Source organism: Novosphingobium sp. DS6-6 (genome assembly GCF_057784975.1).
The window spans coordinates 1-115343 of the sequence record NZ_JBYNTS010000004.1 but is presented as its reverse complement, the minus strand read 5'-3'; the positions used below and the strand labels follow the sequence as shown (position 1 = coordinate 115343).

98 protein-coding genes, 1 tRNA gene, 2 pseudogenes and 1 riboswitch (1 of these 102 running past the window's edge) are annotated in these 115343 nt (G+C 64.9%); of the genes and pseudogenes, 52 read left to right on the top strand and 49 right to left on the bottom strand.

All coding sequences use genetic code 11. The features are described 5' to 3' along the window. The 3 genes from AC3EDY_RS06460 to AC3EDY_RS06450 form a co-directional block, all read left to right on the top strand. Positions 1-27, top strand: partial view of a thiamine pyrophosphate-binding protein gene (locus AC3EDY_RS06460; protein ID WP_488571659.1) — the 3' portion only. Its footprint begins 1653 nt before the window's first position; the window shows 27 of its 1680 coding nt (coding positions 1654-1680); its start codon lies off the left edge, out of view; the stop codon is at positions 25-27. Between the two features lie 14 nt (positions 28-41). Further along, complete coding sequence (locus tag AC3EDY_RS06455) at positions 42-1595, top strand: acyl-CoA synthetase (RefSeq protein WP_488571658.1); 1554 nt, start codon at positions 42-44, stop codon at positions 1593-1595. 191 nt (positions 1596-1786) lie between these two features. Further along, complete coding sequence (locus AC3EDY_RS06450) at positions 1787-3028, top strand: cytochrome P450 (RefSeq protein WP_488571657.1); 1242 nt, start codon at positions 1787-1789, stop codon at positions 3026-3028. A gap of 145 nt (positions 3029-3173) precedes the next feature. Here the strand turns inward: AC3EDY_RS06450 and AC3EDY_RS06445 are convergent, their stop codons facing one another. After that, positions 3174-5528, bottom strand: a complete 2355-nt coding sequence (locus AC3EDY_RS06445) for a TonB-dependent receptor (RefSeq protein ID WP_488571656.1) — start codon at positions 5526-5528, stop codon at positions 3174-3176. A gap of 185 nt (positions 5529-5713) precedes the next feature. On the opposite strand from AC3EDY_RS06445, the gene AC3EDY_RS06440 reads away from it, so the two are divergent. After that, positions 5714-6166, top strand: a complete 453-nt coding sequence (locus AC3EDY_RS06440; protein ID WP_488571655.1) for an RbsD/FucU family protein — start codon at positions 5714-5716, stop codon at positions 6164-6166. A gap of 81 nt (positions 6167-6247) precedes the next feature. Here the strand turns inward: AC3EDY_RS06440 and AC3EDY_RS06435 are convergent, their stop codons facing one another. Next, positions 6248-6424: a hypothetical protein gene (locus tag AC3EDY_RS06435; protein ID WP_488571654.1), complete on the bottom strand. Its 177-nt coding sequence runs from the start codon at positions 6422-6424 to the stop codon at positions 6248-6250. A 120-nt stretch (positions 6425-6544) separates the two neighbouring features. Between AC3EDY_RS06435 and AC3EDY_RS06430 the strand changes: the two genes are divergently transcribed. Continuing rightward, on the top strand, positions 6545-8839 hold the full coding sequence (locus AC3EDY_RS06430; protein ID WP_488571653.1) for an alpha-L-rhamnosidase-related protein: 2295 nt from the start codon (positions 6545-6547) through the stop codon (positions 8837-8839). 66 nt (positions 8840-8905) lie between these two features. On the opposite strand, the gene AC3EDY_RS06425 is transcribed toward AC3EDY_RS06430, so the two are convergent. Continuing rightward, the gene (locus tag AC3EDY_RS06425) at positions 8906-10138 is read right to left on the bottom strand and encodes a TetR/AcrR family transcriptional regulator (protein ID WP_488571652.1); all 1233 of its coding nucleotides are present in this window, start codon (positions 10136-10138) and stop codon (positions 8906-8908) included. Positions 10139-10434: 296 nt separating this feature from the next. Here AC3EDY_RS06425 and AC3EDY_RS06420 point away from each other — a divergent pair, with 296 nt between their 5' ends. Beyond that, the gene (locus AC3EDY_RS06420; RefSeq protein ID WP_488571651.1) at positions 10435-12153 is read left to right on the top strand and encodes an acyl-CoA dehydrogenase family protein; all 1719 of its coding nucleotides are present in this window, start codon (positions 10435-10437) and stop codon (positions 12151-12153) included. Positions 12154-12236: 83 nt separating this feature from the next. Here AC3EDY_RS06420 and AC3EDY_RS06415 read toward each other — a convergent pair whose 3' ends face one another. Beyond that, positions 12237-13898, bottom strand: coding sequence for an FAD-dependent monooxygenase (locus tag AC3EDY_RS06415; protein ID WP_488571650.1), 1662 nt, complete (start codon positions 13896-13898; stop codon positions 12237-12239). Between the two features lie 176 nt (positions 13899-14074). On the opposite strand from AC3EDY_RS06415, the gene AC3EDY_RS06410 reads away from it, so the two are divergent. From AC3EDY_RS06410 to AC3EDY_RS06395, 4 genes are all read left to right on the top strand, one after another. Further along, complete coding sequence (locus AC3EDY_RS06410) at positions 14075-14935, top strand: TauD/TfdA dioxygenase family protein (protein ID WP_488571825.1); 861 nt, start codon at positions 14075-14077, stop codon at positions 14933-14935. Positions 14936-14976: 41 nt separating this feature from the next. After that, on the top strand, positions 14977-15576 hold the full coding sequence (locus AC3EDY_RS06405) for a VOC family protein (RefSeq protein ID WP_488571649.1): 600 nt from the start codon (positions 14977-14979) through the stop codon (positions 15574-15576). Between the two features lie 20 nt (positions 15577-15596). Beyond that, positions 15597-15899 carry an SCP2 sterol-binding domain-containing protein gene (locus AC3EDY_RS06400; protein WP_488571648.1) on the top strand — a complete coding sequence of 101 codons (303 nt, stop codon included), beginning with the start codon at positions 15597-15599 and terminating at the stop codon, positions 15897-15899. Between the two features lie 92 nt (positions 15900-15991). Continuing rightward, the gene (locus AC3EDY_RS06395) at positions 15992-17287 is read left to right on the top strand and encodes a fumarylacetoacetate hydrolase family protein (protein WP_488571647.1); all 1296 of its coding nucleotides are present in this window, start codon (positions 15992-15994) and stop codon (positions 17285-17287) included. 107 nt (positions 17288-17394) lie between these two features. On the opposite strand, the gene AC3EDY_RS06390 is transcribed toward AC3EDY_RS06395, so the two are convergent. Further along, positions 17395-18066, bottom strand: coding sequence for a TetR/AcrR family transcriptional regulator (locus AC3EDY_RS06390; RefSeq protein WP_488571646.1), 672 nt, complete (start codon positions 18064-18066; stop codon positions 17395-17397). 80 nt (positions 18067-18146) lie between these two features. On the opposite strand from AC3EDY_RS06390, the gene AC3EDY_RS06385 reads away from it, so the two are divergent. The 6 genes from AC3EDY_RS06385 to AC3EDY_RS06360 all read left to right on the top strand — a co-directional run bounded on the left by AC3EDY_RS06385 (position 18147) and on the right by AC3EDY_RS06360 (position 22698). After that, complete coding sequence (locus tag AC3EDY_RS06385) at positions 18147-18812, top strand: aldolase/citrate lyase family protein (RefSeq protein ID WP_488571645.1); 666 nt, start codon at positions 18147-18149, stop codon at positions 18810-18812. Between the two features lie 112 nt (positions 18813-18924). Then, entirely contained in the window at positions 18925-19137 is a 213-nt protein-coding gene (locus tag AC3EDY_RS06380; protein ID WP_488571644.1) for a hypothetical protein, read from the top strand. 4 nt (positions 19138-19141) lie between these two features. Continuing rightward, positions 19142-19774, top strand: coding sequence for a malonic semialdehyde reductase (locus AC3EDY_RS06375; protein WP_488571643.1), 633 nt, complete (start codon positions 19142-19144; stop codon positions 19772-19774). Between the two features lie 16 nt (positions 19775-19790). After that, a complete protein-coding gene (locus AC3EDY_RS06370) occupies positions 19791-20591 on the top strand; it encodes an SDR family NAD(P)-dependent oxidoreductase (protein WP_488571642.1) in 801 nt (266 codons plus the stop codon). 15 nt (positions 20592-20606) lie between these two features. Continuing rightward, on the top strand, positions 20607-22028 hold the full coding sequence (locus AC3EDY_RS06365; RefSeq protein ID WP_488571641.1) for an aldehyde dehydrogenase family protein: 1422 nt from the start codon (positions 20607-20609) through the stop codon (positions 22026-22028). A gap of 139 nt (positions 22029-22167) precedes the next feature. Continuing rightward, positions 22168-22698: a hypothetical protein gene (locus AC3EDY_RS06360; RefSeq protein WP_488571640.1), complete on the top strand. Its 531-nt coding sequence runs from the start codon at positions 22168-22170 to the stop codon at positions 22696-22698. Positions 22699-22734: 36 nt separating this feature from the next. Here the strand turns inward: AC3EDY_RS06360 and AC3EDY_RS06355 are convergent, their stop codons facing one another. The 3 genes from AC3EDY_RS06355 to AC3EDY_RS06345 form a co-directional block, all read right to left on the bottom strand. Then, positions 22735-24567, bottom strand: coding sequence for an AMP-dependent synthetase/ligase (locus AC3EDY_RS06355; protein ID WP_488571639.1), 1833 nt, complete (start codon positions 24565-24567; stop codon positions 22735-22737). A 129-nt stretch (positions 24568-24696) separates the two neighbouring features. Continuing rightward, positions 24697-26487, bottom strand: coding sequence for a gamma-glutamyltransferase (gene ggt / locus AC3EDY_RS06350; protein WP_488571638.1), 1791 nt, complete (start codon positions 26485-26487; stop codon positions 24697-24699). 11 nt (positions 26488-26498) lie between these two features. Further along, positions 26499-27533, bottom strand: a complete 1035-nt coding sequence (locus AC3EDY_RS06345) for a quinone-dependent dihydroorotate dehydrogenase (protein ID WP_488571637.1) — start codon at positions 27531-27533, stop codon at positions 26499-26501. Between the two features lie 409 nt (positions 27534-27942). Here AC3EDY_RS06345 and AC3EDY_RS06340 point away from each other — a divergent pair, with 409 nt between their 5' ends. Next, entirely contained in the window at positions 27943-28884 is a 942-nt protein-coding gene (locus AC3EDY_RS06340; RefSeq protein WP_488571636.1) for an AraC family transcriptional regulator, read from the top strand. Between the two features lie 288 nt (positions 28885-29172). Here AC3EDY_RS06340 and AC3EDY_RS06335 read toward each other — a convergent pair whose 3' ends face one another. Next, positions 29173-29475, bottom strand: a complete 303-nt coding sequence (locus AC3EDY_RS06335; RefSeq protein WP_488571635.1) for a chorismate mutase — start codon at positions 29473-29475, stop codon at positions 29173-29175. 102 nt (positions 29476-29577) lie between these two features. On the opposite strand from AC3EDY_RS06335, the gene AC3EDY_RS06330 reads away from it, so the two are divergent. After that, a complete protein-coding gene (locus AC3EDY_RS06330; RefSeq protein ID WP_488571634.1) occupies positions 29578-30591 on the top strand; it encodes a polyprenyl synthetase family protein in 1014 nt (337 codons plus the stop codon). 30 nt (positions 30592-30621) lie between these two features. On the opposite strand, the gene AC3EDY_RS06325 is transcribed toward AC3EDY_RS06330, so the two are convergent. Next, positions 30622-30852, bottom strand: coding sequence for a hypothetical protein (locus tag AC3EDY_RS06325; protein WP_488571633.1), 231 nt, complete (start codon positions 30850-30852; stop codon positions 30622-30624). A 134-nt stretch (positions 30853-30986) separates the two neighbouring features. Between AC3EDY_RS06325 and hrpB the strand changes: the two genes are divergently transcribed. Beyond that, on the top strand, positions 30987-33479 hold the full coding sequence (gene hrpB, locus AC3EDY_RS06320) for an ATP-dependent helicase HrpB (RefSeq protein ID WP_488571632.1): 2493 nt from the start codon (positions 30987-30989) through the stop codon (positions 33477-33479). A gap of 45 nt (positions 33480-33524) precedes the next feature. Here hrpB and AC3EDY_RS06315 read toward each other — a convergent pair whose 3' ends face one another. The 5 genes from AC3EDY_RS06315 to AC3EDY_RS06295 all read right to left on the bottom strand — a co-directional run bounded on the left by AC3EDY_RS06315 (position 33525) and on the right by AC3EDY_RS06295 (position 40704). Beyond that, positions 33525-35276 (bottom strand): cation:proton antiporter domain-containing protein, encoded by a 1752-nt coding sequence (locus AC3EDY_RS06315; RefSeq protein ID WP_488571631.1) that lies wholly within the window; start codon positions 35274-35276, stop codon positions 33525-33527. A gap of 178 nt (positions 35277-35454) precedes the next feature. Next, complete coding sequence (locus tag AC3EDY_RS06310) at positions 35455-36681, bottom strand: MFS transporter (protein ID WP_488571630.1); 1227 nt, start codon at positions 36679-36681, stop codon at positions 35455-35457. 58 nt (positions 36682-36739) lie between these two features. Continuing rightward, the gene (locus tag AC3EDY_RS06305) at positions 36740-37210 is read right to left on the bottom strand and encodes a TetR/AcrR family transcriptional regulator (RefSeq protein ID WP_488571629.1); all 471 of its coding nucleotides are present in this window, start codon (positions 37208-37210) and stop codon (positions 36740-36742) included. Positions 37211-37332: 122 nt separating this feature from the next. Further along, a complete protein-coding gene (locus AC3EDY_RS06300) occupies positions 37333-39489 on the bottom strand; it encodes a TonB-dependent receptor (protein WP_488571628.1) in 2157 nt (718 codons plus the stop codon). A 69-nt stretch (positions 39490-39558) separates the two neighbouring features. Then, the gene (locus tag AC3EDY_RS06295) at positions 39559-40704 is read right to left on the bottom strand and encodes an LLM class flavin-dependent oxidoreductase (protein WP_488571627.1); all 1146 of its coding nucleotides are present in this window, start codon (positions 40702-40704) and stop codon (positions 39559-39561) included. Here AC3EDY_RS06295 and AC3EDY_RS06290 point away from each other — a divergent pair. Continuing rightward, a complete protein-coding gene (locus AC3EDY_RS06290; protein WP_488571626.1) occupies positions 40697-41068 on the top strand; it encodes a CDGSH iron-sulfur domain-containing protein in 372 nt (123 codons plus the stop codon). The genes AC3EDY_RS06295 and AC3EDY_RS06290 overlap by 8 nt on opposite strands. Positions 41069-41315: 247 nt before the next feature. Here AC3EDY_RS06290 and AC3EDY_RS06285 read toward each other — a convergent pair whose 3' ends face one another. The 4 genes from AC3EDY_RS06285 to AC3EDY_RS06270 form a co-directional block, all read right to left on the bottom strand. Next, complete coding sequence (locus AC3EDY_RS06285) at positions 41316-42062, bottom strand: flavin reductase family protein (RefSeq protein ID WP_488571625.1); 747 nt, start codon at positions 42060-42062, stop codon at positions 41316-41318. A gap of 106 nt (positions 42063-42168) precedes the next feature. Next, positions 42169-42244 (bottom strand) — tRNA-Thr (locus AC3EDY_RS06280). A gap of 28 nt (positions 42245-42272) precedes the next feature. Further along, positions 42273-43139, bottom strand: coding sequence for a hypothetical protein (locus AC3EDY_RS06275; protein WP_488571624.1), 867 nt, complete (start codon positions 43137-43139; stop codon positions 42273-42275). Continuing rightward, positions 43136-44476, bottom strand: coding sequence for a replication-associated recombination protein A (locus tag AC3EDY_RS06270; RefSeq protein WP_488571623.1), 1341 nt, complete (start codon positions 44474-44476; stop codon positions 43136-43138). Before AC3EDY_RS06270 ends, AC3EDY_RS06275 begins: the two co-directional genes overlap by 4 nt. A 183-nt stretch (positions 44477-44659) precedes the next feature. On the opposite strand from AC3EDY_RS06270, the gene AC3EDY_RS06265 reads away from it, so the two are divergent. Then, positions 44660-46288, top strand: coding sequence for a hypothetical protein (locus AC3EDY_RS06265; protein ID WP_488571622.1), 1629 nt, complete (start codon positions 44660-44662; stop codon positions 46286-46288). Between the two features lie 11 nt (positions 46289-46299). On the opposite strand, the gene AC3EDY_RS06260 is transcribed toward AC3EDY_RS06265, so the two are convergent. The 3 genes from AC3EDY_RS06260 to typA all read right to left on the bottom strand — a co-directional run bounded on the left by AC3EDY_RS06260 (position 46300) and on the right by typA (position 50082). After that, on the bottom strand, positions 46300-47466 hold the full coding sequence (locus AC3EDY_RS06260) for a glycosyltransferase family 4 protein (protein ID WP_488571824.1): 1167 nt from the start codon (positions 47464-47466) through the stop codon (positions 46300-46302). Between the two features lie 191 nt (positions 47467-47657). After that, positions 47658-48035, bottom strand: coding sequence for a hypothetical protein (locus tag AC3EDY_RS06255; RefSeq protein WP_488571621.1), 378 nt, complete (start codon positions 48033-48035; stop codon positions 47658-47660). Between the two features lie 202 nt (positions 48036-48237). Beyond that, a complete protein-coding gene (gene typA, locus AC3EDY_RS06250) occupies positions 48238-50082 on the bottom strand; it encodes a translational GTPase TypA (RefSeq protein WP_488571620.1) in 1845 nt (614 codons plus the stop codon). Positions 50083-50552: 470 nt separating this feature from the next. On the opposite strand from typA, the gene AC3EDY_RS06245 reads away from it, so the two are divergent. Continuing rightward, positions 50553-52424 carry a hypothetical protein gene (locus tag AC3EDY_RS06245; protein ID WP_488571619.1) on the top strand — a complete coding sequence of 624 codons (1872 nt, stop codon included), beginning with the start codon at positions 50553-50555 and terminating at the stop codon, positions 52422-52424. Positions 52425-52552: 128 nt separating this feature from the next. Further along, positions 52553-52969 carry a DUF805 domain-containing protein gene (locus AC3EDY_RS06240; RefSeq protein ID WP_488571618.1) on the top strand — a complete coding sequence of 139 codons (417 nt, stop codon included), beginning with the start codon at positions 52553-52555 and terminating at the stop codon, positions 52967-52969. Here the strand turns inward: AC3EDY_RS06240 and AC3EDY_RS06235 are convergent, their stop codons facing one another. Together AC3EDY_RS06235 and AC3EDY_RS06230 are read right to left on the bottom strand one after the other, a co-directional pair. After that, positions 52970-55522 (bottom strand): ABC transporter permease, encoded by a 2553-nt coding sequence (locus AC3EDY_RS06235; protein WP_488571617.1) that lies wholly within the window; start codon positions 55520-55522, stop codon positions 52970-52972. Next, on the bottom strand, positions 55519-56208 hold the full coding sequence (locus tag AC3EDY_RS06230; protein ID WP_488571616.1) for an ABC transporter ATP-binding protein: 690 nt from the start codon (positions 56206-56208) through the stop codon (positions 55519-55521). The genes AC3EDY_RS06235 and AC3EDY_RS06230 overlap by 4 nt, the downstream gene beginning before the upstream one ends. A gap of 89 nt (positions 56209-56297) precedes the next feature. Here AC3EDY_RS06230 and AC3EDY_RS06225 point away from each other — a divergent pair, with 89 nt between their 5' ends. After that, a complete protein-coding gene (locus AC3EDY_RS06225) occupies positions 56298-57005 on the top strand; it encodes an arylesterase (protein ID WP_488571615.1) in 708 nt (235 codons plus the stop codon). On the opposite strand, the gene recF is transcribed toward AC3EDY_RS06225, so the two are convergent. Both recF and pspF read right to left on the bottom strand, forming a co-directional pair. Next, a complete protein-coding gene (gene recF / locus AC3EDY_RS06220; RefSeq protein ID WP_488571614.1) occupies positions 57002-58075 on the bottom strand; it encodes a DNA replication/repair protein RecF in 1074 nt (357 codons plus the stop codon). The genes AC3EDY_RS06225 and recF overlap by 4 nt on opposite strands. Before the next feature lie 82 nt (positions 58076-58157). Further along, positions 58158-59186, bottom strand: coding sequence for a phage shock protein operon transcriptional activator (gene pspF, locus AC3EDY_RS06215; protein ID WP_488571613.1), 1029 nt, complete (start codon positions 59184-59186; stop codon positions 58158-58160). 150 nt (positions 59187-59336) lie between these two features. On the opposite strand from pspF, the gene AC3EDY_RS06210 reads away from it, so the two are divergent. The 10 genes from AC3EDY_RS06210 to AC3EDY_RS06165 are packed head-to-tail and all read left to right on the top strand — an operon-like array spanning position 59337 to position 63577. Further along, positions 59337-59537: a hypothetical protein gene (locus tag AC3EDY_RS06210; protein ID WP_488571612.1), complete on the top strand. Its 201-nt coding sequence runs from the start codon at positions 59337-59339 to the stop codon at positions 59535-59537. After that, the gene (gene pspA, locus AC3EDY_RS06205) at positions 59534-60349 is read left to right on the top strand and encodes a phage shock protein PspA (protein ID WP_488571611.1); all 816 of its coding nucleotides are present in this window, start codon (positions 59534-59536) and stop codon (positions 60347-60349) included. Before AC3EDY_RS06210 ends, pspA begins: the two co-directional genes overlap by 4 nt. Positions 60350-60352: 3 nt before the next feature. Then, complete coding sequence (gene pspB / locus AC3EDY_RS06200; protein ID WP_488571610.1) at positions 60353-60655, top strand: envelope stress response membrane protein PspB; 303 nt, start codon at positions 60353-60355, stop codon at positions 60653-60655. Then, complete coding sequence (gene pspC, locus AC3EDY_RS06195) at positions 60652-61029, top strand: envelope stress response membrane protein PspC (protein WP_488571609.1); 378 nt, start codon at positions 60652-60654, stop codon at positions 61027-61029. The genes pspB and pspC overlap by 4 nt, the downstream gene beginning before the upstream one ends. 45 nt (positions 61030-61074) lie before the next feature. After that, a complete protein-coding gene (locus AC3EDY_RS06190) occupies positions 61075-61380 on the top strand; it encodes a hypothetical protein (protein ID WP_488571608.1) in 306 nt (101 codons plus the stop codon). Then, positions 61377-61631: a hypothetical protein gene (locus AC3EDY_RS06185; protein ID WP_488571607.1), complete on the top strand. Its 255-nt coding sequence runs from the start codon at positions 61377-61379 to the stop codon at positions 61629-61631. Before AC3EDY_RS06190 ends, AC3EDY_RS06185 begins: the two co-directional genes overlap by 4 nt. 44 nt (positions 61632-61675) lie before the next feature. Beyond that, the gene (locus AC3EDY_RS06180; RefSeq protein WP_488571606.1) at positions 61676-61915 is read left to right on the top strand and encodes a hypothetical protein; all 240 of its coding nucleotides are present in this window, start codon (positions 61676-61678) and stop codon (positions 61913-61915) included. Positions 61916-61954: 39 nt separating this feature from the next. Next, positions 61955-62368 carry a SufE family protein gene (locus AC3EDY_RS06175; RefSeq protein WP_488571605.1) on the top strand — a complete coding sequence of 138 codons (414 nt, stop codon included), beginning with the start codon at positions 61955-61957 and terminating at the stop codon, positions 62366-62368. An 11-nt stretch (positions 62369-62379) separates the two neighbouring features. Next, positions 62380-62730 carry a YbaN family protein gene (locus AC3EDY_RS06170; protein ID WP_488571604.1) on the top strand — a complete coding sequence of 117 codons (351 nt, stop codon included), beginning with the start codon at positions 62380-62382 and terminating at the stop codon, positions 62728-62730. 49 nt (positions 62731-62779) lie between these two features. After that, complete coding sequence (locus AC3EDY_RS06165; RefSeq protein WP_488571603.1) at positions 62780-63577, top strand: MOSC domain-containing protein; 798 nt, start codon at positions 62780-62782, stop codon at positions 63575-63577. A 54-nt stretch (positions 63578-63631) separates the two neighbouring features. On the opposite strand, the gene AC3EDY_RS06160 is transcribed toward AC3EDY_RS06165, so the two are convergent. Next, a complete protein-coding gene (locus tag AC3EDY_RS06160) occupies positions 63632-64147 on the bottom strand; it encodes a sterol desaturase family protein (RefSeq protein WP_488571602.1) in 516 nt (171 codons plus the stop codon). 197 nt (positions 64148-64344) lie between these two features. On the opposite strand from AC3EDY_RS06160, the gene AC3EDY_RS06155 reads away from it, so the two are divergent. The 5 genes from AC3EDY_RS06155 (at position 64345) to leuD (ending at position 67766) form a co-directional block, all read left to right on the top strand. Beyond that, on the top strand, positions 64345-64848 hold the full coding sequence (locus AC3EDY_RS06155; RefSeq protein ID WP_488571601.1) for a hypothetical protein: 504 nt from the start codon (positions 64345-64347) through the stop codon (positions 64846-64848). A gap of 107 nt (positions 64849-64955) precedes the next feature. Beyond that, positions 64956-66392: a 3-isopropylmalate dehydratase large subunit gene (leuC, locus tag AC3EDY_RS06150; protein WP_488571600.1), complete on the top strand. Its 1437-nt coding sequence runs from the start codon at positions 64956-64958 to the stop codon at positions 66390-66392. 1 nt (position 66393) lies between these two features. Further along, complete coding sequence (locus AC3EDY_RS06145; RefSeq protein WP_488571823.1) at positions 66394-66894, top strand: DNA-deoxyinosine glycosylase; 501 nt, start codon at positions 66394-66396, stop codon at positions 66892-66894. 57 nt (positions 66895-66951) lie between these two features. Then, positions 66952-67116, top strand: coding sequence for an isopropylmalate isomerase (locus tag AC3EDY_RS06140; protein ID WP_488571599.1), 165 nt, complete (start codon positions 66952-66954; stop codon positions 67114-67116). A gap of 47 nt (positions 67117-67163) precedes the next feature. Beyond that, a complete protein-coding gene (gene leuD, locus AC3EDY_RS06135; protein WP_488571598.1) occupies positions 67164-67766 on the top strand; it encodes a 3-isopropylmalate dehydratase small subunit in 603 nt (200 codons plus the stop codon). Here the strand turns inward: leuD and AC3EDY_RS06130 are convergent. The 4 genes from AC3EDY_RS06130 to AC3EDY_RS06115 form a co-directional block, all read right to left on the bottom strand. After that, on the bottom strand, positions 67742-68740 hold the full coding sequence (locus AC3EDY_RS06130) for a transglutaminase family protein (RefSeq protein WP_488571597.1): 999 nt from the start codon (positions 68738-68740) through the stop codon (positions 67742-67744). The two genes, leuD and AC3EDY_RS06130, sit on opposite strands and share 25 nt — an antisense overlap. Next, positions 68737-71175, bottom strand: a complete 2439-nt coding sequence (locus AC3EDY_RS06125) for a circularly permuted type 2 ATP-grasp protein (protein ID WP_488571596.1) — start codon at positions 71173-71175, stop codon at positions 68737-68739. The genes AC3EDY_RS06130 and AC3EDY_RS06125 overlap by 4 nt, the downstream gene beginning before the upstream one ends. A 77-nt stretch (positions 71176-71252) precedes the next feature. Further along, on the bottom strand, positions 71253-74666 hold the full coding sequence (locus tag AC3EDY_RS06120; protein WP_488571595.1) for a transglutaminase family protein: 3414 nt from the start codon (positions 74664-74666) through the stop codon (positions 71253-71255). Between the two features lie 39 nt (positions 74667-74705). Next, complete coding sequence (locus AC3EDY_RS06115) at positions 74706-75326, bottom strand: trimeric intracellular cation channel family protein (protein ID WP_488571822.1); 621 nt, start codon at positions 75324-75326, stop codon at positions 74706-74708. A gap of 251 nt (positions 75327-75577) precedes the next feature. On the opposite strand from AC3EDY_RS06115, the gene AC3EDY_RS06110 reads away from it, so the two are divergent. Further along, the gene (locus AC3EDY_RS06110; RefSeq protein ID WP_488571594.1) at positions 75578-75916 is read left to right on the top strand and encodes a hypothetical protein; all 339 of its coding nucleotides are present in this window, start codon (positions 75578-75580) and stop codon (positions 75914-75916) included. A 76-nt stretch (positions 75917-75992) separates the two neighbouring features. Here the strand turns inward: AC3EDY_RS06110 and lpdA are convergent, their stop codons facing one another. From lpdA to AC3EDY_RS06080, 6 genes are all read right to left on the bottom strand, one after another. Further along, entirely contained in the window at positions 75993-77408 is a 1416-nt protein-coding gene (gene lpdA, locus AC3EDY_RS06105) for a dihydrolipoyl dehydrogenase (RefSeq protein WP_488571593.1), read from the bottom strand. A 117-nt stretch (positions 77409-77525) separates the two neighbouring features. Beyond that, positions 77526-78824 carry a 2-oxoglutarate dehydrogenase complex dihydrolipoyllysine-residue succinyltransferase gene (gene odhB, locus AC3EDY_RS06100; RefSeq protein ID WP_488571592.1) on the bottom strand — a complete coding sequence of 433 codons (1299 nt, stop codon included), beginning with the start codon at positions 78822-78824 and terminating at the stop codon, positions 77526-77528. Positions 78825-78869: 45 nt separating this feature from the next. Continuing rightward, complete coding sequence (locus AC3EDY_RS06095; protein ID WP_488571591.1) at positions 78870-81707, bottom strand: 2-oxoglutarate dehydrogenase E1 component; 2838 nt, start codon at positions 81705-81707, stop codon at positions 78870-78872. 278 nt (positions 81708-81985) lie between these two features. Further along, a complete protein-coding gene (gene mdh, locus AC3EDY_RS06090) occupies positions 81986-82948 on the bottom strand; it encodes a malate dehydrogenase (RefSeq protein ID WP_488571590.1) in 963 nt (320 codons plus the stop codon). 275 nt (positions 82949-83223) lie between these two features. Continuing rightward, positions 83224-83589, bottom strand: a complete 366-nt coding sequence (locus AC3EDY_RS06085) for a hypothetical protein (protein ID WP_488571589.1) — start codon at positions 83587-83589, stop codon at positions 83224-83226. 206 nt (positions 83590-83795) lie between these two features. Beyond that, positions 83796-85100, bottom strand: a complete 1305-nt coding sequence (locus AC3EDY_RS06080) for a cell wall hydrolase (RefSeq protein WP_488571588.1) — start codon at positions 85098-85100, stop codon at positions 83796-83798. A gap of 149 nt (positions 85101-85249) precedes the next feature. Further along, a riboswitch (cobalamin riboswitch) is annotated at positions 85250-85443 on the top strand. 110 nt (positions 85444-85553) lie between these two features. Between AC3EDY_RS06080 and AC3EDY_RS06075 the strand changes: the two genes are divergently transcribed. The 5 genes from AC3EDY_RS06075 (at position 85554) to uvrA (ending at position 93230) form a co-directional block, all read left to right on the top strand. Continuing rightward, on the top strand, positions 85554-87461 hold the full coding sequence (locus AC3EDY_RS06075) for a TonB-dependent receptor plug domain-containing protein (protein ID WP_488571587.1): 1908 nt from the start codon (positions 85554-85556) through the stop codon (positions 87459-87461). Positions 87462-87492: 31 nt separating this feature from the next. Next, the gene (locus AC3EDY_RS06070) at positions 87493-88428 is read left to right on the top strand and encodes an ABC transporter substrate-binding protein (protein WP_488571586.1); all 936 of its coding nucleotides are present in this window, start codon (positions 87493-87495) and stop codon (positions 88426-88428) included. Next, positions 88425-89408, top strand: a complete 984-nt coding sequence (locus tag AC3EDY_RS06065; protein WP_488571585.1) for a FecCD family ABC transporter permease — start codon at positions 88425-88427, stop codon at positions 89406-89408. The genes AC3EDY_RS06070 and AC3EDY_RS06065 overlap by 4 nt, the downstream gene beginning before the upstream one ends. A gap of 11 nt (positions 89409-89419) precedes the next feature. Further along, the gene (locus AC3EDY_RS06060; protein WP_488571584.1) at positions 89420-90157 is read left to right on the top strand and encodes an ABC transporter ATP-binding protein; all 738 of its coding nucleotides are present in this window, start codon (positions 89420-89422) and stop codon (positions 90155-90157) included. Positions 90158-90293: 136 nt separating this feature from the next. Further along, the gene (gene uvrA / locus AC3EDY_RS06055) at positions 90294-93230 is read left to right on the top strand and encodes an excinuclease ABC subunit UvrA (RefSeq protein ID WP_488571583.1); all 2937 of its coding nucleotides are present in this window, start codon (positions 90294-90296) and stop codon (positions 93228-93230) included. Between the two features lie 137 nt (positions 93231-93367). Here uvrA and AC3EDY_RS06050 read toward each other — a convergent pair whose 3' ends face one another. Further along, positions 93368-94576: an MFS transporter gene (locus AC3EDY_RS06050; protein WP_488571582.1), complete on the bottom strand. Its 1209-nt coding sequence runs from the start codon at positions 94574-94576 to the stop codon at positions 93368-93370. Between the two features lie 321 nt (positions 94577-94897). Here AC3EDY_RS06050 and AC3EDY_RS06045 point away from each other — a divergent pair. After that, positions 94898-95404 (top strand): annotated as a pseudogene (locus tag AC3EDY_RS06045) (transposase); the annotation flags it as partial. Positions 95405-95922: 518 nt separating this feature from the next. On the opposite strand, the gene AC3EDY_RS06040 reads toward AC3EDY_RS06045, so the two are convergent. Further along, positions 95923-97344, bottom strand: a complete 1422-nt coding sequence (locus AC3EDY_RS06040) for a helix-turn-helix domain-containing protein (protein ID WP_488571581.1) — start codon at positions 97342-97344, stop codon at positions 95923-95925. Positions 97345-97478: 134 nt separating this feature from the next. Here AC3EDY_RS06040 and AC3EDY_RS06035 point away from each other — a divergent pair, with 134 nt between their 5' ends. The 3 genes from AC3EDY_RS06035 to AC3EDY_RS06025 all read left to right on the top strand — a co-directional run bounded on the left by AC3EDY_RS06035 (position 97479) and on the right by AC3EDY_RS06025 (position 100469). Further along, positions 97479-99071, top strand: coding sequence for an isocitrate lyase (locus AC3EDY_RS06035; protein ID WP_488571580.1), 1593 nt, complete (start codon positions 97479-97481; stop codon positions 99069-99071). A 31-nt stretch (positions 99072-99102) separates the two neighbouring features. Then, complete coding sequence (locus AC3EDY_RS06030) at positions 99103-99261, top strand: hypothetical protein (protein WP_488571579.1); 159 nt, start codon at positions 99103-99105, stop codon at positions 99259-99261. Between the two features lie 515 nt (positions 99262-99776). Further along, positions 99777-100469 carry a glutamine amidotransferase gene (locus tag AC3EDY_RS06025; RefSeq protein ID WP_488571578.1) on the top strand — a complete coding sequence of 231 codons (693 nt, stop codon included), beginning with the start codon at positions 99777-99779 and terminating at the stop codon, positions 100467-100469. A 30-nt stretch (positions 100470-100499) separates the two neighbouring features. Here AC3EDY_RS06025 and AC3EDY_RS06020 read toward each other — a convergent pair whose 3' ends face one another. The 7 genes from AC3EDY_RS06020 to AC3EDY_RS05990 form a co-directional block, all read right to left on the bottom strand. Then, complete coding sequence (locus tag AC3EDY_RS06020; RefSeq protein WP_488571577.1) at positions 100500-101669, bottom strand: aminotransferase; 1170 nt, start codon at positions 101667-101669, stop codon at positions 100500-100502. Between the two features lie 51 nt (positions 101670-101720). Then, a complete protein-coding gene (locus AC3EDY_RS06015; RefSeq protein ID WP_488571576.1) occupies positions 101721-102260 on the bottom strand; it encodes a cytochrome C in 540 nt (179 codons plus the stop codon). 9 nt (positions 102261-102269) lie between these two features. Continuing rightward, on the bottom strand, positions 102270-102818 hold the full coding sequence (locus AC3EDY_RS06010) for a methylamine dehydrogenase light chain (protein WP_488571821.1): 549 nt from the start codon (positions 102816-102818) through the stop codon (positions 102270-102272). 35 nt (positions 102819-102853) lie between these two features. Next, positions 102854-103456 carry a thioredoxin domain-containing protein gene (locus AC3EDY_RS06005; RefSeq protein ID WP_488571575.1) on the bottom strand — a complete coding sequence of 201 codons (603 nt, stop codon included), beginning with the start codon at positions 103454-103456 and terminating at the stop codon, positions 102854-102856. Next, on the bottom strand, positions 103453-104034 hold the full coding sequence (locus AC3EDY_RS06000; protein WP_488571574.1) for a MauE/DoxX family redox-associated membrane protein: 582 nt from the start codon (positions 104032-104034) through the stop codon (positions 103453-103455). The genes AC3EDY_RS06005 and AC3EDY_RS06000 overlap by 4 nt, the downstream gene beginning before the upstream one ends. 13 nt (positions 104035-104047) lie before the next feature. After that, complete coding sequence (locus AC3EDY_RS05995; protein ID WP_488571573.1) at positions 104048-105148, bottom strand: amine dehydrogenase large subunit; 1101 nt, start codon at positions 105146-105148, stop codon at positions 104048-104050. A 163-nt stretch (positions 105149-105311) separates the two neighbouring features. After that, a complete protein-coding gene (locus AC3EDY_RS05990; RefSeq protein WP_488571572.1) occupies positions 105312-107741 on the bottom strand; it encodes a TonB-dependent receptor in 2430 nt (809 codons plus the stop codon). A 516-nt stretch (positions 107742-108257) separates the two neighbouring features. On the opposite strand from AC3EDY_RS05990, the gene AC3EDY_RS05985 reads away from it, so the two are divergent. Beyond that, positions 108258-110294 carry a tetratricopeptide repeat-containing sulfotransferase family protein gene (locus tag AC3EDY_RS05985; protein WP_488571820.1) on the top strand — a complete coding sequence of 679 codons (2037 nt, stop codon included), beginning with the start codon at positions 108258-108260 and terminating at the stop codon, positions 110292-110294. 28 nt (positions 110295-110322) lie between these two features. On the opposite strand, the gene AC3EDY_RS05980 is transcribed toward AC3EDY_RS05985, so the two are convergent. Then, positions 110323-111747, bottom strand: coding sequence for an aldehyde dehydrogenase family protein (locus tag AC3EDY_RS05980; RefSeq protein ID WP_488571571.1), 1425 nt, complete (start codon positions 111745-111747; stop codon positions 110323-110325). A 126-nt stretch (positions 111748-111873) separates the two neighbouring features. After that, the gene (locus AC3EDY_RS05975) at positions 111874-112224 is read right to left on the bottom strand and encodes a lmo0937 family membrane protein (protein WP_488571570.1); all 351 of its coding nucleotides are present in this window, start codon (positions 112222-112224) and stop codon (positions 111874-111876) included. Positions 112225-112298: 74 nt separating this feature from the next. Here AC3EDY_RS05975 and AC3EDY_RS05970 point away from each other — a divergent pair, with 74 nt between their 5' ends. Next, a complete protein-coding gene (locus tag AC3EDY_RS05970) occupies positions 112299-114545 on the top strand; it encodes a putative bifunctional diguanylate cyclase/phosphodiesterase (RefSeq protein WP_488571569.1) in 2247 nt (748 codons plus the stop codon). Positions 114546-114592: 47 nt separating this feature from the next. Beyond that, positions 114593-115273 (top strand): uracil-DNA glycosylase family protein, encoded by a 681-nt coding sequence (locus tag AC3EDY_RS05965; RefSeq protein WP_488571568.1) that lies wholly within the window; start codon positions 114593-114595, stop codon positions 115271-115273. On the opposite strand, the pseudogene AC3EDY_RS05960 reads toward AC3EDY_RS05965, so the two are convergent. Beyond that, positions 115224-115343: pseudogene (locus tag AC3EDY_RS05960) on the bottom strand (IS5 family transposase); the annotation flags it as partial. The gene AC3EDY_RS05965 and the pseudogene AC3EDY_RS05960 sit on opposite strands and share 50 nt — an antisense overlap.

Below are 115343 nucleotides of genomic sequence, written 5' to 3'. Positions count from 1 at the left end.
CCTTATGGCGATGCCGGCGCAAACTGATCAGGGCGGGTGAGATGGTAGAGCAATCGTCTGCACAAGCTGATTTTCATCCCAGCTTTCACGCGCGTTACAAGCCGGACCATCCGGCTTTGATACTCGCCGAAAGCGGGCAGAGCGTCAGCTATGCAGAGTTGGAAAGACGTTCCAACCGGATTGCTCACTTCTTCCGGGCGCAGGGGCTGGAGCGCGGGGATCCCGTTGCCATTTTCCTCGAAAACCATCCCCGCTACCTGGAATTGGTGTGGGGCGCGCAGCGTGCCGGGTTGATCTTCGTCGCCGTTTCCTCGAGGCTTTCGGCGGCTGAACTCGACTATATCCTGCAGGACAGCGGCGCAAAGCTGATCGTGTCTTCGCAGTTTGGCGCCGCCCTGCTGAAATCGGTTTCCGCGAACGTGCCACAATGGCTTTTCGATGATCGGACGGGAACCGGCGGAAACCTGGACGCCGCGCTGGATCAGTATCCGACCACTCCGATTGCCGACGAGTGCCCGGGCATCGACATGCCCTATTCGTCGGGCACCACCGGCCGCCCGAAAGGCATTCGCCGGCCCCTGCCGGACGTTCAGGTTCTGGGCGTGCCCGATACGCTGATAAAGCTGGCCAAGGGCTATTACGGTTTCGGGCCGGACACGGTCTATCTCAGTCCGTCGCCGATGTATCACGCCGCCCCGCTGCGCTGGTCGATGACCGTTCAGGCGATGGGCGGAACGGTCATTCTGATCGACAAGTTCGATCCGGCAAAAGCCCTGGCCACCATCGAAAAGTACAAGGTGACGCACAGCCAGTGGGTGCCCACCCATTTCGTCCGCCTGCTGAAGCTTCCGCCGGAACAGCGCAACGCGTTCGATCTGTCGTCGCACAAGCTTGCGATCCATGCCGCGGCGCCCTGCCCGGTGGAAATCAAGCGCGCGATGCTGGAATGGTGGGGACCCATCATTCACGAATACTATTCCTCTTCGGAAGGCGTCGGGTTCACGGCTGTCACGCCGGAAGCATGGCAGAGCAAGCCCGGCACGGTGGGCCGGCCGCTTCATGGCATCGTTCACATCGTCGGTGACGACGGCGAGGAAGTTCCGGTGGGCGAGGACGGGCTGATCTATTTCGAAACGACCACGCCGGTCGTCTATCACAACGATCCCGAAAAAACCGCATCCGCTCATAACGAGCGCGGCTGGATGACACTGGACGATATCGGCCATCTCGACGAGGACGGTTATCTCTACCTTACCGACCGGCGCAGTTTCATGATCATCAGCGGCGGGGTGAACATCTATCCGCAGGAGATCGAGAACCGGCTGGTGATCCACCCGAAAGTGGCCGATGCCGCGGTTATCGGCGTGCCTGACGAGGAAATGGGCGAAAAAGTGTTCGCGGTCGTGCAGCCGGCAGCCGACGTTGCGCCAGGCACCGATCTGGCGGCCGAACTCGATGCCTGGTGCCGAGCCGAGCTTTCCGGGATCAAAGTGCCGCGCGGCTATGATTTCGTCACGGAGCTGCCGCGCGAACCGACCGGCAAGCTTCTCAAAGGTCTTTTGCGTCAACGCTACCGAACGAAAGTCAGCACCTGACAAGGCGTTGCGCCGATCGGGGTGCGGATTGCAAGTATTGGTATGTCTGGAGCATTCCTCTCAATGCTCGCCGGACATGACTTGGGCCAAGGGCGTCGGCCCTTGGCCCTTTTTGATGCCGGGATGTTCGGGTGCGGGCCAAAGATGGCGGTCGTTCCCGGCAGGTTTCGGCGGATCGGGAGTCGATGAGCATGACGGATTATAGGTGGATAGACGCCGGGCTCACCTCGCCCGAGTTTTGCTCGTCGGAGCAATTCCTCGATGCGTTGGCGCTGTTGCGTGCCAATGATCCCGTGCATTGGACACAGGGCAATTCGGCACGGCCGTTCTGGTCGGTCACGACCTATGCGGGCTGTCGCGCCGTGCTCGACAATGCCGATGCGTTCAGCTCTCGCCGGGGCGGCTTTATGCCGCTCAGTGCCGAAGACCCCACGCCCGAGCAGGAGCGGATGATGGGCGTCGGGTTCATTCCCACCCATGTGGACCCGCCCGAACACATGCGCGTCAGAAAGCCGATGAGCGGCTATTTCAGCCCGAGCGCGGCGGCGCGGTATCGTGAAGCGATTGACGAAGTCGTTTCCGCGATCATGGCCTCGATCAAGGCCCGTGGCCATGCCGATCTTGTCGGGGAAGTGGCCCAGGAACTGCCCGCCCGGTTCGTATGCAGCCTTCTGGGGGTGCCGCAAAGCGATCATGCGCATGTCGCCCGCCTGACGCGGGGCGTGATGAGTGCGGAAGACCCCGAGTACCAGATCGACGGTGATCCGGTGAAAACCCGGCGTCATTACCAGACAGAGCTGTTTCGCTATGCCGCGCAGCATACGGTCTCGCGGCGGGGCAAGCCGGCGGACGACCTTGCTGGCCTGATCGCCAATACCGAACTGCCCGAGGGCGAGCAACTGACCGACCTGCATCTGGGCTGGTGGACGTTCGCGCTTTTCGTGGGCGGCCTTGAAACCACGCGCAGCGTGATCGCCCTGGGGACGAAAGCACTGATCGAATGGCCTGACCAGCTTGCGCTGCTGCGCGCCGAACCGCAGATCGCCCCTTCGGCAGTGGAGGAACTGCTGCGCTGGGTCTCGCCTTCGCGACAGAAGTTCCGCATCGCCACGCGTGACGTGGAGGTTGAAGGCAAGACCATCAAGGAAGGGGACTGGGTGGTGTGCTGGCTGACGTCGGCCAATCGCGATCCGCTGGTTTTCGAGGAACCGGAAAGGCTGCAACTGACGCGCAAGCCCAACGCCCATCTCAGCTTCGGCAGCGGGGAGCACCGCTGCATGGGGCAGAATTTCGCCAGGCTCGAGCTGCAATCGATGTTTCGCGCGATTGCCTGCGAACTATCCGACCTGCAACTGGCTGGCGACCCAGTGGTCGAACCTTCGACGTTCGCCAACAGCCTGGCGAGCATGCCGGTGCGCTTCAGCATGGCCTGATACTGTCTTCGCCGGACGGTGCCTTGATAAAAAGCGGGCGTGGCGGGGGATAACCCCGCCACGCCCGCTTGTTTTCAGTATCAGGGCTTGCCGGGTTCTGTCGCATCGCGTTTCGTGACGCAGCAAAACCCGGCGGCGGTTTTCCTCAGAACTTGGCCGAGCCGCGGAAGCCCCAGGTGCGGGGCTGGCCTGGCGTTGCCGAGCCGACCGAACCCGAGGTGCCGGACTGGATACCGTTCACTTCGACATTGTTTTCGATGTTGTTGATGAACGCGCCGACCGAAAAGCGATTGTCAGACCACGTATAGTCCACCAAGGCATCCGACTTGAAGAACGACGGCTGCCGGAAGATGACGCCCGTGGAGTAGTCATAGACGTTATAGCGGTCGGAGAAACGGGTTCCCGCCGCGAACGAGATATCCCCGCCAAACAGCGGCCGGGTGTGCCGCAGTCGGACGTTGGCGGTGAATTCCGGCGCACGCTCGAGCGACAATCCCCGGAAGTTGCGGCCGGTCGGCACCGGCTGATAATCGCCCAGCTTGGTATTGAGATACGTCAAGCCGGTCGTGAACGTGGTGCGCGGGTCGATCCGCCACAGGCTTTCCAGCTCGACACCGGTGTTCTTGGCCGTTGCCGCATTTTCGAACTGTGCGGTCGCCAAGGCATTGCTGGGGGTGCGCAGCAGCTGCAGGTTGGAATAGTCGTAATGGAAAACCGTCAGCTGATAGCCCAGGCCGAGCGAAGGAAATTGCCCCTTGAGGCCGCCTTCGTACGAGGTGATGGTTTCCGGGCGATAATAGAACGTGGCCGGGTTGGCGGGCCGCTGGCATGTCAGCCCGTTGCTGCCGACCGATCCGGCGGTGCAGCCATCATTGTAACCGCCGGCCTTGTAACCGGTGGAAACGTTGAAGAACGCCAGCGTCTGGGCGTTGACGTCATAATCAAGCCCTGCGCGCCACGTCACGCGGTCGAACTTGACTCTCGCCTTGTTGAGAAATGGTACGCTGTTATCGCCCCAGCTATAGATATCGAGACCTTCTCGCGACTTGATATCCTGCGTGTAGCGAATCCCCAGGGTCAGCCGCAGCGCATCGATCAGGGAATAGGTTCCCTGCGAGAATGCCGCCCAGGAATCGGCCTTGGCATTGCGCCTTAGCGTCCAGTCCAGCGTCTCCCCGGGCTGAAGCGTTATGCCCAGAGTCTGCCCGAGTATCGATGAGAGCACGCCAAAGTTGGTCGGGCCATCGGTGCGGTTGCGCTCGTTGAAATAGAAGAGACCAGCCTGGATCTTGAGCTTGTCCGAACCTTCGTAGGCAACCCGCACTTCCTGAGAATTCTGCTGGAACGTATTGTTTGCGCGGCTGCTCAGCGGGATGTCGAACAGGTTGAAGGCCTGCTGACCGCCGGCGTAGTACCGCCGGTAGCTGCCGAGATGCGTGACGGTGAAATCACCCAGCGTCCACGTCGTTTCCGCACGGATACCCCAAGCGTTGTCGTCGCGCCGCAAATCGAAAGGCAGCGCGAAAGGCATCGTCAGCTGGGCATCGGCCCCCCGGTTGACGTAAGTGGGCTTGGTGGAGTCCAGCGATCCCACGAGAGGATTGAAACTGGGGGTCTGAGAAGCCGGGAAATTGTAGAAATTCCGCTGGCTGACGAAATCGTACCGGCCGCCGCCGAACTTCGAATAGTCGGCGCTCAGGACGATCTTGAGATTGTCCGTGGCCTGGTAGCGTGCCGTGCCGCGGACCGAAACGTTGTCGTTGTACTTGGGCAGGTTGCGCGGCGTGAACGACGGCTGGCCGAAAACCTGCTGAACAAGCTGCTGGCTGGACGACAACGGACCTTCGCGAAGGAAGGAATCGCGTGCGTCGTAAAGCGCGGCCACGCGAAAGGCGAGCTTCTCGTTGACGGGAACGTTGACGAAGCCCTCGACATTGACGGTGCTGTAGTTTCCGACCGTTGCGCGGACGCCTGCTTCGGATTTGTCTGTCGGCTGCTTCGTCACGAAATTGATGACGCCGGCGGTCGTGTTGCGGCCGAACAGCGTGCCTTGCGGGCCACGCAGAACTTCGGTCCGCTCCAGGTCGAACAGGCCGCTATCGAGAAACTGCGCGCGCGCGATCGGTACGCCATCGAAAAGAAAGCCGACCGAAGCATCCCCTTTCTCGGTGATATCCTGGCTGCTCACCCCGCGGATCGTGGCCTGGATCAGGCCTGCGTTCGTGCGGTTGATGAAAAGGTTCGGAACTTCCTGGGAAAGCTGCGTCGGGTTGGTGATGCCGCGCGCGGCCAGTTGCTCGTTGTTGAGAACGGTAACGGCGGCAGGGGTTTTCAGAAGCTGGGTCTCGCGGCGCAGGGCCGTGACGATGATGGCAAAATCATCGTTTGTCGCTGGCGCGGCCGCCGAATGCGCGGTCGTGTCGGTCTGCGCCGGGCTGGTGGCGGGCGCGGCCTCCTGCGCCATTGCCGGAACGGTCAGCGCCAGGCTTGACACGGACACGGCAATCAAACTGGACCGGGATAGTCTCACAGGCATTTTTTCCTCCCCAAGGGCACCGACGCTTACGGCCGGAGTGGTACAAAATGCCAAATCCAATCCCTTTGCGCAAGCACTAGAACTGGGTATGCAACATCATTGCGCGAGAAAGCGGCTTTGTCGCAACAACCGCCACGAGGAAAAAAGGCATGCTCAAGAAGATCGACAACATCCTGACGCCCGAAGCACTGGCCGCGCTGCGGGCGATGGGTCATGGCGATACCCTGGTCCTGTGCGATTCGAATTTTCCGGCGGACTCGGTCGCCGCGCACACGGTGGTGGGCGAACCGATCCGCACCAATGCGCCATCGTGCGCGCGCCTCGCCTATGCCATCGCCGATCTCATGCCGCTCGACACATTCGTTCCCAATCCGCTTGTCCGCATGGAGATCGTCGGGAGCCCGGCGGAAATTCCGCCCGTGCAGCAGGAAGTGCTCGAAGCCGTGCGGCGGGCACAGCCCGACTGCCCCGATTACGGCAGCGAAGAGCGGCTCGCGTTCTATGAACAGGCGAAAAAGGCCTATGCCGTGTTTTCGACACTCGAGCGCCGCTTTTACGGTTGCTTCCTGCTCACCAAGGGGGTGATCGGTCCGGACGAATAACCCGCGCCGGCGTATTGAATCGCTTTGCCCCGTGGGGCGGCGAATCCGCACTGGCGCCGCCGAGCCGACGTCAGCGGCGAATCAGGTCACGGCATGGCCTGTCAGGTGCGGCACGGCACGTGCCTGTACGTTCTCGGGATAGCTGTCGGCGCCTGGCGGAGGTGCCGGTCTGATGCCCGCCTCGATCGGAAAATTGGCTTGTTTTCCAATATCCGAGCCAATGACGGCGGATTTCCACCAGGGCCGCAGCTCCCTCATCGGCCGCGAACTTGCAATCAAATGCAGGAATATTGCAAAAGCAGTAGAAATGCATAAAAGGCATGAGCCCCTTGGGAATCCATGTGGATCGGATGCCGAGCAAGGTAGAGGAGTTGTGGCATGAATATATCTGACAGCACGTCCAACCGGTGGACCGGCAAATGGATCTGGGATCGCGGTCCGCTGCGTGGCAAGCTCCGCCAGGTCATCGCGGCCAAGAAGGCTTTCGAGCTCGACGACGTGCCGGGCCAGGTTCCGGCGCGCATCTTTGCCGATGCGCTCTACGTGCTTTACGTGAACGGTGTCGAAGTGAGCCGTGGCCCCGGCCGCGCCAATCCGCGTTCGCGGCGTTACGACGCCCTCGACCTTGCCCCCTGGCTGAAGCCCGGTTCCAACGTCGTTACCGTTCTGGCGGCGATCAACGCCAAGGAATGCCGCAACTGGATGCCGGCGCCGGTGATCGTGTCCGACCTCGGCGGCGGCGTGCTCGTCTTCGAAGCGAACCTGGGCAAGGCGGGCATTCTCGCCACCGACGAATCCTGGCTGACGACGACGATCGAGGGCTGGAGCCTCAGCGAGCCGACCGGCATCGTTTCCCAGCGCGGCAAGGAACTGGTGGATCTCGGTGCGATTCCCGCAGATCTGCATGCGCTCGAAAGCAATCCCGACGTATGGCGCGCGCCCCGCGTCAAAATCGGCGTCGGCATGGGCGACCGTGAGAGCGTTCGGCCGCCGTCCTATCCGTTCGGTCCCACGCTGCCTTCGATGCTGTCGCCGCTGGTCGTCACCGAGCGGGCGCTGGCGCCCCACGGCGATGATCAATGGCGCCTGCCCAGCGTCGGTTCCGGCACGCTGGTGTTCGACATTTCGGGCGAAGGCGGCGAGGAAATCGTGGTCGAAACCGCCGAAGTTATCGAGAAGGACGGATCGCTGCGGCCGTTCCATGAGGAGATCGGCCTGGAACTGGTCGCGCCCTCGGGCCGTCGCCAGGTGGAAACGCTCGACCTGTTCGGCCTTCAGGCCGTCCGTTTCGAAAAGCCCGATACCGTCACTATCCACGGCGTTACCCTGCGCGAACGGACCTATCCGCTGGCCGGCAACGGCACGTTCAAGTCCAGCGATGCGTTTCTGGATCAGCTCTACGCCGCCGGCCGTCGCACCGTGACCCTGTGTTCGATCGATGCCTATATCGACAACCCCACCCGCGAAGGCCGCGCCTGGACGGGCGATGCCGTCGTTCACCAGATGGTGGATTTCGCGTCGAACGGCGACTGGGGGCTGGCACGCTGGAACCCCAAGCTGGGCGGCCTGTCGACCACGCCGGACGGTATGGTGCCCGGCGCCGTGGCCGGTGACGGCGAATATGGCCAGTACGGCGTGATCACCGACTGGTCGCTCCACTGGGTCCACTCGGTGTGGAACATCCACCGCTATACCGGAAACGTCGACGAGGTTGCGGATCTGCTGCCCGAAGTCGAGCGTATCATCCGCTGGTTCGACCAGTTCATCAATCCCAAGACCCTGCTGCCGACGGATGTCTATGGCTGGACCCTGGTCGACTGGGCCTGGGTGGCGACCAACGGCGCGTCTGCCGTGCTCACCGGCCTGCTGGGCCGCGCATGCCGCGATCTGGCCGAAATGGCGCGGTTCGTCGGTGACTATGGCCGGGCGGAACGCGCGGAAAAGCGCCATGAAAGCCTGCGCCAGGCGTTCGAACGGTTCTGGGACGCGGACCGCGCCCGCTATGCCGATACGATCGTGAACGACGCTTTCGGGCCGACCGCTTCGATCCACAGCCAGGCGATTGCCGTGGCCGCCGGCTTTGCCCCGGAAGACCGCTGGGACAGGCTGGTCGAGCTGATGTCGGACAAGTCGCTCCACGTGCATGCCACTCTGTCGGTTCCCGATGGCGATCCGGGCATGGACGGTGCGCAGGTTCTCCCCGGCGCCGAAATGATGCTGCCCGAACTGCCGCCGGCGTGGTGGGATGCCGACAGCAAGATCGTGATGGCACAGCCGTTCTTCCGTTACGTCGTCCACGATGCACTGGCGGCGGTAGGCAAGGCCGAACTCATTTTCGACTCGTTGAAGGACTGGTCGCACCTTCTCGACCGCTGCCCCACCTCGTTCGGCGAGACCTTCTGGAGCGGAAGTCTGGCGCAGGGCTGGTCGTCCACACCCGTGCGCGACCTGATCACGTACATCGCCGGCATTACGCCGGCCGAGCCGGGCTTTGCCAAAGCGGCGATCGCACCGGTGCCCGGGCATCTTTCGTGGTTTGAAGCCGTTGCGCCGACCCCGCACGGGGAAATCGCCGTACGCTTCGAAAACGGCGCGTACAAAGTGAACAGCCCGGTACCCTTTGCGTTCAACGGCAAGGACTATCCGGCGGGCGAGCACGCTGTGAACGGCTGATCGCTGCGTTGCAGGCATGACACGCAGATGCGGTCCGACCCCGGAAGGGTCGGGCCGCATCGTCGTTCAGGGTACCGCGTTCTGCATCCGCTGCAGCGTGGCGCGGAGCTGGCGCCTGGCTTGGGCGATATCGCGGGCCGAGGACCCGCTTGCCACCAGTCTGAAGCAGATGCCGGCGAACTGTGCCTGCATCTGCAGGGCGTCGCGGCCGCGCGGACGAAGTCCCGCCTGCTCCAGCCGCCGCAACCAGGCTTCGTGCTGATCCCGCACGGCATCCCAGACAGTGGGAACCAGCTCGTCACGGCGCGCCGCTTCCAGCCAGAACGAAAAGTTTGCCAGGTTGTGGAGCGCAAACTGCGTCACTTCGCGGCGCAGGATCATGGCGGTAAGGTTGGCAAGGCCGACGGTGTCGCGGATCGTGGCGCCACTTAGCATGGACCGGAACCGTTCCTTCGAATCGCTGAACAACGCCGACTGCACGTGCCGCAGCAGATCGGCGATTTTGGGAAAATGATAATAGGGCGCGCTTTTGCTCAGGCCGCTGCGGGTGGCCACGGTACGATACCCGACATTCTGCGGGCCTTCTTCCACGAAACAGTTCATGGCCGCATCTATGATCACGCGCCGGGTCTGCTCGGCCTTGCTCGTGCGCGCTGCACTCTCCCCGGCCGGCGGGTGCTCCGGCCGCCTGTGCCAATGCCTGCCCCAGATCTCCAGCGGGTCGCCGCCGTTGCGTAGAACGCTCAGCACTTCCTGCTTGCCGAGGCGCAGCCCGATAACCATCAGCATCATGCCGTTTGCTTCGTCCACGGCGGTTTGCGCGGTTTGCGCGGGATGGTCGAAACCGCAGACCTGGGCGATCTCGGTCCATATGCCCATCAGTTCGGCAAACCATTTGCGCGCGCGCGCGGCCGCCCGCTGGTTGCGGCCGCCGTGCAGCATGAGTTCGAGCCAGGCAATCGTGCCTTCGCGATGCTCCGACGTGGCCGCACCCACGATGGAGCTGGTCAGCAAGGCGAAGCGCATCTGATCGTGCGTTTCCTCGCGCAGCCGCGTTCGCAGCGCGTCGAAATCGGCGATGTAATCTTGCAGGATGGATGCCGAAACCTGATCGACCAGGTCTTCCTTGCTGCTGAAGTGATATGTGAGCGAGGCAAGGGGAATGTTGCCCTGTGTGGCGACGGCGCGATGGGTGAAGCGGGCGATGCCGTATGCGGCAAGTGCCTTTCGCGCTGCCGCAATGATCCGGGCCTTGGTGGCACTTTCCGACACGCTCTTCTTGTCGTTTGCCGCCTTCAATGCCCCGCTCCCTTTCCGGATTTCGGCGTGCAGCGCCGTTTCACCGTCGGGCTACCGCGCTACCGATACCCGGTGCGCGGCGTCAAGGGCGGTTCTGCCGCATTGTTTGCAGTGCGTCATGGCCGGCGCGGGTCCGCAGTGTCTTGACACACTGCCAAAGACTGTATTTGGTAAATTGTACCATTCCTTCCATTCATCGCCGAGCGTACTTTGAACAGGGGGATGGGCTGCATGCGATTTAGCTGCCGGAGCTTGAAATGACCCCAACGATACTACGGCGAGAGGATATTGCTTTTTTGCTCGATGACTGGCTGAAAGCCGACGGCTTGCTCGATCAGCCCCGGTTCTCCTCCCACAGCCGGGAAACCTTCGACGGATTTCTGGAGCTGTCTGAAAACCTGGCGCACGACGTGTTCCTGCCTTGTTACAAGGCGGCCGACGAGCGCGAACCCAAGCTTGTCGATGGCAAGGTCGAGGTGCTTCCGCAACTGGCCGAGGCGCTTCACCAATACGCCGAGCTGGGCCTGTTTTCGGCCAGCTTTCCCCAGACCCTGGGCGGCGCCGAACTGCCGTTCCTGGTATCCACGGCCGGCCTCGCCTGGTTTGCGGCCGCCAATTTCTCGGCCACCGCCTATACGATGCTCACCATCGCCAATGCCCGCCTGATCGCGGCATTCGGTACCGAGGCGCAGATCAACGCTTTCGCGCAACCGCAGATCGAAGGCCGCTGGTTCGGCACGATGTGCCTGTCCGAACCGCAGGCCGGATCGAGCCTGGCCGACGTGGCGACGAAAGCCGTGGCCGACGGCACCGACGATCTGGGCGACCGGTACCGGCTTTACGGAAACAAGATGTGGATTTCGGGCGGCTCTCACGGCATTGCCGGAAACATCATTCACCTCGTGCTGGCCAAAGTGCCCGATGCCGAGGGCAAATTGCCCCAGGGCACGTCCGGCCTGTCACTGTTCATCGTCCCCACGTTTCTGCTCGACGGCCGGCCCAACGATGTCGTGGTGGCGGGTCTGAACCACAAGATGGGCAACCGCGGTACCGCTAACTGCCTGCTCAATTTCGGCGAGCGCGAGGGCGCGATCGGTTGGCGGGTCGGAAAGGAAGGCGACGGGCTGCGCCAGATGTTCATGATGATGAACGAGGCGAGGATTTCCGTCGGCCTTTGCGCCGCCGCCATTGCCGCGCGCAGCTATTACCTTGCGCTCGATTATGCCAAGACGCGTGTCCAGGGCCGTCATGACGCCGGCGGCGCACCGGTACCGATCATCGAGCATGCCGATGTCAGGGCAATGCTGCTGGCGCAGAAGTGCTATGCGGAAGGGTCGATGGCGCTGTGCTTCTATGGGGCGGCGCTGGTCGATCGGGAAGAGGAAGACCCCGAGGCGGCCGAACTGCTCGCGCTGCTGATTCCCGTGATCAAGACCTGGCCATCCGAATTCGGCCTGAAAGCGAACGACATCGCCATCCAGATCCATGGCGGTTACGGCTATACGCGCGATTTCGACGTCGAACAGCTCTATCGCGACAACCGCCTCAATCCGATCCACGAAGGGACGACCGGCATCCAGGGCCTCGATCTGCTGGGGCGCAAGATCCTGCGGTCGGACAAGGGGTGGGCCCTGCTGCGCGCGCGTATTGCGGCGACGATCGAACGGGCGCAGGGCGATGCCGGCCTCCAGCCCCTGGCGGCCCGCCTGGCTGGCGTGGTCGGCGAGGTCGAAGCCGCGATCGGCGCGATCAAGGGCATGGACCGCAGCAAGGCGCTGGCCAATGCGACGTCGTTCCTGTTCGCCTTTGGCCATCTGGTCATGGCCTGGATCTGGCTCGATCTGGCCGTCGCCGCGACGGCGCGCGAAACCGGGGGCGGATCCGATGATCTCGCCGAAGGCAAGCGCGTGGCCTGCAAGTATTTCTATGCCTACGAGGTTCCGCGGATAAAAGCCTGGCTTGCCTGCATCACGGAAGACGAATGCGTGCTCGACGCGGCGCACACGGTATTCTGAATGCAGTCGCAGGGAGCCCGGCATGACCGTCAGGCTCCACCACGACATGGCGCATCCGGCAAGCCCGGATGCGCCAGACGTTTTTACCAGCCCAGCGCCTTCTTCAGCGCGCTTTCCAGCGTGGCGACCGCATCGGCCGATCCGGCCGGTGCGCGAAACGCTACGTGGCCATCGGGACGGACGAGGACCGCCCCGTCGCTGCCGATGCCGTACAGTTCCTCGAACGAGACGTCCACCGCGATGACATCCAGACCCTCGCCGACGCCGATCGATTTGACCGGATAACGAGCCGCAAGGTCCGCCGCGGCGGCCCGCCATGCTTCACCGCCACTGGCGGTCAGCAGGACGAAGTGATCCTCGAATTCCCACATGATCGGGCGCTTGGTTCCGTTGGCGGCCCAGAAGTGGGGAGCCCGGCAACCGGGCGAGGCCGTGGGAACATAGTTCGAGATCGATGTGGTCGGACGCTCCAGCCCATCGGGCACGATCACGTCGCTGGTATAGGCATAGCCCATTTCCTGGCCCAGCGCGGCGCCGTGCTCGAGCACTTCCATCATGTCGCGCTCGTTCTCGTCTTCCAGATCCTCGGCGATCGAGCGCACGCCGGTGGGAAGCGACCGACGTTCGATCTCGTCAAGCGTCTGCTGCGACGCGTTGAACGGCTTCACTTCGCGGCGCAGGTTCATGCTCTTGGCGTTGCGGAAGCTTTGTGCGGTGTTGAGGAAGGCGACCGGCTGCCGTTCGGCTTCATAACTGTCCAGCAGCTTGGGGCCGGCGTGTCCACGCAGATGCGCGTTGAGCTTCCACGCCAGGTTGTGCGCATCGGCCACGCCGGAATTCAGCCCGAAGCCGCCGCTGGGCGGGAACGCGTGCGCCGCGTCGCCGACGAGGAAGATATTGCCGACACGCATTTGCGCAGCGACATGTGCCGTCATGGTCCACGGCGATTTGGCGCGCACGTCGATCACCGCGTCAGGCCCCACGCCGGCGGCACGGCGAATCATCTCGGCGCAGCGGTCCAGCGGGAAATCGTCCGCCGTCTCGCCCTCTGCGAAGCAGTAGTGGAAGCAGTAGCGCTCCTTGCCGTCCATGCAGATGAAAGCACCGGGCACTTCGGGATCGACCGATGCGGAACCCACGCTCGGGATGTCCGAATCGGGCGTGATCTTGCCGAAGAAATAGATGTTGAGAATCGAATCGACGTTGGGATCGCCGATCATCGGTACCCCGAGCGAGCGCCGGATCGCGCTGTTGGCACCATCCGCGGCAATGCAGAAACGCGCCGTCAGCGTCTCTCTGACGCCGTCCTTGTTTTCCGTGACAACTTCCACGTGATCGCCATGATCGACGATATCGACAACCGCGGTGTTCCACCGGATGCCGTTCCAGCCGGTGCTCGTCAGGCGCTTTTCGATAGCGTCTTCAACGATATCCTGCGCTGCGGAAACGGTGATGGCGGGAGAGATCTCCAGCCGGCGTTCCATCGAAGGGCCGCCCATCATTTCCAGGATCGGAAAGAACATGTACTCCTGCGGGAACGCGCCGGCCACGACGTCGTCCTGCACGCCCCATTGCTTGAAAAGCTCCATGGTACGGGTATTTATATAGTGTGCTCGAGGATGATCGCTCCGTTCGTTCCGGCGCTCGACAATGAGCGAATCCACGCCCAGCTTTTCCAGAAGCAGGGCAGAGGTCAGTCCAGCAGGACCCGCCCCCACAATCAAAACAGGCAAGTCAGGCGTCATCTTCTTCTCCTAGGCAGAGCGCCTTCAGCGCACCAGAGTCACTTCCCAAGCTGCGTAATAGCTATTGCATTAACATTGTAAATGCAATAATGATGCATTTAGTGGCCGGCGACAATATGACCAAGATGACAGTGCCCCGTGTCGCAGGGCGCCTTTGACGGAGAGACGAAGTGGAGATGCAGCTGGAAGCGCCGAACGTGCCGAACATCCCGACTGTGCCGAGCGGTCTGACGCTCTATCATCTGGCACCTGCTCTGGGTACCGAGGTGCACGGCATCGATCTTAGCCGCGAACTTTCTGACGAGGTGGTGGGCTTCCTGAAGGAGCTTCTGCTGCAGCGTAAGGTCATTTTCTTCCGGGACCAGGACATTACCGTCGAGCGGCAGATCGAGATCTGCCGCCATTGGGGCGAGCTTGAAGTCCTGGACTTCCTGCCGCAGCATTCGACTCACCCTGAAGCGCTGCACATCAAGCGCGGCAAGGACAGCAAGGGCTACGAAAATATCTGGCATTCCGACGTGACCTGGCGGGAATGTCCGTCGAAAGCGTCCATGCTCCGCGCGGTCAATGTGCCCGAAGTCGGCGGCGACACCATGTGGGCCTGCATGGAATCGGCCTACGATGCGCTGCCAGCGGCATTGAAGCGCTTCTGCGAAGGGCTGACGGCGGTCCATTCGGTCTCGCAGGGTCTGTCGTTCACCCAGGGCATCGACAAGATGGCCGAGCAGATCAAGCGCTTCCCCCCGCAGGCACACCCCGTCATCCGCACGCATCCGGAAACCGGGCGCAAGTCGATCTTCGTCAACCGTGCCCACACCAGCTATCTGCGCGGCATCGACCGCCATCTCGGCGCGGAACTGCTCAATCTGCTGTACCGTCGCGCCGACGTGCCCGAGGTCCAGTGCCGCTTCCGCTGGCGCCCCAATTCCATCGCGTTCTGGGACAACCGGTCGACCCAGCATTACGCCGTATCGGATTATTTTCCGGCGGAGCGCGAGATGTACCGCGTCACGGTGGCCGGCGACAAACCCTTCTGAGCGCGCCATCGGCCGCCCCCTATCAGCAAGAGGCGAATCCTATGTATCCACGCACCCCTCTCGACCAGATGCCGGTCGAATCCCCGATCAAGCTTGCGCACATCGTGCTGCGCTCGATCAACGTTCCGGCGATGCGCGAATGGTATCTGACCGTTCTGAACGGGCGCGAGATCGTCAACGGCGGCGAAGGCAATGCCTGCGGCCTTACCTATGACGAAGAGCATCACCGCGTGCTGATCATCGGCATGCCGCCGCAGGACGTGGAGCGCCAGCAGGCCCTGGGCGACTTTTTCGAGCAGATCAACGAACGCCGCAAGGCTCCCGGGCTCGAGCACGTGGCGTTCACTTTCAATGGCGTCGGCGCGCTGCTCGGCAATTATCGCCGCCTCAAGAAGCACGGCATCGAGCCGGCTTTCTGCGTCAATCATGGCCCGGTTCTGTCGATGTATTACCTCGATCCCGACGGCAACAGCGTCGAACTGCAGACCGATACCATGCCGATGGATATGGCCACCGAGTTCATGTATTCCGAAGAGTTCCTCAACAACTCGATCGGTGTTCCTTACGATCCCGAAGAACTTTGCGAAATGTATGACAATGGCGTGCCCCTGAAAGAAATTGCTTCTTACGGTTTCAATTGAGTCTGAAAGGTAAAATAGAAATGGCTGACATCAATTCTCTCGAAGCTCTGATGATCGAACGCGTCGCCGGCAAGAAGGCCATTGGCAAGACGATCGCTTTCCGCATCAAGGACGAAGGCACTCTGCGTATCAACGGCAAGGAAGAGCCGATCGTTATCGAGCGTACCGAAGAAAAGGCCGACGCGACGCTGACCATCAGCGCCGACGACCTCCAGGGCCTGCTCGATCAGACCATCAACGGCCAGACCCTGATGATGACGGGCCGCGCCAAGATGGAAGGCAACCCCACCGTGGTGATGAAGCTGCGCGATCTTCTTCTCTGATACATCACGGGCCGGATCGTCCTGCCCGACTTCGAAAACCTGAAACCGCCCGAGCCCTCACTTGGGCGGTTTTGTTCTGTCAGGGAAACGTTATGAGCAACATTCCGTCGACTATCGGGGGGCGATCGCCCCACGAAATCGTGGCGACCACCATTGCCGCGATGACCGGCCATGCCGACGACGGCAAGGCGACGCGTGCGATCGAGCTTGCCGCCCCTACGATGAAGCTTGGTCCGGCCGACAGCGGCCGCGATATCGAAACGCTGAAGCTGGTGATGGAACAGCGCGAGGCCGCTCCCTACCAGACCCGCCACAGCGTGGGTTGGCCGGTCGTCTACGAAGCCAGCGATCAGCAGATCAAGGGCCGGGCCATCGTTACCATTCACCGCCTGACCGACGATCGCTATACGTTGAGCGCCGCGGATTTTCACGTCACGCTGATCCCGTCGGGCGATACCTGGCTGATCGATCATCTCCAGATCGTTCCGTTCGTGGCGCGCCGGATCGAGGAAGGCGGCGTTCAGGCCGCGACGACTTTTGAAAAGGTCGATACGCAGCCGCGCATCGTCCACACGACGGAAGGTTGGTTCGCCAAGGCGGGGCCGATGGTTTTCCGGCTGGCGGCGACGACCTTCGCCGAAGCTGTCGCCGCATTCGGCGATGGCAAGCAGATGCCCGGCGAGCTTCTTGCAGGCCCGGTACCGGGCGAGGTCCTGGCGCCTGTCGAGCCGGGGCGTCTGTTCCTGATCGGCCTGAACTACAAGTCGCACGCCGACGAATTCGGCATCACGCCGCCCGATCACATCGTCTATGGCGAACTGGCCTCGACCGATTGCATCGTCGCGCCGGGAAGCCAGCTGGTCCGTCCGGACGAGGCACCCGACATGATCGATTACGAAGGCGAAGTCGCCGTGGTGATCGGGCGCGACTGTTCCAAGGTGAGCAAGGCGGAAGCCGCGCAAAGCGTCTTTGCCGTCACTGCCTGCAATGATTTTTCCGCACGGGATCTGCAGATGGCCGCGTTCATGGCCTCTCGCGAAACCGGCGGAACGCCGAGCATGGACAAGGCCAAGGGCTTTGCCGGTGCCAAGCCGATCGGGCCGGAACTGATCGTGGTGCAGGGGCTGGACCCCGCGCGTCTCGATATCGAACTGAGCACGCTGGTGAACGGCGAAGAGCGCCAAAAGGGCAACCTTAGCGAACTGCTTTTTCCGATCCCCGAGCTGATTTCCAAGATCTCGCAGGATGTCGACCTTAAAGTCGGAGATGTCATCCTGACCGGCACGCCCGCTGGTGTGGGTCACGCCAAGGAGACCTATCTGAAAGCCGGCGATCGGGTCGAAGTCCGTCTGGGGAACCTGGAGCCGCTGACAACGGAAGTCGTCTGACGTTGCGTGGCGGAAGGGGGCCTTCTCCTTCCGCCACCGCTTCGACGGTGCCCATCCGTCATGTCGATCCGTCACATTGGTTGGTCACGGGGGCGAAAGCCGGCGTGCTATCTGAGCAGTTCGGCGATGCTCTGAACCGCTTCTTCGAGCGACATGAAGTGCTTGGGAGAAAGCGTTCCCGCGCCGGGATTCGAGAACGTCTGCCGTAGCCAGCTTGCCGCTGCCAGGATCGTTGCCGAGGCGCCATAAGGGCGAGGGTCGGTGAACGGATCGGTGCCAAGGTCCTTGGCGATGGCTTTGGTCAACTCCCCGCGCACGTAGTTTTCATAGCCGAGGATCGCCGCCTCGATAGCCGAGGAACGATCACGCGAAATCAGCATGGAGCGCTGCTTGTCATAATCGGAATCGACCGACTGGGACGCGGAGAACAGCGCCATCATCGTCCGATGAAGCAGGGTTTCGGAACGGTCGGCCTCGAACGCAGCGTGAAATTCCCGTGACCATTCGGTCTGTTCGGCAAACAACGTCGCTTCCTTGGAGCGGAAGTGCCGCCAGAACGTGGTGGGATCGACGTCTGCCTTCGCTGCGATCTCGGCAATAGTGACGTTATCGAAGCCCTTTTCGAGAAACAAAGCCATCGCGGAATTCTGTATAATGCGCCGGGTCTTGTCCTTCTTGCGTTTTCGCCGGGGCACGGGGGCCGCGCTCTCTGCCACAGGCGCAGTATTGCCAGGGTTGTTCTGAGGGCCGGATGGGAAATTATCCAGCGGTTTCTTCATTGTCCGTCCCATCGTCCCTCGGTATTCTGGCCTCTGTGCCGTTTGATCTGCAAAGCTGAAGCTGCATCGGAGCGTTGATCGTGAAAACTCTTCTTTATGTATATCCGTCTCCGGATGCAACCAACGCCCTTGCAGGCGCGGTGCCCGACGTTCTGGTCATTGATCTGGAAGAGGCGGTCGCCGAAGGGCGCAAGGCCAAGGCGCGTGGCAAGCTGGAAGCGGCGGTGGCGGCCTTCGCCGCCCTTGTCGCGCCCCAGGCCCGCATCCTGGTCCGCGTCAATGGCGCGGATACCGAGGACATGGCGCTCGATCTTGCCGCCGTTGCCCCGCTTGAACCGGGCATCGGCCTGCTTCTGCCAAAGCCTCTCGACCCGCAGATCGTGCGCAGTGTGGCCCAGGCACACCCCGGGCGTTCGATCTGGCTGATGGCCGAACGGCAGGATACGGTGCAATGGCTTCCCGCCGTCCTGGCCGGACAGCCGATCGGCGGGCTTGTCGTTGGCGGCAAGGATCTGTGCGCCGATATCGGTCTCGATGGCTACCGGCCCGATGCACCCGCCGTAAGAGCCTTTGTAAAGCAGATCGTCGACCTGGCGCATCCCTATGAAATCGCGGTGTTCGATGCCGTGGCCATGGGCGCGGCCGCCATTCCCGAAGCCCTCGAGCGCGTCCGTCACGCAGGATGCGCTGGTCCGAGCCTGGTTGACGGAAATGATGTCCATGTGGTGGTCGCAGCCTCGGCTTAGGTAAATGCAATCGAATTGTTGATGCAATGTTATTGCATTTAAGTGCGACATTTGCAATTGTGCTGCACGCGGCGCGCCGAAAGGCGGGGAGCCGCCTGCGAGGGAGAATGCTATGCCTGGTTGGCTTATTCGAGTTTTGCCGATTCTGATTCCGGCTGTGGTGCTTTCGGTGGTCGGCGTGCTGGTTGGCGGGCTCGTCAAGTGGCTGTTCAACATCCCCGACGATGTCGCTTTGACGGCTGGCAAGTGGATCGCCATCGGATCGCTGGCTCTCACCTTCGCTATCTTCCTCTTCAAGAAGTTCCGCAGCGGTTCGAGGAGCTGACAGCATGGACGCGATGCCGTTCGAGGTCCTCCCGGTTCCCGATCGCGGACCGGTGCCCGAGGTGGTTCTGGATCAGCTTTTCCTGAAAGCCAGAACTTTCAACAGCTTCCTCGACAAGGATGTGCCCGATGAACTGATCCGCCAGCTTTACGAAGTTGCGCGGTGGGCGCCGACTTCGGCGAACATGAACCCGGGGCGGTTCCTGTTTCTGAAATCGCGCGAGGCCCGCGAACGCATCCGTCCCATGATGTTCGAAACCAATCAGGAAAAGGTCATGAAAGCGCCGCTTTGCGTGATCGTGGCGCGCGATCCGGCCTATCTCGATTATCTTCCGCAACTGATGCCGACGGTGCATCAGTTCATCCGCCCCAATTTCGAAGCGATCCCGAACGCGGTTCAAGACACGCTGGTGCGGAACGCCACGCTGCAGGGTGCCTATCTGACGCTGGCGGCGCGGGCGCTTGGTCTCGATTGTTCGCCCATGTCCGGTTTCGACAATGCGGCGGTCGATCGGGAATTCTTTGCCGAAAGCGGCTGGCAATCCGATTACGTGATCAACATCGGCTATGGCGATGAATCGACGATATGGCCGCGCAATCCCCGGCTCGAATTCGACGTTGCCTGCCAGATTCTATGAGACGGGGCCAGATTATATGACGGGGCCAAATCCTGTGTTGGGGAACGGGCTTTTCGACCTGTCGGGCAAAGTCGTGCTGGTTACCGGCTCTTCGCGCGGCATCGGCCGGGCCATAGCGGAAGCCTGTGCGGCGGCGGGCGCCCGGGTTGTGGTGTCCAGCCGCAACCAGGCGGCCTGCGATGTCGTGGCCGAGGCGATAAACGCCGCCCATGGCGAGGAACGGGCAGTGGCGATCGCCGCCAGCATCTCTGATCGCGGCGCGTTGCAGGCGATGGTCGCCGCGGTCGAGCAGAAGTGGGGGGGCGTCGACGTCCTGGTATGCAATGCGGCCAGCAATCCCTATAGCGGGCCCTTGCTGGACATTCCCGACGAAGCATTCCTGAAAATCCTCAAGAACAACATTCTGTCCAACCACTGGCTGATCGGCATGGTGGTGCCTGGGATGCGCGAAAAGCGGTCCGGCGCCATTATCGTCATATCCTCCATCGGCGGCATGGCTGGCTCAGACACGATCGGGGCCTACAACGTTTCGAAAGCGGGCGATTTCCAGCTCGTGCGCAACCTGGCCCTGGAACTTGGCCGCGACGGCATCACGGTCAACGCCATCGCGCCCGGCGTCATCCGCACCGATTTTGCCAAGACCCTGTACGAAGGCGGTGAGGAAGAGCGCCTGAACCGCATCATTCCGCTCGGCCGCATCGGCGAACCGGAAGACATTGCCGGGGCGGTCGTCTTCCTGGGTTCCAGAGCGGGTGCCTATGTTTCCGGCCATGCGATGGTCATCGATGGTGGCGTGGTCACCCGGGGCGTCGTCTGACGAAGGGCCGGGGCGATGGCTCCTGACTATGCAGGCACGATGACCATCGATGGCGCGGCGGTTTCCACGCTGGCCACACTGCCGGTGTGGAACCCCGCCACCATGGAGGTCATCGGCCAGGTTCCGCAATGCGACCGCCAGCTTCTCGACAAGGCACTGGCCGCGGCCCGGGACGCATTCGGCCAATGGCGCGATGCCGAAGCGCAGGCCCGGGCGGGGCTGCTGATCAAGCTGGCCGAGGAACTGGCCGTCCATGCGGACGATCTGGCGCGTCTGCTGACCGCGGAGCAGGGCAAACCGCTGCAGCGCGCGCGGGAAGAAGTCATGGCCTCGGTGTTCTGGCTGCGCAGCGTCGCTGCCAAGAACATTCCCGAGATCGTCAACGAAGACACGGCCGACCGTCGGTCGGTTACCCGGCGCGTGCCTTTTGGCGTGGTGACCGCCATCGTGCCGTGGAATTTCCCGTTGCTGCTGGCGATCTGGAAAATCGCGCCGGCGCTGCTCACCGGCAACTGCGTGGTGCTCAAGCCTTCGCCCTTCACGCCGCTGACGGCGCTGCGCGTGGGGGAACTGTCGCGCGGTATTCTGCCTGCGGGCGTGCTCACCGTGTTGTCGGGCGGGGATGACCTTGGCCCGATGATTGTCGATCATCCCCAGGTCGACATGGTTGCGCTGACCGGCTCCAGCCAGACCGGCCAGGCCGTGATGCGTACCGCCGCGGCCAGGCTGATGCGGTTGAATCTGGAATTGGGCGGAAACGATGCCGCGATCGTGCTGGACGACGCCGATATCTATCTTGCCGCGACGCGGATTTTCCAGTCCGCCTTTGCCAACGCTGGCCAGGTCTGCGTGGCGACCAAGCGCGTCTATGTGCCCGACGCCCTGTTCGAGGCGTTCTTTGCGCGGATGCACGAACAGCTTTTCGCACTGAAAGTCGGCCCTGGCCTTGCAGACGGCGTGGAGATGGGGCCTGTCCAGAACAAGCCGCAGTTCGACAAGGTCAGCGCCCTGATCGCCCGCGCCCGCGATAAGGGTCTCGAGCTGGTGTCCGCGCCGCTGGCACCCGATCTGCAGAGTGGCCTGTTCGTAGCCCCGGTGCTGGTCAAGGATCCGCCGTGGGACAACGAAGTCGTGCTGGAGGAAGCGTTCGGTCCCGTGTTGCCGATCGTGCGGTACAAGGCGCTGGACGATGTCGTTGCGCACGTTAACGCCGGGCCGCTCGGCCTTGGCGGCTCGATCTGGTCGCGCGACACGGACCGCGCGATGGCCGTGGCACGCCAGTTGCGAACCGGCACGGTAACGATCAACGAAGGGGCCTATCTTGCCCCCTGGGTGCCGTTTGCCGGTCACCGCCAATCGGGTTTCGGTGTCGAAAACGGCCAGGAAGGCCTGCTTTCCTATACCCAGCCGCAAACCCTGACGACGAAGCTGGCCTGATCCGCCGCCCGGCCGGTTAACGCCCCGACGCAAGCCATGCGCATGGCCCGATTAATGGCGCGCTAACCCGCGCGAACATAGCTTGAGCGCTGTCGGCAGGCCAGTTTTGTACGGACCGGCCGACGGATCGGAGCGCGCCATGTCTCACAGCCAGACCGCTACCCAGTTGCTCAACGAACTGCGCGAGTTCGCCGGTTTTCCGGCGGCGACGCAGCGCTATATCCGGCGCAGTCTGGATATCGGCCTGCGACGGCGCGATGCGTTGCAGATCTGGGCGCGCGGCCCCGTCGAAACCGCGGCGATCCGCACGCAGTACGTGGTCTATCAGGATCTGGAGGCCTTGCGTGCGATCCTGCCCGACGGGCCGGCGGCCGATGGCATCGAACGCTTCATGGGGGCGCTGCTTCGCCTGTCGGCCTTCGACCTGGGGCAGGACAGGCTCGACGGCTTTTCGGCCTATCGCTTCCTCTACGAACGCCTTCTGGGCGCCGAAGCGCGGCCCTGGCTGCCGGCAGCCTTTTGCGGTGCCGCCGCTTTGCCGCAGATCCGCCCCCTGCGACGCAAGGAACTGCTGCAATCGATCAGCGAAGCGGCCGCCACGGCCCCAGGCTGGTCGACCCGCGCGCCGACGTTCTATCCCGATTTCGTGCCGCTGGAAGAACCGGCCTGAGTCTGCCCCGCCCGATGCCGTGCGTGCGGCCGGCGGCTATGCCTTGTAAAGCGCATCAAGCCGCGAGCCATACCGTTCCCGGATCTTGTGGCGGCGAATTTTCAGCGAGGGGGTAAGCTCCTCGTTGGCGATCGCAAATGGCTCGTCGGCCAAGGTGAACTGGCGCACTTTCTCGATCACGGAGAGATCCCGGTTCACCCGGTCGACCGCCTGGCGCACAGCACTGCGGAACGCCGGCAGGTCGGCCAGAAGCGCCAGATCGTGCGGCGCATCGTTTTCCACCGACCATTGCATCGCCCATTCCGCATCGGGCACGATCAGCCCGACCACATAGGGCCGCTGGTCGCCCGAAACCATGGCTTGCGCGATCTCGGGTTGAAGCGTGAGCATGCCCTCGATCTTCTGCGGAGAGACATTGTCACCCTTATCGTTGACGATCATGTCCTTCTTGCGATCGGTGATCTTGATCCGGCCCTGGGCATCGAGGTGGCCGATATCCCCGGTATGCAGCCAGCCATCCTGGATCACGCGCGCGGTTTCGGCATCGTTTTGCCAGTAACCGTGCATCACCAGTTCGCCGCGCACCAGAATTTCGCCGTCGGGCGCGATCTTCACTTCCGCCCCGGCCAGCGGCGGGCCAACCGTATCCATGCGAATGCCGGCGGCCGGGCGGTTGCAGGCGATCACCGGGCCGGCTTCGGTCTGGCCATAGCCTTGCAGCATCGTCAGCCCCATGGCTTGAAAGAACAGGCCCACTTCCGGATTCAGCGGCGCACCGCCCGATACCAGCGCTTTCATCCGGCCGCCGAACCGCGCGCGCACCTTGGGCCGCAACGTGCGCTCGATCAGCAGGTCGAGCGGGCGGTCGATCAGGCGCACACGACCGGCCTGTTCAGCATGGGCGGCAATGGCCATGGCCCGGTCCATCAGCCAGCTGGCCAGCCGGCCTTCCTTCTCGATCTGCTTGATGATCCGCGCGCGCAGCACTTCGAACAGGCGCGGCACCACCACCATGATCGTGGGGCGCACTTCCTCGATATTGCTCGCCAGCTTCTCCAGCCCCTCGGCATAGGCGATGCGGGCGCCAATGCCGATCGGCATCCACTGGCCGCCGGTGTGCTCGTAGGCATGGCTTAGCGGCAGGAACGACAGGAACTGGTCGTCGCCCAGGCGGAAATCCTCTGCCAGGACCTGCGCCGCGCCGGCCACGTTGGCCAGGATCGCGCCGTGGTGCTGGCGCGCGCCGCGCGGCGCGCCGCCGGTGCCGCTGGTATAGATGATGCACGCCGGATCGCTGCGCCCGATCGTGCCCATGCGCTGCGCCACGGCGGCACGGGCCGCGGCCGCATCGCCGCGGGTCATCGCGGCCCAATCGTGGAAATGCAGCGTTCCCGCCTGCTGCTGGCGCAGCGGTTCGATTCCGATCACGTGCTCGGCGCAAAGGGCATGCAATGCCGCCGCCAGAAGCGGCTGTGCCAGCCTGGCATTGGATACGATGATCGCACGCGCGCCGGAATTTTCCAGAACGTGCAAATGATCCCGGGTGGTGTTGGTCGTGTAGGTCGGTACGGTGATCAGGCCGGCGGCCATGATCGCAATATCGGCAATGCACCATTCCGGGCGATTTTCCGAAACCAGCGCCACCCGGTCTCCGGCCTTGAGGCCCAGTGCCACAAGCGATTGCGCCAGCAGGCAGGCCTGATCAGCAACATCGCGCCATGACAGCGCCACCCATGTGCCATTGCGTTTGGCAGAGAGGAACGGCGCATCGCCATGCTGTTCCGCGCGGGCCAGGAACAGGCTCACCAGATTTGGCATTTCCGCCAGTTGCGCCACTTGGCGGGCCGCTTGGATTTCAGGCACGGACATGCGAGCTCTCCCCACCTGGCCCGCATGCAGGCCAGTTCCCCAACGGATAGCTAGGCCGCGTGTTCCGCCACGGCAAGAGCGGGCGAGGCGCTGTCACCCGACCGCCATGGCGGCGGGCAACGGCCGAGGTCATTGCGCGATGGCTGCCCCCTCGCTGCGCGGATCCGCCGCGCCTTGCCAGCGGTTGCCCACCCGTTCGAGGGCATTGGCCTTGAGCGGCATACGGCACGCTTTCACCTGGGAATGGCCTTTGGCGACCAGCGCGGGAATCATCGCCTCGAGGCGGGTTCCCTGTTCGACGCAGACGCGTTCGCCGGGGGCAAAAAGCACGGGAAGAGCCAGGGCCTGTTGCGCTGTCAGGTGCCAGTCGATCACCCCGATCAGCACGCGGATCACCTGCGCGGGAATGGTGGCACCGCCCGCTGCGCCCACCACCAGGCGGATCTGCCCGTCCGGGCCATAGACCACCGTGGGCGACATCGAACTGCGCGGGCGCTTGCCGCCTTCCACGCGGTTGGCGGTAAGCTGGCCTTCCTGCATCGGATCGAGGTTGAAATCGGTCAGCTCGTTGTTGAGGAAATAACCACCCGCCATAAGGCCCGAGCCAAAGGCACTTTCCACTGTCGAGGTATAGCTGGCGGCGTTGCCCCAGCGATCCACGGCCACGAAATGCGAAGTGCCGAATTCCGGCTGTGCCGGTGCGGGGGCAAGGCGCGCTGTCACGCCCGCCGGCGTTCCGGCGGAAACGCGGGGCAGGGCGGTCTGGGCCGAAATCAATTGCGATCGTGCCGCGAGATAGGTTGGGTCGATAAGGCCCGCCACCGGCACTTTGACGAATTCCGGATCAGCCAGATAGCGGTCGCGATCGGCATAGGCCAGGCGCTCGCTTTCGGCCAGAACATGCCAGGCGTCCGGATTGTCGGGCCCGAGCGCAGACAAATCGAACCGTTCGAGCTGGCCCAGCGTGGCGAGCACGGTGGTGGCGCCCGACGATGGCGGCCCCATCGAACATATCCGATACTGGCGATAGGTGCCGCAGACGGGCGGGCGCGGCACCGCCTTTAACGCGGCGAGATCGGCCGTGGTCATCGGCGCGGGGTTGACCGGGGCCGTGCCCACCCGCGTGGCGATCGCCTGGGCATTGACGCCGCTGTAGAACCAGTCGGCCCCCCGGCTGGCGACAGCTTCCAGCGTATCGGCAAGGGCAGGATTGCGGATTACGGTGCCAACCGGCAAAGGTTGCCCGTCCGGGCCAAAGAACAACGCGCGGGCGGCCGGATCGAGGCTTGCCACATCGGCATTGTCCAGCAGCGCATGATAGAGCCGCGGGGTGATGGCAAAGCCATGGCGCGCCAGGCCGATGGCCGGGCCGAACAGCAGGCGCCAGGCAATCTTCCCATGCTGGGCATGGGCCAGTGCGGCAAGGCGCAGCGAACCGGGAACGCCAACACTGCGGCCGCCCGGGCGGGCCTGTGGATAGGCCATGGGCTTGCCGTCCTTGAAGAACCATTGCGGGGTGGCGGCTGCCGGCGCCTTCTCGCGGCCATCGACCGCATCGACGCGGCCGGCGGCATCCGCCATGATCAGGAAACCACCGCCGCCGATGCCCGAGCTTTGCGGCTCTACCACGGTGAGAGCCAGCATCGTGGCCAGAGCGGCATCGGTGGCCGATCCGCCCAGACGCAGCATCTGCGCGCCGGCATCGGCGGCGCGTGGATCAGCTGCGGAAACCAGCCCCTGCCTGCCGACGTCGGCCCCATCGAGACGGCCCGGCGTCAGCGGCGCGCCGACGCGTGCCGCAACGGTACCTGGCCCACTTGCCGGCCCTCCTGCAGGCATTGTCTGGCAAGCACCCAGTGCAAGAGTGGAAAGAGCGGCCAGCGATACGGCGGCCTGCGAGCAAAAACGGCGTGCGATCATGGCCGTACTTGCTATCGGTGTCCAACCGCCTCGGCAATACTCGTCATGCCTTCGGCGCGCACGCGGCGGGCAAGACCGGTGACGATGTCCTGCACCAGGCGGGGTCCGTGATAGATCAGCGCGCTGTAAAGCTGCACCAGACTGGCCCCGGCGCGGATACGCTGCCAGGCGTCTTCGGCACTGGCAATGCCGCCGACGCCGATCAGCGGGATCGCCCCGCCCGTAGCGCTGCGGAAGGCCCGCAGCATTTCAAGCGACAGCGGCGCCAAAGGTAGGCCGGAAAGACCGCCGGTTTCGTTCGCGTGCGTCGAGCGCAGGCTGGCGGGGCGAGCGATCGTGGTATTGGTGAGGATCAGCGCATCGAGGCGCCGGTCGAGCGCGATGCGGCAGATCGAATCGACGTCGGAATTCTGCAGATCAGGTGCCAGCTTGAGAAAGATCGGCGTCTTGTGCGTGCCGCGCGCGGCAATCACCGCATCGAGCAGATGCCCCAGTGCACTTTCATCCTGCAAGGCGCGCAGGCCGGGCGTGTTGGGCGAACTGATGTTGACCGTCAGGTAATTGACCAGCGGCGCCATCATCCGCGTCATCGCCGCGTAATCGGCCACGCGATCGGGCGAGTCCTTGTTCGCACCGATATTGGCGCCGACGATCCCGGGCCGATTCAGGCGCTGGGCCAGGCGGCTGCGCACCAGATCGACGCCATCGTTGTTGAAACCCATGCGGTTGATCACCGCCTGGTCCTCGACCAGCCGGAACAGGCGCGGGCGCGGATTGCCGGCCTGCGGGCGCGGCGTCACGGTGCCGATCTCGACCGATCCGAAGCCCAGCCCCAGCAACGCATCGGGCACTTGCCCGTTCTTGTCGAAACCCGGTGCCAGGCCGACCGGATTGGGAAAGACGATGCCGGCCACGCGCTGGGCCAGGGCCGGTTCGGGCGCGGCGCGAATACCTTGGGGCAGCAGCGCGACGGTGCGCAGTGTCAGGTTATGGGCGGTTTCGGCCGGCAGACTGAAAAGTAGAGGACGGGCAAGACGATAGAGCATACCGGGCCATGGATTGAAGTGATCGGGAGCAATCGGAAAACACTCTCCCTATCGCGGGCGGTCGCGCCGCCGCCAAGCTGCAAATCAGTGTCAATGTGGATTAAGACGACCGTGTTTCATCAAAACTTTTCGGCTGTGGCGCAGATGCCACCGATTTTGTCGAATCCATACAATCCGGGAATCAGTCGATCGCTTAATTCCACTCTGCGACCCGAAGGGCTTGATACAGCGACTGTATCGGGTTCTCCACTTCACGGCGGCCTGGCTCTTGGGTCAGCGCCGCCGTTTTTTTCATCCATTCTTGCAGTATCGGCTGCTTTGCCTTGACAGGATTGCGGCGCGAATGGTCGCATGCCTGCATGATGCGACTTGTTCGATCCCCAGGCACTGACGCCTTTTCGGAGCAGGCTTGAGCAGCGGCCGGCCGTTAAGCGCGGCGACGCTGGCCAGGGGGTGGTTCCACATGGCCCATCGGGCTGCCCCGCGCGATCTGGCGCCTTATGTCACCACGTTTTTCGAAATGCATTCCAGCCAGGCGCATATTGCCGATATGCTGCCCGCCGGGCCGGCCGTGCTCGCGTATTTCCTGCGCGGATCAGGGGTTTTGCATAAGGCCGACGGAACAGTCGACACAAGCTGCCCGGCCAGCCTGCTGACCCCGCTTTCTGCCGCGGCCAGGATCGAACTGACGGGGCCGTGCCACATTTTCGGTGTTTCGCTATCACCGCTGGGCTGGGCCGCGCTGACCGGTGGCAGGTCTGCGGCAGAGCAGGCCAACCGGCTGCGCGACGCCGGCACGCTCCTCGGCCAGCCGCTGCGCCGTCTTGGCGAGGGACTGATCCGGGCCAACGCCCTGCAGCCCTTGCCGCTGGCCGAAGCCATGGCTCTTGCCGCCCCTGTTCTGCGCGCTCAACTTCGCGCCGTGCCCGAGGCGCACGTCCGGCTTGTGGCATCCGTGCAGGAATGGCTGGCGCGCACGATCTCGCCTGCGCTGGAGGATCTTTACGGCACTGCCGGCTATTCCCCGCGCCAGTTGCAGCGGCTGGTCGATCGCTATTTCGGTCTGCCGCCCAAGCATCTGGCGCGCCAATATCGCGCCCTGCGCACGGCGACGCAATTGAGCGACCCGACCGTCACGCCGCAGCGGGCGGCCGCCGTGGCCGAGCATTTCTATGATCAGTCGCACATGATCCGCGAAGTGCGGCTGTTCACCGGGCGTACCCCTGCTCGGCTGGCCGAAGCGCACTTGCCAATCCTTGCGGCCATACTTTCCATGCGCAATCCGGGCGCGCTCGCCCTGCCATTGCGCCGCCGGCTCAAAGCCTGGGGCGCTGACATGGGAAAGCCATGACATGCGCGCCGCTGACCGCCGACACCGCGTTGTTCGCCGAAGCCGACCCCCGTTCCAGACAAAGCGCGATTCAGGCAGGGATGCGGCCCGACACTAATGTCCGCACGGCCCGGCGGCGCCCTTGGAAAGCCCGGACAATCCACGTCCATTATCGACTTTCAAGACCTGGCTCCATTCCGGCTTGACGAAAGCACACCCTACGCAGCTTGCGAATTCCCATCTCGGGGAAGCGAGCCGGAGCTTTGGTCGGGCCTGCACAGCCCTTTCGGGCAGGGAGCGCTGCCGGCCTTATTGCCCGGCTTGGGCCTGTTCGTGGTGGCGGATCACTTCCTCGATAATGAAGCGCAGGAACTTTTCGGAGAATTCGGGATCGAGCCGCGCCTCCTGCGCCAGCTTGCGCAAGCGGGCGATCTGGCGTTCCTCCCGCCCCGGATCGCTGGCGGGCAGCGCTTTTTCGGCCTTGTAGGCGCCCACCGCCTGGGTGATGCGAAAGCGTTCGGCCAGGATGTGGATCATCGCGGCGTCGATATTGTCGATGCTCTGGCGATAGCCGGTCAGAACCGGATCTTGCCCTTCGGCCGGTGCGCTCATCTTTCATTCCGCCTTTTCGTCAGTCGCATGCCATGCCGTGCTTGCCGCTACCGTGCAACTTGCGACTTGCCAAGCCGTGCCCCACGCGCCAAGCGGGCAGCGATGACTGCCACCCTCCACACGCTTCCGCGCAAGGCGCAACCCTCGCTGGCACCGCTGATGACGCTGGTGGCCGATGATATGAACAGCGTGAATGCGGTTATTCTCGACCGGATGCAATCGCGCATTCCGTTGATCCCGGCTCTGGCCGGGCACCTTATCGCCGGCGGCGGCAAGCGGCTCCGCCCGATGCTGACACTGGCTGGCGGCGCCCTGCTGGGATACGGCGGCAGCCGCCATTACAAGCTGGCCGCGGCGGTGGAATTCATCCACACCGCGACTTTGCTGCACGATGACGTCGTCGATGGATCGGACATGCGCCGCGGCAAGAAAGCGGCCAATATCGTTTACGGCAATCCGGCCACCGTGCTGGTGGGCGATTTCCTGTTTTCCCGCAGTTTCGAACTGATGGTGGAAGACGGGTCGATCAAAGTGCTGCGCATCCTTTCGAACGCGTCGGCGGTGATTGCCGAGGGCGAGGTGGACCAGCTTGTCGCCCAGCGCCAGGTGGAAACCAGCGAGGAACGCTATCTTTCCATTATCAATGCCAAGACGGCCGCGCTCTTTGCAGCGGCCTGTCGCATTGCCGCCGTGGTGGCCGAACGGCCCGAAGCCGACGAACTGGCGCTCGATGCCTATGGCCGCAATCTGGGAATCGCGTTCCAGTTGTCCGACGATGCCATCGACTATGATTCCGACGCCTCGGAAATGGGCAAGGAACAGGGCGACGATTTCCGCGAGGGCAAGATGACGTTGCCGGTGATCCTGGCCTATGCGCGCGGTACCGAGGACGAGCGTGGTTTCTGGCGCGATGCCATTGCCGGCAACCGCAACGGCGATGCCGACCTGGCCCACGCCATTGCCCTTATCCGCAAGCACGATGCAGTCAACGCCACGCGCGAACGGGCGCGCCATTTTGCCCAGCGGGCGATCGATGCCATCGCCGGTTTTCCCGCTAGTGCGGCCAAGGACGCCCTGAGCGAGGCTGCCGAATTCGCGGTGGCGCGGCGCTATTGAACCGCCGAGGCGGCTTTGCCGCCACGCCGCCTAGTGCCAGAGGCTGGCCAGGCCCTCGATCACCGAAGAGCCCGCCAGGGGCCCGACGAGCAGCAGCAGCAGGTTGAACACCACGATCACCGCGATCACGCGCTGGCCGCGCGGCGAGAGCCGGGGGGCGGGCTCGGGCTGCCGGTTGGGCGGCGCGGGGGGCCATGAGTCCTTGACGTTGAGAAACACGGCTTCCTCTCGCGTTCGGTGCGCGCCAAGGTTGGAGCACAAGGCAGAGGCATAGCATGTTTTGCACGGTCCCGCACGGACCTTGATGGGCAGTCCGTCGCGATGGCGCGCCCGGCCTGCCTTGCGCGCGGCTCCGCCCCTCGCCAAGCAGGGCGCAAGGCAGTAAGGCCGCCAGCGTGACCGACCTGCCCATTCATGCCGTATTGCCCGATCTGCTGGCAGCGCTGGCCCGCAATCCCAATGCAGTGCTGATCGCGCCACCTGGCGCGGGCAAGACCACGGCCGTCGCCCCGGCGCTGCTGACGCAGGACTGGTGCCGCGGCATGATCATCCTGCTGTCGCCGCGCCGCGTGGCAGCGCGCGCGGCGGCAGAGCGCATGGCCGATCTGCTGGGCCAGGCACCGGGCGAAACGGTCGGCTATCTCACGCGGCTCGACAGCCGGCGATCGGCGCACACCCGCGTGCTGGTGATGACCGAAGCGATCTTCGTCGCCACGATCCTCGCCGATCCCGAACTGCCCGGCGTTTCGGCCGTGCTGTTCGACGAAGCGCACGAGCGGCACCTGGATGCCGACCTGGGCCTGGCACTGGCGCTGGAAGCGCAGGGCGTGCTGCGCGCCGATCTGCGCATTGTGGTCATGTCAGCCACGCTCGACGGCGCGCGTTTCGCCAGCCTGATGGACAATGCGCCGGTAATCGAAAGCGCCGGCAAGGCCCATCCGCTAACGATACACTGGCTAGGTGCGAGCCCCGCCTTGCGCATCGAACAGGCCATGGCCAATGCCATCGCCCGTGCATGGCAGGAACAGGCAGGCGACATCCTCGCGTTTCTGCCCGGTGTGCGCGACATCGATCGCACCGCGGCGCTTCTCGCGCAGCGCCTGCCCGCGGCGCTGGTTCTGCCGCTGCATGGGCAGGTGCAGCCGGGCGACCAGCGTGCTGCGATCCGCCGCGATCCACAAGGCCGCCGTCGCGTGGTGCTGGCCACCGCGATTGCCGAAACCTCGCTTACCCTCGATGGCGTTTCGGTGGTGGTCGATGCCGGCCTTTCACGCCGCGCGGAGTTCGACAAGGCGGCGGGCGTCACCCGGCTGGTGACGACGCGCGCGAGCCAGGCCGCTGCCGCGCAACGCGCCGGCCGTGCCGCCCGTCAGGGCCCGGGCACGGCCTATCGCCTGTGGGAAGAGGCGGCCCATGCCGGGCGCGCACCGTTCGATCCGCCTGAAATCCTCAATGCAGACCTTGCCCCCCTGGCGCTGACGCTGGCCCAATGGGGCGCGGGCGATCCCGCGGCCATGGCCTGGATCGATCCGCCCCCCGCCCCAGCCATGGCCGCCGCACGCAGCACGCTTGGCGCGGTGGGCGCCCTCGACAGCGAAGGGCAGATCACCGATCATGGCCGCGCCATGGCCCGCTTGCCGATGGAACCGGCACTGGCGCACATGCTGCTGTTCGCCGCGCGCCATGGCGTGGCAGATGACGCGGCACGGCTTGCCCTGCTGTTGCAGGAACGCGGGCTGGGCGGCGGCGGAGAGGATCTGGCGCAGCGGTTCGAGCGCTGGCAGGCTGACCGCAGCGCCCGGGCCGACGCATCGCGTCAACTGGCTTCCCGCTGGGCCCGCGCGGCCGAGCGGGAAGTGCGGCGCGCGCCGGGGGGCAGACCTGTCCAATGGGGGCAGCGCCACCCCGGAAAGGAAGAAGCGCCCCCGCTTGCCGTGCTTCTGGCCGAAGCTTTTCCCGATCGGGTGGCGCGGGCGCGCGGCAGCGATAGCGAGGAATGGCTTTCGTCGGGCGGGCGAGGCTACAGGCTCGATCCGGGTTCGCCGCTGAGCTCTGCCGCCTGGTTGGTTATCGGGGATGCGCAAGGCGAAGCCAGGGGCGCGCGGATCATGAGCGCGCTGCAATTGAACGAGGATGCCGTGACGACCTGGCTGGCGCATCGCCTGGACCAGCGCCGCAGCGTGACATGGAACGCGCAGGAGCGCAGGGTTGAAGCCCGACTGGAAAGGCGCCTTGGGGCCATCGTGCTGGCCCGCGTGCCTGATCCTGCGCCCGATCCGGCGGCCGTGACGGCGCTGCTGCTCGATATGGTGCGGCGTGAAGGGCTCGGGCTCTTGCCGATCGGCGGTGCGGCGGGTGCCCTGCGTACCCGCGCGCGTTATGCCGGCCTGCCCGCGCTGGGTGACGAGGCGCTGCTGGCCGATCTCGAAGACTGGCTTGCCCCCCTGCTTGCCGGGCGGCGCGATCTCGACATTGCCGCCGCCAGATTGCACGAGGCGCTGGAAAACCGGCTCGACTGGAACGAACGGCAGATGCTGGACCGGCTGGCCCCGGCGCAATTCCGGTCTCCGGCAGGTACCACGCATGCTATCGACTATGCCCACGAAGGCGGCCCGGCGGTGGAACTGCGGGTGCAGGCGCTGTTCGGTCTGGACCGGCATCCCGTGATCGGCCAGCCGCCGCGCGCCCTGCTGCTTTCGCTTACCTCGCCCGCTGGCCGCCCGATCCAGACCACGGCCGATCTGCCGGCGTTCTGGCGCGGATCGTGGCGGGATGTGGTGAAAGACATGAAAGGCCGCTATCCCCGCCATCGCTGGCCCGATCAGCCCTGGGCCGAAGACCCCAGCCTGAAAACCCGCAATGCGTTCGAGGCATCGCGGAAGGGCTGACCGCGCAGGTCGGCGGCACAGGTTGGCGGCAGGGGGGGCGCGCGGTCAGCCTTCCTGCACCTGGGGAATGGTAATGATCCGGTCACGCGCGGCGCGCACGTCGCCACCCTCGATCTGGATTTTCAGCCGCTCCTTGTCCTGCGCGCGATACATGTCTTCGGCGCGGGTGATGATCTCTTCGCTCATGCCGGTTTCCGCCAAGGCGAGGCGCGCCATTTTCACCGCCGATTCCATCACTTCGCGGATCACCCCCCGCGCCGGCGAGCCGCGCAGGCTGATCACCCCGCGCCGGTCGAACGTGCGGACGAACAGGGCGGCCTGCGGAAACGCCTGCTTCACCGCTTCCAGCGCCGGCCTGTCCATCTGGTCGCCATCCATGCAGAACAGGATCAGCGCTGCCTCGTCGGCGCCGGCCTGGCGCAGCAGATCGAGCCGGGTGCCGTTGCCGAAATAGACCTTGGCGCCGAAATCGCTGGCCACGTCGATCATTTCCACGTCGGTATCGATCAGCGTCACCGACAGGCCGCCGGCGTTGAGCATCTGCGCCACGGTCTGGCCGAAACGGCCATAGCCGACGATGATCGCGTTTGCGGCGTCTCCCGTCGGTGCCTGGCGCTCGCCCTTGGCAACGCCCGGATCGGCGCGCAGCGGCTTGGTCAGCGCCATGAGGAACGGCGTCGTGGCCATCGACAGGGTCACGATCGCGCCGAACAGGCTGGCGGCCTCGGGCGCGATCAATTGCGCGTGCTGGGCCTGGGCAAACAGCACGAAACCGAATTCGCCTCCCTGGCTCAACAGCAGGCCCAGCGCCAGTGCGCCGCGCCACGCCATGCGGAAGGCAAGGCCGATGCCCATGATCACTGCCGCTTTCACCGCCACCAATGCCAGGGCCATCGACGCCACGAACAGCGGCCGTTCGGCAATCGCGTGAAGATCCAGCATCATGCCCACCGCCAGGAAGAACAGGCCGAGCAGGATGGAGCGGAACGGCTCCACATCCGCTTCCAGTTCGTGGCGATAGGGGCTGTCGGCCAGCATCACCCCGGCGATGAATGCGCCCAGGGCGGTGGATAGCCCCAGCGCTTCCATCACCGCGGCCGACGCCATGACCGTGAACAGCGCGGCGACCACGAACATCTCGCGCTCGCCCAGGTTGCCGATCAGGCGGAACAACGGCCGCAGCAGATAGCGACCGGCCAGGATCAGCCCAGCAATGGCCAGCACCGTCGAGAGCGCCAACTGCCAGCCCGGCGGGCCGTTGACATCGGCCGGATTGCGGCTGAGCGCGGCGATCAGGGTGATCATCGGAATGATCGACAGGTCCTGGAACAGCAGGATGGCAAATGTCCGCTCGCCGAATGGCGTGCGCAGCCGGCCCGAGGCCTGGAGCATCGGCAGCACCTGCGCCGTGGAGGAAAGCGCCAGCGGCAGGCCGAGCGCTATTGCCGCGGTCAGGCTGAAACCGCTGCCCAGGTGGACCACCGCCGCGACGGCCGCGCCGCACAGCACCACCTGCAACAGCCCCAGCCCCAGAATATCGCGCTTCATCCGCCACAACCGCGCGGGGTTCAGCTCGAGCCCCACCAGAAACAGCAGCAGCGTGATGCCCAGTTCGGCAATGACCAGCTTCTGCTCTGCATCGCCGACCAGATCGAGCACCTGAGGGCCGACCACGGCGCCGGCCAGAAGGTAGCCCAGCGTGGCGCCCAGCCCCAGCCGGCGGAACACCAGCACGAAGGCCATCGCAAAGCCAAGCAGCAGAAAGCCATCGTGAAGCATGGAATGAGGCTGATTCATGCCCCTTGCCTCGCCTTCCCGGCCGGCCGCGTCAAGAGCGGTGCGAGGGGAGCGACGGCGAGGTAGAGGCCGGCGGCGTGCGATGCGGGCGAGATGTACGGTCCAGCCGCCGCGTGGCGTTATCCCTTTGAGCGCTCAACCCGACCGCCGCAGTCCTCTCAAAGACCAGCGGATTGGATTATTCCTCAAATTCAACCGCATTGGACGACGCTTTCTGGCGCCGCATGCCATAAGTGAGGAACATGACCGCGACTGTCAGCAGCAAGGCGCCCATCGAAATCAGCACGCCGCCCGCGCCGACGACCCGGGCGACTGGCTGGAACGCAACCGGGGAAAGCGCTTCGCCGATATTCTGCACGGAGGCGAACGTGCCTCCTGCCGCCGCGCGCTTGTCCTTGGGGGCAAGGCTGAGAAGCATGTGGCTGACATGGGGGATCATCAGTCCGAGCCCGCCACCCGCAAGTGCCAGGCCGATGCCCAGCGGCACGATCGTGTTGGCTGATCCCGCCAGAAGATACCCCGTTCCCAGAAAGGCGACGATGACCGCGAGCAGGAACCGCTCGCCAACACGTCGGCGGATCACGGCAAAGCACATCGAGAACACGATGCCGAGCAGAAGCATCGGGCCCATCACCAGGCCCACCGCCTGTGGAGTGCCCCAGCCGATGTCACGCAGTTTGAACGGGGCGAATGTCGGCAGGATCATCATGATTCCGCCCGAGGCAAGCGCCGCGGCATATCCCCAGGCCATCGATTTCGTCAGAACGAGTTTCCGCTTGTCGGTGCTGACGGGCCCCGTCTGGCTTGCGGGAAGCGCCGCCATGGCCAGCCCCGCGACCGGGATCGCGATGAGAAACAGCGTGAAGGCGTAACGCCACTCGGTCTTGGACACCAGGCCCGCCAGCATCAGCCACACGGCCCCCGATACGGCAAGGATGGCGCCCATGAAGCCGAACGCCCGCGTGCGGTGCTCGCCTTCGAAATTGTCCGCCAGCAAAGCGACGCAGACTGCGAACAGCCCGGACGAGGATGCGCCGGTGACGAAGCGGGAGGCCAGGAGCATCCAGGGGTTGGCGATCCACAATCCGGCGCTGCCGAACAGAGCTAGGATCAGCAGGCAGGATACCAGGATGCGACGCCGACCCGCGCGGTCTGCCCAGTAACCGATAAGCGGTGCGCATGCGACCTGGGCGAGATTTGGCACCGTCAACATCATACGCGCCCAGAATTCGGCATCCTGCACTTGGGCACGATAGGCATCGGCCATTTTGGGGATGACGGGGGTCACGGCCGATGAAACCACCGCGCCCATCATCATGCAGGTCAGGATGACAAGCAGGCGCCCCCAGCGGAAAGCCCCGGCATCTTCGGACGCGAGCGAATGTGCGGCGTTTCGATCAATCACGATATCCATCTCCAGCTTATCTTGCCGCCAGTCCGACTGGGGTTCTTGTCGTGTCACGTCAGGTCACGGCGGCGCCGCCAAGGAAAATCTCGATCAGGTCCGCAAGGGGGGCGGTGGGCGAGCCAGCGATCTTGATGTGCATCGCTTCGGCAAACAGCAGGCCAAGGAACAGTGAAGCCGTCGCCTCGACCGGGAGTCGCAACGCGACAGTCTGGTTTTCGAACAGCGTCTGAACCTGATCAGCAAGCCGTTGATAGTATGATGAGCCCCGGCCACCCGTGCGCTTTCGCCGCAAGCTTTCCGTCAGCAATACGACCCGCAGCATGTGCTCGAGAAGCGCTGGCGCGGCATGTTGCAGCCGGGTGGCCAGTTCGGGTTGGCCGGCGGCGGCAGCAAGAGGGGCTTCCAGGTCCACCGGCTCTGCAATCACGTCGAGACAGGCCGAAATGATGGACTCCTTATCGGGGAAGACGCGAAACAAGGTGCCCACCGAAACACCGGCCGCGAGTGCCAGTTCTTCGCTGGTCACCTTGTCTCCTTGCGACTGTATGAGAGGCAGCAAGGCCTCTACCACCGCCTCACGCCGTAGATTACCCCGAAGATAACGCGTCCGAGCCATATCGATCACCTGTGCAGACATCCAAGCCCTGCCTAGAAATCCGCTGCCAGACGGATGCCGTACCGGCGGGGTGTGCCCGGGATATAGCGCCACCCGGCAGAGTCTTTAAAGATATTCGTAAAGTAATTGACCTTGGTAAGGTTGGTGCCCCACACGCTTGCCTTGAAGCGCCGGTAGGCAAGCATGATTTCGGCATCCACCTCTGTGAAGGCGGGCCGATGCTGTTCTACCTCGTTCGTGACGTCGAATTCGGTTTGCCCGGTATAGGTAACCGTTCCGCTTGGGCGAAGCGACAGATCGTCACCAAGTGGAAGATTATATTCGATTCTTCCGGTTGCTGTTGTTCTGGGCGCATTGATGATCCGCTTGCCGTCGCAGGATCGCAGCAAGGTCTGCGGCGAACCGCTGGAACCGGTGACCGTGCTGGTGGCGCAAGCGGCAAAGCGCCTGTAGATGGCATGGGCTGTGCCGATATTGCCCGAAAGGGTCAGCCGCTCTGACACGCGGGCAAGCAACTCGGCCTCGAACCCGTAGCTATAAGCGCTCTGCGCGTTGCTGATATAGGTGCTGCGGGTCAACTGATCGATCTGGGAAACCTGCAGGTTCCTATAGTCGATATAGAAGGCGGCCAGATTGAAGCGAAGCTTGCGATCGAGCAGAAGCGTTTTCACGCCGAGTTCGTAATTGGTTGTATCTTCCGGCCGATAGGTACGGTTCGAGGCCTCGAGCGCGGCGGGTATGGTCGAGACGTTCGCGCCCCCCTTGCGATATCCGCGCGCGATCGAGCCGTAGACCAGACTGTCACCCGCCAGCGTATAATCGAGGGCGATGCGCGGCGTGAACCCGCCGGTGTTCTGTCGGTTGGGGCCGATCGTGCCGGCGTTCAGGAAGCCCGGGATGGAGCCGATATTCTGGGTAAAATAGGTCGACCTGTCCCACGTATAACGCCCGCCGACCGTCACTTTCAGCCGTGGTGCCAGATTGTAGCTGCCTTCGCCGAAAAGGGCATAGCTGTTGCTCTGGTAGGATATGTTGTTCTGGACGTTGAACGGGCCGATCGTAAGGTTGAGATCGATCGATTCACCGAACGTGCGGGCGAAAAACGCCCCGATCGTCCATACCAGTTTATCCTGCGATCCTGATGCCAGCCGCAGTTCTTCCGTGAACTGGCTGGATTTGGAAGCTTGGGAATTGTAGTTCGCCGGCGCGGTTGTGCCGTCGATGTCGGTTGTCAGAAACTCGTTGTAATGGCGGTATCCGGTGATGGATGTCAGCGCAATCCGGCCGAAGTCATAAGACGCCCGCAGCGCCACCCCGTAGGAATTGCGGCGGTTGTTAGATGGATAGTCGAACGCGACCGTCCGCGTGTAGGGATCGGAAACGACACGTCCGCTTCGGGTGTTCTGAATGCCGAAGGCGGCGATCCCGGTGGAATTGGTGTCGTACTGATAATCCCCGGTAAGCCGCATTTCGAATGGACCGTTGCCCCCGACATAAAGCCCTAGCCGTGCCGACGTCTGGTCTTCGGCCTGCTGGTCAACGTTCAGGAACGTGTTGCGCTGATAGCCCGAATGCTTGTCTTTCGAAACGCCGGCCTGAATGCGGACATCGTCGGAAAGCGGACCGCCGATCAGCGCCTCGGCCCTGATGGAATCATAGTTTCCCGCTTCGAAAACGCCTTTTGCGGCCCAGTCAGGTCCCGGCGCGGCCGTGACGATATTGATTGCCCCGGCCGTGTTGTTGCGTCCCCACAGCGTACCTTGCGGGCCTCTGAGAACTTCGATCCGCTCCACGCCGAGGAACTGCAGGTTGCCGCCCCGGCGCCCGGGCAACGGCACCTCGTCAAGATAGAACGTCACGCTGCCGTCCTGGCCGATGCCGACCGCGGTCGACGAGATGCCGCGCAGAGAAACGCGGTTATCGTTGGGAACGCCGCCCTTGTCGAACCGGAAGTTGGGCGCGATGCTGGCAAGATCTTCCTGCCGCGTTATCCTGCGCGCTTCTAGGTCTTCGGCCGTGAAGGCCGTGACCGAAATGGGAACCGACTGGATGTTCTCCGACCGTTTCTGCGCTGTCACAACGATATCGGCAATTGATTGATCGTCGGGTTGCTTTTCCGCAGCCTGAGAAAAGCCGGGCATTGCAGAAAGCCAGACAGATCCCAGCAGGAACGTGTTTTGTATCGTCATGCGTTTCATTGGCATTCCCTCCCTCGGGCTGCATTTTATTATGGCAGCCTCTTGTACGGTAGATGGCAGTTATACTGCCATCTTGATAGGTTCGGATTTTACTGAATTTATAGCATCATCAGTATTACGGAAACGGGGCATGACCTCCGATATAAAAAGATCAATCGACCGGTTAACTTTTTCTATCCTGTCAGGAGTGAGTACTGTAAGGTCGAAAACCAAAGTCATTTCACGCAGGCCCGCCGCCTCATAGCGACGTATCATGGCTTCGATCTGGTCCGGCGTGCCGACGGCTTCATGGCGTTCGGACTTGATGGCATTTTGCAGTGCAGGATTGGCATCCATGCGCATTCCCAGAAGATCCATCTCCCGCTTTACCCAACCGAGGTAGGATTTGTCGAAGTCATGATACATCGCTTCGGCGGCATCTTCGGTATCGGCAACGAACGTGCGGACGTTTGCGCTGGACCACGTCATGCAATCATCGATGACGTCTTGCGAATGACCGGAATCAGTCAGTTCCTGGTGATAGATATCGATCCATGCTTTCAGATTCTCGATGAAATTGCCTTCCACAAAGCGGGGAAAAATGAAGGCCGGCCATCCTTTCCGGGCGGCATATCGAAGCCCCCCTTCGCTCTGCGAAGCACGTTTGATCATCGGATGCGGCTTCCTGTAAGATGAAGGCATGATGCGTTCCATGACCCGGCCAGAGAAATAGGGTGTTTCAAAGTCGATCGGCGGATCGGACCGCTCTTTCGCCCAGAGCTTTTCGATGATGTCCATCGTCGGATGGGTCAGCCCGCCCTGGACCGAAGGGTCTATTCCAAGGCCAAGCGATTCCAGTGGAATGCCGCCGGCGCCAACGCCGAACACGAATTTGCCCTTGGTAAGCTGATCAAGCAGATTGGCCTGCTCGGCCAGCCGCGCAGGGTGGTTGGCAGGGACGACCGAGACGGCAAATCCGAGATATGCGTTCTTGAACTGCGGCGCGAGGTAACTCGCCATCATGAAGTTGTTGCCGTAAGTCGAATAGTCGCTGAAGTGATGTTCCGCGAAATAAACGGTCGAAAAACCTGCTTCGTCACACTTCAGGGACAAGTTGACGATGGCATCCAGCACGGCGCTGTCGCTGTCCGGGCCGGGAGAGATCGGCGTGGTAAAAACGGAGAAACGCATCAGGCCCTCACATGCAGATTCGGAGTGAATGCTCACTTTACATTGCCCGGCCGTGGTGGCAAACGAAATTTTCGTGCGCAGCAGCTTTTTGCAGCGCAGCACTCGATCGGGAGAGGTTATGACTGACAAAGACGTGGAAGGCGGGGCACCCGCACTTACGCCGACGGAACCGAAGCCCTACCGCGTCAAGGTGAAGGCGGGAGACGTCTATTTCTGGTGCACCTGCGGTCTTTCCATGCGGCCGCCGTTCTGCGACGCGTCCCATATGGGCAAAGGTTCGCTGCCAAAGATGTGGAAAGCCGAAAAAGACGGTGTGGCGCTGTTATGCGGTTGCAAATTGACGAAGAAACCGCCTTATTGTGATGGCGCGCACGTCTCTTACGAAAAGGCTCAGACCTGACCGACGCGTGGCACCAAGCCTCATTATCCGGACACCCTGTCAGGCCCGGTAAAAGCATTCCGGCCTCCAGGGGGGGCGGCGGGCCGCTACGCCTTAGCTGCCGAGCGGTTCAGCCCTGGCCGATTATCGTTGTGCCACAACGACGGCCCGTTTGACCGGATGCCTTATCAGCATGTCGCGATGTGCGATATCATCCTACAACACGGCATTGGCAAACGGGCAACCGCTGGCTGGCGCTGCGCGGTCTTCAGGACGTTTTCTGCAACACGATACTGCCGTAGCGTTGATCTGCATATATCAGAGGATCGACGTCACCATTCACTTTGACGTGAATGACGTCGCCAATGAAGATCGAGTGCGTTCCATAATCGAAGCGATGCTTGTTTTCGCAAACGATGCTGGCCTGGGCTTCAGATAGGATCGGAAGCCCATCCACTTGTTCCCATGCCCCTTCTTCAAAGCGATCCTCGCCATTGGCCGATCCCACGCAGCGCATTGACTGCTGTACCTGGGATGAGCCCAGAATATTGAGCGCAAAACCTGCCCCCGCGGCCAAGATCGGGTGCATGGAAGAAGACCGGTTCACACAGATCAGCAGCGAGGGAGGCGCGAAGCTCAACTCGCTCACAGCCGTGGCCGCCATGACATACCGAACACCCTGGTGCTGTGACGATATGAGTACCACGGCTTTGGCAAGCCGTCGCAAAGCCAGCCGAAGCTGCTCGGTCGTTTCGGCTGATGACATGGCTATTGGCTCCCTGCCGAGCGGAATGAATTCGGTATATTGTAGGACGATTATGTAGGGACAAATCCCCCAACGAGCAAGTGCGGTGCGTAACCGGCGCTCGTGGCTGATACGTCGCTGTCCGGGGCTTGAGTAGCCCGGGAACTGACTAGCCTGATGGGCAGCCGCGGCAAGCCGCACATCCGTCGCGTCCTTCAAGTTCACTTCGGGATATTTCCAAGTGGCCCCCAGCGTGGCCCCCAGAATCACCCGGCTGCGGGCGAACAAAGATGGTCATCAGCGGTTAGACCGATGATGAAAATAGCAGATTTCTGCTGTTTTTCCAACTTTTGGCGAATGCTGGCGAGTGGGGAAATGGTGCCGGCTAGAGGAATCGAACCCCTGACCCCCTGGTTACAAAGCAGGTGCTCTACCAACTGAGCTAAGCCGGCACGGCTGTGGCGTGCCCGGGGCATAGCCTCAAGTGGCCCCGAAGGTCCAGCCCTCGGTGCGGGCAATTTCGGGGGTGAGGCCGGCGGGGCGCCACAGCGCAGGGTCTTCGGCTACCTTGCGCAGCCACGCGGCGGTAAGCAGCGCGTCGCTTTGATGGTCGTCGATCGGGCCGGGGTGGCGCAGCGGCGTGCTGTGCAAGGCGGCGAGCGCCATATCGAGCGCGGCGCCGTCGCGGATCTTTGAGCGGCTGGCAGGGCGTCCGGCGGCCATCGCGGCGATCGTGGTGTAGATTTCGCATACCACGCTGCCGCTGGCAGGCAGTGGGTCGATCGGCCAGATCGCAAGGCGCCCGTTCAGGCGGTGAAGCAGGCGCATGCCCGAAAGGCTGGATTTTCCCACCTGTGCCGCGCCCACCAGATTGAAATTGCTATAGGGCTTGCAGCCCATCGCCTGCTGCGCGCGTTCGGTGGTGCGCAGGCGACCGCGACCGGCGGGAAAGCAGTCTCCGCAACGGCCGCCGTGACGACGGAAGTGGCGCGACGGTTCGGCCGCATCGACAAAGGCGCCCACGCCCAGATGCGGTTCCCTTGCGCAGACGCTGTCGACCACGGCCCAGAGCGCGCGCGCATCGGACGGGCTTTGCGCCCAGCCCGGGAAGAACGCGCCGCAGTCGGCAAAGGGGAGGGACTGGCCCAGGTCCATGCCCACCAGGCTGTCTGGCGGCAGATGATGCAGCAACCAGTCGAGCACTTCGCCGCGCGACCAGCGATGGCCCGGGCGCACCAGCGCAGGGGCTTCCACGCCCGCCCCGCATTGCGCCAGCGCGATGCCCTTGTGCCGCTCGCCCGCAGCGCCCGACCAGTCGATCGCCACGAAATGGGCAAAGCGGCTCATGCGCCGGTGTCCGGGCTTTCCCCGCGTCGCTCGCGCCGCTTGCGTGCCCACCAGTCCAGCCGCTTGGCGATCTCGCGTTCGAAACCGCGCTCCACCGGCAGGTAGAACGCGCGCGCCGCCATCTCTTCGGGCCAGTAATCCGCGCCGGAAAAGCCATCCTGGGCATCGTGGTCATAGGCATAGCCCTGGCCATAGCCGATGTCCTTCATCAGTTTGGTCGGCGCGTTGAGGATATGGGCTGGCGGGCTGAGCGAGCCGGTTTCACGCGCGGCCTTCCAGGCCGCTTTCATCGCCGTGTAAGCCGCGTTGGATTTGGGCGCGGTGGCGCAATAGAGGCAGGCCTGGACGATTGCCAGCTCGCCTTCGGGCGAGCCGAGGAATTCGTACGCTTCCTTCGCCGCCAGGCACTGGGCCAGCGCCTGTGGATCGGCCAGGCCGATATCCTCGCTGGCAAAGCGCACCAGGCGGCGCAGTACGTAAAGCGGCTCCTCCCCCGCCACGAGCATGCGTGCCAGCCAATAGAGCGCGGCCTGCGGATCGGACCCGCGCAACGCCTTGTGCAGGGCGGATATGAGATTGTAATGCCCGTCGCGGTCCTTGTCATAGACCGCCACGCGCCGCATCAGGAACGTGCCCAGCGCTTCGGGATCGAGCGGGGCGGGCAGATCGACATCGAGCAGCGTTTCCACCTGGTTCAGCAGGAAACGCCCGTCGCCGTCGGCCGAAGCGACCAGCGCCGCGCGCGCGGGCGGCGTAAGCGGCAGGGCAAGGCCGGTCTCTTCCTCGGCCCGGCGCAGCAATTCTCCCAGGGCGGCGGCGTCGAGCCGGTGCAGGATCAGCACTTGCGCGCGGCTGAGCAAGGCGGCGTTGAGCGCGAAGCTGGGGTTTTCGGTGGTGGCGCCGACCAGGGTGATGGTGCCGTTTTCCACCACCGGCAGGAAACCGTCCTGCTGCGCGCGGTTAAAGCGGTGGATTTCGTCCACGAACAGCAGGGTGCGCCGCCCGGCCAGGGCCATGGCCTCTGCTTCGGCAAAAACCTTTTTGAGATCGGCCACTCCAGAAAAAATGGCACTGATCGCCACGAAGCGCATGCCGACGGCATCGGCCAGCAGCCGGGCGATCGAGGTCTTGCCGGTGCCCGGCGGCCCCCAGAGGATCATCGAAGACAGCTTGCCCGCCGCCACCATGCGCCCGATGGCCCCGTCAGCACCGGTGAGGTGCTCCTGGCCGACGACCTGATCAAGCGCACGCGGGCGCAGCCGATCGGCCAGCGGCCCGTGTTCGGATGGCTGCGCGCGGGGCGTTTCCTGGGGTGTCGGGGCAAACAGATCGGCCATGCGCCATGGAGATAAGGAGGCCGCGTGAAAATTTCCCGGAAAATTGCGTGGCCGCGTTCGCGGCAAAAGCGCAAGGCCGCGTTTGCCATGGCCAGGCAGCGTCTTGCGCATCCGGATTTGCGGTTGTCACGCAATGGGCGCCACTCTAGATCGTCGCCTTCCTGAAATGACGTGATCCCGATCGTGATGCTTCTGATCGACCAAGCCGCTACCCGGTTGCAGGCGTTCGTCGCGCGGGCGCTTCCCGATCGCGCCCCAGGCGGCCCGCGCTGGTTGCAGGCGCGGTGGCTGTGGCTTGTGGCCGTGCTGCTGGCGGCCATGCCGCTGGCATTGCCGCCGGTCGCTCCGCTGACGGATCTGGGCGGGCATCTTGGGCATTATGCGGTGCAGGTGGATCATGGCCGTTCTGCCGATCTGGCCCGCTGGTACGGGTTTCGCTGGAATCTCGTACCGAACCTGGGCGTAGACATCCTGATGGAAGGCCTGGCTCCCCTGCTGGGTCTGGAACCGGCTCTGCGCCTGTCAGCCGTGACTATCCCCATGCTGCAGGTGCTGGGCATCTTGTGCCTGGCGCGCAGCATGCATGGCCGCGTCACGCCTTTGGCGCTGTTCGCGCTGCCTTTGGTCTACTGTTACCCGTTACATTTCGGGTTCCTCAATTTCGCGCTGGGCCAGGCGCTTGCGACGCTGTTTCTGGCGCTATGGCTGTGCATGGGGCAACGGGGTTGGATTGGCGCACGCTGGGCGTTGTTCGTGCCGCTCTCGTGCCTTCTGTGGACTTGCCATCTGGTGGCCTGGGTGCTGTTTGCCCTCTTTGCCGGAACGACGGAACTGGCGCAGCGCTGGCGTCCGGGCATGGCCGGTGCAGCAAGCGGCCTCAGGGAACTGGCGCGGGCCATGCTTGCCACCAGCTGTGTAGCAGCGCCCCAGCTTCTGAGGCTGGTCGTGCCTCTTCCATCCAGCGGGCACGGCCCGACCGAGGATTTTTTCAACCCTGCACTCAAGGCTGCCTACCTTTTGATGCCACTGCGCGATCGCTGGCTGGTGTGGGACCTTGCCAGCGCCCTGGTCCTGCTTGCGCTGGTCGGCTGGGCCATTCGCCGTCGCGACGTTGCCGATATGCGCGCCGGACCGGCGCTTGGGATATGGTGGGGATGCGGGCTGCTGGCCGTGGCCTATGTGCTGCTACCCGCCACGATCATCGGCGCAAGCCTGGTTGACATGCGGATGGTGCCTTTCGCGCTGATGATGGCGCTCGTGGCGGCAACGCCACGCTATGCCCGGCACGGAATGTTTTCCTGGGCGGGGCTGGCGCGATGGGGTGCCGTGTTTGCCAGTCTGCGGCTGGTGGGCAATGCGGCGAGTCTGTGGCTGGCGGGGCAGGATATCGCTGCGGATCTCGCAGCGCTGGACAACGTGCCGCGGGGCAGCCGGATTGCGTCGATGGTGGTGGAACCGTGCGTCGTCTCCATCCTGCCCTGGCAACGCGAGCGGCGCACGCATCTGGGCGGCTATGCCATTGCGCGGCGCCATGCGTTCTCCAACGATCAATGGATGGTTCCCGGTGGCCATCTGCTACAGGTCCATGCACCTCAGGCCGGCACTTTCGCCACCGACGATTCCCAGCTTGCCAAGGTCGACGGCTGCGCCAAACCCAATACTATCAGCCGCCGCCTGGCCGAACTGCCGCGTGCGGCGTTCGACTACGTTTGGATCATCGATACCGATCGGGTGCGCAACGTGCCCGGCATGGTGCCGGTGCAGCGTACCAGGGGCAGCGTGCTCTATCGCCTCGTCGATCCGCCTGCCTGACAGACAGCGGGTTATCGTCGCGCGCGTTTCTGCCGCACCAGGCGAACATAGGTATCGGCGACGGCCTGGTTGATCCGGTCCCAGCCGAATTCCTGGGCCCGGCGTTCGCCAGCGGCGCCATGGCTGGCGCGCAGCTGCGGGTTTTCGACATAGGCGCGCAAGGCTTCGGCGAACTGATGGACAGCGCCCGGGGTGATAAGGCGGCCCGAAACGTGATCGTCCACCAGGCTCTGGCTGCCCGTAGCCGCCGATGCCACTACGGGCAGACCGCAGGCCATCGCCTCCAGCGTGACATTGCCGAACGTCTCGGTGACCGAGGGGAAGAACAGCACGTCCATGCTGGCGACGCCCCGGCCCAGATCGGCGCCCGAGAGGAACCCGGCGAAGACAGCGTCGGGCAGGCGGTTTTCCAGCCACTCGCGGGCCGGGCCTTCGCCGATCACCAGCACGCGAAACCGCGCGCCACGGCTCTTGAGCTCGTCGATCGCATCGGAAAAGACGTCCAGTCCCTTTTCCATGACCAGCCGACTGAAAATGCCGATCACCACGTCGTCGTCCGCCAGCCCCAGCGCGCGGCGCCATTCCAGGCTGCGCCGCCGCGGCGTGAAGATCTCGCGATCGACCCCGCGCGACCAGATGCCGATGTCATAGTTCATGCGCTGCTGCCGCAGCACCTGGGCCATCGATTCCGATGGTGCCACGAGAGCATCGCAGCGGCGATAGAAGCGGCGCAGCATCGCTTCGATCACCGGTTCCAGCCAGGCCATGTTGTAATAGCGCAAATAGGTTTCAAACCGGGTGTGGACCGAAGCCAGCACCGGAAGGCCCCGCGCGCGCGCCCAGGTGACCGCGCGATGCGCCGCCACATCGGGCGAGGAGACATGAACGACATGTGGATCGAACGCGGCCAGATCGCGCTGAACGCGCCACGAAAGGGCAATCGGCACGCGATATTCCTGGCGGCCCGGCACGGCGAGCGCGGGAAGGCCGATCAGCGTGCCCGTCGGCGCGAACGCGGGCTGCGCCACCTTGGGTGAATAGACGCGAACATCGGCGCCCTGGCGCAGCAGATAGCCGACCAGGCGGTTGAGCGCCTGATTGGCGCCATCGCGTACATAGTTGTAATTGCCGCTGAACAGGGCGATGCGCAGGCCATCGAGCCGGCCGGTTTGCGCCATGGCCCGCAAATCGGGCAGGGGCTGGTTCGCGGATGAGGAACGCGTCATGCGGCGCGCCATAGCCCGGCTCTGCCTGGAAGGCGAGGGGGATGGCACCAGCGAGCGGGCGCATGACCGGGCGGACATGGAAACGTCCGCCAGCGGAAAACTGGCGGACGCATCCATTGCCGGCTCGGCGTGGTTAGAGCGGCTTACCAGCCGCGGTGCCAACGGCCATAGCCATGCCAGCGCGGGCCGTAATAGCCATTGTAATAGCCGCCGGGATAGACCGGCGCACCGTAAAAGCCTGGGCCGCCGTAGTAATAGGCCGGGGGCGGCGGTACCGGGGCCACCGGCACGGGGACAGACACCGGCGGGGGCGGCGGCGGGGCATAGCCGTCATAATAACCGCGCTGACGATCCGATGCGATCGCCGCGCCTACGGCGAGGCCCAGGATACCCGCGCCCACGGCCACGGCAGCGCCGTCGCCGCCACCCCGATGCCAGCGTTGCGCCTGGGCGGGCGTTGCGGTTGCCATCACGGTGGCGCCCATTGCGCCAGCCAGCAGAACCTTGCTCCAAAGCTTCATGGTTCGTCTCCAACCGCCACTTGTCCAAAAGAGCCTCATGCTCGTAGCGGGCTTCATGACGGTAACCTTATGCAACAGGCGCTGAACCGGCGATGAAACCTTCGTTCAGACAGGAACCGGCGCAAAAAAAGAGCGCTCCGGTGCCGGAGCGCTCCTTTCAACCGCCGCTGCCTTGCCATCCACCAAGGGACAGCACTGCGGATCAGGCGTTTTCCTTCTTGCGGCTGGCTTTCTTGCGCTCGTTGGGATCGAGTATCGCCTTGCGCAGGCGCACGGTCTGCGGGGTCACTTCAACCATTTCGTCATCGTCGATATAAGCGATGGCCTGTTCCAGCGTCATGATGCGCGGCGGCGTAAGGCGAATCGCGTCATCCTTGCCCGACGAGCGGAAATTGGTCAGCTGCTTGGACTTCATCGGATTGACTTCGAGATCATCGGGCTTGGCATTCTCGCCGATGATCATGCCTTCATAGACCTTGTCCTGCGGCCGCACGAACAGCACGCCGCGATCTTCCAGGCTGTTAAGAGCATAGGCCACCGCTTCGCCCGTGGCGTTGGAAATCAGCACGCCGTTGAGGCGCCCTTCGATCGGCCCCTTGTGCGGGCCGTACTTCTCGAACAGGCGGTTCATGATACCGGTGCCGCGCGTGTCGGACAGGAATTCGCCATGATAGCCTATCAGTCCGCGCGAGGGGGCCGAGAACGTTATGCGCGTCTTGCCCGCGCCCGAGGGGCGCATGTCGGTCAATTCCGCCTTGCGGCGCTGCATCTTCTCGACGACCGTGCCGGAAAATTCGTCGTCCACGTCGATCAGCACGGTTTCATAGGGTTCGGTGCGGCCGCCCGCTTCGTCGGTGCCGAACAGCACACGGGGCCGGCTGATGCCCAGTTCGAAACCTTCGCGGCGCATGGTTTCGATAAGGACGCCCAGCTGCAGTTCGCCGCGCCCGGCTACTTCGAAGCTGTCCTTGTCGGCGCTTTCCGTCACGCGGATGGCCACGTTGGTTTCCGCTTCGCGCAGCAGGCGGTCGCGGATCATGCGGCTGGTCACCTTGTCGCCTTCACGGCCGGCAAACGGGCTGTCGTTGACGGCAAAGCGCATGGCCAGGGTTGGCGGATCGATCGGCTGCGCGGCGATCGGCGTGGTGACCGAAAGATCGGCCACGGTATTGGCGACGGTCGCTTTCTCAAGGCCGGCCAGCGCGATGATGTCACCGGCGCGCGCCTCTTCCACCGGCACGCGATCAAGCCCGCGAAACGACAGGATCTTGGAAGCGCGGCCCACTTCCAGCACTTTGCCATCGCGGTCGAGCGCATGGATCGGCTGGTTCAGCTTGATCGTGCCCGATTGCACGCGGCCGGTCAGCACGCGGCCCATGAAGTTGTCGCGATCGAGCAAAGTCGCGAGAAAGCTGAACGGACCGTCCACATCGAGCGACGGCGCGGGCACGTGTTCCACGATCTTTTCGAACAGGGGTTGCAGCGTGCCTTCGCGCACGGTTTCGTCAATCCCGGAATAGCCGTTGCGGCCCGAGGCATAGAGGACGGGAAATTCGAGTTGCTCGTCGTTGGCATCGAGGCTCACGAACAGGTCGAACACTTCGTCCAGCACTTCCTGCGGACGGCCATCGGGGCGGTCGATCTTGTTGACCACCACGATGGGCCTGAGACCCAGTGCCAGCGCCTTGCCGGTCACGAACTTGGTCTGCGGCATGGCGCCTTCGGAACTGTCGACCAGCAGGATCACGCCGTCGACCATCGACAGAATGCGTTCCACTTCGCCGCCGAAATCGGCGTGGCCGGGGGTATCGACAATATTGATTCGCGTCGTTTCGCCGTTGGCGGGGCTGGTCCATTCCACCGATGTGCACTTGGCCAGGATCGTGATCCCGCGCTCCTTTTCCAGATCGTTGGAATCCATGGCGCGCTCTTCGACGCGCTGGTTTTCGCGGAACGTGCCGGACTGGCGGAAAAGCTGGTCGACCAGCGTGGTCTTGCCATGGTCGACGTGGGCGATGATCGCAATATTGCGCAAAGGCAGGGGCATGAAAGGCTTTCTTGGACAAACCGGGACAAAGCTTGCAGCAGCCACTTGGGGAAAATCCCGTCTCCCCGGTTTGGCCCGCATTCGGGCGGGCGCTTACCCCGTATTGTGCGTTGCGACAAGAGCGAGGGGCAAAAGACCCGGTTTCATCGCGCGCTCGCCTTGCGCCCCGTAAAGATGTGACCCGGCGGCCACACTCTGCGCAAAAGACGGCGGTTGGCGACGCATTGGGTCCGACCTGAACCCAATTACCATTTATTGCCGACTACATCCGGGTTAACCAGTAGCCAGGGGTCAGGTGGGCCGAAACACAGTGCGGTGCACCAGACCGAAACAAGGCGCACATCCTCCAGCAAGACATGCATCGGGCAGACCTATACGGCAGAACAGCAGGGGAACATGCGGCGCAGGGCGCCGTACCCGCTTGCGCGGCCCCCGTCGCCCCTGCTCTTGCTTTTGCACTCGCCCTCGCTTTGGCAGCGGTCGCGTCTCCGGTCCGCGCTTTGCCCGCAGGGGCGAAAGAGCCCGGCGTCAACGGTCCGACACCGCGCGAGGATGTTGCGCGTGCCCGCACCGGTCCTGTTGAAAAACCGGGCAATGGCAGGAAACCGGGCAGTGCCAGCGACGTCGCAAAGGTCTGGCTACCTTTCGATGGCGGCGACGGGATCGCCAACGTCGGATTTTCGGGGCAGCTCGATTACAATACCGCCGCGCTCAAGATCACTGCCATTTCCGCCTGGCGGAGGCAGACCTCGGCTGCCAATCCGGCGCTGAATCTTGCCGGCGGCCAGATGCTGGGGCGCAATGCCCATGACCGCCGGATTTCCATTTTCGCCGAGCAGGTGCGGGTAGCGAGCGATCTTGCCGGTCCGTTCAATGCGGTTTTCGGCGCCCACTATTTCAACCAGGCGGTGGACCAGCGCAATGCGATCGTCTCTGGCCCGGTCATGCGTCCTTACGCCGATCTGCTGGTGCAGGGCGCCGGCGGCGGGGCGCTGGGCGTTCCCGCGCTCGGCCAGGGGCAAAGCGCGCCAGTCGCCGATTCCACCCGCTATGCCGGGCAGTTCTTTCCGGGCGGGCAGGAGGCGAACCAACGCTACCGCTTGCGCAACGAAGTATTTTCGGCGTTTCTGCAGGGCGATCTGGCCTTGGGCGGCGGTCTCACGCTTAGCGGCAGCATCGCCTATGCCAGCGATGCCAGGCGGTATGAGACCGCGGGCCAGGCCAGCCAAAGCTTTGCCATGATCGATCTCGATGGCGGTGCCTTTCCCCCCGCTGACCAGCAGTTGCAGGCGGCCGCCGGCGCCGGCATGCCTGGCAATGCCCTGGTTTCGTCGGCTGCCTCCCAAGGGAGTGCTGCCATGCCGCAGTGGGCCGTGGCCAATGGCGGCGGTGCGGCACCTGATGTTGGGGCATCCCCACGCGGCCTGCAACAGGCTGCGGCCCATGCGGGTCTGCCCAATGTGGAACCGGGCGCCACCCGGGACTCTCGCCTGACCTGGGCAGCGCGGGCGAGCCTGGCGCTCAACCGGCATGTGCGGGCCTATCTCAGCATTTCCAGCCGGATGCAGGCCAGTTCCCTGGCACTGTTCCGCGACGGCCGCCCGTTTGCGGAGGGAGGCGGCGCGCTGGAAAGCGCTGCGCTGGCCCAGATCAGCCAGAGCTATGCCGGCCGCGGCGGACTCCCGCGCCGCGCCGTGATCTATAAGGCGGGCGTCGGGGCCGACTGGGGCCGCGTGGCCGGCCATGTCGCGCTATTCGGGCAAACGATCAGCGGCGGCCTGCAGGCCGATGCCGCCGGCGCTGCGCCGGGTGACCCCGGGAAAGAACGGTTGCGCGGGATGGAGATCGAAACGGCGCTGCGGCCGGCGGCAGGATTTGCCTTGTCCGCCAGCGCGACCTGGCTTCGTCCCGTACGTCCCGCGTTGCCCGGGCCGGCACTGGCTGATCCGGCGGCTATGGGCCCGGCTGGCGAACCCCGGCTGGCGTTTGCTCTCGCCGGCCAGTACGAACACCGCCTTTCGCGAACGGCGCAACTCGTTTTGCGCGGAGATTATCGCCATGAGCGTGGCGTGATGCTGGAAAACGGGCTGGCCGGCTCGCCCGATCTCGGCACGGCCATAGCGGTCGGCACGATCGGGCAGAATGCCCGGCGGCTTGACGAACTCAATGCCAGCGTCGCCGTCGTCCTTGCCAACCGCGCCGAACTGGCGGTGTGGGGCCGGAATCTGACCGATAGCCGGACCTTGACGCAGATTTTCGATTTGGTGACCCAGCCTTCGGCAATTTCGGGTTACACCAGCCAGCCGCGCACCTATGGTGCATCGGTGCGTTATCGCTTCTAACCCGGATGCGAAGCGCAAGACTTGCAAGGGGGGCTGCCTCGCGGCCCCCTTTTTCTTGCCGTCCTTTTTCTTGTCATCGCGGCCCTTTTCTGTCTGTCTGCAAAAGCCGACGGCCATGGAGAAAGCCGATGTTCTGGATGTTGCTGCCCTATCGACGCTATTTCGAGTTTTCCGGCCGTTCGCGGCGCAAGGAATACTGGATGTTTAGCCTTTTCGGCCTGCTGGTGAACATCGCGCTCGCGATCGTGTTCGGCCGCACGACCTATACGGCCGTGGGATGGTATGCAGGGTTCAGCACCCAGCTCAATGGCGTGGGCGATGCGCTTTCCGGGCTTTTCGCACTGGTCAATTTCATCCCGGGCATCAGCGTCTTTGTCCGTCGCCTGCATGACATCGACCGCTCGGGCTGGTGGTTGCTGCTGATTTTCCTGCCGATCCTGGGCTGGTTTGCGCTGCTCATATTCCTGTGTCTGGATGGCACGCGCGGGCCCAACAGCTATGGCCCCGATCCCAAGAACCCTTACGATGCCGACGTGTTCGCCTGATCACAATTCCCGCAAGGCCTGGGCCGGCCGCGTGCGCAAGACGCCAAGCGAGCCGCCCAGCGCCATGGCCAGCACCAGCGCCAGTGCGCCGCCCAGCACGGCCAGGATCGTGCCCCAGCCCGGCAGCCAGGCGAAATCGAACAGCAGGGTAATCACGCTCCACGCGGCCGCCGTGCCCAGCCCCAGCGCCACGACGGCCAGAAGCACCGCGAGGAGCGCCTGTTCCATCAGCACCAGAGCCAGCAACTGGGCGGATCCGGCGCCCAGAACGCGGAGTATCACCGCATCGTACTGGCGTTGCGCGCGGGCAGCGGCGATCGCCCCCGCCAGCACGGCCATGCCCGCCAGGATGGCGACGCTGGCCGCGGCGAAAATCGCCACTGCCATCTGGCCCAGGATGTCGCGTGCTTGGGCAAGCACGGGCCCCACCTCGATCACCGAGCTTGACGGCAAAGCGCGTACCAGGCCTGCAAGAATCGCGCGCGAAACTGCGGGATCGCCGTGCCCGGCCCCCAGCTCGATCGTGGCGGCAAGATTGTAAGGGGCATCGGCCAGCGCGTTGGGGCTGAACACCAGCACATAATTGAAGCCATAGCTTTCCCAGTCGATCCGTCGAAACGAGGCGACGCGCGCGCTACGCTCCACGCCAAGCAGCGAAACGGTAATGGTGTCGCCCAGCTTCAGGTTGATTGCCTTGGCCAGTCCTTCGTCCACCGATACCAGCGGTTCGCCGCCATACCGCGCCGGCCACCATTGCCCGGCAGTCAACACGTTGCCTTCGGGCAGGGCATTGGCAAAAGTCAGCCCGCGATCGCCGCGCAGCGCCCAGGCATCGTCGGGAATGCGGGCCAGATCAGCGACGCGGGTCATTCGGTCTTGTGGCCCGAATGCCACGATTGCGCCGCGCATGGCAGGCACCGTGCGAATGCGCGCGTCCGGCGCTGCGTTCAGCACGACCCGGTTGAACGCTGGCAGGCCGGCCGGCGGCACGTCGAGCACGAAATAGTCGGGCGCGCGCTGTGGCACCCGCGCGGCGATATTGGCATCGAGGCTGGTCTGCACACCTGCCAGCATTACGAAGGCGGCAAGTCCGAACCCCAGCGCAGTGACCAGCGCCCCGGTCTGTGCGCCCGGGCGGTGCAGGTTGGCAACGGCCATGCGCGCGATGGGGTGGCGCGGGCGGGGCAGCCGTTGCGAAAGCCGCACCAGGCCCCAGCCCAGCGCCGCCAGAAAAGCGAAAACCGCGCCGGCGCCCGCCAGGAAACCGGCCGCGAGCCACGGCCGGTCCGTCCCGGCAATGGCAATGCCCGCAATCGCCACGAGCCCGGCCGCCATGGCCAGGGCGCGCTGGCGCCATCCCTGGCGTGGCGGCACCAGGCCGGCGCGCATCAGCGCCATCGCGGGCACCGCGCGGGCGCGCAGCAGCGGCGGCGCGGCAAAGGTCGCCGCGATCAGCAGGCCTTGCGTTCCGGCGAGCGCCAGCGCACCGGGCTGAAAAACGAAACCGCCCGGGATCGGCAGCAGGTCCCTTAGCGCCAGCGCCACCAGCGGCGTGACCCCGAGCCCCAGCGCCAACCCCACCGCGATGGCGAGCAGCGTGGCCAGCCCCAGTTGCAGCAGATAGATCCGGGCGACATCGGCGCCGGTCGCGCCCAGGATCTTGAGCGTGGCGATCGCCCCGCGCCGGGCTTCGAGATAGGACGAAACCCCATTGCCGATACCGATCCCCGCGATCAGCAACGCCGCAAGCGCCACCAGCCCCAGGAACTGCCCCATGCGCGAGACGAAGCGATCAAGGCTGGGCGAGGCCTTGTCCCGCGTACGCAATTCCAGTCCGGCCGTGGGAAATGCACGGGTCAGCCGCTCGACCACGCGCTGCGGATCGGCCTCCGGGGCCAGACGCAGCCGGTACTTCCAGCGAACCATCGCGCCTGGTTGCACCAGCCCAGTGGCATCGAGGCCGGCCTGGCCGATGATGACCGTGGGACCGAGCGCAAAGCCTTCGCCAAGCCGGTCGGGCTCGTCGCCGATGACGCCGCCGATGCGGAACGTGGCCTGACCGATACGCAGCCGCTGGCCGGGACGGACGCCCAGCCGTTCGGCCACGCCGGTGGCGATCCAGGCCACATCGGCGGCCGGTGCGCGCCCGGCGCGGCCGTCGGCCAGGGTAAACGCGCCATAGAGCGGCCATGCCTGGTCGACAGCTTTCAACTCGATCGGAACGGCCGCGCCGTCGCTGCCGGGTACCATGGCCATGGCCCGCATCCGCGCGCCGACGGAAAGCGCGCCATAACGGGAAAAGGCGGCCATTTCGGCAGCCGACGCCTGCCGGCCGGCAAGTTCCACTTCCACGTCGGCGCCCAGCATGGCCTGGCCGCGCCGAGCCAGTTCGCCGCCCACCGCGCCGGTCAGCGTGCCGATGGCGGCAAGCGCCGCCACGCCAAGCACCAGGCAGACAACCAGAATGCGCAGGCCGCGGAACTTCCAGTCGAGACCGCGCCGGGCCAAGGCCCAGGCACCGCGCCATGACAGGCGGGCAGCCGCCCCGCTCATCGCGTTTCGTCAGCCACGAGGAGCCCGTCGGCCAGGCGCAGGATGCGCCCGCAGCGCTGCGCCAGCGCCTCGTCATGCGTCACCATCAGCAAGGTGGCGCCGGCTTCGCGCGCGCGGGCAAACAGCAGGTCGGCAACCGCCGCCCCGGTCGCCGTATCGAGATTCCCGGTCGGTTCGTCGGCAAACAGCAGGGCCGGGCGCGGGGCGAGCGCCCGGGCGATCGCCACCCGCTGCTGTTCCCCGCCGGAAAGCTGGCCAGGATAATGGTCCAGCCGGTGTTCCAGGCCCACGGCGGCAAGTTCCGCCTCGGCGCGTGGCAGGGCATCGGCGATGCCCGCCAGTTCCATCGGCGTTGCCACGTTCTCGCGCGCGGTCATCGTGGGCAGCAGATGAAACGCCTGCAGCACGATGCCGATGCGGCCGCGCCGCGCCGTTGCCAGGCCGTCTTCGGTCAGTGCGGCAAAATCCGCGCCAGCGACATGCAGAGTGCCGCCGCTGGCCCGCTCCAGCCCGGAAAGAACCGCCAGCAGCGATGATTTCCCCGAGCCGGAAGGCCCAAGCAACGCCACGGTTTCGCCGGGCATCACATCCAGATCGATACCCTTGAGAATAGCGACGCGGGCATCTTCGCGGCCAAGCGATAGCACGAGCGCGCGGGCGGATATGAGGGGGGCAGGGCTTGTCACCGCGCGGGAGTGGCATAGACGGGTAGCGTCTTGCAACCGGCCATTCCACCAACGACATGACATCAGACCTGCCTTTTGGGAAACGACCGATGCGCGTGACTGCCCTTGCTGCCCTGTCCCTTCTGCTGATGACGGGATGTTCGCGCGAAAAAGCGCCCGATCCGCTGGAAACCCGCCCGGCTGCCGCTGCCGCCAGCAATGCGCCGATACCCGGCGATGCGCCGGTCATCCTGGCATTTGGTGACAGCCTCTATGCCGGCTATCAACTGGAACCGGGGCAAAGCTATCCGGCGCGGCTGGAAGCCGCGCTTGCCGCGGCCGGCGTCAAAGCGCGGGTGGTCAATGCCGGGGTATCGGGCGATACCACTGCTGCGGCACGGCAGCGGCTTGCCTTCACGCTCGACAATCAGCCGCAAAAGCCGGCACTCGTAATGGTCGGCCTGGGTGGCAACGACATGCTGCGCGGCCTGCCACCCGCACAGACGCGCGCCAATCTCGATGCCATTCTTGCCGAACTCAAGCGCCGCGGCATTCCCGCCATGCTGACGGGCATGCTCGCCGCGCCGAACCTGGGGCCGGAGTACGTCGCCGCGTTCAACCCGATCTGGCCCACGCTGGCCAAAGAATACGATGTCGCACTGGTGCCGTTCTTTCTCCAGCCGATCCTGGGCCAGCCGGCGTTGCAACTGCCCGATCATATCCACCCCAATGCGCAAGGGGTGGAAAAGATCGTCAGGGCTACCGAACCGGCCGTGGCGGCCGCCCTGGCCAAGGCGCTGAAGCAGCCGGCGGGTTAGCGCCGCGTCACCGTGCCCTCTGTCACGTGCCACAGCGCCGCCGCGCCCGCGATGTCGTGAAAGGGCGCGGTTTCGGTGCCGGTCATCCACACTTGCGCGCCCGAAACGGCAAGGCGCTCGTACAACGCGGCGCGGCGCAGCGGGTCGAGGTGCGCGGCAATCTCGTCGAGCAGCAGCAAGCGCGGGCGCGGGCCGGCCGTAAGCTGCGCATGGGCCAGCACGATGGCGATCAGCATGGCTTTCTGCTCGCCCGTAGAGCAATCGGCGGCCGGCGCGTTCTTGATGGCCAGGCGCACGGCCAGATCATCGCGGTGGGGGCCATCCAGCGTGCGCCCGGCGGCGCGGTCGCGCCGCCGGGCCTGGCGCAGCGCGGCGCGCAAAGGCTCTTCTTCGGCCGGTGTTTCGCCGGCATAGGCCAGCAGGGGCCGCGCAAAGGGTTGGTCGGGCAGCGTTTCGAGCACCATGCCAAGGTCCGTTACCAAAGCAGCGCGTGCGGCGGCAATCGCGGCGCCCGTCTGCGCTAGTTGCGTTTCCAGGGCATCGAGCCAGGCGGGATCGGGATCGCGCGCGTCGGCCAGCAGGCGGTTCCGCTCGCGCAGCGCGGTTTCATAGCGCGCGCTGACCTGGGCGTGGCCGGGCAGGCGTGCCAGCACCAGCCGGTCGAGAAAGCGGCGGCGATTGCCCGCCCCTTCGGCAAACAGGCGGTCCATCGCGGGGGTCAGCCAGGTCAGCGACAGCCATTCGGCCAGCCGCGCGGTCGGCCCCAGGGCGCCATTGATCCGCACCAGCCGGCGGCCGGGGGCCTGGGGCAGGGTGTGCGTGCCCAGCACCAGTTCGCCTGCCTCCATCTCGGCCATCACGGCAAAGCTGCCGTCGCCATGGTGTGCGGCCATTTCGGCCGGCTGGGCGCGGCGCAGCCCCCGGCCGGGCGCCAGCAACGACAGCGCTTCGAGCACGTTGGTCTTGCCCGCGCCGTTTTCGCCTACCAGCACGTTGAACTGCGCCATGCCCTCGATGCGCGTTGCCGCATGGTTGCGAAAGTCGCGCAGGGTCAGGCGGGTCAGGGCCATCGCATAGCTGCCATGCGCGGCCTGCCCATCCCATGCTCCACGGATGTCGAGGCCAGGCAGCGGTGGCAAACATCCGCCCGCATCATCCCTGCCCACGCTCCAGCAGGCCATGCTTTTTCAGGCAGTGGCGCAACTGGTCATACGTGACGCCCAAAGCCTTGGCAGTCTGCCGCTGGTTATAGCGGTTGCGGCCCAGATGGTGTTCCAGAATCGCGCGCTCATGCGCATCGACGGCGGCGCGCAGATCCTGGATAGTATCGAAATCGGCGCGTGTGGTGGCATGTTCGATAACCGTGGCGCAGGCATCGGCCGATACGCTGGGGCCATGCGCGGGCTTCCACGGGCTATCGAACGGATCGAACTGCACATGGGCGATGGGGCGGTCGGGATCGTCCCAGCGGTAGACCGCCCGTTCCACCACGTTGCGCAACTCGCGCACGTTACCGGGCCAGCCGTGGCTTTCCATCTGCGCCAGGGCATGCGGGGCAAAGCCCGGCCAGGCGTCCCACTGCAGTTCGGCAGCCATGCGTCGCCCGAAATAGTCGGCCAGTACCGCCACATCGCCTTCGCGCACGCGCAAGGGAGGCAGGGTGATGACTTCGAAGCTCAGCCGGTCGAGCAGGTCGGCACGGAACCGGCCCTGTGCGGCCATCCGGGGCAGGTCTTCGTTGGTGGCGGCCACGATGCGCACATCCACGCGGATCGGGCGGCTGGCGCCGATACGCGTCACTTCGCCATATTCCACGGCCCGCAGCAACCGCTCCTGCGCGCCTATCGAAAGCGTGCCCAGCTCGTCGAGAAACAGCGTGCCCTTGTCCGCTTCTTCGAAACGCCCGGCGCGCGCGCGCGTGGCGCCGGTAAAAGCGCCTGCCTCGTGCCCGAACAGTTCCGCCTCGATCAGGGTTTCGGGCAGGGCGGCACAATTCATCGTGACCAACGGTTCCTGCCAGCGGGTGGACAGGCGATGCAGACGTTCGGCAATCAGTTCCTTGCCGGTGCCGCGTTCACCGACCACCAGCACCGGGCGGCGCATCGGCGCCGCGCGGCTGGCACGCTCCACCGCATCGAGGAAAGCACCGGACTGGCCGATGAACTGCACTTCACGATCCATGGCCAACATTTGGCATATTTTCCCAAGTACGGGCAAGATGTGCCAAATTTATAACCGGCGATTTTCAGCGAAACCTGCGCGGAGTCGCCATTTTTGCGGTTTGGCATGGCGTTTGCTGATAAAGGGGCAACAGCTTCTGGAGTGCCTTTCATGCATACCGCCCCGTTCCTTTCCACCCGTCTTGGCCGCGCCGCCCTGGTCAGCATTGCCGCGATGTTGGCGATGAATGCGGTGATGCTCGCGCGCCACATGCCGGAATTTCCCGGCGCTGCCCTGGCGGCACATGCTGCATTCGCGGGCCATGCCGGGGTGAATGCTTCGGCTTCCGCGATCACTGGCGGCCTGGCATGAATTCCATTCTCGAACCCGTACCCGGCCGTGGCGCGACCCGTTTCGACGAGGCATTGCGCGTCGCCCGATCGCACCCTTCGCCCGGCGGCGGCCAGAACGACAGCAACGCCGCGCGGCCTTTTCTCAACGGAGCAAACCTGATGGGCATCTTTTCCCGCACGAGGGACATTATCGCCGCCAATTTCAACGACCTGTTGGACAAGGCCGACGATCCGGCCAAGATGATCCGCATGATCATCATGGAAATGGAAGAGACGCTGGTCGAAGTCCGCGCGTCGGCCGCGCGCACCATTGCCGATCAGAAGGAAATGCTGCGCCATGTCGCCAAGCTCGATCGGCTCCAGGCCGATTGGGCGGAAAAAGCGCAACTGGCCTTGTCGAAAGACCGCGAGGACCTGGCCCGCGCGGCGCTGGTCGAGCGCAAGAAGGCGGCCGACATGGCCGAGCAATTGCGCGGTGAAGTGGCGGTGCTCGACGATTCGATGCGGGCTTACGAGCAGGACATCGACAAGCTGCAGACCCGCCTGCGCGAGGCACGCAGCCGTCAGACCGCGATTGCCGCCCGCCTGGAAAGCGCGGAAAACCGCGTGCGCCTGCGCAGCCTGATGACCAGCGAGCGGGTAGACGATGCGTTGACCCGGTTCGACCAGCTTGAGCGCCGCGTCGATTATGCCGAAGGCCGTGCCGATGCGCTGAGCATTGCCGAAAGCGGGCCGCCCAGCCTGGCCGACGAGATCGCCGCGCTGGCGGGGCAGGACAAGATCGACGAGGAACTGGCCGCCATGAAGCGGGCCATGGGCAAGGAGGGCTGAACCATGGACCTGGTGCCGTTTGTTGCCCTGATCACGCTGTTCATCGGTCTTCCGTGGATCGTGCTGCACTATATAACGAAGTGGAAGACGGCCGCCACGCTGACCAGCGGTGACGAGCAGTTGCTCGATGAACTCTATCGCATCGCCCGCCGCCTGGAAGAGCGGATGGACACCGTCGAGCGCCTGGTGGCCGCGGAAAACCCGCAATTCCGTCCCGCCCGGCTGGGCGAGCAGCGCGCTGGCCACCAGGCCGATCTTTCCGAACTCGACCGGCTGATGGCAGAGACCAAGGGGACTTTGAAATGACCGCCGCCCGTACCCGCTTTTACCGCGACAAGGCCAACGGCAAGCTGATGGGGGTTTGCGCCGGCATTGCCGATTACACCGGGGTCGACGTCCTGTGGGTTCGTCTGGCACTCGTTGTCGGCACGTTGTGCGGCCTGGGCTTCCTGCCTGTCGTCTATTTCGCGCTGGGCTTCCTCGCCAGCAAGAAGCCCGCCGAACTCTATGTCGACCGGCAGGAACAGAAATTTTGGCAGGGCGTGCGCCAATCGCCGTCCCGTTCGGCGCGCGAAGTGCGGGCCAGCCTGCGCGACATCGACCGCCGCCTGGCCGAGGTCGAACACTTCTACGTCTCCAGCAACCCGCGCCTTGCCCAGGAAATCGAAAGCCTGCGCTAAACCTCCATCCTATTCCATCCCGGCACTTCGAAGGGGACTGCTGCCATGGATCACGGAACACTTGCCTTGCTTATCCCGCTTGCCCCGTTCATGATCGCAGGCCTTGCGATCTGGACCAGGCACAGCCGGCGGATGGCGGAAATCCAGGCCAACGCCACGGCAGAAAAGGCTGCACAGTATGCCGTGCAGAACCAGGCGCTGGAAGACCGCGTGCGGGTGCTGGAACGCATCGTCACCGATGGCGGCTATGACGTAGCGCTCCAGATCGAGGCGCTGCGCGATGTCAACCGCATCGAAGGCGGCCAGCATGATGGCGCGGCCCGCGCGCCGGTTTCGGACAAGCTGCAATGACGGCCGCCGGGGCCATCGTCCTCCTGGCCTTCGCCACCCTGGCCACCTTGCTGGTCGGCCTGGTGATCGCGGCGCAAGCCTGGTCGCGCCGGATGGACCAGCGGGAACGGGAAATCATTGCCGTCACCCGCGCCACGGCCGAACAGGCCGCGCAATATGCCGCGCAAACCGCCCGGCTGGAACAGCGCGTGCGCGTGCTGGAAGGCATGGTGCAGGGCCGCGAACCCTCGGCCTTCGCCCAGTTCGACTGACCACCTGGCATGACCTTGCCGATCAGCCAAAGGAAGACGTTTCCGTGAGCTTTGGAGCTACCCTCGTTGCCATCGTCGCAATCCTGGCCTGGGCCAGCCTGCGCCATCGGCGCCACAGCGTTGAACAGGCGCAGTTTACCGCAACGGACGACGTGTACGCGGCTGCGCTTGCACGCGAGGTGGCCGCCCTGCGCCAGCGGGTCGAGGTGTTGGAGCGTATCGTGACGGACCAGCGCGGCCGGACCGATCTGGCCCGCGAAATCGAGGCTCTGCGCGAGTCTTGAGGGCTTGAGAGGCGGGCCATCCGGCTTTAAGGCCGGTTCATGCGCACGCTTTCCGACATTCTCGAGGAGTACGAGTTCAGCGATGGCGACGAACGCTATCGCCTGCTGATCGAACTGGGCCGCGAACTGGAACCGATGCCCGATGCCTTGAAGACCGACGCCACGCTGGTGCGCGGCTGCTCGGCGGCGGTATGGGTCTATCCGACCGCGGCAAACGACGGTCTTCTCCATTTCCTGGCCGACAGCAACGCGGCGATCACCAAGGGCATTATCGCCCTGGTCCTGGCGGCGGTGCAGGATCGGCCTGCCGCGCAAGTGGCGGACATGGACATTGCCCAGGCGCTGGCCCCGTTCAACCTCAAGAACCAGCTTTCGTCCAATCGCACGCAGGGCCTGCCCAACATGATCGCGCTGGTGCAAAACCATGCGGCGCGGCTTGCGGCGGCGGGCTGAACCGGATCGTGGTGCGCCGCCATCTCTGGACGGGCGCCGGTCTGTTCTTCGTCGGACTGGGCGCAGTGGGGGCATTCCTGCCGCTTTTGCCCACGGTGCCGTTTCTGCTGCTGGCGATTTTCTGCTTCGCCCGCGGCAATCCGGTATGGGAGCGGCGCCTGCTCGATCATCCGCGCTGGGGCCCGCCCTTGCAGGCATGGCGCAGCCGCCGCGCCATTTCGCGCCGCGCGAAAAGGGCGGCGTTGGTGGCCATGGCCACCAGCGTGGCGATCACCGCCCTGACTGCTGGCTGGCCCTGGCTGCTTATCCCCGCCGCGGTCATGGTGCTGAGCGGCACATGGATCTGGACTCGGGCGGAATGACGAAAGGCAGCGTGAACAGGGGCGGCGTGCAACGGCGGGCAGTATGGCCATGAAAGTCAGCGGCCTGTTCCGCTATCCGGTCAAGTCCATGGGCGGGCAGGCGCTGGATCGCGCAATGATGACGCGCGAAGGCCTAGCCGGTGACCGGCGGTGGATGATGGTAACGCCGCAGGGCCGCTTTCTCACTCGCCGCGAATTGCCGGCCATGGCGCTGGTGCGGGCAGAGCCGCTGGCCGATGGCGGCATCGTGCTGCACCATGCCGAAGCGCCGCCGCTTGCCGTTGCCGTGCCGCAAAGCCGCGAACGGGACAGGGTGAAAATCTGGGGAGACAGCGTTGTGGCAACGCCCGCGGGTGACGAAGCCGATGCCTGGTTTTCCGCCCGGTTCGCGCGCCCCGTTCATCTGGTCCACATGGGAGAGGGCGCGGCGCGGCCGGTGGACCCTGGCTATGCGCAACCTGGCGATATGGTGGGCTTTGCCGATAGCTATCCAGTGCTGGTCACGACCGAGGAATCGCTCGTCGCGCTCAATGCACGCCTGCCCGCACCGATCGCCATGGCACGCTTCCGGCCCAACGTGGTGCTGTCGGGCGCGCCGGCCGCCTTTGCTGAAGACGGCTGGACCAGCCTGCGTATCGGCAGCCTCACTCTGCGCCTGGTCAAGCCCTGCGTCCGCTGCGTGATCACCACCCAGGATCCGGATACCGGCAAAGGACACGATCATGAACCGTTGACCACGCTGCGGGCAATGGGTCGCGTGTGGAAGCGTGGCCCGATCTTCGGCATGAATGCCATTCCCGATGGCGCAGGCGAGATAGCCGTTGGCGATCTGGTAGAGGCCGGGTGACCCTGTAAAGCAGTTCCCGTAAGATCAGTCCCCGCAAGATCGGTCGGCGCAAGATCAATCCACCGCCTCGCGCAGCACGGCAATGCCTGCGGCGCGCTGGGCCTTGAGTTCCCGTTTCAGTACGGCCGGATCGCGCGCGATCACGAAGCCGAAGCTGACGCCGCCTTCCTTGCCGATCGTGGCGTGATGCAGCTTGTGCGCCTGGACCAGGCGCTTGGCATAGCCGCGCTTGGGCACCCAGCGAAACCAGCGCTGGTGCACCAGGCCATCGTGAATCAGCGTATAGATCACGCCGTAGACCAGCACGCCAAGGCCGATCCATGTGCCCGGCCACCAGGCGCGGGCACCCATGACCAGCGGGCTGCCCAGCGCGAACATCGCGATCGAGACGGCCGCGCCGACGACAGCATAGAGATCGTTCCTTTCAAGGAACCGGTCGTGCGGTTCGTGATGGTCGCGGTGCCAGGCCCAGCCGAAGCCGTGCATGACATACTTGTGGCTGGCCCAGGCGACGAATTCCATCGCGGCGGCGGCGGCCAGCACGATGGCGATGGCAAGCAGGGTATCCATGTGCGTGCCTATAACGCCCCCGGGCCTGCAGCGCGACGCGTTTTATCGGGCAGCCTTGTTACGGGGCAGCGCTGTCGTACAGCCTTGCTGAAACCCGAACGGCCTGATCGCGTTAGGTTCAGCGTCGCTTTGCGAGACATTGAGTTGTCAGCCGCCTTTCGCCGGCGGCTTTGATTGAAAGAACAGGAGTGCAAGCTGTGAAAAAGCTTATTATCGCCGCCCTGATTCCAGCAACGGTCGGCTTTGCCGCCCCGGCGCTGGCCCAAGGTTATCCGCCGCCGCCACCGCCCGTCTCGGGCCAGGGATACCCGCCTCCTATCCCGGGGCAGGCCTTGCCGCCGCCTCCGCCTCCGGGCGCGCAGCCGGTTCCCCCGCCGCCCCCGCCGGGCGCGGTTGGCTGGGGCAATGGCGGCTATGGTGGTCCTGGTGGCGCGTGGATGACGCCCCGGCGCAGCGCCGCAATCCAGCAAGACATCGGCCAACTGCGTTTCGCTATCAACCGGGCGCAGCGTAACGGCACCATTTCGCCGCGCGAAGGTGCTGTGCTTCGCCGCCAGGCCATGGGGGTCCAGCGCCAGTATCGCGCCTATTCGCGCAACGGCCTCAACCGTGGCGAGGTGCGGTGGCTGGCCGGCCGTGTGAACCAGATCCATCAGCAACTGCGCCTCGAACGCGCGGACTGGGATCGCGACGGCTGGTAAGCCGATGCCGCCGGGCTTGGCCCGGCGGCGATGACAAGGCATTGCCCCGGCCATTCGTGCCGTTTCGTGCTTGAAAAGCGCCGGGGTGATGCTTAACCCCCACAACCATGACCAGCACCCGCACCGGCAAGACGCTTTACGAAAAAATCTGGGACGCCCACGTGGTGGAAAACCGCGAAGATGGCACCAGCCTCGTCTATATCGACCGCCACCTCGTGCATGAAGTGACGAGCCCGCAGGCTTTCGAAGCGTTGCGCCTGGCCGGGCGCAAAGTGCGCCGCCCCGATCTGACATTGGCCGTTCCCGATCACAACCTGCCCACCACGCCGCGCCGCGATGCACAAGGGCAGCGCATTCCCATCGCCGACCCCGAAAGCGCGCAGCAGCTTGCCGCGCTGGAACGCAATGCCCCTGCGTTCGGCATCCGTTATATCGGCGATGCCGACGCGGCCCAGGGCATCGTCCATGTGGTGGGGCCCGAACAGGGCTTTTCCCTGCCCGGCGCCACGATCGTTTGCGGCGACAGCCACACGGCCAGCCATGGCGGGCTGGGGGCGCTGGCCTTCGGCATCGGCACGTCGGAAGTGGAACACGTTCTGGCCACCCAAACCCTGTTGCTCAAGCGCAGCAAGACCATGGAAGTGCGCGTGGAAGGCACGCTTGCACCGGGCGTTTCGGCCAAGGACGTGGTGTTGCACATCACCGGCGTGCTGGGCGCTGCCGGCGGCACCGGCTATGTCATCGAATATACCGGTTCGGTCATCCGCGATCTGTCGATAGAGGGACGCTTGACGGTTTCCAACATGGCGATCGAACATGGCGCCCGCGCCGGGCTGATCGCGCCGGACGAAAAGACCTTTGCCTATGTCAAGGGCCGCCCCCTCGCCCCCAAAGGCGCGGATTGGGAGAAAGCGCTGGCCTGGTGGAAAAGCCTGCCGACCGACGCCGACGCGCGGTATGACAAGGTGGTGGTGATCGACGCCGCCGATATTGCGCCCTCGGTAACCTGGGGGACCAGCCCGGAAGACGTCCTGCCGATCACGGCCACCGTGCCCGCGCCTGAAAACTTCGCCGATCCGGCGAAACAGGATGCTGCACGCAAATCGCTGGAGTATATGGGGCTGGAGCCAGGCACGGCGCTTGCTTCGGTCGAAATCCAGAACGTGTTCATCGGTAGTTGCACCAACAGCCGCATCGAGGATCTGCGCGCCGCCGCCGCGATCCTCAAAGGGCGCAGGAAGGCCGACAACGTGCGCTGGGCGATCGTCGTTCCCGGTTCCGGCCTGGTCAAGGCCATGGCCGAGGCCGAGGGGCTCGACGTGATTTTCAGGGACGCTGGCCTTGAATGGCGCGAGCCGGGCTGTTCGGCCTGCCTCGGCATGAATCCTGACAAGGTACCGGCGGGCGAGCGCTGCGCGTCCACCTCGAACCGCAATTTCGTCGGCCGCCAGGGCCCCGGCGCACGCACCCATTTGGTCAGCCCGGCCATGGCCGCCGCTGCCGCTGTCACCGGCCGCCTAACCGACGTGCGCGAGCTGGTCTGACCTGGCCGCGCCGCGCAAATCCGCGTTTGCCCCGGTCGTCGATGCGCGGACCCGGGTTCTGCTGTGCGGCAGCCTGCCGGGTGAAGCCTCGCTGGCCGCGGGCCGCTACTATGCGCACCCGGCCAACCAGTTCTGGCGGCTGGCCGGGGGCGTGATCGGTTGCGATCTTGTCGGCCTTGACTATTCGCAGCGGTTGGCCGCGCTGCTCGCCGCAGGGATCGGCCTGTGGGACACGATCGCCAGCGCGACACGCCGGGGCAGCCTTGACGCTGCGATCCGCGCTGTTGCTCCCGCTCCCCTGAGAGGTCTTGCCGCGACCTTGCCGGCTTTGCGCGCGGTCGCGTTCAACGGTGCGAAGGCGGCGCACCACGGCCGCGCGCAAATGGCGGATCTGCCTCACGTTTCGTGTGTTCAACTGCCGTCAAGCAGCCCTGCTTACTGCACGGTTACGCTGGCGGAAAAACAGCACGGGTGGAATTGTCTGCGGAAATTCCTCGATTGAGCGTTGCATTGCGCGGCGACCGGGCCAATTCTTGCATCCCATGAAAAGGAGGAAAGCGTGTCCAAGAAGGAAAACTGGGCCGGAACGGCCGTCCTGGCAGGGGCCGCGGCCGTCGGTTCGGCTGCGCTGGCAGCGGCGCTGCTCTATACCAGCCGGCGCAAGGAGCGGGCGCAGCGGGAGACCAGGGAATCGCCGCTTGGCGATACGCCCGAGACGGACTGAGGATTTTTCCGCGTTGCGCGGCGCACGGCGGTGGTTATAGCGGAGCCATGGAACCGGTAAACCGCATCGAAGGCCGCGCCATTCCGTTCGGCCGCAAGAACATCGATACCGACGTGATCGTTCCAGCCAAATGGCTGAAGACGATCAGCCGACAGGGGCTGGGCAGGGGTGCGTTCGAATCGCTGCGCGAAGACCCGGACAACATGTTCGACAGCCCGCCGTTCAAAGGCGCGCCCATTCTCATCGCGGGCGAAAACTTTGGCTGCGGGTCCAGCCGCGAGCATGCCGCGTGGGCCTTGCTCGATCTGGGGATCAAGGCAGTCATCGCCCCGTCCTTTTCCGACATCTTTTCCGGCAACGCTTTCAAGAACGGCATCCTGACGGTGGTGATGCCGCAGGAACAGCTCAACCGCCTGCTGGACGTGGCGCAGACCGATCCGATCGCGATCGACCTTGAAGCACAGACGGTCACCACGCCGTTTCAGGATCGCTTTGCGTTCGAAATCGATGCATTCCGCAAGCATTGCCTGCTCAACGGCCTCGATGAAGTAGGTCTGACTCTGGCGCGTGACGAGGCTATCGGCGCATTCGAAGCGCAAGTGGCCAACGCGCGCCCGTTTCTGGCTCAGGGCATCAGTCTCACAGCCTGAAGGCTGTCCAACGGCGCCTCGTCCATCGGCGCCTCGTCCATCGGCGCCTCGTCCATCGGCGCCCCGTTTACCAGTGCCCCGTTTACCAGTGCCCTATTTACCGGCGCAACGTCTACCGAAACGCGCAGGGCCTGCCCGCCTCCGCCGTGAAAGACACCGTCCATCGGCGCTACGTCGGCATAATCGCGACCCATCCCGGTAAAGACGTGATCGCACGAGGTCAGCATGCCGTTGGTCGGGTCAAAGCCGACCCAGCCCAGTTCGTCGCCGCACCATAGCGCCGCCCAGGCGTGCGTGGCATCGGCACCGATGAGGCGGGGCTGGCCCGGCGGGGGCAAGGTGCGCAGATAGCCGCTGACGTAGGCCGCCGGCAGCCCATGCCCGCGTGCCGCCACGATCATGACGTGGGCAAAATCCTGGCACACGCCGTGCCGTGCGCGAAAGGCTTCGGCTGGCGACGTCTCTGTCGTGGTGGCGCTGCCGTCGTAGCTGAATTCATCGTGGATGGCATGCATCAGTGCCAGCCCGGCCTCCATCACGCTGCGCTTGCCCGCCAGGATGCCCCCGGCCCATCCCACGATTTCGGGTGAAAGCGGCGTCATGGCCGATGGATAGATATAGCTGGCCGGCCCGAGGGCGGAAAGATCGCGGTGAGCGGCGGCGCGGGCGCCGATCTCGGCCACGCTGGGCGTTCCGGTCTGCGCCGGATCGACGGCCCGGGGTGTCACTTCGACTCGAAACGTGCTTTCCACCACCAGGGAATCGAGCGGCTCGCGAATGAACAGGCGGCTGCGGTTCACCAGAAAGGGGCCGGCTTCCTCTTCGATGGTCCATGGCACCGGGGCGATCGTCAGGCGAAAATCCGTGACCGTTTGCGTGGGCCATGCGGCCGGGCGCAAGCGCAGGTTGAACCGCGCCAGCCGCACCGGCCCGGCATAATCCACGCAGGTCTTGTGGCGGATATCGTAGATCACGCGAGCAGGCTGCCGTTGGCCGGGTTGTCCGGCCGTTCGAATTGCAGGAAATAGCGCGTTGAGATCGTATCGGAAAGCGTCAGCAGCCGCTGTTCCACTTCGGCCAGGCGCGCCAGGTTCCACGCCGCCACCGGCAGGCTGGACAGCGGCGCCAGAATTGCCCGCGCTTCCAGCAGCGCGGCTTCGGGCAGGTTGTCTTCGTCGAGCGACGGCAGGGCCTCGATATGGCCGACCAATGCCCGGGCCTGAAAAGCCAGCGAGCGCGGGTTGGCCGGATCGAGCAGCAGCAGATCGAGCACCGGCGCCGTACTCGGCGCGGCAAGATAACGCGCGCGATAGGTGATCTGGCTGTCGGACAGATCGAGCAGCACGCCCAGCGCTTCGGGCGTTTCGATTTCAGCGGCCAGCGCCCGCAATGTCTGGCACAGCGCCACGGCGCGTTCCAGGCGCCGGCCCATGTCGAGGAAATGGCGCGACGGGCCCAGCGTGAAATTTTCGGCCAGCAGGCCGGAAAGCGCCGAAAGCCGTTCCACCAGTTCGCGCGCGGCGCGCAGCAGCACGCCGGGGCGGTAGCCATCCATGGCTGGCAAGGGCCGGCTGGCAATGCGCCAGAAATCGGTGGTAAAACGATCGCGCAACGTCAGGGCCGTGGCCCTGATCGCCGCAAACAGCGCGCTCACCGACCCGTTCATCCCTGTGTCCGAAAGCGCGGCGCGGCAGGCTTGCGGCACCGGCAGCGTTGCATCGTCGCGCGAAAGGGCACCCCAGCGCACCATCAGGTCGAGCAGGCGGGCGATCACATCGGGGTTGTGCCCGGCCGCGGCGTCCACCTCGATCGAACTGCCCAGCACCGCGCGGATCACCCTTACAGTGGTTTCCGCCCGTTCCATGTAGCGGCCGAACCAGAACAGATTGTCGGCGGCCTGGCTGGCCAGAATGCCACCACCCCGTCGCACCGCCGGCGAAATGGCCAGTGGCGAAGGGGCGGTGTTGGCCGCCGCGGCGTCAGCCCCGGTATCCACGATGCAGACATCGGCGGAAATGTCGCCCTCGCCCATCATCGTCGTGCCCATTTCTCCGGACGAGGACAGCCGGGCAAAGCCGCCGGGCATGACTGTCCATTCGCCGGCCGCGTCGCGGGCGACAAAGGCGCGCACGGTAAAGGCGCACGGCACGAACGCTTCGTCGATCAGGGCCGGGGCGGTGGAAAGGGCAACGATTTCCTGCCCGCAGTAATCCACCGGTCGTCGTTCGATCGCGGCGATCAACGCGCGCCGTGCCGCCGCATCGAGGCTGCGCGCCGCCACCGGGCGGCTCTGTGGCAGACTTTCCACCCCCGCACCGAACGCCGGGGTGATCATCAACTGGTCCAGCCGGGCGATCACGTCTTGCGCCTCGCGCGGTTGGCCGCACCACCAGGTGGCGACGTTGGGCAGGATCGGCTCTTCGCCCAGCAGGATGGAAAACAGGCGCGGCATGAACGCAGCGAAGGCGGGCGCCTCCAGCACTTCGGCACCAGGCCAGTTGGCCAGTGCCACGGTCCCGTGCGTCAGCGCTTCGAACAGGTCGGGCACGCCGATTGCAGAGCGCGCGTCGAAGCGCAGAGGATCGAGTGCATTGGTATCGATCCAGCGCCACAGCGCGTCCACCCGCTTGGGCCCGGCAATGGTCCGCACATAGACGCGGTCGTCGCTGACGGTCAGATCGCGTCCTTCCACCAGGGGAAAGCCCAGGTATCGCGCGAGGTGTGCCTGTTCGGGATAGGACTGGTTGAAGCGCCCCGGGGTAAGCAGCGCAATGCGCGGGTTCTCGCGCTGGCATTCACGGGCCATGCCGCCGCGCAGATCGGAAAAGAACTGGGCCACGCGCCGCGCGCGCATGTCGGTCAGCAGGCTGCCGGTCACGCGCGACAGCGCCAGCCGGTTTTCCAGGGCATAGCCGATGCCGTTGGCCAGCCGCAACCGATCGCCCAGTACCCGCCAGTGCCCGCGGGGGCCGCGCGCCAGATCCACAGCATAGACATGGATGTGCTGCCCGCCACGCGGCGCCACGCCCACCATGGAGCGCGCGAAATACCGGCTGCCGGCAATCAGTGCGGCGGGCAGGTGGCCATCGGCCACCAGGCGTCCTTCGCCATAGATGTCGTTGGCCACCGCTTCGAGCAGTCGCGCACGCTGGACCAGGCCGCGTTCCACCTCGGCCCATTCCTGCGCGCCCACGATCAGCGGCATGGGAGACAAAGGCCAGTCGCGCTCTTCGTCTTCGCCGGTCAGGCGGAACGACATGCCCAGGTCCAGAATCTGGCGGGCGACAAGTTCCTGCACGCCGACGCCGGCCTCTTCGCGCAGGGCCATCAGGGCTCGCGCGGCCTGCTGCCATGCGGGGGCGACATCGGGCGCCGCGTCACGATAGAGATCGCCCGCCCCCACATCCACCGGGTAGGTGCCCAGGCCTGCTGCGCGACCTGTCCGGGATCCTGGCAACGCGGATTCGCGCAGGGTCGCCACCGTAGTCAGACCAGCCCGGCAGGGCGGCGCAGATCGAGCGTCATCGGGAATTCCCCTGGCATTTCCACCGGCGGCACCGGCAGGACGCCGGGCGAATGGCCATGGTCCTGGAACCGCGCCCGGCGCCGCGCCTGCGCTTCATAGCCGTTGACCGGTACGGAATCGTAACTGCGCCCTCCCGGATGGGCCACATGATAAACGCAGCCCCCCAGCGAACGCTGATTCCAGCTATCGAAGATGTCAAACGTGAGCGGTGCATGCGGCGGCATCATCGGATGCAGGCAATTGGCCGGCGACCATGCCTTGTAGCGCACGCCGCCAACGGCTTCGCCGGGCGTGCCGGTGGCGCTCAAGGGCACGCGGCGGCCGTTGCAGGTGATCAGGTGTCGCCCCGGCACCAAACCGGTGGCGCGCACCTGAAGCCGCTCGGTGGAACTGTCGACATAACGCACCGTGCCGCCGATTGCCCCGGTTTCGCCCAGCACGTTCCAGGGTTCCAGCGCATGGCTCACTTCCAGATGAACGCCTCCGCCCTCGACGCTGCCGTGGACGGGAAAGCGGAACTGGCGCTGCGCTTCGAACCAAACCGGATCGAAATCGTAGCCGGCGCCCCGCAGGTCAGCCAGCACATCGAGGAAATCGGCCCAGACGAAGTGGGGCAGCATGAATCTGTCGTGCAACTGCGTGCCCCAGCGCACGAGCGGCCCGTCCACCGGTTCGCGCCAGAACCAGGCACACAGCGCCCGCAGCAGCAACTGCTGGGCCAGCGACATGCGCGCGTCGGGCGGCATTTCGAAACCGCGAAATTCGACAAGGCCGAGTCGCCCGGTGGGGCCATCGGGCGAAAACAGCTTGTCGATACAGATTTCGGTGCGGTGGGTATTGCCCGTCACATCGACCAGCAGATTCCGGAACAGGCGGTCGGCCACCCAGGCCAGCGGCTGTGGCTGATCGGGACCAGGCACTTGGGCCAGAGCGATCTCCAGCTCGTAAAGCCCGTCGTGGCGCGCCTCGTCGATGCGCGGGGCCTGACAGGTGGGGCCGATGAACAGCCCTGAAAACAGATAGGACAGGCTGGGATGCCGCTGCCAGTAGATGACGAAGGATTTCAGCAGGTCGGGCCGACGGACGAACGGGCTGTCAAGCAGGCTGGGGCCTCCCAGCACGATGTGATTGCCGCCGCCAGTGCCGATGGCACGGCCATCGACCATGAACTTGTCGGCCGTCAGCCCCACTTCGCGCGCGCAGCGATACAGCGTTTCGGTGATATCGACCGATTCCGCCCAGGACGCAGCCGGCTGGATGTTCACTTCGATCACGCCCGGATCGGGCGTGACTTTCAGCACCATCAGCCGTGGATCGGGCGGTGGCGGATAGCCTTCGATGCGCACCGGCAGGCGCGTTTCCTCGGCCACCGCCTCGATGCTGGCGATAAGATCGAGATAGTCTTCCAGCGCTTCTACCGGGGGAATGAACACGCACAGGTGATCGTCCTTGGGCTCGACCGTGATCGCCGTGCGCACCGCCCCTTCGATAGCGATGGTCTGTTCCACGCGGCGTTGCCGCGCCGGATCGGCGCTATGCCGATCGTGCCCCTGGGCACGCGCCTCGCGGTTGCGGTCTTCGGCCGAAAGCGCGCCCTGGATCAGGGCATCGCGCGTTTGCACGGCCCGCTCGATGGCTTGGGTACGAAAATCGGCCAGCGGCTCACGCGGCTCGGCCGTGTCGCGCGGGTGGATATAGGGATAGGCTGCCGGCGGAACATGGGGCAGCGAATTGAGCGGCAGGCGATAACCCAGCGCGCTGTCGCCCGGCACCGCGAACAGCGCGCCGCGCCGCAGCTTCCATTTTTCGGAATACCAGCGGCGCTGGGCATGAGCGCGCCGCGCCTGCCAGGGTTGCTGTCGCTGGATCGGCAGAACGTGGCCCACGGGTCGGGTCAGCCCGCGCTGGAACGTGCGGATAAAGCGCTGCCGCATTTCGGGATCGTCCAGTTGGGGATCGGTAGGCGGCGTGTTTTCAGGCAGTTCCGCCTCGCGGACCATCCACTCCAGCGCATCTTCATAGACCGGCGCGACGTGATCGGGCGAAACACCCAGCACCGTGGCGGTCTCGCGCAGAAACAGGGCGGCATCGTCGGCATCGACAGCGGTAACGGCCTGATCGGGCAGGCGATCGCCCGCAATCAGGCTTTCGTCGCGCCAGACCGGCACGCCATCCTTGCGCCAATAGATGGAATAGCCCCAGCGCGGCAGGCTTTCGCCCGGATACCATTTGCCCTGTCCATGGTGGAGCAGCGAGCCCGGGGCGAAGTGATCGCGCAGTTTGCGGATCAGCCGGTCGGCATACCAGGCCTTGGTCGGCCCCACGGCGCTGCTGTTCCATTCCGCCGCTTCGAAATCGCCGTCGGCCACGAAAGTCGGCTCGCCGCCGATCGTCAGGCGCACGTCCTGGACGGCAAGATCGGCGTCGACGCGCGCGCCCAGCGCATCGAGGGCATGCCAGCGCGCATCGGTAAAGGGCTTGGTGATGCGCACTGCCTCGGCAATGCGCGAAACCTGCATTTCGAAATGGAAATCGGAATGGACCGGTTCCAGCACCACGCCTTCGATCGGCGCGGCGGTGCGATAATGCGGCGACGCGCAAAGCGGGATATGCCCTTCGCCGGCGAACAGGCCCCATGTGGCATCGAGGCCGATCCAACCCGCACCGGGCACATAGACTTCCGCCCAGGCATGCAGATCGCACACGTCCTGCGCCACGCCGGCCGGACCGTCGACGGCGACGACATCGGGGGTCAGTTGGATCGAATAGCCCGAGACGAACCGCGCGGCAAAGCCCAGCCGGCGCAGGAGATGCACCAGCAACCAGGCCGAATCGCGGCACGATCCAGTGCCCGCTGCGAGCGTCTCCTCGGGCGACTGCACGCCGGGCTCCATGCGGATGACATAACCCACCCGCTCATTCACCGCCTGGTTGATCGCCACCAGAAAATCGATCGTGCGCCCCCGGTGCCCGGCAAACCGGGCCAGCAGTTCCTCGAACAGCGCCCCCTGGCTTTCGGTTTCCAGGCACGCGGCCAGGTCCGTCTGCAAGGCCTCGTCATAGGCAAACGGATAGGTTTCGGCGTATTCCTCGACGAAGAAATCGAACGGATTGATCACGGCCAGATCGGCCAGCAGATCGACGGTGATTTCGAAATGGTCGATCGGATCGGGGAAAACGATACGCGCCAGCCAGTTGCCGTAAGGGTCTTGCTGCCAGTTGATGAAATGGTTGGCCGGGCTGATTTTCAACGAGTAATTGGGCACCGCCGTGCGGCTATGGGCCGCCGGGCGCAGGCGGATGACCTGCGGCCCCAGGCGCACCGGCTTGGCATAGGTATAGCGCGTAAGATGATGGAGGCCCGCCTTGATCATGGTGGGGCAAGTTGCCCCAATTCATGCTGCACCGCAACGTCATTCCACGGTTGCACCCATGCCTTCCCGCAAAGCCGCCCCACCATAGGCCGGTATCGCCAGTTTCCAGCGGATCGCCGCGGCGCGGAGGGCAAAGCCGGCCAGCGCCGACACGGCCCAGACCCAGCCTTTGGGCAGATGCAGCGCCTGCCCGGCCGAACACAGCGCGGCGGCAAGGGCGGCGGCGGTGACATAGAGTTCCGGGCGCATGATGATCGATGGGCGCCCGGCTACGCAATCGCGGATAACGCCGCCCACGCAGCCGGTGATGACCCCCATGATGAACGCCGGTACTGGCGCGAGGCCAAAGGCCAGCGCCTTGGCCGTGCCCAGTACGGCATAGGCGCCGAGGCCTGCTGCATCGGCCCATTCCAATGCCGCGCCGCGCCACCAGCGGTGGGGCGTGATCCAGCACAGCACGGCGGTTGCCAGGCATACCGGCGCCACCCAGCGATCGTGCACCCAGAACACCGGTGCGCCGATCAGCAGGTCGCGCACCGATCCGCCGCCGACGCCGGTGATCACCGCGAAAAAGCACATCGTCACCAGTGTCTGCCGCATGCGGGCCGCCACCAACGCGCCTGACAGGGCGAAAACGGCGATGCCCGCAAGATCGGCCATGCCGATGATGGCCGGCAGGGCGGGGGTCACGGCGCCCGGCAGCGCGGAGGGAAGGGGGTTGGCATGCAGCATCGGCGCAGTCTTGCCGCGCCTGACCGTTCCTGTCGAGGCAGGGGACCGCCCGCATGTTCCCGGTCATGGGCCGGGGACTTGGACGAGACGCTATCACGAGGCCGCAAGCATTGCTTTCCATGCCACGATCGCGCCATATTGTTCGTCCAGTTTCAGGCTGTTGCAGATGGAGCGCGCCGATGCCCGCCGATGTGCCGCCCGCCGATGTGCCGCCCGCGTCGATCGTCCGTCCCGCCGATGCGGCCGTGCCGGCTTTCGATCTGGCGCAGGTCGGGCCAGCGGCGTCATCCGATGCCTGCGGCGCCCCCGCCGCCGATGGCGCGATCGTGGTATGCGCGGTCGATCGCGAAAAGTTTCGCGTTCATCCGCTTGCCGGGCCATTTGCAGACCAGGCGCGGCCCCGCGCGCAGATAATCCTGGCGCCCGGGGTCAAGGCCCTGGCGGAGACCGAGCAGCGCACCCTGGGGGGCGGGGTCAGTGCCCCGTCGGCGATGGTGCGCCTGAAAATCGGGTTCTGATGCAGACCGCAAGGCCCCCTTCGCGCAAAAACGAAGAGGGCCTGTGGTCCCGGCCGAGGGCATTGGCCCGGTTTCGTCAGATGTGGATCGGCTTTTCCCGAATGCCCATCGCCGCTTCCTTGAGCGCTTCCGAATGGGTCGGGTGTGCGTGGCAGGTATAGGCGATGTCTTCGGCCGTCGCGCCGAATTCCATGGCCAGGGCCGCTTCGGCAATCATCGTTCCGGCAACCGAGGCGATGGCCCAGACGCCCAATACCCGGTCGGTCTGCGCATCGGCGATCACTTTGACGAAGCCGTCGGGCTCGTGGTTGGTCTTGGCACGGCTGTTGGCCAGCATCGGGAATTTGCTGACTTTGACTTTGGACTTGTCTCCACCCGCCTTTTCCAGCGCGGCTTCCTGAGTCAGGCCCACCCCGGCAAATTCGGGGAACGTGTAGACGACGCCGGGAATCACGTCGTGATTGACGATGCCGGTAAGGCCGGCGATGTTTTCGGCAACGGCGATGCCCTCGTCCTCGGCCTTGTGCGCCAGCATCGGGCCGGGAACGACATCGCCGATCGCCCACACGCCGTCGATTTTGGTGCGGAAATCGTGGTCGGTCTCGATCTGGCCGCGCTTGTTCACTTCGAGCCCGATCTTTTCCAGGCCCAGGCCATCGGTGTTGGGCTTGCGGCCGATGGCCACCAGCACGCAATCCGCCTCGATAGTCTCGGCGTCCCCGCCAGCCGACGGTTCGAGCGTCAGAACCGCCTTGCCGCCATCCACGGCAACGCCGGTGACTTTGGTCGAAAGCCTCAGTTCCATGCCCTGTTTCTTGAAGATCTTTGCCGCTTCCTTGCGCACGTCGCCGTCCATGCCGGGCAGCAGCTGATCGAGATATTCGACCACCGTGACTTTGGCGCCCAGGCGCCGCCAGACCGAGCCCAGCTCCAGCCCGATCACGCCGCCGCCGATCACCACGAGGTGGTCGGGCACCCGGGCCAGCGCCAGCGCGCCGGTGGAGTCCACCACGACACCGGCATCGTTGTCGACCGTCACGCCCGGCAGCGGCGTCACCGAAGAACCGGTGGCGATGACGATATGCTTTGCCGAAACCTTCTCTCCGGCCACGGTGACGCTGTGCGCGTCCTCGAACGTGGCATAGCCCTTGAGCCAGGTGACCTTGTTCTTCTTGAACAGGAATTCGATGCCACCCGTCAGGCCCTTGACCGAATCCAGCTTCTGCTGATGCATCGCGGCCAGATCCAGTTCGACCGGTCCGGTCTTGATGCCATAGTTGGCAAAGGTACCGTTGACCGCTTCCTCGAACTTTTCCGACCCGTGCAGCAGCGCCTTCGACGGAATGCAGCCGACGTTGAGGCACGTGCCGCCCAGGGTTTCGCGCCCTTCGGCGCAGGCGGTCTTGAGGCCGAGCTGGGCCGCGCGGATCGCCGCGACATAGCCACCGGGGCCAGCGCCGATCACCAGGACGTCATAATCGTATTCAGCCATAGCGGGCTCCTGTTCGCGCGCCCCGTCAACGGGGTGGGGGCTGCGATATCGCATAAGTTCGTTTCATGCACGCCCGCGTGCCCGAGCCGTTCGGCCCCGCGCGGGTTGGCCTGCCGGTCAAAGATCGATCAGCAGGCGGGTGGGATCCTCGATTGCTTCCTTGATGGTCTTGAGCGCGGTCACCGCCTCGCGCCCGTCGATGATGCGGTGATCGTAAGACAATGCGATGTACATCATCGGGCGGATCACGATCTCGCCGTTGCGCACCACCGGGCGGTCTTCAATGCGATGCAGGCCCAGCACGGCCGACTGGGGCGGATTGATGATCGGGGTGGACATCAGGCCGCCGAACACGCCGCCATTGGAAATGGTGAACGTGCCGCCTTTCATGTCTTCCATGGTCAATGCCCCGTCGCGCGCCTTCTTGCCATATTCGGCAATGGCTTTTTCGATGCCGGCGAAGGAAAGCTTGTCGGCGTCGCGCACCACCGGCACGACCAGCCCGTTGGGTGCCGAAACTGCCACCGAAATGTCGACATAATCGTGATAGACGATCTCGTCACCCTGGATCTGGGCGTTGACGGCCGGAATGTCCTTCAGCGCAAGACACGAGGCCTTGGCGAAAAACGACATGAAGCCCAGCTTCACGCCGTGCTTCTTCTCGAACACGTCCTTGTACTTTTCGCGCGCAGCGATCACCGCCGACATGTCCACGTCGTTGAACGTGGTGAGCAGGGCAGCGGTTTCCTGCGCGCTCTTGAGCCGCTTGGCGATAGTCTGGCGCAGGCGCGTCATCTTGACGCGTTCCTCGTTGCGGCCGGGGCCGGCAGCGGCGGCCGGCAGCGGCGCGGCGGCGCTTGCGGCGGGGGCGGGAGACGCGGCCTTGGCCTGGGCAGCCGCCAGCACGTCTTCCTTGGTCAGGCGGCCATCCTTGCCGGTGCCCTTGACGGTGGATGGATCGATGCCGTGTTCCAGCACCGCGCGGCGCACGGCCGGCGAAAGCGCGGCGGCGGCAGCATCGTCACCGGCCGGTGAAGGCGCACCGGCAGGCGCGGGAGCGGCGGCGGGCGCAGGCGCCGCGACGGATGCAGGGGCAGCGGCCGGCGCCACCGTGTCGGATGCGGGCGCAACCGGCTTTTCTTCGCGCGGGGCGACTTGGGCATTGCCGGCTGCGGCCACGCTGTCTTCCACCGTGCCCAAAAGCGCGCCGACCGTGACCGTCTCGCCCTCGGCAACCATGATCTGGCCCATCACCCCGGCAGCGGGCGCAGGCACTTCGACGGCGACCTTGTCGGTTTCCAGGCTGACGATGGGTTCGTCCAGCGCGACCGCTTCGCCGGGCTTTTTCAGCCACTGGCCGACCGTCGCTTCGCTGACGCTTTCACCGAGCGTCGGAACCTTGACTTCGATGGACATGACGTGGTGTTCCTTGGGGAGAATGCAGGTGGACGAAACGGCCGGTCAGGCCTTTTTCTTGCGGCGGATTTCCTCGCGCACCGAAAGCGCCAGGGCATCGGCGACCAGCGCGGCCTGTTCGGCGTTGTGGCGCTTGGCAAGGCCGGTGGCCGGCGAAGCGGAGGCAGCACGGCCGGCATAGCGGGCGCGGCCCACCTGGCTCTTGGCGGCCTTGAGCGCGTCTTCGATCAGCGGTTCGGCAAAGAACCAGGCGCCGTTGTTCTTGGGCTCTTCCTGGCACCAGACCACGTCTTCCAGCCTGGTCATGCGCGACAGGCGCAGGGCCAGCGGCTCTCCGGGAAACGGATAGAGCTGCTCGATCCGGATGATCTGGGTATTGGTGATGCCGGCGGCATCGCGCGCTTCGATCAGGTCATAGGCAACTTTGCCCGAACACAGCACGACGCGCCGGGTATCCTGATCCTCGGGCGCCGCGGGATCGGACAGGATGCGCTTGAACTGCGCAGCGCCCAGGAAATCCGCCGCGGTCGATTTCGCCAGCGGGTGGCGCAGCAGCGACTTGGGCGTCATGATGATCAGCGGCTTGCGGAACGAACGGTGCATCTGCCGGCGCAGTACGTGGAAGTAGTTGGCCGGGCTGGTGATGTTGCACACCTGCAGGTTGTCTTCGGCACAAAGCTGGAGATAGCGCTCCAGGCGGGCCGAGGAGTGTTCCGGGCCCTGGCCTTCATAGCCGTGCGGCAACAGCATGACCAGGCCGTTGGCACGCAGCCACTTGGCTTCGGCGGCGGCCACGTACTGGTCGATAACGATCTGCGCGCCATTGGCGAAATCGCCGAACTGCGCTTCCCACAGCACCAGCGTCTTGGGGTCGGCGCTGGCATAGCCATATTCGAAGCCCAGCACCCCGTATTCGGACAGCGGGCTGTCGAACACGTCGAAGCGGCCGTGGGGCAGCGTTGCCAGGGGCACGTACTTGCGCTCGTCGGTCTGGTCCACCCATACCGCGTGGCGCTGGCTGAATGTGCCGCGGCCGCAATCCTGGCCCGACAGGCGCACGTTGTAACCTTCGGTGACCAGGCTGCCATAGGCCAGCGCTTCGGCCGTCGCCCAGTCGAACCCTTTGCCGCTGGCAAACATTTCGCGCTTGGCATCGAGCACGCGGCCCAGCGTCTTGTGGACGGTGAGGCCTTCCGGGATCGTCGTCAGCGTGCGGCCCAGGCTGTCGAACAGCTTCTGCTCGATGCCGGTCGCCACGTTGCGTCGCGCCGTCACCGGGTCGGCCGGCTTGTTGAGACCGGCCCAGCGCCCGCCGAACCAGTCCGCCTCGTTGGCCTTGTAGCTCTTGGCGGCTTCGAATTCGCTTTCCAGCGTGGCCGTGAAGTGGTCTTCGGCTTCGCCTTTCCAGTTCTTGTCGATGACGCCTTCGGCCGCCAGACGCTCGGCATAGAGTGTGGAGACCGCCGGGTGCTTCTTGATCCGGGCGTACATCAGCGGCTGGGTGAACGAAGGCTCGTCGCCTTCGTTGTGGCCGAAGCGGCGATAGCACCACATGTCGATCACGATGTCGCGGCCGAATTGCTGGCGATAGTCGATCGCCAGCTTGCAGGCGAAGGTCACCGCTTCGGGGTCGTCGCCGTTGACGTGGATGATCGGCGCCTGCACGCCCTTGGCCACGTCCGACGGATAGGGCGATCCGCGCGAGAACTGCGGGCTGGTGGTAAAGCCGATCTGGTTGTTGATGATGAAGTGGATGCAGCCGCCCGTATTGTAGCCCTGCACGCCGGAAAAGCCGAAGCATTCCCACACGATGCCCTGGCCGGCAAAGGCCGCGTCGCCATGGATCAGCACCGGCAGCACCTGCTTGTGCTTCCCCGGGCCGACATCGTCGCGAAACTGCTGCTGGGCCAGCGTCTTGCCCAGCACGATCGGATCGACCGTTTCCAGGTGCGACGGGTTGGGCAGCAGGCTCATGTGCACCTTGGTGCCGTCGAATTCGCGGTCGGTACTCGTGCCCAGGTGATACTTGACGTCACCCGAACCGCCGACATCCTCGGGATTGGCGCTGCCACCCGAAAATTCGTGGAAGATCACGCGATAGGGCTTGGCCATGACGTTGGCGAGGATGTTCAGCCGGCCGCGATGGGCCATGCCGTAGATGATCTCCTTCACGCCGCGCTGGCCGCCGTACTTGATCACCGCTTCCAGTGCGGGGATCATCGATTCGCCGCCGTCCAGGCCGAAGCGCTTGGTGCCGACGTACTTCTTGCCCAGGAACTTTTCGTACTGCTCGCCGCGGACGACGGCCGAAAGAATCGCTTTCTTGCCCTCGGGCGTGAAGTCGATCGACTTGTCGCCGCCCTCGATGCGGTCCTGCAGGAACTTGCGCTCCTCCACATCGGAAATGTGCATGTATTCCAGGCCGATCTTGCCGCAATAGTTACGGCGCAGGATCTGCACCACTTCGCGCACCGTGCCCCATTGCAGGCCCAGCACGCCGCCCAGGAACACCTTGCGATCCATGTCTTCGGGCTGGAAGCCGTGGTATTCGGGGCTGAGGTCGGCGGGAAGGTCCTGCTTGGCGAGGCCCAGCGGGTCCAGATCGGCGGCAAGGTGGCCCCGCACGCGATAGGTGCGGACCAGCAGCATCACGCGCAGGCTGCTGTTGGCGGCCTGTTCCAGCGCCGCTTCGTCGAGAACGGCACCGGCTTTCTTGGCGGCCTTGGCCACTTCGACCTTGAGCGCCATGGGATCGAGCGCACGGGTCAGGTCATCGCCGGCCAGGGCATCGGTGATCGGCCAACGTTTGGACTGCCACGAAGGGCCCTGCTGCGGCGCATCCTGCAAAGGATCGGCTTCGAACGCGTGCACTTCTTGTCCCATTATCGATTTACTCCTTTGCCCCTAAAAAGGGCTTCGGAAAAAAGGGTGTGGCAGTCCAACGAACCCGAGCCGGGCTGCCTGTCAGTATCGTCTTCCGCCGGCCCTGATTCCGGTTGGCGATTCCGGCTGGCCGCGGACGGTCCCGCACGGCGTTCGGGACGGGCCGGACCCGATGAGAGACCTGTAAGTGCGCGTGGTCAACACGGCCCGAACGGATCTTAAGGATAATGCCGCTGCACGGCCTGCGGCGGCCAGGGCCCGCCGCAGGCCGTGTGCCGTCAAGCGAGCGCGGGATCGATGCCCTTGCAGGCCACCAGCAATTCCTTGACCGCGTCAACGGAGACCTGAAGGTTGGCCTTGGCGGCGTCGTCCAGGTTGATTTCGATCACTTTCTCCACGCCGCCGGCGCCGATCACCACCGGCACGCCGACATAGAGGCCTTCGACGCCATAGGCACCCTCGACATAGGCGGCGCAGGGCAGAATGCGCTTCTGGTCATTCAGATAGGCTTCGGCCATGGCAATGCCTGAAGCAGCGGGGGCATAAAAGGCCGAACCGGTCTTGAGCAGGCCGACGATTTCGCCGCCGCCCGAACGGGTGCGGGCGACGATCGCGTCGATCTTTTCCTGGGTGGAAGCGCCCATCTTGATCAGATCGGTCACAGGGATGCCGGCAACAGTCGAATATTCGACCACGGGCACCATGGTATCGCCGTGGCCGCCCAGCACGAACGAGTTCACATCACGCACCGAAACGCCGAATTCCCAAGCCAGGAACGTGCTGAACCGCGCCGAGTCGAGCACCCCGGCCATGCCCACCACCTTGCTGTGCGGCAGGCCGGAGAATTCGCGCAGTGCCCAGACCATCGCGTCGAGCGGGTTGGTGATGCAGATCACGAAGGCGTCGGGGGCATTGTCGCGGATGCCTTCGCCCACGGCTTTCATCACCTTGAGATTGATGCCCAGCAGGTCATCGCGGCTCATGCCCGGCTTGCGGGCCACGCCGGCCGTCACGATGATCACGTCGGCGCCGGCAATGTCCTTGTAATCGTTGGTCCCGGTGATCTTGGCATCGAAGCCTTCGACCGGGCCGCACTGCGAGAGATCGAGAGCTTTGCCCTGGGGAACGCCTTCCACGACGTCGAACAGGACGATGTCGCCCAATTCCTTCTGCGCGGCCAGATGCGCCAGAGTGCCACCGATATTACCCGCGCCGATCAGCGCGATCTTCTTGCGTGCCATGTGCTTTACGGTCCTTTCCCGGAGACGTCGCGGGACAAGCGTTCAAGCGTTGCCAACTCAAGCCCCCGGGATGGAGGTCCCCCCGCGCCCGCGAGACGGGAAGGGTTGCCGGCAAGTGGAGGGGCACCTAAGCCCGCCGGACGGGGATTGCAACCGCAAAAAGCGCGGATCCGCGGGTTTCTTTGATATCAGTTCGCAATAGCAATAAGCGGTAAATGTGCCGTTCATCGTCTGCCCTGCTGGCCTTTTGCGCTTTTGCCGCGAAGGCCTGACGCTCAGCCCAGTTCGATCAGTTGTCGACGCAGGACGGCCGCCCGGCGTTGATCGAGCGTATGGCACACTTCGGTCCACCATGCCGCGCTGCGTTGATCGCCCGCCTCGGCGGCATAAGTAGCCGCCGCTGCCGCATGTGCGGCTGCCGCATGGCCGTGATTGGCGAACAGGCGCAGCGCCGCCGCGAGCAATCCATTTGCCGGCAGATGATCGGCCACACGGCCGGCCATGGCCCGTGCCGGGGGCACGGTGGCGCGCTGCCTGTGCCGGACGGAAAGGGCGTTGTCGTTGGCCGCGCGCGGGATCGGGCCTGAAGGCCGGCGCAGACAGGGCGAAATCATGCCATAGCGAGGGGCAAAGCGCAGCATGCGCGATTGGTCTCCGTCTGTGTTGCGCTGCCGATGATCCGGCCGTTCCCAACAAGCCGCCACCGGGGTGAAATTCCGGAAGGCGCGACCGTTCTTGTAAGGCCGGCGCGCTAACAGGGCGTGAGACGAGACGGTAAACGCGGTGTTGATGCTGTAAGGCTGACAGCGATCTGCCGGGCACGGCCCGCCGCCGCTGCGAGTCGGGGTCAACCGTGCGGTTGGGCGATCCACTTCTCCGCGTTTTCAAACGCTTCGGAAGCTTCTGGGCGCAATTGCGGGTCGGGGGCACCGGGCAACGGTGCGCCTGGCGCCGATCCCCCGGCGGGTATGGCTGCACGCGATGACTGCCCGGCCATGCCGGACGCTGCCGGGGCAGGGCCGCCGGCCGTGCTTGCCGCGCGCTCCAGCACAGCCATCCGGCCCTGTTCGAAGGCCCTTTCCAGCGTGACCGGATCGGCCAGATCGGCTGCCGCCGGCACCCAGGTGCGCGGATGGGGGGCTGCCAGCGGTTCGGCGCCGCGATAGCTGCCGGTGAACGCGGCCGGTTGCCCGGCCGCCCCTGCCCAGCGATAGAAGCGGTGCGCGCCGATAGTGCCGATGAACGCGAGGGTGTCGGCCCAGGCGGGATGGACGGCGCCGGTATGGTAATGGGTGGCAAGGCCGACCGGGGCAAAAACGTTGCCGGCCAGCGCATCGGCGGCCACGCGGCTTGCGCGGTCCCAGAATTGCCGCACCGGCCTGCGCGCCATGGCCCCGTCGCAGGCAAAGCTGAACTGGCAACCGGGCCGTTCAGAACCCTGATAGACCACGCCGCACACGGTCTTGGGAAACGCCGGATGGGCCACGCGGTTCAATACGACCTGGGCGACAGCCCGCTGGCCGGCATCCGGTTCGGACGCGGCCTCGTAATAGATGGCGGTCGTCAGGCATTGCAGCGCGCGCCAGCGGTCTTCCCCGCTGCCGGTGGCAAAGAGCGGCCGCGCCGCGGGATTGCGCGCCCATGCCGAAAAGGGCGTGCCATCATCCGCGTCACTATGGATCGCCGCGATCTGCCGGTCCCAGGCGCGCGCGGCATCCTGTGGCGCAAGCAGGCCGCTATCCCGCGCCGAAACGAAATAGAACGCCGAGCCGGGGAAGCTTTCGCCAGCACGTTCGAACGGCTGCAGGCTTTCGGTCGGGTTGCGGGCCGCGGCCGGGACGATTCCGGGGGAGCCCCAGCCGATCGCGCCCAGGGCCAGGCCCAGCGCGCCGACCGCGGCAATGCCGGCCGCCCGCTCCGCCAGCCGGGAAAACGGGCGATGCTGATAGCGCCACGATGTCATGTCGCGGCGGCGGATGCGGGCGGTGAAATCGCGCGGGCGCACCGGCGGCAGCACAAGCCCGGCGACCAGCGCCGCTTCGGCCTGCCTGCGCTGCGCGGCGCACAGGCGCGCCTCTTGCCCCAGCGGCGGCATCAAAGCCTCGGGCGGCAGAGTGGGCGTGGCGCCGGCAGGAGGAATCGGCTGAGGCATGTATGCGACGGCTGGCCTTTCCACCCCGCGTTAGGCGGCTAGTTCAAGCCATGCACGGCGGGATTCGGTCACGTCCCGATAAGGCACAGGCTGCTACGGTCTGGTTAACCGGTGCTGAGGGCTTGCCCCTTCGGGCATGCCGCGCTATCGACTGGCGCGACGCCACCGGTGCCCGCTTATCGCGGGCTAAGAGGGAAGCCGGACCAAACCGGCGCTGCCCCCGCAACTGTTTCCGGAAGAGCGCCACGCCCTTGTGCGCCACTGGCCCTTTGCGGGCTGGGAAGGTCGGTGTGTCGCGATGACTCCGGATGAGCCAGGAAACCTGCCGGTGTGTGGTCGTTCCGCGGCCGGGCGGGGTGTACCGGGCGCAAGCGTGGTGAGTTTCCGCCCCCAAGGCCCGGCGGACCTCCCGCCATGGACGGCAAGACTGTCCATCGGCCGGGAGGAAACGTCATGAAGACATCGCCACTTGTGCTGGCCGGCATTCTCGTGCTGGCCGTTCCCGCGCATGCAGAGGAGGCGCCGGCACCCGATGCGGGCGCCGCTGACGGTGCACAGATCACCGTGCTGGCTACCGGCAACGCCATCGCGCTGGATCAGACCGGCCAGGCCATCACCGTTCTGCCATTGCAGACGATCGAGGCGGTGCAGGGGCAGGACTTGACCCGCGTGCTCGAACGCGTGCCTGGCCTGACCTATTCGCGCACCGGCGGTCTGGGTGCGCAGACCGCCGTGCGCCTGCGCGGCGGGGAAGGGCAGCACACCCTGGTGCTGATCGACGGAGCGCGGGCGGAAGATCCCGCGGCAGCCTCGGGCGGGTTCGATTTCGGCACGCTGACCACTGGCGGGATCGAGCGGATCGAGGTGCTGCGCGGTTCGAACTCGGTGATCTGGGGCAGTTCCGCCATCGGCGGGGTCATCGCCATCACGACGCGCGAAATCGATGGCGTCGCAGCTTCGGCCGAGGCGGGATCGCGCAATTCCTATAACGCCGATGCCATCGCGGGCGTCGAGCGCGCGCGTTATGCGCTTTCGGTCAACGGCGGCTATGTCACCACCGATGGCGTCTCGGCCGCGGCCAGCGGCAGCGAGCGCGACGGCTATGACCAATGGCGTGTCGGGGGCAAGGGCCGGTTCAACCTTACCGACACGCTCTCGCTTTTCGCGACCGCGCGCTATGCCAATGGCAAGACGCAGATCGACGGTTATCCCGCGCCGACCTATACCTTCGGCGATACGCCGGAATACAGCACCACGCGGCAGTTCTTCGGCCGCGCCGGGCTGAATTTCACGGGCAGCGCGCTTACTTTCAACGCCGCTTACGCGCTATCCGATACGCGCCGGCGCTATTACACCGGCGGGGCCGACGATACGTTCGAATATGGCTACAACGGCCGCAGCGAAAGGGTCGAGCTCAACGGGCGCTACACGCTGCCGTCCGGTTTCGCGCTCGATTTCGGGGCCGACCGCGAATGGACCCGGTTCGACAGCACGTTCGATGCGCGGCAGCGCGCGCATCTTACCAGCGGCCACGCCATGCTGGGCTGGTACAGTGCCAAGGCAAGCCTTGCCGGCGGCGTGCGCTATGACGAACAGAGCCAGTTCGGCAGCAATTGGAGCCTGGGGGCCAATGGAACGGTGGACGTGCTGCCCGGCCTGCGCCTGAACGCCAGCTATGGCGAAGGCTTTCGTGCGCCCACGCTCTATCAGCTGTTTTCGCCCGATTACGGCAATCGCAATCTCAGCCCGGAGCGCAGCCGCAGCTATGACCTGGGCCTTGCCTATGCCAGCGCCGATGGGACGTTTCGCGCCGGCGTGACGGCCTTCCGCCGCGATACGCGCAGCCTGATCGACTATGTATCGTGTTACCGTAACGACAGCCTCGTGTGCCAGAACCGGCCCAACGGCATTTTCGACGGCGTTTATGACAACGTGGACGCGGCGCGCGCGCAAGGGGTGGAACTCGAGGTAGGCGCCACGCTGAGCCCCCGGGTCGATGGCCGGATCGCCTATGCCTATACCGAAGCGACCGATCGCACGCCCGGCGCGACCACGTTCGGCAAGGATCTGGCACGCCGGCCGCGCCATGCGCTGACCGCCTCGCTCGATTGGAACACGTTCTGGGCCGGGCTTACGCTTGGCGCCGATGTTCGTTTTCAATCCGAGACGTTCAACAATGCGGCGAATACGGTAAAGCTGGAGAGCGGTAGCGTTACCACGCTGCGCGCCAGCCTGCCGGTGCTGCGCCGGGCCGAACTGTTCGGGCGCGTGGAGAATCTGTTCGACCGGCCGCTGGTGACGGCCGCCGGCTATGGCGCGCTGGGACGGTCCGTGTTCGGCGGCGTGCGTTTGCGCTATTGATGCGGCCCTTTGCCAAAGGAGTTGCCTTGGCGTGACCAATCGCCTGGTGTCCTGCCTGCGTTCGCACGGCCTTATGGCGCTTGCCGGTCTGGCGCTTGCCGGTCTGGCGCTGGCCGGCTGCGCCCGGGTGGCGCCGGATGGTAGGGATCCGGCGCTGGCCGGCCGCCTGCCACGGATCGTGTCGCTCAACCCGTGCAGCGACGCGATCCTGGCGCAAGTGGCCGATCCGGCACAGATCGCGGCGCTTTCCTCCTACAGCCGTGATCCGGCGCAGACATCGATGGATCTGGCGCAGGCCCGGCGCTTTCCCGCCACCGACGGCGCTGTGGAAAGCGTGCTGGCGCTGCATCCCGATCTGGTCGTTGCCAGCACTTATACCGATCCGGCCAGCCTGGCGGCGATGCGCCGCATGGGTCTGCGCGTCGAGACGGTGGGCATTGCGCATTCGCTCGACGCCGCGCGGGATCAGGTGCGCAGCCTGGCGACCTGGGCCGGGCATCCGCAGCGCGGTGCGGCGTTGGTCGCGCAGATCGATCGTGCCGTCGTCGCAGCCACGCCACCGCCCGGCCATGTGCCGATCCCCGCGGTGATGTGGGAACTCGGCGGGTTGGTGCCGGGCCGGCACACGCTGGTGGCAGACCTGATGACCCGCGCCGGCTTTGCCAGCGTCAGCGCGCAGCGCAGCCCCGGCCAGGCAGAACGGCGGTCGCTGGAGCGCATGCTGGCCGATCCGCCGCGCGTCATTCTGGCGGTGGGCTCGGCCCGCGGGGCGCCAGGCGCCCGATTCGGGCCGGATGAAGACCGCCTGCTGTTTCACCCTGCCCTGGCAGCGCTCGATCGCACCACGCGCGTACCGGTCGCGCCCGATCTCATCTATTGCGGCGGCCCCACCATCCCGCGCCTGCTCGCCCGGCTGGTGGCGGTGCGCCGCCAGTTGGAAAGCCAGCCGCCGGACGTGACGCGATGACCCGCCCTGCCTTGCCGCTTGTCCTGTGCGCCGCGCTGCTGGTGCTGTTTCCCGTGAGCCTGCTTGCCGGCCAGGTGTGGATCGATCCGTTCGATCCGGCAGGGGCCAATGCCACGGCGATCCTGGCAGAGCTGCGCCTGCCGCGCGCCGTCCTCGCGCTGGTCGTGGGGGCGGGGCTGGGCGGGGCGGGGGCCGCCATGCAGGGGTATCTGCGCAACCCGCTGGCCGATCCCGGCCTGTTCGGCGTGGCACCGCTGGCTGCGCTGGGCGCGGTGCTGGCCCTGTTCACCGGCTTTGCCGTGCAGCCTTTCGTGCTCCCGGTCATGGCGCTCGCCGGCGCCGCCGGAGGCATGGTGCTGCTGGCGCTGATCGCCTCCGGCCCGCGCACGGGGCTTGCCGGCGGCATCGTGCTGTTCACACTGGCGGGGATGATGCTTTCCAGCCTGGCCGGCGCGCTCACCAGCCTGGCCATCAGCCTTGCGCCCAATCCTTTTGCGCTGAGCGAGATCGTTACGTGGCTGATGGGCGCGCTTACCGATCGCAGCTGGTACGATGTAGCGCTCGCCGCGCCGCTGACGGCCCTTGGGCTGGGGCTGTTGTGGCGTGCCGGGCCCTTGCTCGATGCGTTGACTCTGGGGGAACTGGCGGCGCGGTCGCTGGGGCTCGATCCGGCCGCGTTGCGCTGGATGATCGTGTTCGGCGTCGGGCTGGTGGTCGGGGCCGGGGTGGCCGCCGCCGGCGTCATCGGCTTTGTCGGACTGATGGTGCCGCATATCGTGCGCCCGTTCACCGATCGTCGCCCGTCCAGTCTGCTGTTGCCCAGCGCCCTTGCCGGCGCGCTGCTGCTGCTGGTGGCCGATGCCCTGTGCCGCAGCCTGCCCCTCGCGGCGGGGGAACTCCGCCTCGGCATTGCGCTCAGCCTGCTGGGTGGGCCGTTTTTCCTGCACCTGCTGCTTCGCCTGCGGCGCGGTCTTGCATAAAGGACGCCGCGATGGAACTTCGTGCCGATGCCGTGACCGTGACGGGGCGCCTGGATAATGTGCGGGAAGGTCTGCTGCCCGGGCGCGTCACCGCGATCTGCGGCCCGAACGGGGCGGGAAAGACCACGCTGCTGGCCGCGCTGGCCGGGTTGCTTGCGCCTGATGCCGGGCAGGTCTGCCTGGGCGGGCGCCGGCTCGATGCCATTGCCCCGCGTGAGCGGGCCATGGCCATCGGCTATCTCCCGCAGGCGGGCGAAGTGGCGTGGAACGTGACGGTGGAAACACTGGTGCGGCTGGGCCGCCTGCCCCACCGTGCGTCTGCCGCGGACGATGCCGCCGCTGTGGCCGCGGCGCTCGACGCGCTCGATCTGAACGCGCTGGCCGGGCGTGAGATCGGCACGCTCTCGGGGGGCGAGCGCGCCCGCGCGCTTCTGGCGCGGGTGCTTGCCGGCGCGCCGCGCTGGGTCCTGGCCGACGAGCCACTGGCCGCGCTCGATCTGGCGCATCAACAGGCCCTGCTGGCGCATTTTCGCCGCCTGGCGGGGCAGGGCGCGGGCGTTGCCCTCGTGCTGCACGATCTGGCCTTGGCGATGAACCACGCCGATCACGTCATCGTGCTCGATCGGGGTGTGGTGGCGGCGAGTGGCGCGCCGGGCGTCGCGCTGGCCGAGCCGGTGCTGCTGCGGGTGTGGGGCGTGACCGCGCGATGGGTGGGGGAAGGGCGCACCCGGGCGCTTGCCATCGGCTGATCCGCTTCCCACTTTCGGGCTTCCTATCCTGCCCGGTCCTGCCCCGTCCTTCCCTGCCCGCGGGGGCGTCTTGCGCCAGGCTGGCCGCGCTGTCACAGCCTTGCGTGAATCGAACAAATCTGGAACATTGCCCGTCATGTCGACCGCTCCCCTCCCTGTCCGCAGCGCGCTCACCACTTTGTCCGTGCGTGGTGCGCGCGAACACAATCTCAAGGGGATCGATGTCGATCTGCCCCGTGACAGCCTGATCGTCATCACCGGGCTGTCGGGATCCGGCAAGTCCAGCCTGGCATTCGATACGATCTATGCCGAAGGGCAGCGCCGCTATGTCGAATCGCTTTCGGCCTATGCGCGCCAGTTCCTCGAAATGATGCAGAAGCCCGATGTGGAGCATATCGACGGCCTCTCCCCCGCCATTTCGATCGAACAGAAGACCACCAGCCGCAACCCGCGCTCCACCGTGGCCACGGTGACGGAGATCTACGACTACATGCGCCTGCTGTGGGCGCGGATCGGCGTTCCCTATTCCCCGGCCACCGGCCTGCCGATCAGCGCGCAGACCGTGAGCCAGATGGTCGACCGGGTGATGGCGCTGCCCGAAGGCACGCGGGCCTATCTGCTGGCGCCGGTGGTGCGCGGGCGCAAGGGCGAATATCGCAAGGAACTGGCCGAATGGCAGAAGGCCGGCTATACCCGCGTACGCATCGATGGAACGCTCCATGCCATCGAGGATGCGCCTGCGCTCGACAAGAAATACAAGCACGACATCGAAGTCGTGGTCGATCGCATCGCGGTGAAGGACGGCATACAGACCCGCCTTGCCGACAGTTTCGAGCAGGCGCTCAAGCTGGCCGACGGGCTCGTCTATATCGATCTTGCCGATACGACCGTGGCCGCGCTCAATGGCGAGGCGCCGGACAGGAAAGGCGCGAAAGGGCAGCTCAAGGGCGCCGGCCTGCCCGACAACCGCATCGTCTTTTCCGAAAAGTTCGCCTGCCCGGTATCCGGCTTCACGCTCGATGCGCTCGAACCGCGGCTGTTTTCGTTCAATGCGCCGCAGGGTGCCTGCCCCGCCTGCGACGGGCTGGGCGAAAAGCTGCTGTTCGATCCGCAATTGGTGGTTCCCAACGAGCATCTCAGCCTCAAACAGGGCGCCATTGTGCCCTGGGCCAAGTCCAACCCGCCCAGCCCCTATTACATGCAGGTACTGGCCAGCCTGGCCGAGCATTTCGGTTTCAGTCTGAATACGCCGTGGGAGGCGCTGCCCGCCGAAGTGAAAATCGTGGTCCTTCACGGTACAGCGGGCAAGGCGGTGCCGCTGACGTTCATCGACGGCAAGAAAAGCTATACTGTTTCCAAGGCGTTCGAAGGGGTGATCGGCAATCTCAACCGCCGCATGTTGCAGACCGAAAGCGCCTGGATGCGCGAGGAACTGGGCAAGTTCCAGACGGCGCAGCCCTGCGAAACCTGCAACGGCGCGCGTCTGAAGCCCGAGGCCTTGAGCGTGAAAGTGGCCGGCAGCGACATTTCGGCCGCCACGCGCCTTTCGGTCAGCGATGCGCTGGCCTGGTTCGCCGGGCTTGATGACAAGCTGACCGGCCAGCAGCGCCAGATCGCCAAAGCCATTCTCAAGGAAATCAACGAGCGCCTGGGCTTCCTCAACAACGTGGGGCTCGATTATCTCAATCTCGATCGCACCTCGGGCACGCTTTCGGGCGGGGAATCGCAGCGCATCCGCCTGGCCAGTCAGATCGGCTCGGGCCTTTCGGGCGTGCTCTACGTGCTCGACGAACCCTCGATCGGCCTGCACCAGCGCGACAACGACCGCCTGCTCGAAACGCTCAAGCGCTTGCGCGATCTGGGCAACACGGTGATCGTGGTGGAACACGACGAGGATGCGATCCGCGCGGCGGACTGGATTGTCGATCTCGGGCCGGGGGCGGGCGTACACGGTGGGCAGATCGTGGCCCAGGGCACGCTGGACGACATCCTGGCCAGCGCGGACAGCCTCACCGGCCAGTATCTGACTGGCGCACGCCGGATCGAAGTGCCGGCAAAGCGCCGCAAGGGCAATGGCCTGTCCCTGGTGGTGGAAGGCGCGCGAACCAACAATCTCAAGAACGTGACCGCGAAAATTCCGCTCGGCACGTTCTGCTGCATCACCGGGGTTTCCGGTTCGGGCAAATCGAGCCTGACGATCGACACGCTGCAGGCCGGCGCGGCACGCGCGCTGAATGGCGCGCGGGTGGTAGCCGGCGCGCACGATGCGATCCGCGGCCTCGAACACTGCGACAAGGTGATCGAGATCGACCAGTCGCCCATCGGCCGCACCCCGCGCTCCAACCCGGCCACCTACACCGGCTCGTTCACCCTGATCCGTGACTGGTTCGCAGGGCTTCCCGAAGCGCAGGCGCGCGGCTACAAGCCAGGGCGTTTCAGCTTCAACGTCAAGGGCGGGCGGTGCGAGGCCTGCCAGGGCGATGGCCTGATCAAGATCGAAATGCACTTCCTGCCCGATGTTTACGTGACGTGCGAGGAATGCGGCGGCAAGCGCTACAACCGCGAGACGCTGGAAGTGAAGTTCAAGGGCCATTCCATTGCCGACGTGCTCGACATGACGATCGAGGACGCGGTGGAATTCTTCAAGGCCGTACCCCCGATCCGCGATCGCATGGCGATGCTCGATGAAGTGGGGCTGGGCTATGTCAAAGTGGGCCAGCAGGCCACCACGCTTTCGGGCGGGGAAGCGCAGCGCGTGAAGCTGGCCAAGGAGCTCGCCCGCCGCTCCACCGGCCGAACGCTCTACATTCTCGACGAACCCACCACCGGCCTGCATTTCGAAGACGTGCGCAAGCTTCTCGAAGTGCTCCACCGCCTGGTGGAGCAGGGCAACAGCGTGGTGGTGATCGAACACAACCTGGATGTGATCAAGACCGCCGACTGGATCATCGACATGGGCCCCGAGGGCGGCGTGCGCGGCGGCGATGTGGTCGCCGCGGGCACGCCGGAGCAGGTGGCCAAGAACAGGGCCAGCTTCACGGGGCAATACCTGGCGCCGCTGTTGAAACGGTGAGGCGTTTCCGCGATATGGATGCAAACATCCCAGATTGACGGGGGCTGGGATTTTGCTGTCGTTTCCAGACCCGCGAGCGTTCGAACCGCTGGCTCAGTCAAGGCTCAGGCGGGGGCCGGCGACCCTGCCGGCCGTAGCTACTCGGTCTCGACGAGCTGGCGGACGCGGAACAGCAAGGTGCAAACGATCAATGCGACCAAGCCAAGCACGATGCAGAAGACGACGACGCCGTGCCACCCGCCATGCGTCCAAGCGATACCACCCGCGGAGCCCAGCACGCTAGAACCCATATAGTAGAAGAACAGATACCAAGCGGCCGCCTGCCCTCGCGCAGCCTTGCCCCTATGCCCCACCCAGGCGCTGGCGACCGAGTGCGCGCCGAAAAAGCCAATGGTCACTACTGCGATACCCGCTATCACCAGCCAGAGCGGCGCAGCGGCGGTGAGAGCTACGCCCCCGATAAGGATGGCGGTCGGGATCCAGAATATGCGTCGCTGCCCCAACCGGCCCGCAAGTCCGCCAAACAGGCTCGAACTCATCGATCCCAGGATGTAGAGCAGAAACACCGCGCCTACCGCCGCTTGCCCCAGGCCATAGGGCGGCGCATGCAGATGGAACCCCGCATAGTTATAGATTGTAACGAAAACACCCATCAGCAGAAAGCTTTCCAGGTAGAGTAGTCGTAACCCGGAGTCGCGAAACAGGATCGCCGCCCCACGTGGCAGCGCCAGCCAGTCCAACTCGCTCGCTACAAAGCGACGCGACGGCGGGGCCAACCGCCGGAAAGCTTCCGCCATTGCAAGCCCCGACAGTCCGACCGCCGCTAGCGCCCAGCGCCAGTCAGCAACCGCTGCGACCAGACTGGCGACCAGCCTCCCGCCCATGCCACCCAACGCGCTCCCAGCGATATACAGACCCATTGCCGATCCGATCGACGCGGCATCGACCTCCTCTGCCACATAGGCCATCGCCACCGCCGGAACCCCGGCAAGTGCGAGGCCGGCCAGGAAGCGCAAGGCCAGCAGCCCATACCAGCCCGGTATTACCGCCGATGCCAGTGTCAGCAACGCCGCCGCCATCATCGCCGTGACCATCAGCGTACGTCGTCCGAGCCGGTCCGATACCGCGCCCGCCACCAGAATGCCGATAGCCAGCGGTCCAGTCGCTAGTGATACGGCCAGCGACGCCGCTTCCGCGCTCAACTGGTAATACGCCCCCAGCAGGGGAAGCAGCGGTTGCACCGCGTATAGCGTCGAAAAGGTTGCGAACCCCGCAAACAGCATCGCCCAGCTCAGGCGACGGTATTCGGGTGTTCCGGCAACCAAAGCAGGGACCAGGTCAGTCAAGATTACTCCTTGTTTCGATTAAACAATGAATCAGCCGGTGGACGGCTACCCCTGCCTCGAAATCTGCAACGATGCGAGCGGCATTGCTACGCGTAGTTGTCTCAAGAGGATTATTGCCCTTTGACAACGTCTTATCGAGTGCGCGTCACGGGCCACCTTGTGCCGTCGTATCGGTAGCCATTGTCGGGAACCCGCATTCATGATCACTCGATCGTACGACCGGGTATGGTCGATGCTGTTGAAAAAGTCGGCCTTGCGCTTACGCTCAGGGTCTGACCCAGCATCGAGATGCTGAAGGATGCCAAGCCATGATGGGCGAGCCTCAGGTCGGAGCGCCGCCTGTGCGAGGAGGTGCACCTCAACCTGGCGTATCGCTGGTTCTGCCGGCTAGGACTCGGCGGCGACGTGCCCGATCACTCGACCTTTTCGAAGAACCGCCATGGTCGCTTTCGTGAGAGCGCTCTGTTCCACCATTTGTTGGGAGCCACCGTGCGGCGCTGCATCGAGGAAAGCTTGGTCGGAGGCGACGGTTTCGCTGTCGATACCAGCCTCATCCGGGCCGAGGCTAATCGGCAAACCTACGTCGGGGGCACGCAGGGTCTTGCCACCGATCTGGCACGGCGCGCCGTCGAGGAGTGCGTTGCCGTTCTCGACGATGCCGCTTTCGGTGGCGCAACTCCGGTCGAGCCCAAGCGCGTTTCGCCAGTCGATCCAGCGGCCCACTATACCCAAGCGCATGGTGGACGCGCCGATTTCTGCTACGCTACCAATTATCTGATCGATGTCGACAACGCGGTGATCGTGGCCGTCGAAACGAGGGCCGGCATCGCTGCCGGCCCTCAACGTGCCTGTGGCGGGGCGGCCGGCGTTGGCATCGGCCAGGGCTGACGGAGCGCAGGCGCGGTGTCACAGGCTTGCCTTTGCTCTCGATCACGGCTCCCACGCGCGCCGATCGTGAACGCACGGGACGGACCCCGCCGAAGCAAAGGACTGGCAAGACCCCTTGTGGTCCATTCCCGGCCCCGCTTCGCGAAGGCGGACATGCGTGGGAATGCTGCGCACAAACTGGCTGCCGCGAACCTCCTGGCGGGCACCGCCCGGCCCGCCCACGATGCCGTGAAGGCACGGGCTGGAAAAGGCCGATGTTCCGTTTGGCAATGGTTCGCACTTCAGGATAAAAGCTTTATAGAACAACGATTTGATCCGGCTTTCCGCTTGCTTTGTTTCCTGTCGATGATGTGATGCTGCGCCTCTCCGGCGAGTCGCGCAAGGTGGATTCTTGCGGATAGTGTGACAAGCGGGACAGGCCGATTTCGCCCTGCGCCTGCGCACGGCTCATGCAGGCGTCAGCTTTCGCCGAATACGAACGGCACAACCGCGCGGCGATAGTCCTCGGGCAGGATTTCGCGGCCGAGCGGCGGTTGTGCGCGGGCCTGGCACTGCGTGCGCTGGCACAGGCGGCAGGTTATCCCGATCGGGGTCGCTTCCACCGCACGCGGGTCTGTGCCCTGCGCTGCGGCCAGGCGCGGGGCATGCCGGGCCGCGCAGACCAGCGCCAGGGCACGGCGCAACGGCGGCAGGGAAAGGCTGTCGGCGCCGGCGCCGGCTGGCACATCGATCGTGCGCGTCGTCGCGAAGAAGCGTGTGCCATCGGGCAGTTCCAGCCACTGCGTCAACACGTCCCCGGGGCGGGCAAAGGCATGGTGCAGCGTCCACAGCGGGCATCCGCCGCCTTGTGCAGCATAGGGAAACCCTGCGCCGTCGATGCGGCGCACCATGTTGCCGGCGCTATCGAGTTCCACCAGGAAGAACGGCACGCCTTCCTGCCCCGGCTTGTTCAGTGTCGCCAGGCGCCGCGCGGCCTGCGCCCATTCCACGCCGAACAGGCCGGCCAGTGCCGTGACATCATGGCCCAGCGCCTGGGCCGCGCGGGCAAAGCGGTCATAAGGCATGAGCAGGGCCGCCGCGCCCAGTTCCGCCAAGGCCCGGCGCGCAAGCTGCGCCGCGGTGGCGCTGGAAAAGCGTTCTTCGCGTAGCAGCGCCGCGATTTCGCCGCGCATCGCGGTATAGGCCAGGTGCAGGCCGATCTGCCAGGCGCGCCGTTGCGGCCCCAGGCATTCGTCCAGCAAAAGCTGCTCGTTATGGCGATCATAGCGAGCCACCGCGCCCATCATCACGCTGGCCGGCATGGCGCGCACCCGCACGCCGTTGCGGCGCAGCCATTCGGCCGCGCCGCCGGCGCTTTCGATCTCGGTCGCCAGGGTTTCCGCACGGCTTTCCAGCGGGCCGAACCAGTATTGCCGCGCTGCCAGGAAGCGGCGCACCGCGCCAGCCGGATCGGCTGCGGGGGTGGCTTCGCCCGCCGCGCGTTCTTCTGCCAGCGCCTGGCTGGCGCGGGCATAGGCGCCGTGCAGACGCAGCATCGCTTCGGCCATGCCGGGAAAGCTGGCGGCAAGATCGGCCACTTCCAAGGCCGGCAGATCGATTTCGGCGAAAAGGGGGTCGCGCAGCGCCTCGGCCAGGCGGCGGGCATGATCGTCACGATCTTGCGCGGCAAGCTCTGCCATGTCGAGCCGATAGGTTGCGGCAAGGCGCAGGAGAAGATCGGCGGTCAACGGGCGCTGGTTGCGCTCGATCAGCGCGATGTAACTGGCGGAAATGCCGATGTCGTCGGCCATCGCCTGCTGGGTCAGGCCCATTTCGCGGCGCAGGCGCTTGATGCGGGGGCCAAGATAGAGCGGGCGGGAAACAGCATGATCGCGGGCCATTCCGTCATTCTGTCATGACCGCACAACTTTACAAGCAAAAGCTGTAAAGTTTGACAACATGACCCCGCAACCGCTTTCCGCCGCCATGCCCGGCGCATAGACCCTGATCGACACGCATCGGAAAGGGTTTTGCCATGACATATCAACACGCCTTGCATGAAGCCGGTCGGACGATCGCGCCGCAGGCGCATTGGGATGGCATCGTGGCGGAATCGGTGGCCCGCATGCGGCTGCAGAACCGCTTTCGCACCGGACTCGACATCGCGCGCCATACGGCCGCGATCATGCGCCGCGATATGGCGGCTTATGATGCCGATCCGGCCAATTACACGCAGTCGCTCGGTTGCTGGCACGGCTTCATCGGCCAGCAGAAGCTGATTGCGATCAAGAAGCATTTCGGCACCACCAAGGGGCGCTATCTCTATCTGTCGGGCTGGATGGTCGCCGCATTGCGCAGCCAGTTCGGGCCGCTTCCCGATCAGTCGATGCACGAAAAGACCAGCGTGCCCGCGCTCATCGAAGAACTCTACACGTTCCTGCGCCAGGCCGATGCGCGCGAATTGAATCAGCTGTTTCGCGATTTCGATGCGGCGCGCCTGGCCGGCGATGCCATCAGGGCCGCCAAGATCCTCCACGAAATCGACCATCACGAAACCCATGTCGTGCCGATCGTGGCCGATATCGATGCCGGGTTCGGCAACGCCGAAGCCACTTATCTGCTGGCCAGGAAGTTCATCGAGGCGGGGGCCTGCTGCATCCAGATCGAAAACCAGGTTTCCGACGAAAAGCAGTGCGGCCACCAGGACGGCAAGGTGACCGTTCCGCATGAGGATTTCATCGCCAAGATTCGCGCGGTGCGGTATGCTTTTCTCGAACTGGGCGTGGACGAAGGCGTGATCGTGGCGCGCACCGACTCGCTCGGCGCCGGCCTGACCAAGCAGATCGCCTATAGTCGCCAGCCCGGAGACCTGGGCGACCGGTACAACGAATTCCTCGATTGCGAGCCAGTCGATCCGGCGGGCCTGGGCCATGGCGACGTGCTGATCGCGCGCCATGGGCAACTGATGCGGCCACGGCGGCTGCCATCGAATCTCTATCAGTTCCGCCCCGGAACGGGCGAGGATCGCTGTGTGCTCGATTGCATCGCCAGCCTGCAGAACGGCGCCGACCTGCTGTGGATCGAAACCGAAAAGCCGCATATCGGGCAGATCGGCGGAATGGTTGCGCGCATCCGTGCGGTTATTCCCGATGCCAAGCTGGTCTACAACAACTCGCCCAGCTTCAACTGGACGCTCAATTTCCGCCAGCAGGTCTATGACGACTGGGCCGGACAGGGCCGGGACCTGCGCGGTTACGACCGGGCGCGGCTGATGAGCGCGGATTACGACGATACCGATCTGGGGGCCGAAGCCGACGAGCGCATCCGCACGTTCCAGAAGGATGCCGCGCGCGAAGCCGGCGTCTTCCACCATCTGATAACGCTGCCCACTTATCACACTGCGGCGCTCAGCACCGACAACCTTGCCCGGGATTATTTCGGCGAGGCCGGCATGCTCGGCTATGTCAGGAGCGTGCAGCGCCAGGAAATCCGCCAGGGCATCGCCTGCGTCAGGCATCAGGCCATGGCCGGGTCCGACATCGGCGACGACCACAAGGAATACTTCGCCGGCGACGCCGCGCTCAAGGCGGGCGGCGCGCATAACACGATGAACCAGTTCGCCGCCTGAACCAGGGCGAACACGACGAAGGAGAAGGACAATGGCTGAACCTGCCCGTGCCCGCGCGGTCCTTTCGACCGAGGATTTCAAGCTGATCCGCGAGGCGGTGCTCCACTATCTCAAAGCGATCGAGGACAAGCCGGAATCGGTCAAGTTCTCGCATCTCTACCATCGCCTGGGCAGCGCCCTGGGGCGCTGACGCCGGCCCCCTCGCATCTTTCCTGGGGAGGAAAGGATGGCCCGTCGGGCGCCAGGCGGCGTCAGGCGGGCCGTTCTGCGTGGGGCAACAAGGAAATCTTGGGCTGGCTTCAGCTTTTCTCGAATGACCATTATCAACTCAATCGGTAGAGAAAGTGTATCGGTTCCATACGGTCGCGGCTTTTGATTCTGCCAGCTTGCTCCGCGTCAAAAAAAGCTAAAGCGCACGAAAACGAGGCCATGTGGCCAGGTTCGTGTTCGGCCCTGATAAAGGAGAATGCGACAATGCCCCGCTTTAAAACCCTGATCGCGTCCCGTCCCTCCACGTCCCGCCAGCCCGGTTCCCGGCGCGGGGCCGCCACGGCAGGGGCGGCCGCCGTGATGCCCCTGCCTCATCCCTCGTGGGGCACGCTGGGGTCTGCCCGCCCTGCCGGCCCGGCGCCAACCTCTGCAGAAGAGTTCTTCCGCCGTTTGGGCTTGTAGGAACGCCCGCCCGGCATGATCCCATAAGGTGCCATGAAGACCGCATTGATCATTCGCCACGTGCCCTACGAAGGGGTGGCCGGATATCGCCAGCCGATCGAGGATGCCGGATACCATGTCGACCGGATCGATGTGGATGATGCCGCCTTTCCTTCGCTTGATCTGTGCGAGCCCGATCTGCTGATCATGATGGGCGGGCCGATGGGCATCTATGACCAGATCGAACACCCGTGGATCCGCTGCCAGATGCGCCGCCTGGCGCTGCGCCTGGCGGCGGACCGGCCGACGCTTGGCGTGTGTTTCGGCGCACAGATGATCGCGGCGGCGCTGGGCGCGGACGTCTATCGCGGCCATGCGCGGGAAGTTGGCTTTCATCCGGTGCAGGTTCACGCGGCGGAAAGCCCCTTGCGCCATATTGCCGGCGTCCCCGTGCTGCACTGGCACGGCGACACGTTCACGCTGCCGCCGCAGGCGCAGCTTCTGGCGTCCAGCCACATCTATCCGCACCAGGCATTTCGCCGCGGATCCAACCTCCTGGCCCTGCAGTTCCATGCCGAAATGGGCGAAGACCCCCGCTTCGACGCCTGGATCGAACAGTCGCCGCACGATGTCGCCGCCGCCGGCCATACGGCGGCAAGCCTGCGCCACGCCCATGATGCCCACGGCGCCGCCGCCGTGCAGGCAGGGCGGGCAATGATCGCGGAATGGCTGGCGGGGCTGGCCTGAGATGAGTTGGCCGGACCTGGCCTGACAGGCTCAGTCCAGGCTGTCCCGCCACCTGGACAACCGGTCCACCGCGTCTTGCAGCATCGCCACCGGCTTGCAGTGGCACAGGCGCAGGATGTGCTGCGGCGCAGGCGGGCCTTCCCACAGGGCGGAAAGCGGAATGGTGGCAACGCCCGCTTCGGCCACGGCGCGCGTCGCAAACGTCCGGTCGTCGATGGCAAAGCCGCTTGCTGTCAGATCGATGCAGGAAAACCAGGTGGCCGCGCTGGGCAGCGTCACAAAACCCGCGGCATCCAGCGCGGCCAGCAATGCGCTGCGCGATGCGGCCCAATCGGCTACTTGCGCGTCGGTCAGCGCGTCATCCGCCAGCCCTTCGGCCACGGCCGATTGCAGCATGGGCGGGGTGGTGAACGTCAGGAATTGGTGCGCGCGCGCCACCACGGCGGCCAGCGCCGGATCGGCCACCAGCCACCCCACTTTCCACCCCGTGGCGCCGAAGATCTTGCCCGCCGAACCGATCTTGATCGTGCGCGCGGCCATGCCGGGCTGCGCCATCAGCGAAGCATGGGCCTGGCCATCGAATCGCACGGTTTCCCAAACCTCGTCGCAGATGGCGACAAGGCCCGCCTCCACGCAAAGCGCGGCCAGCGCGGTGCGTTCGGTCGCGGTGGTCACCGTGCCGGTGGGATTGAGCGGATCGTTGAGGATCAGCGCACGCGTGCGTGGCGTGATCGCGGCGCGCAAGGCGGCAATCGGCATCGCCCAGGCCGGCGGTGACAGCGCGACGAAGACCGGCACGGCCCCGGCCCGCCGCACCAGCGGGGCATAGGCATCATAGGCCGGAGCCAGCACCAGCACCTCGTCGCCCGGCTGCACGCTGGCCAGGATCGCCGCCGCGATCGCTTCGGTTGCGCCCGATGTCACGATCACATGGTCGCGTGCCAGTGCCAGTCCCTGGCGCCGGCCATAGAAAGCGGCCACGGCGTCACGCAGTTCGGGCAGCCCCGCCATGGGCGGATACTGCTGCGAACGTTCCGCCATCGCGCGCGTGGCGGCGGCGGCCAGAGCCGGCGGGGGTGGCCCGTCGGGAAAACCCTGGCCCAGATTGATCGCGCCATGCGCGCGGGCCAGGCCCGACATCGTTTCGAAAATGGTCGTCGGCATCCGCGCATAAAGCGGATTGAGGTGCGGCGTGGTCATGGCCCGAACCTAGCGGGGGCCGCCAGCCTCGCAAGCCCTCTGTGCAGCGCGTCAATGCGCGGTGGCGGGATTATAGCCGGGGTAGAGCAGCGTTATGTTCGCCGGAGCGTGGCATTGCCTGACGGCCGCGCTCGCGTGGCGCAGGCGCTCTGCACTGAGCGATGTGTTGGAAAGGGCGTGCTGGCGCTCGCGGGCCACTTCCTCGGCGGTGAACGGGCGCGTGCCGGCCGGCACGCTGTTTCCGCCCAGAACGAAGACCACGTAATTCATCAGGTCTGCCAGTTCGGCATTGTCGCGAATGCGGCTGTGCGCCACGTTGGGCAGGCGCAGCAGATAGGCCCGGCTTTCGGGGGTGCACATGAACCAGCCGACCCGGCCCATCAGTTCGGGCAGTTGTGCCGGTACCGTGCTGCCATTCACCCCGTGGCAGCCGCCGCAGTTCTCGAGATAGTCGATCCGTGCCTGGTGCGCGTCATCCAGGATCGGTTGCTGCGCCGCCGGCACGGCGTCATGCGCCGCGTGCAACTGCGTCCCCAGCCCGGCAGACAGCGACGCGGTTGCCGCCAGCAGGAACAGGCGCGCGGTCTTCACGGCGATCGGTCAGGCCGTGCCGACGAGAACGGCGGTGGAGCAATGATATTCCATGCTCTGCGTGCCGAAGCACCAGATGATGTCGTTGTTCAACTGCGGCACATAAATCTGCGTTTCCCGATCGGCATTGTCGCACGCGCATTTGTCGCAATAGGCTTTCCCGCAGCAATCGCGATAGGCGATCAGATAGGATTTGCCGTCTTCGGGATTGACGCAGGTTCCCACCCACGACACCGGCGAGGGCTCCGCGCCGGCCGGGCAGGTATGGACCCCGCCGCCGCAGCACGTGCACAGCGCGCCGTCGATCGCGCAATAGCGCCAGTAGTCGCACCTGGTGTTGTCGGTAACCTGCGCGCCGCGGGCGAAGGCGGTCTTGGCTTCAGGCCCCCGGTCGGGTTTGGCGGATGCGGCCTCTGCCCGGCTTACCGGCAGCACGGGAAAGAGCGGTGCCGCAACCAGCGCCGCGCCCAGCCGGGCCAGAATGCCGCGCCGGGACGTGCTCCCCGCCAAGCGCCGCAAGACCTTTTCGCCCAGGCCGTCCGCATCGAATCTAACCATGGTCATCGTTCCCAAAATCGCGTGTATGCATGGCCTCAGGCCACCGCGCCGCGCATGCGGGCGACATAGTCCTGCACCGAATGCACCCCCATTTCGTGCGCGATCACCAGGCTTTCGAGATGTTCGCGGCTGTTGACGAGCCCTTTCGACAGCACCGTGCCCGGTTCATCGAGTAGCACGGCGAAAGGCAATTTGCCCACGGCGAAGGCCTGGCCCACGTCCGGCCCGTTGACGAAAGGATAGGCTTCCAGGCCATGGCGGGCAATCATAGCGCGCTGGGTCTCGGCCGTGTCGTCGCCCACGAATGTCAAGGCCACGCGCTCGTCATGGGCAAAGGACTTGGCCACGGGAATCAGGTTCTTGCACAGCGGGCAACTGGCCGAAACGAACATCAGCAGGCGCAGCGGAACGCCCGGGGCCGCGCCGCCGACGAACATCGGCGTGCCGTCCAGCGTGCGGGCGGCAATGGCCGTGCTGACGGTGCCGACCGCCGGCCCGCCCGCGGTCGTCAGGGCGCCGGCCGGGGCCACGCGCATGTGCAGGACGCCCACTTGCCGTGCCAGGGCCAGCAGCGCCACCACCAGCGATGCGATCACCAGCCACGAGACTGCCTGCGAAACGATCAGGGCTGTCATCATCGCCTGCCCACCTTTTGCGTGGTTGCCGGGGCAAGGCCCGAAAGCGCCACGATCGCATTGAACAGATGGAAAAGAAGGAACAGCGAGAGGCCGCCCGCCAGGCTCACGGGCCAGGTTCCAGCCGGGGCCGGCAGACCGGCAAGCACGGGCAACAGCATGCCCGCCATCCCCAGGTTGCGGGCCACCAGCGGCCAGGACAGCGGTTGGCGCAGCCCGGCATGACCGCAGCCGCAATCGATGCGTCCGCGCCCGCGCGACAGATTGACGGCCATGGCCCAGGCGAAGATCAGCAGCAAGGCAATCGCAAAGGCGGCCGCAGGCGCGACCACCCACCCGCCGATCAGCCACAGGCCGAGCATCAACTCCGCCCAGGGCAGGGCAAGCGCCACGGGTATTGCTGCCCGGGCCGGCAGCAGGCGATAGGCGGCTATCACGCCCGGCAGCAAGGCGCGATGGCGCAGCTTGGCCAGGGCCGCGCCCGTGAACACGAGCCCCGCGCCGATGGCCGCGATCCGCGCCACCAGTGCAAGGGCTTCGGTGCCAGCGAAACCGTGGAAAGAGGGGGCGGCCGCGATCACTGCGGGGCCATCGTCAAGGAGCAGCAACCGTGATCACGCCGTCGCCGGCATGATCCAGCTTCCAGGTCTGCTTCCCGGTGGCAAGATCATAGACATAGGCGGTGTCATCCCCGCCCGCTATGATAAGATGCGGAGACGCTTCCTGGGTAACCGCGATCACGCGCGGTTCGCCGGGCACGACCATGCGCTTGATCACTTTCCGGCTGGTCAGGTCAAGCTGCCACACCTCGCTGCCGCCCGCCTTGTGTGACCAGAATTCGCCCATGTGCATCAGCACGAAAAGCTGCCCGGTGGCGCCATGCAGCGCCATCTGCTGAACGCCGCCGGGAAACCAGTTGACCTGGTTGGGCGCGGTCGATCCTGCCGGCACGCCGGCCGCTTCCTGCAGCGAGAACGGCGCGGCGATTACCGGCTTGGCGCCCAGCGTGGCGGTATAGACCTTGCCGGTATAGCTCAGCATCACCAGCTGGTTGCGTGCACGGTCCACCTGGAAATTGTCGAAGATCGGATCGTCGGTGGCCGAAAAGAACGGCTCGCTGCGGGTGATGTCGGCCCTGGCACCGGCAAGGCTCACCGTGGCCATCGATCCATCCGAACAAAGCGCCGAAACGCCGATGCCGGGTACGGCGACCATGCTGGCGCACCCCGGCAATTCCACCGTCTTCACGAACTTGCGCGCAAGCAGATCGATCACGTTGACCGACGAAGCAGGGCTCATGTTGTAGACATAGCCGAACTTGCCATCGGGGCTTATCACGAAATTGTTCATCCGCCCCACCACCAGCAGGCGGCCCGGGATGGCAATGTCGGCCTGCAGTTTCAGGTCGGCGCTGTCGAACACCGAAACGTAATCCTGCCGTGTCCCGTGATAGCCTTTGGTCCACACGGTGGAGGATACGTAATAGAACCGCCCGCGCGGGTCGAGCGCGAGATCGGTCAATGCCGGGGTTTCGACCTGGCCCAGCAGCGTGCCGGTGGCGGTGTCGTAGATGGCCGAGGAGGCGTTCGAAAAGCCGCGATTGATGAAGAACCAGCCCGGTTGCGGCGGAGCCAGCTTCGCTACGTCGGACTGTTCGGGTTCGACCGAGGCGACGGGCGCTGCGGCTGCGGGCATCGCCGCGCCGGACAAGGCCAGGGCGAGCGTTGCGCGTGCAAGTTTATGCCTGGTGACGGCAAGTCTCATTATCGCCGAACCCCGTTCGAACGTGGAACCATCCGTTGCAATGGCAAGGTTGACCAACGCCCGGTTCCAGTCAACCCGCTTTCACCGGTACGCCCTAATAGCGCACCCCGTATTTCAGGCCGAAAAACTGCGGCCTGATCGGCATGGTACGTGACGAGCCCGAGCAGTATTCGATCGCGCAGAAAGTATTCTTGGATAGCTGCCCGCGCCGATCGAACGCGTTCTCGATAAAGGCCGTCAGCGTCCAGCTGTTTCTGGAAATGCCGGTGGAGAAATCGAAACTGACGAACCCCGGCGTGTTGCCCAGCAGGTCGTTCTTGAAGGTATCGAGGTTGGAGGTGGCCATCGTCTGGCCACTCATCGTCGCCTGCGCGAAATTGTTGAGTGTGCCCAGCCTGCCTTCGTAACGCAGCGTCAACTGGCCCTTGAAGCGCGGCTGGCGTGGCAAACGCGTGCCTTTGGCCGCGGCAATGCCCGTGGAGCAATCGAGCAATAGCGTATCGCCATTGAGCGCACAGAAATCCTCTGTCAGCTTGGCGTCATTATAGGCGCCCGATCCGCTGAGCGTGAATTTGCCCAGCTTGAGATCGAAATCGGATTCGATGCCGATCACCTGCGCCGCGCCGGCATTGACCGTCCCGCCGTTGCCGAAAAAGCCTGGCGGCACGAGGGAATACTGCACGCCGGTCCATTTCTCGTAATAGACCGCCGCATTCCAGCGCAGGATATTGTTCCAGGTGGTCTTGAAACCCAGCTCGTAGTTGCTCAGCCGGTCGGCCTTGTAGCTGCCCAGTTCCGGCAGGGCATTGTTGCCGCCCGGGCGGAACCCGGTGGAATAGGTGGCATAGACCATCTTGTCCGACGTCACCTGCCAAGCCACGCTGACCTTGTGAGTCTCGCCCGTTTCCTGATAGGCAGGCTTGTTGTTGTTGACGCAGGTAAAGCGCCGGTCGGCCGGGAACGGCACCGTACAGCCCAGATCGATCGCCTGGGACGCCACGCCCGAAAAGCCGTAGACGCTGTTCCTGGCCCTGAACACGCGGATGCCGCCCGTGACCTTGACCTGCGACGTGACCGGCACGGTGCCTTCGGCAAAGATCGCATAGTCGCGGAATGTCTGGTCCAGATCCTGGTTGTAGAACGCATCGCGCTTGATCGCCGGATTCCATTCGCAGCCGTCGTCGCACGAGGTGGCAAGATCGATCTTGCTCAGGCCCGGGATCTGGTAGTCATCGTCCTGCGCCTGCTTCTGGAACTGGAAGAACGCCCCCACTGTCAGGTCGAAACCCCATGTCTTGGGCACCGAAAGGCGTACTTCCTGCGTCACCTTGGTCTGCGTGATGCGGCCGATGTAGGACTGCGTGGGATTGATGAAATTGCCATCCTTGTCCCGGAACTTGAGATAGTTTTCATAGCCGGGGCCAAGCTGATCGTAATGCACGGAATAATAGGTGTAGTCGCTGGTGTTGTGAATCTTGCGCCGGAAATAGCCCGATGACGAGATGAGATCGAAATCGCCGATCTTGCCCTGGATCGTCAGCGAGGCCTGCGCCCACTTGTCGATATTCTGCGTCGGGCTGTAATCGCGCACCTGCAGATCGCCAACCCGCGGGTCATAATTGAAAAAACCCTTGGAATTCAAATATTGATAAGTGACCGAGGGATCAATTTTCCAGTCGGCTGCCTGGAACGTGGCGCTCAGCCGGCCGCCATAGCTGTCGACCGGGTTGTAATCCTTCTTCACCAGATTCCTGTTGTTCACCGTATAGGTGGTCGTGGGATCGTCATCGCCCAACTGATAGGTATAGCTGCCGGGCACGTTGTCGATATAGCCGCCTTCGTGGCTGTAATAGGCCATCATGCGCACGGCGACGTTTTCGCTCACCGGTACGTTGACGAAACCTTCGAGCATCGCGCCCGGCTGGCCCTTGCCATAGGCATCGACCTGCGCATCGAAACCGGCTTCGAACTTGTCGGTCCGCGCCTTGTTGGTGATGATGCGCAGCGTGCCGGCAAGCGAGCCGGCACCGAACAAGGTGCCCTGCGGGCCCGACAACGCCTCGACCCGCTCGACATCGTAGATGTGCACTTCGGGCATGCGCGTGGGGGACGACACCGGCACTTCGTCGAGATAAGTGCCGGTGGTCGACAGGGATCCACCATCGACCGCGATGCCACGGAAATAGACTTCGCTCTGCCCGGGGCCGAGACCTGAAAAGGACACGGAAGGCAGCAGGCCGACATAGTCGGCAAACGTCGCAACCTGGTGCTGTTCCAGCTTCTGTGCGCTCAGGGCCTGGACCGAGATCGGCACCCGCTGCACGCTCTCTTCCTTGCGTGTGGCCGTCACCACGATCTCGCCAAGGCCGGCAGCGGCACTGGTGTCGGCCGTCGTCGCATCGGGGGACGCGGGCGGTGCCGTCTGGGCCAGCGCCGCAACCGGTGCCAGCAGGCTGGAAAGGACGGTCGAGGCGCCGAGAATAGCCAGCACACGCTTGATGGGCGACCGTTGTTCAAACACCATTGCTCGTGCCCCCATGGCCTGAAGTAACTTGTCCTGCCGTTTTCCTGCGAACGGCGATCGTTGGCGTGTTGTCGTTATGTTATCGCGCTCTTGTGCGGCCGCCCTGTTTCATCGCACCTTTGTGAGATCGATCCTGCTGCCGGTGCCTGCACCCGGGCGACAAGCCCGATCAAGCCGGCACCAGCCCCGCATTGTTGCGATGCATCCTGAGCAAGATATTGATTTATAATAATTATATTGCGCCGCAAGACGCCTTGGAGCGTTGCTTGCAGAAGAATACTGCCAGCAAAACATCAGCTGTCAACAGAAAAGTCACGATCTGGCATCGCAGATCATGTTCATAGCGTGCATTTCGCCGGCCGTGCTCTTCGCAGTTGCGTAATCTTGCGGGCATGGCATGCTCGGCGCAGGAAAACCCGGATGGCAGGAACTGTGATGGCAAACGAATTGGCCGGCCAGCGCGCGGTGACGGGTGGGGCAGGTGCCAATGCCGGGCCCCCCGCTGGTAAAGGCCCGATGGCCGAAGTCATGGGATCGGTGGAAGCGGCGCTGGCGCATGCCAGCCGGTTGCTCGCGCGGCAACCGGCTCTGGCGCTGCTCCAGACGCGCGAAATTCTGCGCGCGGTGCCCGGCCATCCCTTGGCCGCGCTGGTCGAGGGGCAGGCGTTGCGGGCCCTGGGCCGGCTGGACGAGGCAAAAGCGGTGCTCGCGCCGCTTGCCACAAGCCAGCCCCGCGCTGCCGCCGTGGCGGCCGAACTGGGGCTGACGCTGGCCGCGCTGGGCGAACACCCCCCCGCGATCGCCGCGTTGCGCCAGGCCGTGACGCTCAAGCCCGCGATGGCGCATGCCTGGTATGCGCTGGGCGGCCTGCTGCGCGCCCGGGGTGACGAAACCGCGGCGGCACAGGCAGAGATCGCCGGTATCGAAGCTGCCGCGCAGGATCCCGTGCTGTTGCAGGCCGCCATGGCGATGGGCGATGATCGCCTCGACGAAGCGGAAAGTGCGCTGCAGGCCCGCCTTGCTGCCTTGCCCGCCGATCCGGCGGCACTGCGGCTGCTGGGCGAAGTGCTGTGGCGCAAGGGCGAGGTCGAGACGGCCTTGCCCCCGCTGCGCGCGGCGGTGACACTGGCTCCGGCCTTTGCGGCGGCACGCGAACTCCTGGTGCGCCTGCTGGCCATGGGGCCGGACGTGACCGAAGCGCTGGAGCATGCGACGCGCCTGGTGGCCGACGATCCCGGGCATGGCGGCCATGCCATGCTCAAGGCCTCGTTGCTGGTGCGGATCGGCGATCAGGTCGGTGCGCGCGCCATCTATCGCGCTATCGTGGCGCAGGACCCGGGGCGTCCGCGGGTGTGGCTGAACCTGGGGCACGTCGAAAAGACGATCGGCAACCAGGCCGCCGCGATCGAGGCCTATCGTCATGCCGCCGCGCTCGATCCGTCATCGGGTGAGGCGTGGTGGAGCCTCGCCAACCTCAAGACCGTGCGGCTGGATCGTGCCGATATCGCCGCCATGCGCGCCGCTTTGCCTCATGATGCGGTGGGCGGCGATCGGGCGGAAGACGTGGCCCAGCTGCATTTTGCCCTGGGCAAGGCCCACGAAGACCTCACCGATGATCACCCGGAGGAAGCCGAAGCCGCCTTTGCCCATTATGCGCGCGGCAATGCCCTGCGGCGCAGCGTGCTCGATTATGATCCCGCGCGTATCGACGCTGCCGTCGCCCGCCATTGTGCGTTGTTCACACCGGCGTTCTTCGCGGCGCGGGCAGGCTGGGGGTGCCAGGCGACCGACCCGATCTTCGTGGTGGGCCTGCCGCGCAGCGGGTCGACGCTGGTGGAACAGATTCTCGCCAGCCATTCGCAGATCGAAGGCACGATGGAACTGCCCGATCTGATGCTGCTTGCCGACCGGCTGCAATCGCGGGTGGATGACGGCGCCTTTCCCGACATGGCGACGCTGCTCGGCAGCCTCGGCGCCGAGGACTGCCGCCGCCTGGGCGACGAATACCTCGAGCGAACACGCATCCACCGCAAGACCGACCGGCCCTACTTCGTCGACAAGATGCCCAACAACTGGCAGCACGTGGGTCTGATCCGCATGATCCTGCCCAATGCCACCGTGATCGATGCCCGGCGGCATCCCCTGGGTTGCTGCTTTTCGGGATGGAAGCAGTTTTTCGCGCGCGGGCAGTCGTTCAGCTATGATCTGAGCGAAATCGGCCGCTATTATGCCGCGTATGTCCGGCAGATGGCCGCGTTCGACCGGGCTTTGCCCGGCGCGGTGCATCGCGTGATCTATGAAATGATGGTGACCGATACGCCCGGTCAGGTCCGCGCGCTGCTCGATGCGGTTGGCGTGCGGTTCGAGGACGCCTGCCTGGCGTTCTGGAAAAATCGCCGCGCGGTGCGCACCGCCAGTTCCGAGCAGGTGCGCCAGCCCATCTATGCCGACGCGGTCGAACACTGGAAGCGGTTCGAACCCTGGCTCGATCCGCTGCGCGCGGCGCTCGGCCCGGTCCTGGAAAGCTATCCGGCCGTGCCGGCGGGGTGGTAGCCCCGCCGGTCGCGCGCTCTTTCCGCGCTTATGCGGGAAGGCCGATTATGGCTTTCATTTCCATGAAGTCCTTCAAGCCGTAAATGCCGCCTTCACGGCCATTGCCCGATTGCTTGTAGCCGCCGAACGGCGCACCCGGGGCAGGGCCATAGGCATTGATCGCGACCAAGCCCGCGCGCAGGGCAGGGGCAACCTCGGCCGCCTTGGCGGGATCGCCGGTGATGCAGGCGGAAAGTCCGTAATCCGTGTCGTTGGCGATCTCGATCGCCTGCTCGAGGCTGTCATAGGGGATGATCGTCGCCACCGGGCCGAAAATTTCCTCGCGCGCGATGCGCATGTCGGGAGTCACGTTGGAAAAGAGGGTCGGCGCGATGTAATAGCCGCGGTTGACTTCGGCCGGCAGATCGGTCCCGCCGCATTCCAGCGTGGCGCCTTCATCGATGGCGGACTGGATCAGATCGCGGATCTTGTCCGCCTGGGCCTTGTTGACCACCGGGCCCAGGTGGCTGCCTTCTTCCAGCGGATTGCCCACTTTGGCCGCGCTGTACATCGTCTTGACGAAGGCAGCGGCTTCTTCCTGACGTTCGCGGGGCACCAGGATGCGCGAGGGGCTGATGCAGCTTTGCCCCGAATTGACGAGAGGCCCGGTGGCCGTGATTTTGAGCTGAGTGGCGAAATCGGCATCGGGCAGGACGAGATTGGGGGTTTTTCCGCCCAGTTCCTGATGCACGCGTTTCACCGTGTCGGCAGCCGCCTTGGCCACCATGATGCCCGCGCGGGTGGAGCCCGTGAAGCTGACCATATCGATGTCGGGATGGCTGGCGATGGCGTTGCCCACGCCCGGCCCATCGCCCTGGACAAGATTGAACACGCCGGGCGGCACGCCGGCAGCGTCCATCACTTCGGCAAGGATCGCCGCGCACGTCGGGCATTCTTCCGACGGCTTGAGCACCATGGTGTCGCCCGCGGCGAGCGCGGGCGCGACTTTGAGCGCGATCTGGTTGAGCGGCCAGTTCCACGGCGTGATAAGGCCCACTACGCCGATCGGCTCGTAAGCCACTTTGAACGCACCATGATCTTCCACGAACGTGAAATCACGCAGCGCCGCGATCGTGCCGTTGAACGCGCTCAGGCCCGTACCCACTTGCGCGGTCCCGGCGAAACTGACGGGCGCGCCCATTTCCTCGGCCATTGCGCGGGCCAGGTCGGGAATGCGCTTCTTGTACGCCTCCACCACGCTCTGCAGCAGGGCGATACGCTCTTCCCGCGTGGTCCGGCTGAACGTTTCGAAGGCGCGGCGTGCCGCCGCAACGGCGGCGTCGACATCAGCCGGGGTGCCCAGCGTGATCTCCGCGCAAGGTTCTTCCGTGGCGGGATTGATCACCGCGTGCCGGCGCCCGCCCTGACTGTCGACCCATTGGCCATCGATGTAGTGCTGAAGCCGTTCGCGCATCGCGCCTCTCCGAAAAGTTAGGAACGCTAACTTTTACGGCGGCGTCACGGCATTGGCAAGGCTGGCTTTGACCGACACACCGTCCAGGGCCGGGCCATGCGTCGCACGCCCGCCCGGCCCTGCCGGTCATACGGTTCGGCGGCCGGTAAACAGCTGGATCAGCCCGACGATCAGCGCCAGGATCAGCAGAATATGGATAAAGGCGGCGGTCACCTTGAACGCGAAGACGCCCAGTGCCCAGAGCACGAGCAGAACGAGAGCGATGGTCAACAGCATGGCAGGCTCCTGAAATGGCGACGCCCCGCGTTGTGCGGTAGCGCGACGGCATCCTTGTCGATCTGCCAACGGTGCAGCGTTTTGCAGGTTCCCCGCGCCCGCGGCCCGCATGCATGCCTTGCCATTCAGGCGGCACGAGCCGGTGCCGCTGCGATCGACGGCGCCGGCGGTGCTAACCATTTGTTGGTAATACGTCGCCATAACTCATCCGTTTGGCGCGTACCGCGCCGATCCCGCGGGGCTAAGGGACGCGAAGGTTGAGCCAAGAACGGCGCATGGGCTGGATTATCGGTGCGACGTTCATTGCCTTGCTGGCTTTGTCGGCGGCGTTGATGGCGGCTTTCAACCATTCCGTTCGCGTCGCCGATGCTTTCACCCGCAACGACGAGCGAGAGATGGTCGCGCGTTATCTCCAGGGGCGGGTGCGCACGGTCATCATCGGCCAGACCGGGCAACTGGTGTGGGACGAAACGGTGCGTCACGCCGTCTTGGGCAACGATCTTGCCTGGATGGACCAGGAACTGGGCATGTTCCCCTGGACCAACCAGGGGGCGGAAGAAACCATGCTGGTCGATGCCGATGGCCGCCTGGTGCGCGCCTGGCATCGCGGGCGGTTCGATCCGAACTATCCTTATGCGCCCTTGCGGTGGCAGGTCGAATCGGCGCTGGCCCAGGCCCGCCGGAACCAGAACGTCTATGGCCTGGCAGCCAGGTTCGAGCCTCGGGGCACCACGATGTGGCCGATCGACAGGCGTGGCGCCCCGCTGTCGCGCTGGGGTTCGTCGATGCTGTGGCGCGAGGGCCAGCCGATGTTGTTGACGGCGGCGGCCATCGTGCCTGATCGCGCGTTCGATCTGCTCAAGGCCGAGCCGCGCTATCTCGTTTCCTTGCGCAGGATCGACGCCAATGTGCTGCGCGCGCTGGGTGCCGACCTGCTCCTGCCCGATTTCCATTTTTCGCGCCACGCCCCGGCAGACCCCGCGCGCAACTCCCTGCCGCAATTCAGTGCCGACGGCAGTCTGGTGGGCTATTTCGTGTGGACCGCGCAGTTGCCCGGCCCGGCGATCTGGCGCACGGCGGCACCGCTGCTGGGCACCTGGATTTTCCTGTTCATGGCGGTGCTGATCGGCGGGGCAGTGATCGTGCGGCGCATGCGCGACACCACGCGCAATCTGCAGGTCAGCGAAGCGCAGGCTCAGTACAACGCGTTGCACGATCCCATGTCGGGCCTTGCCAACCGCCTTCATTTTGCCGAGCGGCTGCGCGAGGAACTGGCCAGCGTCGTGCATCAGCGGGCGCATGCCGTGCAAAACATCCAGGCGGATGTTTTCGTGGCCTATGTCGATCTCGATTCGTTCAAGACCGTGAACGATACGATGGGCCATCACGTGGGTGACGAACTGGTCACCCAGGTGGCCCAGCGCCTGCGTGACGGGCTTCTGCGCACCGATCTTATCGCGCGTTTCGGCGGGGACGAATTCGTGGTGATGCGCCGCACCACCGGCGGGCTCGGCGCGGCCAACGCGCTTGGCCGCCAGATCCTCGGCCTCATGGCCGAGCCGTTCATCATTTCCGGGCACAGCCTGGGCGTGACCTGCTCGTGCGGGATCAGCTGGGGGCCGAGCCAGACCGACGATGCCGACGAACTGCTGCGCCGTGCCGACATCGCCCTCTATCGCGCCAAGCAGAACGGGCGCGCGCGCTATCGCTGTTATACCAACGGCATGGAAGCGAGCGAACGGCTGGCGCGTGAACTGGAACTGGAACTGCGCCGAGCCATTGCCGCCGAAGAGCTGGAAGCGCATTTCCAGCCCATCGTGGATCTTACCACATCGCAGATCGAAGGTTTCGAAGCCCTGCTGCGCTGGCCGCATCCCGAACGCGGCGACATCGCGCCGGGCGTGTTCGTGCCGATTGCCGAACAATCGGGGCAGATGGTGCCGCTGGGCACGTGGATGCTGCGCCGCGTGTTCACCCAGTGCCGCAACTGGCCGGCGTGCGACATCTCCATCAACCTGTCGCCCATCCAGATCATGGCACAGGGTTTTGTCGAAACGATCCAGGTGCTGGTGCAGGAGACGGGCATTTGCCCCGAACGGATCATTCTGGAAGTGACCGAGGGCGTCATGCTGGATCGCAGCGACAACGTGGCGCAATCGCTGCGCGCGCTTCAGGCCATGGGCTTCCGGATCGCGCTCGACGATTTCGGCATCGGCTATTCCTCGCTCAGCTACCTGCGCTCGTTCCAGTTCGACCGGATCAAGATCGATCGCTCATTCGTTCAGAATATCGAAACAGACCGCGATGCGCAGTCGATCCTCGGCGCTATCGTGGCATTGGGCCAGACGCTGCGCATGAAAGTCGTGGCCGAAGGCGTGGAAACCGAGTTGCAGCGCCGCCTGGTACAGGCTGCCGGATGTGAACTGGTGCAGGGGCACCTGTTCTGGTCCGCCATGCCGGGGGCCGATGCCTGCGCCTTGCTGGCACGCAATGGGGCCGACCGGATGCGCAAGGCGGTTTAAGGGTATTGCGCCTATGAAGCAGTTCAAGGCGGCGAGGAAAAGCAGGCATGCATGATCTGATAGATGTTCTCAGTGCTCTCGCCCCTGATCTTCAAAGTCGATCTGGTTCGGTTTTCTATTCCGGTACAGCCGCCTTTGCGGTTAAATCTCCAATCTACATCCTCGGTCTCAATCCTGGGGGAAACCCTCTCATTCAGAACGCGGAAACCGTCGAGCGCGACATCAAAGAGTGGCCAGACCGTCCCGCCGTTTGGTCGCGTTATCTGGATGAATCTTGGCGAGGAGATCCCGTTGGCACACACGGGATGCAGCCTCGACTCGCTCACTTGCTGTACAATTTGGGCCTTGATCCTCGCGTCGTTCCGGCGAGCAATATGGTGTTCTTGCGTACAGCCAATGAAGCGGACCTAAAGCGAGAAGTCAAAACGCTGCTTCCAGCATGCTGGGCCTTCCACAAAGCTGTGATTTCAAACCTTGAAATTCGAACTTTGCTCTGTCTTGGTAATACTGCCGGCAAATGGGCCCGCAAAATGCTCAGCGCCAATATCCTTATTGGCCAATGGTTCGAAAAGAACGAGCGGCGATGGAAAGGTACTGCTTATCTTTCAAGCGAAGATATAACGGTTGTAACGTTGCCCCATCCGAGTCGCGCGGACTGGCGAAATCCACTCGCTGATCCTAGGTTTCGTGGACAAAGGGTATCCAGTGTAGGACGGCGACGAGATTGACGAAGCCGAGGTGTGACTCTTGGGTTTTGTCGTAGCGGGTAGCAATTCGGCGCCAGTTCTTGAGTTTGTT

Bases quoted from the DNA above. Each gene is read 5' to 3' on its own strand.
- AC3EDY_RS06455 (WP_488571658.1), top strand. From the start codon at position 42: ATGGTAGAGCAATCGTCTGCACAAGCTGATTTTCATCCCAGCTTTCAC.
- AC3EDY_RS06450 (WP_488571657.1), top strand. From the start codon at position 1,787: ATGACGGATTATAGGTGGATAGACGCCGGGCTCACCTCGCCCGAGTTT.
- AC3EDY_RS06440 (WP_488571655.1), top strand. From the start codon at position 5,714: ATGCTCAAGAAGATCGACAACATCCTGACGCCCGAAGCACTGGCCGCG.
- AC3EDY_RS06435 (WP_488571654.1), bottom strand. From the start codon at position 6,424: ATGAGGGAGCTGCGGCCCTGGTGGAAATCCGCCGTCATTGGCTCGGAT.
- AC3EDY_RS06430 (WP_488571653.1), top strand. From the start codon at position 6,545: ATGAATATATCTGACAGCACGTCCAACCGGTGGACCGGCAAATGGATC.
- AC3EDY_RS06415 (WP_488571650.1), bottom strand. From the start codon at position 13,898: ATGACGCCTGACTTGCCTGTTTTGATTGTGGGGGCGGGTCCTGCTGGA.
- AC3EDY_RS06410 (WP_488571825.1), top strand. From the start codon at position 14,075: ATGCAGCTGGAAGCGCCGAACGTGCCGAACATCCCGACTGTGCCGAGC.
- AC3EDY_RS06405 (WP_488571649.1), top strand. From the start codon at position 14,977: ATGTATCCACGCACCCCTCTCGACCAGATGCCGGTCGAATCCCCGATC.
- AC3EDY_RS06400 (WP_488571648.1), top strand. From the start codon at position 15,597: ATGGCTGACATCAATTCTCTCGAAGCTCTGATGATCGAACGCGTCGCC.
- AC3EDY_RS06395 (WP_488571647.1), top strand. From the start codon at position 15,992: ATGAGCAACATTCCGTCGACTATCGGGGGGCGATCGCCCCACGAAATC.
- AC3EDY_RS06390 (WP_488571646.1), bottom strand. From the start codon at position 18,066: ATGAAGAAACCGCTGGATAATTTCCCATCCGGCCCTCAGAACAACCCT.
- AC3EDY_RS06380 (WP_488571644.1), top strand. From the start codon at position 18,925: ATGCCTGGTTGGCTTATTCGAGTTTTGCCGATTCTGATTCCGGCTGTG.
- AC3EDY_RS06375 (WP_488571643.1), top strand. From the start codon at position 19,142: ATGGACGCGATGCCGTTCGAGGTCCTCCCGGTTCCCGATCGCGGACCG.
- AC3EDY_RS06370 (WP_488571642.1), top strand. From the start codon at position 19,791: ATGACGGGGCCAAATCCTGTGTTGGGGAACGGGCTTTTCGACCTGTCG.
- AC3EDY_RS06365 (WP_488571641.1), top strand. From the start codon at position 20,607: ATGGCTCCTGACTATGCAGGCACGATGACCATCGATGGCGCGGCGGTT.
- AC3EDY_RS06360 (WP_488571640.1), top strand. From the start codon at position 22,168: ATGTCTCACAGCCAGACCGCTACCCAGTTGCTCAACGAACTGCGCGAG.
- AC3EDY_RS06355 (WP_488571639.1), bottom strand. From the start codon at position 24,567: ATGTCCGTGCCTGAAATCCAAGCGGCCCGCCAAGTGGCGCAACTGGCG.
- ggt (WP_488571638.1), bottom strand. From the start codon at position 26,487: ATGATCGCACGCCGTTTTTGCTCGCAGGCCGCCGTATCGCTGGCCGCT.
- AC3EDY_RS06345 (WP_488571637.1), bottom strand. From the start codon at position 27,533: ATGCTCTATCGTCTTGCCCGTCCTCTACTTTTCAGTCTGCCGGCCGAA.
- AC3EDY_RS06335 (WP_488571635.1), bottom strand. From the start codon at position 29,475: ATGAGCGCACCGGCCGAAGGGCAAGATCCGGTTCTGACCGGCTATCGC.
- AC3EDY_RS06330 (WP_488571634.1), top strand. From the start codon at position 29,578: ATGACTGCCACCCTCCACACGCTTCCGCGCAAGGCGCAACCCTCGCTG.
- AC3EDY_RS06315 (WP_488571631.1), bottom strand. From the start codon at position 35,276: ATGAATCAGCCTCATTCCATGCTTCACGATGGCTTTCTGCTGCTTGGC.
- AC3EDY_RS06300 (WP_488571628.1), bottom strand. From the start codon at position 39,489: ATGACGATACAAAACACGTTCCTGCTGGGATCTGTCTGGCTTTCTGCA.
- AC3EDY_RS06290 (WP_488571626.1), top strand. From the start codon at position 40,697: ATGCTCACTTTACATTGCCCGGCCGTGGTGGCAAACGAAATTTTCGTG.
- AC3EDY_RS06275 (WP_488571624.1), bottom strand. From the start codon at position 43,139: ATGAGCCGCTTTGCCCATTTCGTGGCGATCGACTGGTCGGGCGCTGCG.
- AC3EDY_RS06270 (WP_488571623.1), bottom strand. From the start codon at position 44,476: ATGGCCGATCTGTTTGCCCCGACACCCCAGGAAACGCCCCGCGCGCAG.
- AC3EDY_RS06260 (WP_488571824.1), bottom strand. From the start codon at position 47,466: ATGGCGCAAACCGGCCGGCTCGATGGCCTGCGCATCGCCCTGTTCAGC.
- AC3EDY_RS06255 (WP_488571621.1), bottom strand. From the start codon at position 48,035: ATGAAGCTTTGGAGCAAGGTTCTGCTGGCTGGCGCAATGGGCGCCACC.
- typA (WP_488571620.1), bottom strand. From the start codon at position 50,082: ATGCCCCTGCCTTTGCGCAATATTGCGATCATCGCCCACGTCGACCAT.
- AC3EDY_RS06240 (WP_488571618.1), top strand. From the start codon at position 52,553: ATGTTCTGGATGTTGCTGCCCTATCGACGCTATTTCGAGTTTTCCGGC.
- AC3EDY_RS06235 (WP_488571617.1), bottom strand. From the start codon at position 55,522: ATGAGCGGGGCGGCTGCCCGCCTGTCATGGCGCGGTGCCTGGGCCTTG.
- AC3EDY_RS06225 (WP_488571615.1), top strand. From the start codon at position 56,298: ATGCGCGTGACTGCCCTTGCTGCCCTGTCCCTTCTGCTGATGACGGGA.
- recF (WP_488571614.1), bottom strand. From the start codon at position 58,075: ATGGCCCTGACCCGCCTGACCCTGCGCGACTTTCGCAACCATGCGGCA.
- pspF (WP_488571613.1), bottom strand. From the start codon at position 59,186: ATGGATCGTGAAGTGCAGTTCATCGGCCAGTCCGGTGCTTTCCTCGAT.
- AC3EDY_RS06210 (WP_488571612.1), top strand. From the start codon at position 59,337: ATGCATACCGCCCCGTTCCTTTCCACCCGTCTTGGCCGCGCCGCCCTG.
- pspA (WP_488571611.1), top strand. From the start codon at position 59,534: ATGAATTCCATTCTCGAACCCGTACCCGGCCGTGGCGCGACCCGTTTC.
- pspB (WP_488571610.1), top strand. From the start codon at position 60,353: ATGGACCTGGTGCCGTTTGTTGCCCTGATCACGCTGTTCATCGGTCTT.
- pspC (WP_488571609.1), top strand. From the start codon at position 60,652: ATGACCGCCGCCCGTACCCGCTTTTACCGCGACAAGGCCAACGGCAAG.
- AC3EDY_RS06190 (WP_488571608.1), top strand. From the start codon at position 61,075: ATGGATCACGGAACACTTGCCTTGCTTATCCCGCTTGCCCCGTTCATG.
- AC3EDY_RS06185 (WP_488571607.1), top strand. From the start codon at position 61,377: ATGACGGCCGCCGGGGCCATCGTCCTCCTGGCCTTCGCCACCCTGGCC.
- AC3EDY_RS06175 (WP_488571605.1), top strand. From the start codon at position 61,955: ATGCGCACGCTTTCCGACATTCTCGAGGAGTACGAGTTCAGCGATGGC.
- AC3EDY_RS06165 (WP_488571603.1), top strand. From the start codon at position 62,780: ATGAAAGTCAGCGGCCTGTTCCGCTATCCGGTCAAGTCCATGGGCGGG.
- AC3EDY_RS06160 (WP_488571602.1), bottom strand. From the start codon at position 64,147: ATGGATACCCTGCTTGCCATCGCCATCGTGCTGGCCGCCGCCGCCGCG.
- leuC (WP_488571600.1), top strand. From the start codon at position 64,956: ATGACCAGCACCCGCACCGGCAAGACGCTTTACGAAAAAATCTGGGAC.
- leuD (WP_488571598.1), top strand. From the start codon at position 67,164: ATGGAACCGGTAAACCGCATCGAAGGCCGCGCCATTCCGTTCGGCCGC.
- AC3EDY_RS06120 (WP_488571595.1), bottom strand. From the start codon at position 74,666: ATGATCAAGGCGGGCCTCCATCATCTTACGCGCTATACCTATGCCAAG.
- AC3EDY_RS06115 (WP_488571822.1), bottom strand. From the start codon at position 75,326: ATGGCCGATCTTGCGGGCATCGCCGTTTTCGCCCTGTCAGGCGCGTTG.
- AC3EDY_RS06110 (WP_488571594.1), top strand. From the start codon at position 75,578: ATGCCCGCCGATGTGCCGCCCGCCGATGTGCCGCCCGCGTCGATCGTC.
- lpdA (WP_488571593.1), bottom strand. From the start codon at position 77,408: ATGGCTGAATACGATTATGACGTCCTGGTGATCGGCGCTGGCCCCGGT.
- odhB (WP_488571592.1), bottom strand. From the start codon at position 78,824: ATGTCCATCGAAGTCAAGGTTCCGACGCTCGGTGAAAGCGTCAGCGAA.
- AC3EDY_RS06095 (WP_488571591.1), bottom strand. From the start codon at position 81,707: ATGGGACAAGAAGTGCACGCGTTCGAAGCCGATCCTTTGCAGGATGCG.
- mdh (WP_488571590.1), bottom strand. From the start codon at position 82,948: ATGGCACGCAAGAAGATCGCGCTGATCGGCGCGGGTAATATCGGTGGC.
- AC3EDY_RS06085 (WP_488571589.1), bottom strand. From the start codon at position 83,589: ATGCTGCGCTTTGCCCCTCGCTATGGCATGATTTCGCCCTGTCTGCGC.
- AC3EDY_RS06080 (WP_488571588.1), bottom strand. From the start codon at position 85,100: ATGCCTCAGCCGATTCCTCCTGCCGGCGCCACGCCCACTCTGCCGCCC.
- AC3EDY_RS06075 (WP_488571587.1), top strand. From the start codon at position 85,554: ATGAAGACATCGCCACTTGTGCTGGCCGGCATTCTCGTGCTGGCCGTT.
- AC3EDY_RS06065 (WP_488571585.1), top strand. From the start codon at position 88,425: ATGACCCGCCCTGCCTTGCCGCTTGTCCTGTGCGCCGCGCTGCTGGTG.
- AC3EDY_RS06060 (WP_488571584.1), top strand. From the start codon at position 89,420: ATGGAACTTCGTGCCGATGCCGTGACCGTGACGGGGCGCCTGGATAAT.
- uvrA (WP_488571583.1), top strand. From the start codon at position 90,294: ATGTCGACCGCTCCCCTCCCTGTCCGCAGCGCGCTCACCACTTTGTCC.
- AC3EDY_RS06040 (WP_488571581.1), bottom strand. From the start codon at position 97,344: ATGGCCCGCGATCATGCTGTTTCCCGCCCGCTCTATCTTGGCCCCCGC.
- AC3EDY_RS06035 (WP_488571580.1), top strand. From the start codon at position 97,479: ATGACATATCAACACGCCTTGCATGAAGCCGGTCGGACGATCGCGCCG.
- AC3EDY_RS06030 (WP_488571579.1), top strand. From the start codon at position 99,103: ATGGCTGAACCTGCCCGTGCCCGCGCGGTCCTTTCGACCGAGGATTTC.
- AC3EDY_RS06025 (WP_488571578.1), top strand. From the start codon at position 99,777: ATGAAGACCGCATTGATCATTCGCCACGTGCCCTACGAAGGGGTGGCC.
- AC3EDY_RS06020 (WP_488571577.1), bottom strand. From the start codon at position 101,669: ATGACCACGCCGCACCTCAATCCGCTTTATGCGCGGATGCCGACGACC.
- AC3EDY_RS06010 (WP_488571821.1), bottom strand. From the start codon at position 102,818: ATGGTTAGATTCGATGCGGACGGCCTGGGCGAAAAGGTCTTGCGGCGC.
- AC3EDY_RS06005 (WP_488571575.1), bottom strand. From the start codon at position 103,456: ATGATGACAGCCCTGATCGTTTCGCAGGCAGTCTCGTGGCTGGTGATC.
- AC3EDY_RS05995 (WP_488571573.1), bottom strand. From the start codon at position 105,148: ATGCCCGCAGCCGCAGCGCCCGTCGCCTCGGTCGAACCCGAACAGTCC.
- AC3EDY_RS05990 (WP_488571572.1), bottom strand. From the start codon at position 107,741: ATGGTGTTTGAACAACGGTCGCCCATCAAGCGTGTGCTGGCTATTCTC.
- AC3EDY_RS05985 (WP_488571820.1), top strand. From the start codon at position 108,258: ATGGCCGAAGTCATGGGATCGGTGGAAGCGGCGCTGGCGCATGCCAGC.
- AC3EDY_RS05980 (WP_488571571.1), bottom strand. From the start codon at position 111,747: ATGCGCGAACGGCTTCAGCACTACATCGATGGCCAATGGGTCGACAGT.
- AC3EDY_RS05975 (WP_488571570.1), bottom strand. From the start codon at position 112,224: ATGGCGACGTATTACCAACAAATGGTTAGCACCGCCGGCGCCGTCGAT.
- AC3EDY_RS05970 (WP_488571569.1), top strand. From the start codon at position 112,299: ATGGGCTGGATTATCGGTGCGACGTTCATTGCCTTGCTGGCTTTGTCG.
- AC3EDY_RS05965 (WP_488571568.1), top strand. From the start codon at position 114,593: ATGCATGATCTGATAGATGTTCTCAGTGCTCTCGCCCCTGATCTTCAA.